At 69.5% G+C, this 115,343-nt stretch carries 105 protein-coding genes and 3 pseudogenes (2 of these 108 running past the window's edge); 59 read left to right on the top strand and 49 right to left on the bottom strand.

Translation table 11 applies throughout. The features are described 5' to 3' along the window. Together CJ179_RS02435 and CJ179_RS02430 are read left to right on the top strand one after the other, a co-directional pair. Positions 1-481, top strand: partial view of an RsmB/NOP family class I SAM-dependent RNA methyltransferase gene (locus tag CJ179_RS02435; protein ID WP_072942449.1) — the 3' portion only. It extends 947 nt beyond the left edge of the window; 481 of the gene's 1,428 nt are visible here — the last part of the coding sequence; its start codon lies off the left edge, out of view; its stop codon occupies positions 479-481. Positions 482-611: 130 nt separating this feature from the next. Next, entirely contained in the window at positions 612-1,469 is an 858-nt protein-coding gene (locus tag CJ179_RS02430) for a mycofactocin-coupled SDR family oxidoreductase (RefSeq protein WP_095860622.1), read from the top strand. 45 nt (positions 1,470-1,514) lie between these two features. Here the strand turns inward: CJ179_RS02430 and CJ179_RS02425 are convergent, their stop codons facing one another. After that, positions 1,515-1,853, bottom strand: coding sequence for an MmcQ/YjbR family DNA-binding protein (locus tag CJ179_RS02425; RefSeq protein WP_095860621.1), 339 nt, complete (start codon positions 1,851-1,853; stop codon positions 1,515-1,517). 58 nt (positions 1,854-1,911) lie between these two features. Here CJ179_RS02425 and rpe point away from each other — a divergent pair, with 58 nt between their 5' ends. The 15 genes from rpe (at position 1,912) to ppc (ending at position 18,171) form a co-directional block, all read left to right on the top strand. Beyond that, positions 1,912-2,595 (top strand): ribulose-phosphate 3-epimerase, encoded by a 684-nt coding sequence (gene rpe / locus CJ179_RS02420; RefSeq protein ID WP_072942121.1) that lies wholly within the window; start codon positions 1,912-1,914, stop codon positions 2,593-2,595. 28 nt (positions 2,596-2,623) lie between these two features. Further along, on the top strand, positions 2,624-3,676 hold the full coding sequence (gene ribD / locus CJ179_RS02415) for a bifunctional diaminohydroxyphosphoribosylaminopyrimidine deaminase/5-amino-6-(5-phosphoribosylamino)uracil reductase RibD (RefSeq protein WP_072942120.1): 1,053 nt from the start codon (positions 2,624-2,626) through the stop codon (positions 3,674-3,676). 11 nt (positions 3,677-3,687) lie between these two features. Further along, positions 3,688-4,296, top strand: coding sequence for a riboflavin synthase (locus CJ179_RS02410; RefSeq protein ID WP_072942119.1), 609 nt, complete (start codon positions 3,688-3,690; stop codon positions 4,294-4,296). A gap of 80 nt (positions 4,297-4,376) precedes the next feature. Then, positions 4,377-5,630 carry a bifunctional 3,4-dihydroxy-2-butanone-4-phosphate synthase/GTP cyclohydrolase II gene (locus CJ179_RS02405; protein WP_072942447.1) on the top strand — a complete coding sequence of 418 codons (1,254 nt, stop codon included), beginning with the start codon at positions 4,377-4,379 and terminating at the stop codon, positions 5,628-5,630. After that, entirely contained in the window at positions 5,627-6,118 is a 492-nt protein-coding gene (gene ribH, locus CJ179_RS02400; protein WP_072942117.1) for a 6,7-dimethyl-8-ribityllumazine synthase, read from the top strand. The genes CJ179_RS02405 and ribH overlap by 4 nt, the downstream gene beginning before the upstream one ends. 13 nt (positions 6,119-6,131) lie before the next feature. Next, entirely contained in the window at positions 6,132-6,584 is a 453-nt protein-coding gene (locus CJ179_RS02395; protein WP_072942116.1) for a PH domain-containing protein, read from the top strand. A gap of 67 nt (positions 6,585-6,651) precedes the next feature. Next, positions 6,652-8,835 carry an excinuclease ABC subunit UvrC gene (uvrC, locus tag CJ179_RS02390; RefSeq protein WP_095860620.1) on the top strand — a complete coding sequence of 728 codons (2,184 nt, stop codon included), beginning with the start codon at positions 6,652-6,654 and terminating at the stop codon, positions 8,833-8,835. Between the two features lie 44 nt (positions 8,836-8,879). Next, complete coding sequence (rapZ, locus tag CJ179_RS02385) at positions 8,880-9,746, top strand: RNase adapter RapZ (protein ID WP_072942446.1); 867 nt, start codon at positions 8,880-8,882, stop codon at positions 9,744-9,746. Continuing rightward, positions 9,743-10,768, top strand: coding sequence for a uridine diphosphate-N-acetylglucosamine-binding protein YvcK (gene yvcK, locus CJ179_RS02380; RefSeq protein ID WP_072942113.1), 1,026 nt, complete (start codon positions 9,743-9,745; stop codon positions 10,766-10,768). Before rapZ ends, yvcK begins: the two co-directional genes overlap by 4 nt. Beyond that, on the top strand, positions 10,759-11,742 hold the full coding sequence (gene whiA / locus CJ179_RS02375) for a DNA-binding protein WhiA (protein ID WP_005262275.1): 984 nt from the start codon (positions 10,759-10,761) through the stop codon (positions 11,740-11,742). Before yvcK ends, whiA begins: the two co-directional genes overlap by 10 nt. 227 nt (positions 11,743-11,969) lie before the next feature. Then, complete coding sequence (gene gap, locus CJ179_RS02370; protein WP_015890630.1) at positions 11,970-12,989, top strand: type I glyceraldehyde-3-phosphate dehydrogenase; 1,020 nt, start codon at positions 11,970-11,972, stop codon at positions 12,987-12,989. 19 nt (positions 12,990-13,008) lie between these two features. Next, on the top strand, positions 13,009-14,220 hold the full coding sequence (pgk, locus tag CJ179_RS02365) for a phosphoglycerate kinase (RefSeq protein ID WP_072942111.1): 1,212 nt from the start codon (positions 13,009-13,011) through the stop codon (positions 14,218-14,220). Positions 14,221-14,223: 3 nt separating this feature from the next. After that, a complete protein-coding gene (tpiA, locus tag CJ179_RS02360) occupies positions 14,224-15,009 on the top strand; it encodes a triose-phosphate isomerase (protein ID WP_072942109.1) in 786 nt (261 codons plus the stop codon). Between the two features lie 125 nt (positions 15,010-15,134). Next, positions 15,135-15,368, top strand: coding sequence for a preprotein translocase subunit SecG (gene secG, locus CJ179_RS02355; RefSeq protein WP_072942108.1), 234 nt, complete (start codon positions 15,135-15,137; stop codon positions 15,366-15,368). Positions 15,369-15,414: 46 nt separating this feature from the next. Next, the gene (ppc, locus tag CJ179_RS02350; RefSeq protein WP_095860619.1) at positions 15,415-18,171 is read left to right on the top strand and encodes a phosphoenolpyruvate carboxylase; all 2,757 of its coding nucleotides are present in this window, start codon (positions 15,415-15,417) and stop codon (positions 18,169-18,171) included. A 351-nt stretch (positions 18,172-18,522) separates the two neighbouring features. Here the strand turns inward: ppc and pgl are convergent, their stop codons facing one another. From pgl to tkt, 5 genes are read right to left on the bottom strand one after another with little or no spacing between them, the layout of a single operon-like run. Next, complete coding sequence (pgl, locus tag CJ179_RS02340) at positions 18,523-19,266, bottom strand: 6-phosphogluconolactonase (protein ID WP_095860617.1); 744 nt, start codon at positions 19,264-19,266, stop codon at positions 18,523-18,525. After that, positions 19,259-20,170, bottom strand: a complete 912-nt coding sequence (opcA, locus tag CJ179_RS02335) for a glucose-6-phosphate dehydrogenase assembly protein OpcA (RefSeq protein ID WP_072942102.1) — start codon at positions 20,168-20,170, stop codon at positions 19,259-19,261. The genes pgl and opcA overlap by 8 nt, the downstream gene beginning before the upstream one ends. Beyond that, a complete protein-coding gene (zwf, locus tag CJ179_RS02330; protein WP_072942100.1) occupies positions 20,171-21,715 on the bottom strand; it encodes a glucose-6-phosphate dehydrogenase in 1,545 nt (514 codons plus the stop codon). Between the two features lie 3 nt (positions 21,716-21,718). Then, the gene (gene tal, locus CJ179_RS02325) at positions 21,719-22,843 is read right to left on the bottom strand and encodes a transaldolase (protein WP_095860616.1); all 1,125 of its coding nucleotides are present in this window, start codon (positions 22,841-22,843) and stop codon (positions 21,719-21,721) included. A 6-nt stretch (positions 22,844-22,849) separates the two neighbouring features. After that, on the bottom strand, positions 22,850-24,958 hold the full coding sequence (tkt, locus tag CJ179_RS02320; protein ID WP_072942097.1) for a transketolase: 2,109 nt from the start codon (positions 24,956-24,958) through the stop codon (positions 22,850-22,852). A 217-nt stretch (positions 24,959-25,175) separates the two neighbouring features. On the opposite strand from tkt, the gene CJ179_RS02315 reads away from it, so the two are divergent. Then, positions 25,176-26,159, top strand: coding sequence for a heme o synthase (locus CJ179_RS02315; protein ID WP_072942445.1), 984 nt, complete (start codon positions 25,176-25,178; stop codon positions 26,157-26,159). 13 nt (positions 26,160-26,172) lie between these two features. Here the strand turns inward: CJ179_RS02315 and CJ179_RS02310 are convergent, their stop codons facing one another. Next, on the bottom strand, positions 26,173-27,138 hold the full coding sequence (locus CJ179_RS02310) for a quinone oxidoreductase (RefSeq protein ID WP_095860615.1): 966 nt from the start codon (positions 27,136-27,138) through the stop codon (positions 26,173-26,175). A 79-nt stretch (positions 27,139-27,217) separates the two neighbouring features. On the opposite strand from CJ179_RS02310, the gene CJ179_RS02305 reads away from it, so the two are divergent. Continuing rightward, a complete protein-coding gene (locus tag CJ179_RS02305; protein ID WP_072942093.1) occupies positions 27,218-27,583 on the top strand; it encodes a hypothetical protein in 366 nt (121 codons plus the stop codon). Here CJ179_RS02305 and CJ179_RS02300 read toward each other — a convergent pair. From CJ179_RS02300 to mptB, 5 genes are all read right to left on the bottom strand, one after another. After that, positions 27,580-28,542, bottom strand: a complete 963-nt coding sequence (locus CJ179_RS02300; RefSeq protein WP_095860614.1) for a heme A synthase — start codon at positions 28,540-28,542, stop codon at positions 27,580-27,582. The two genes, CJ179_RS02305 and CJ179_RS02300, sit on opposite strands and share 4 nt — an antisense overlap. A 69-nt stretch (positions 28,543-28,611) precedes the next feature. After that, on the bottom strand, positions 28,612-30,048 hold the full coding sequence (locus tag CJ179_RS02295; protein WP_095860613.1) for a hypothetical protein: 1,437 nt from the start codon (positions 30,046-30,048) through the stop codon (positions 28,612-28,614). Then, complete coding sequence (locus tag CJ179_RS02290) at positions 30,045-30,845, bottom strand: ABC transporter permease (RefSeq protein WP_072942088.1); 801 nt, start codon at positions 30,843-30,845, stop codon at positions 30,045-30,047. Before CJ179_RS02290 ends, CJ179_RS02295 begins: the two co-directional genes overlap by 4 nt. Further along, the gene (locus CJ179_RS02285) at positions 30,842-31,786 is read right to left on the bottom strand and encodes an ABC transporter ATP-binding protein (protein ID WP_072942087.1); all 945 of its coding nucleotides are present in this window, start codon (positions 31,784-31,786) and stop codon (positions 30,842-30,844) included. The genes CJ179_RS02290 and CJ179_RS02285 overlap by 4 nt, the downstream gene beginning before the upstream one ends. A 6-nt stretch (positions 31,787-31,792) precedes the next feature. Beyond that, positions 31,793-33,577, bottom strand: coding sequence for a polyprenol phosphomannose-dependent alpha 1,6 mannosyltransferase MptB (gene mptB, locus CJ179_RS02280; protein WP_072942085.1), 1,785 nt, complete (start codon positions 33,575-33,577; stop codon positions 31,793-31,795). A 132-nt stretch (positions 33,578-33,709) separates the two neighbouring features. On the opposite strand from mptB, the gene CJ179_RS02275 reads away from it, so the two are divergent. The 13 genes and pseudogenes from CJ179_RS02275 to CJ179_RS02220 all read left to right on the top strand — a co-directional run bounded on the left by CJ179_RS02275 (position 33,710) and on the right by CJ179_RS02220 (position 45,505). Beyond that, on the top strand, positions 33,710-34,459 hold the full coding sequence (locus CJ179_RS02275) for a helix-turn-helix transcriptional regulator (RefSeq protein ID WP_373560120.1): 750 nt from the start codon (positions 33,710-33,712) through the stop codon (positions 34,457-34,459). Between the two features lie 95 nt (positions 34,460-34,554). Then, the gene (gene sufB, locus CJ179_RS02270; RefSeq protein ID WP_072942082.1) at positions 34,555-36,015 is read left to right on the top strand and encodes a Fe-S cluster assembly protein SufB; all 1,461 of its coding nucleotides are present in this window, start codon (positions 34,555-34,557) and stop codon (positions 36,013-36,015) included. Further along, positions 36,015-37,244: a Fe-S cluster assembly protein SufD gene (sufD, locus tag CJ179_RS02265; RefSeq protein ID WP_095860612.1), complete on the top strand. Its 1,230-nt coding sequence runs from the start codon at positions 36,015-36,017 to the stop codon at positions 37,242-37,244. The genes sufB and sufD overlap by 1 nt, the downstream gene beginning before the upstream one ends. Before the next feature lie 45 nt (positions 37,245-37,289). Further along, complete coding sequence (sufC, locus tag CJ179_RS02260) at positions 37,290-38,099, top strand: Fe-S cluster assembly ATPase SufC (protein ID WP_072942079.1); 810 nt, start codon at positions 37,290-37,292, stop codon at positions 38,097-38,099. A gap of 6 nt (positions 38,100-38,105) precedes the next feature. Next, positions 38,106-39,365 carry a cysteine desulfurase gene (locus CJ179_RS02255; RefSeq protein ID WP_095860611.1) on the top strand — a complete coding sequence of 420 codons (1,260 nt, stop codon included), beginning with the start codon at positions 38,106-38,108 and terminating at the stop codon, positions 39,363-39,365. Further along, the gene (sufU, locus tag CJ179_RS02250) at positions 39,362-39,877 is read left to right on the top strand and encodes a Fe-S cluster assembly sulfur transfer protein SufU (protein ID WP_095860610.1); all 516 of its coding nucleotides are present in this window, start codon (positions 39,362-39,364) and stop codon (positions 39,875-39,877) included. Before CJ179_RS02255 ends, sufU begins: the two co-directional genes overlap by 4 nt. Next, positions 39,874-40,293 carry a metal-sulfur cluster assembly factor gene (locus CJ179_RS02245; RefSeq protein WP_072942075.1) on the top strand — a complete coding sequence of 140 codons (420 nt, stop codon included), beginning with the start codon at positions 39,874-39,876 and terminating at the stop codon, positions 40,291-40,293. Before sufU ends, CJ179_RS02245 begins: the two co-directional genes overlap by 4 nt. 130 nt (positions 40,294-40,423) lie before the next feature. Continuing rightward, positions 40,424-40,615, top strand: a pseudogene (locus tag CJ179_RS52570) (hypothetical protein); the annotation flags it as partial. 73 nt (positions 40,616-40,688) lie between these two features. Then, the gene (locus tag CJ179_RS51240) at positions 40,689-40,955 is read left to right on the top strand and encodes a hypothetical protein (RefSeq protein ID WP_167372157.1); all 267 of its coding nucleotides are present in this window, start codon (positions 40,689-40,691) and stop codon (positions 40,953-40,955) included. A 216-nt stretch (positions 40,956-41,171) separates the two neighbouring features. Beyond that, positions 41,172-42,059: a diiron oxygenase gene (locus tag CJ179_RS02235; protein WP_072942073.1), complete on the top strand. Its 888-nt coding sequence runs from the start codon at positions 41,172-41,174 to the stop codon at positions 42,057-42,059. A 16-nt stretch (positions 42,060-42,075) separates the two neighbouring features. After that, positions 42,076-43,476: an FAD-dependent oxidoreductase gene (locus tag CJ179_RS02230; protein ID WP_095860609.1), complete on the top strand. Its 1,401-nt coding sequence runs from the start codon at positions 42,076-42,078 to the stop codon at positions 43,474-43,476. Positions 43,477-43,491: 15 nt separating this feature from the next. Further along, a pseudogene (locus CJ179_RS02225) lies at positions 43,492-43,790 on the top strand (DUF4193 domain-containing protein); the annotation flags it as partial. 308 nt (positions 43,791-44,098) lie between these two features. Next, entirely contained in the window at positions 44,099-45,505 is a 1,407-nt protein-coding gene (locus tag CJ179_RS02220) for a selenium-binding protein SBP56-related protein (protein WP_095860608.1), read from the top strand. A gap of 313 nt (positions 45,506-45,818) precedes the next feature. Here the strand turns inward: CJ179_RS02220 and CJ179_RS02215 are convergent, their stop codons facing one another. Continuing rightward, positions 45,819-46,163 (bottom strand): WS/DGAT domain-containing protein, encoded by a 345-nt coding sequence (locus tag CJ179_RS02215; RefSeq protein ID WP_074933718.1) that lies wholly within the window; start codon positions 46,161-46,163, stop codon positions 45,819-45,821. Between the two features lie 14 nt (positions 46,164-46,177). On the opposite strand from CJ179_RS02215, the pseudogene CJ179_RS52565 reads away from it, so the two are divergent. After that, positions 46,178-46,279 (top strand): annotated as a pseudogene (locus CJ179_RS52565) (repressor LexA); the annotation flags it as partial. 38 nt (positions 46,280-46,317) lie between these two features. Here the strand turns inward: CJ179_RS52565 and CJ179_RS02205 are convergent. Together CJ179_RS02205 and CJ179_RS02200 are read right to left on the bottom strand one after the other, a co-directional pair. After that, on the bottom strand, positions 46,318-47,214 hold the full coding sequence (locus CJ179_RS02205; protein WP_072942067.1) for a Ku protein: 897 nt from the start codon (positions 47,212-47,214) through the stop codon (positions 46,318-46,320). A gap of 31 nt (positions 47,215-47,245) precedes the next feature. Beyond that, positions 47,246-48,394 (bottom strand): lycopene cyclase family protein, encoded by a 1,149-nt coding sequence (locus CJ179_RS02200; protein ID WP_095860607.1) that lies wholly within the window; start codon positions 48,392-48,394, stop codon positions 47,246-47,248. 337 nt (positions 48,395-48,731) lie between these two features. Between CJ179_RS02200 and CJ179_RS02195 the strand changes: the two genes are divergently transcribed. Then, entirely contained in the window at positions 48,732-50,363 is a 1,632-nt protein-coding gene (locus tag CJ179_RS02195; RefSeq protein ID WP_072942064.1) for an ABC-F family ATP-binding cassette domain-containing protein, read from the top strand. Positions 50,364-50,435: 72 nt separating this feature from the next. Beyond that, positions 50,436-50,651, top strand: a complete 216-nt coding sequence (locus tag CJ179_RS02190) for a helix-turn-helix domain-containing protein (protein ID WP_179377512.1) — start codon at positions 50,436-50,438, stop codon at positions 50,649-50,651. 25 nt (positions 50,652-50,676) lie between these two features. Here CJ179_RS02190 and CJ179_RS02185 read toward each other — a convergent pair whose 3' ends face one another. Together CJ179_RS02185 and acnA are read right to left on the bottom strand one after the other, a co-directional pair. Continuing rightward, positions 50,677-51,243: a TetR/AcrR family transcriptional regulator gene (locus tag CJ179_RS02185; RefSeq protein ID WP_095860605.1), complete on the bottom strand. Its 567-nt coding sequence runs from the start codon at positions 51,241-51,243 to the stop codon at positions 50,677-50,679. A gap of 176 nt (positions 51,244-51,419) precedes the next feature. Continuing rightward, entirely contained in the window at positions 51,420-54,221 is a 2,802-nt protein-coding gene (gene acnA, locus CJ179_RS02180) for an aconitate hydratase AcnA (RefSeq protein ID WP_095860604.1), read from the bottom strand. Between the two features lie 307 nt (positions 54,222-54,528). Here acnA and CJ179_RS02175 point away from each other — a divergent pair, with 307 nt between their 5' ends. The 8 genes from CJ179_RS02175 (at position 54,529) to CJ179_RS02140 (ending at position 63,176) form a co-directional block, all read left to right on the top strand. Next, the gene (locus CJ179_RS02175) at positions 54,529-55,137 is read left to right on the top strand and encodes a DUF6676 family protein (RefSeq protein WP_095860603.1); all 609 of its coding nucleotides are present in this window, start codon (positions 54,529-54,531) and stop codon (positions 55,135-55,137) included. Positions 55,138-55,516: 379 nt separating this feature from the next. Continuing rightward, positions 55,517-57,010 (top strand): NlpC/P60 family protein, encoded by a 1,494-nt coding sequence (locus tag CJ179_RS02170; RefSeq protein WP_179377511.1) that lies wholly within the window; start codon positions 55,517-55,519, stop codon positions 57,008-57,010. A 204-nt stretch (positions 57,011-57,214) separates the two neighbouring features. Then, positions 57,215-58,390, top strand: coding sequence for a MoxR family ATPase (locus tag CJ179_RS02165; protein ID WP_095861037.1), 1,176 nt, complete (start codon positions 57,215-57,217; stop codon positions 58,388-58,390). Next, positions 58,387-59,361, top strand: coding sequence for a DUF58 domain-containing protein (locus CJ179_RS02160; protein ID WP_095860601.1), 975 nt, complete (start codon positions 58,387-58,389; stop codon positions 59,359-59,361). The genes CJ179_RS02165 and CJ179_RS02160 overlap by 4 nt, the downstream gene beginning before the upstream one ends. Then, complete coding sequence (locus tag CJ179_RS02155) at positions 59,358-60,338, top strand: VWA domain-containing protein (protein ID WP_095860600.1); 981 nt, start codon at positions 59,358-59,360, stop codon at positions 60,336-60,338. The genes CJ179_RS02160 and CJ179_RS02155 overlap by 4 nt, the downstream gene beginning before the upstream one ends. Positions 60,339-60,431: 93 nt before the next feature. Beyond that, positions 60,432-61,181, top strand: coding sequence for a 3-oxoacyl-ACP reductase FabG1 (fabG1, locus tag CJ179_RS02150; RefSeq protein ID WP_072942052.1), 750 nt, complete (start codon positions 60,432-60,434; stop codon positions 61,179-61,181). A 46-nt stretch (positions 61,182-61,227) separates the two neighbouring features. Then, positions 61,228-62,025 carry an NADH-dependent enoyl-ACP reductase InhA gene (gene inhA, locus CJ179_RS02145; protein WP_005241845.1) on the top strand — a complete coding sequence of 266 codons (798 nt, stop codon included), beginning with the start codon at positions 61,228-61,230 and terminating at the stop codon, positions 62,023-62,025. Positions 62,026-62,066: 41 nt separating this feature from the next. Further along, complete coding sequence (locus CJ179_RS02140; RefSeq protein ID WP_095860599.1) at positions 62,067-63,176, top strand: ferrochelatase; 1,110 nt, start codon at positions 62,067-62,069, stop codon at positions 63,174-63,176. Here the strand turns inward: CJ179_RS02140 and CJ179_RS02135 are convergent. Next, positions 63,142-63,951: a hypothetical protein gene (locus CJ179_RS02135; protein ID WP_095860598.1), complete on the bottom strand. Its 810-nt coding sequence runs from the start codon at positions 63,949-63,951 to the stop codon at positions 63,142-63,144. The two genes, CJ179_RS02140 and CJ179_RS02135, sit on opposite strands and share 35 nt — an antisense overlap. Before the next feature lie 67 nt (positions 63,952-64,018). On the opposite strand from CJ179_RS02135, the gene CJ179_RS02130 reads away from it, so the two are divergent. The 3 genes from CJ179_RS02130 to CJ179_RS02120 are packed head-to-tail and all read left to right on the top strand — an operon-like array spanning position 64,019 to position 66,498. Continuing rightward, positions 64,019-64,858 (top strand): DUF3097 domain-containing protein, encoded by an 840-nt coding sequence (locus CJ179_RS02130; RefSeq protein ID WP_072942048.1) that lies wholly within the window; start codon positions 64,019-64,021, stop codon positions 64,856-64,858. A gap of 8 nt (positions 64,859-64,866) precedes the next feature. Continuing rightward, on the top strand, positions 64,867-65,298 hold the full coding sequence (locus tag CJ179_RS02125; RefSeq protein WP_072942046.1) for an NfeD family protein: 432 nt from the start codon (positions 64,867-64,869) through the stop codon (positions 65,296-65,298). Next, positions 65,299-66,498 (top strand): SPFH domain-containing protein, encoded by a 1,200-nt coding sequence (locus CJ179_RS02120; protein WP_072942045.1) that lies wholly within the window; start codon positions 65,299-65,301, stop codon positions 66,496-66,498. Positions 66,499-66,505: 7 nt separating this feature from the next. Here the strand turns inward: CJ179_RS02120 and CJ179_RS02115 are convergent, their stop codons facing one another. From CJ179_RS02115 to CJ179_RS02080, 8 genes are all read right to left on the bottom strand, one after another. Next, positions 66,506-67,207, bottom strand: a complete 702-nt coding sequence (locus tag CJ179_RS02115; RefSeq protein ID WP_095860597.1) for a thioesterase II family protein — start codon at positions 67,205-67,207, stop codon at positions 66,506-66,508. A 4-nt stretch (positions 67,208-67,211) separates the two neighbouring features. After that, entirely contained in the window at positions 67,212-71,504 is a 4,293-nt protein-coding gene (locus CJ179_RS02110) for a type I polyketide synthase (RefSeq protein ID WP_095860596.1), read from the bottom strand. Beyond that, entirely contained in the window at positions 71,501-71,788 is a 288-nt protein-coding gene (locus tag CJ179_RS02105; RefSeq protein ID WP_095860595.1) for an acyl carrier protein, read from the bottom strand. The genes CJ179_RS02110 and CJ179_RS02105 overlap by 4 nt, the downstream gene beginning before the upstream one ends. Before the next feature lie 26 nt (positions 71,789-71,814). Further along, on the bottom strand, positions 71,815-73,572 hold the full coding sequence (locus CJ179_RS02100) for a fatty acyl-AMP ligase (protein ID WP_095860594.1): 1,758 nt from the start codon (positions 73,570-73,572) through the stop codon (positions 71,815-71,817). A 134-nt stretch (positions 73,573-73,706) separates the two neighbouring features. Beyond that, the gene (locus tag CJ179_RS02095) at positions 73,707-74,234 is read right to left on the bottom strand and encodes a hypothetical protein (protein WP_095860593.1); all 528 of its coding nucleotides are present in this window, start codon (positions 74,232-74,234) and stop codon (positions 73,707-73,709) included. Beyond that, a complete protein-coding gene (locus CJ179_RS02090; protein WP_095860592.1) occupies positions 74,231-74,812 on the bottom strand; it encodes a hypothetical protein in 582 nt (193 codons plus the stop codon). The genes CJ179_RS02095 and CJ179_RS02090 overlap by 4 nt, the downstream gene beginning before the upstream one ends. Positions 74,813-74,871: 59 nt before the next feature. Continuing rightward, the gene (locus CJ179_RS02085; RefSeq protein ID WP_244163569.1) at positions 74,872-75,582 is read right to left on the bottom strand and encodes a TVP38/TMEM64 family protein; all 711 of its coding nucleotides are present in this window, start codon (positions 75,580-75,582) and stop codon (positions 74,872-74,874) included. 49 nt (positions 75,583-75,631) lie between these two features. After that, positions 75,632-76,450, bottom strand: coding sequence for a PaaI family thioesterase (locus CJ179_RS02080; RefSeq protein WP_095860591.1), 819 nt, complete (start codon positions 76,448-76,450; stop codon positions 75,632-75,634). A gap of 117 nt (positions 76,451-76,567) precedes the next feature. Between CJ179_RS02080 and CJ179_RS02075 the strand changes: the two genes are divergently transcribed. Genes CJ179_RS02075 through meaB form a run of 3 tightly spaced genes read left to right on the top strand, consistent with a single transcriptional unit; the run spans position 76,568 to position 81,751 of the window. Further along, positions 76,568-78,484 (top strand): methylmalonyl-CoA mutase family protein, encoded by a 1,917-nt coding sequence (locus CJ179_RS02075; protein ID WP_095860590.1) that lies wholly within the window; start codon positions 76,568-76,570, stop codon positions 78,482-78,484. Further along, positions 78,481-80,745, top strand: coding sequence for a methylmalonyl-CoA mutase (scpA, locus tag CJ179_RS02070; RefSeq protein ID WP_095860589.1), 2,265 nt, complete (start codon positions 78,481-78,483; stop codon positions 80,743-80,745). The genes CJ179_RS02075 and scpA overlap by 4 nt, the downstream gene beginning before the upstream one ends. A 1-nt stretch (position 80,746) precedes the next feature. Then, complete coding sequence (gene meaB / locus CJ179_RS02065; protein WP_095860588.1) at positions 80,747-81,751, top strand: methylmalonyl Co-A mutase-associated GTPase MeaB; 1,005 nt, start codon at positions 80,747-80,749, stop codon at positions 81,749-81,751. Here the strand turns inward: meaB and CJ179_RS02060 are convergent. Then, positions 81,740-82,771, bottom strand: coding sequence for a nucleoside hydrolase (locus tag CJ179_RS02060; protein WP_072942026.1), 1,032 nt, complete (start codon positions 82,769-82,771; stop codon positions 81,740-81,742). The genes meaB and CJ179_RS02060 overlap by 12 nt on opposite strands. Further along, positions 82,768-83,235, bottom strand: coding sequence for an OsmC family protein (locus CJ179_RS02055; protein WP_095861036.1), 468 nt, complete (start codon positions 83,233-83,235; stop codon positions 82,768-82,770). The genes CJ179_RS02060 and CJ179_RS02055 overlap by 4 nt, the downstream gene beginning before the upstream one ends. Before the next feature lie 90 nt (positions 83,236-83,325). On the opposite strand from CJ179_RS02055, the gene CJ179_RS02050 reads away from it, so the two are divergent. Then, the gene (locus CJ179_RS02050) at positions 83,326-83,955 is read left to right on the top strand and encodes a maleylpyruvate isomerase family mycothiol-dependent enzyme (RefSeq protein ID WP_095860587.1); all 630 of its coding nucleotides are present in this window, start codon (positions 83,326-83,328) and stop codon (positions 83,953-83,955) included. On the opposite strand, the gene CJ179_RS02045 is transcribed toward CJ179_RS02050, so the two are convergent. Genes CJ179_RS02045 through CJ179_RS02030 form a run of 4 tightly spaced genes read right to left on the bottom strand, consistent with a single transcriptional unit; the run spans position 83,939 to position 88,538 of the window. Next, positions 83,939-85,225, bottom strand: a complete 1,287-nt coding sequence (locus CJ179_RS02045; RefSeq protein WP_095860586.1) for a CoA transferase — start codon at positions 85,223-85,225, stop codon at positions 83,939-83,941. The two genes, CJ179_RS02050 and CJ179_RS02045, sit on opposite strands and share 17 nt — an antisense overlap. Then, on the bottom strand, positions 85,222-86,082 hold the full coding sequence (locus CJ179_RS02040; protein ID WP_095860585.1) for a 3-methyladenine DNA glycosylase: 861 nt from the start codon (positions 86,080-86,082) through the stop codon (positions 85,222-85,224). Before CJ179_RS02040 ends, CJ179_RS02045 begins: the two co-directional genes overlap by 4 nt. A gap of 4 nt (positions 86,083-86,086) precedes the next feature. Then, positions 86,087-87,175: a hemolysin family protein gene (locus CJ179_RS02035; RefSeq protein WP_072942022.1), complete on the bottom strand. Its 1,089-nt coding sequence runs from the start codon at positions 87,173-87,175 to the stop codon at positions 86,087-86,089. Beyond that, complete coding sequence (locus CJ179_RS02030) at positions 87,168-88,538, bottom strand: hemolysin family protein (RefSeq protein WP_095860584.1); 1,371 nt, start codon at positions 88,536-88,538, stop codon at positions 87,168-87,170. The genes CJ179_RS02035 and CJ179_RS02030 overlap by 8 nt, the downstream gene beginning before the upstream one ends. Between CJ179_RS02030 and CJ179_RS02025 the strand changes: the two genes are divergently transcribed. Then, on the top strand, positions 88,531-88,773 hold the full coding sequence (locus CJ179_RS02025; protein WP_241031567.1) for a hypothetical protein: 243 nt from the start codon (positions 88,531-88,533) through the stop codon (positions 88,771-88,773). The genes CJ179_RS02030 and CJ179_RS02025 overlap by 8 nt on opposite strands. A 71-nt stretch (positions 88,774-88,844) precedes the next feature. Here CJ179_RS02025 and CJ179_RS02020 read toward each other — a convergent pair whose 3' ends face one another. From CJ179_RS02020 to CJ179_RS01990, 7 genes are all read right to left on the bottom strand, one after another. After that, positions 88,845-90,281, bottom strand: coding sequence for a GuaB1 family IMP dehydrogenase-related protein (locus CJ179_RS02020; RefSeq protein WP_095860583.1), 1,437 nt, complete (start codon positions 90,279-90,281; stop codon positions 88,845-88,847). A gap of 3 nt (positions 90,282-90,284) precedes the next feature. Next, the gene (locus CJ179_RS02015) at positions 90,285-91,163 is read right to left on the bottom strand and encodes a DMT family transporter (RefSeq protein ID WP_095860582.1); all 879 of its coding nucleotides are present in this window, start codon (positions 91,161-91,163) and stop codon (positions 90,285-90,287) included. Positions 91,164-91,168: 5 nt separating this feature from the next. Next, positions 91,169-92,566: a DEAD/DEAH box helicase gene (locus tag CJ179_RS02010; RefSeq protein ID WP_095860581.1), complete on the bottom strand. Its 1,398-nt coding sequence runs from the start codon at positions 92,564-92,566 to the stop codon at positions 91,169-91,171. A 96-nt stretch (positions 92,567-92,662) separates the two neighbouring features. Continuing rightward, on the bottom strand, positions 92,663-94,114 hold the full coding sequence (gene gndA, locus CJ179_RS02005) for an NADP-dependent phosphogluconate dehydrogenase (protein ID WP_072942016.1): 1,452 nt from the start codon (positions 94,112-94,114) through the stop codon (positions 92,663-92,665). A gap of 132 nt (positions 94,115-94,246) precedes the next feature. After that, positions 94,247-96,172, bottom strand: coding sequence for a DEAD/DEAH box helicase (locus CJ179_RS02000; protein WP_095860580.1), 1,926 nt, complete (start codon positions 96,170-96,172; stop codon positions 94,247-94,249). Positions 96,173-96,397: 225 nt separating this feature from the next. Beyond that, on the bottom strand, positions 96,398-97,351 hold the full coding sequence (locus tag CJ179_RS01995) for a M56 family metallopeptidase (RefSeq protein WP_072942013.1): 954 nt from the start codon (positions 97,349-97,351) through the stop codon (positions 96,398-96,400). A 26-nt stretch (positions 97,352-97,377) separates the two neighbouring features. Further along, a complete protein-coding gene (locus CJ179_RS01990) occupies positions 97,378-97,791 on the bottom strand; it encodes a BlaI/MecI/CopY family transcriptional regulator (RefSeq protein WP_015890703.1) in 414 nt (137 codons plus the stop codon). 178 nt (positions 97,792-97,969) lie between these two features. Here CJ179_RS01990 and CJ179_RS01985 point away from each other — a divergent pair, with 178 nt between their 5' ends. Beyond that, on the top strand, positions 97,970-100,558 hold the full coding sequence (locus CJ179_RS01985) for a rhomboid family intramembrane serine protease (protein WP_095860579.1): 2,589 nt from the start codon (positions 97,970-97,972) through the stop codon (positions 100,556-100,558). 6 nt (positions 100,559-100,564) lie between these two features. Here the strand turns inward: CJ179_RS01985 and CJ179_RS01980 are convergent, their stop codons facing one another. From CJ179_RS01980 to CJ179_RS01970, 3 genes are read right to left on the bottom strand one after another with little or no spacing between them, the layout of a single operon-like run. Continuing rightward, a complete protein-coding gene (locus CJ179_RS01980) occupies positions 100,565-101,398 on the bottom strand; it encodes an ABC transporter ATP-binding protein (RefSeq protein ID WP_072942010.1) in 834 nt (277 codons plus the stop codon). Further along, positions 101,395-102,501, bottom strand: coding sequence for an iron chelate uptake ABC transporter family permease subunit (locus tag CJ179_RS01975; protein ID WP_095860578.1), 1,107 nt, complete (start codon positions 102,499-102,501; stop codon positions 101,395-101,397). Before CJ179_RS01975 ends, CJ179_RS01980 begins: the two co-directional genes overlap by 4 nt. Next, positions 102,498-103,967, bottom strand: a complete 1,470-nt coding sequence (locus CJ179_RS01970) for an iron ABC transporter permease (protein WP_095860577.1) — start codon at positions 103,965-103,967, stop codon at positions 102,498-102,500. The genes CJ179_RS01975 and CJ179_RS01970 overlap by 4 nt, the downstream gene beginning before the upstream one ends. Before the next feature lie 184 nt (positions 103,968-104,151). On the opposite strand from CJ179_RS01970, the gene CJ179_RS01965 reads away from it, so the two are divergent. Continuing rightward, positions 104,152-104,925: a hypothetical protein gene (locus tag CJ179_RS01965; RefSeq protein ID WP_095860576.1), complete on the top strand. Its 774-nt coding sequence runs from the start codon at positions 104,152-104,154 to the stop codon at positions 104,923-104,925. Positions 104,926-105,175: 250 nt separating this feature from the next. Next, positions 105,176-105,637 carry a PaaI family thioesterase gene (locus tag CJ179_RS01960; protein ID WP_095861035.1) on the top strand — a complete coding sequence of 154 codons (462 nt, stop codon included), beginning with the start codon at positions 105,176-105,178 and terminating at the stop codon, positions 105,635-105,637. 78 nt (positions 105,638-105,715) lie between these two features. Here the strand turns inward: CJ179_RS01960 and CJ179_RS01955 are convergent, their stop codons facing one another. The 5 genes from CJ179_RS01955 to CJ179_RS01935 form a co-directional block, all read right to left on the bottom strand. Beyond that, positions 105,716-107,110 carry an NAD(P)/FAD-dependent oxidoreductase gene (locus CJ179_RS01955; protein ID WP_072942006.1) on the bottom strand — a complete coding sequence of 465 codons (1,395 nt, stop codon included), beginning with the start codon at positions 107,108-107,110 and terminating at the stop codon, positions 105,716-105,718. Between the two features lie 184 nt (positions 107,111-107,294). Next, positions 107,295-107,468 carry an adenylate cyclase gene (locus tag CJ179_RS01950; RefSeq protein WP_072942004.1) on the bottom strand — a complete coding sequence of 58 codons (174 nt, stop codon included), beginning with the start codon at positions 107,466-107,468 and terminating at the stop codon, positions 107,295-107,297. A 129-nt stretch (positions 107,469-107,597) separates the two neighbouring features. Next, positions 107,598-108,422, bottom strand: a complete 825-nt coding sequence (locus CJ179_RS01945) for an MBL fold metallo-hydrolase (RefSeq protein WP_095860575.1) — start codon at positions 108,420-108,422, stop codon at positions 107,598-107,600. Between the two features lie 17 nt (positions 108,423-108,439). Then, a complete protein-coding gene (locus CJ179_RS01940; RefSeq protein WP_072942000.1) occupies positions 108,440-108,763 on the bottom strand; it encodes an AzlD domain-containing protein in 324 nt (107 codons plus the stop codon). Continuing rightward, on the bottom strand, positions 108,760-109,434 hold the full coding sequence (locus tag CJ179_RS01935) for an AzlC family ABC transporter permease (RefSeq protein WP_095860574.1): 675 nt from the start codon (positions 109,432-109,434) through the stop codon (positions 108,760-108,762). The genes CJ179_RS01940 and CJ179_RS01935 overlap by 4 nt, the downstream gene beginning before the upstream one ends. An 83-nt stretch (positions 109,435-109,517) precedes the next feature. Here CJ179_RS01935 and CJ179_RS01930 point away from each other — a divergent pair, with 83 nt between their 5' ends. From CJ179_RS01930 to CJ179_RS01920, 3 genes are all read left to right on the top strand, one after another. Then, a complete protein-coding gene (locus CJ179_RS01930; RefSeq protein ID WP_095861034.1) occupies positions 109,518-110,072 on the top strand; it encodes a helix-turn-helix domain-containing protein in 555 nt (184 codons plus the stop codon). A 157-nt stretch (positions 110,073-110,229) separates the two neighbouring features. Then, positions 110,230-110,592 carry a YciI family protein gene (locus tag CJ179_RS01925; RefSeq protein WP_072941996.1) on the top strand — a complete coding sequence of 121 codons (363 nt, stop codon included), beginning with the start codon at positions 110,230-110,232 and terminating at the stop codon, positions 110,590-110,592. 1 nt (position 110,593) lies between these two features. Then, the gene (locus CJ179_RS01920; protein WP_095860573.1) at positions 110,594-111,805 is read left to right on the top strand and encodes an RNA polymerase sigma factor; all 1,212 of its coding nucleotides are present in this window, start codon (positions 110,594-110,596) and stop codon (positions 111,803-111,805) included. A gap of 9 nt (positions 111,806-111,814) precedes the next feature. Here CJ179_RS01920 and CJ179_RS01915 read toward each other — a convergent pair whose 3' ends face one another. Next, positions 111,815-112,291: a hypothetical protein gene (locus CJ179_RS01915; protein ID WP_095860572.1), complete on the bottom strand. Its 477-nt coding sequence runs from the start codon at positions 112,289-112,291 to the stop codon at positions 111,815-111,817. A 256-nt stretch (positions 112,292-112,547) separates the two neighbouring features. On the opposite strand from CJ179_RS01915, the gene CJ179_RS01910 reads away from it, so the two are divergent. Further along, a complete protein-coding gene (locus CJ179_RS01910; RefSeq protein WP_095860571.1) occupies positions 112,548-114,371 on the top strand; it encodes an amino acid permease in 1,824 nt (607 codons plus the stop codon). After that, positions 114,368-115,258: a universal stress protein gene (locus tag CJ179_RS01905; RefSeq protein WP_095860570.1), complete on the top strand. Its 891-nt coding sequence runs from the start codon at positions 114,368-114,370 to the stop codon at positions 115,256-115,258. Before CJ179_RS01910 ends, CJ179_RS01905 begins: the two co-directional genes overlap by 4 nt. Before the next feature lie 3 nt (positions 115,259-115,261). Here the strand turns inward: CJ179_RS01905 and CJ179_RS01900 are convergent, their stop codons facing one another. Further along, on the bottom strand, positions 115,262-115,343 hold the end of the coding sequence (locus CJ179_RS01900) for a metal ABC transporter permease (RefSeq protein ID WP_095860569.1). 809 nt of this gene lie beyond the right edge of the window; only the last 82 of its 891 coding nucleotides appear in the window; the start codon falls outside the window, past its right edge — the gene reads right to left on this strand; the stop codon is at positions 115,262-115,264.

Genomic DNA, 115,343 nt, shown 5'->3' with positions numbered 1-115,343 from the left:
TCTCGACGCCGTGGAGCCCGTGGCGCACCGCGCGGACCTGATCCGCAAGACGACGAAGGAACTTCCGGTCGACGTGCACGTCGCCGACGGCCGCGATCCCGGGCTGGAGGGCGGGTTCGACCGCATCCTGGTCGACGCGCCGTGCACCGGACTGGGTGCGCTGCGCCGACGTCCGGAGGCGCGGTGGCGCCGGCAGCCGTCGGACGTGGCGGGGCTCGCGAAACTGCAGCGGGAACTCCTCGCGTCGGCCGCCGAGCTGGTTCGCCCGGGTGGCGTGATCCTGTACGCGACATGTTCGCCGCACCTGTCCGAGACGGTGGCCGTGGTCGCGGACGCGGTGCGGCGCCACGGGCTCACGGCGCTCGACACGCGTGAGCTCGTTCCCGGGGTGCCGGGTCTGGGGGACGGTCCGAGCGTCCAGCTCTGGCCGCACCGGCAGGGGACCGACGCGATGTTCATGGCCGCGTTGCGCAAGCCCTAGGCGGTCGCCTTCCCGCTGCCCGGTCCACCGCCCGACACTCGGTAGAACCTGTTTCACTTATTACTGTGAAACGTGTTCTAATTCTTCTCGCGACAGAGACGTACGTCACGAAGCGAGTGGAGGACTTCAGATGAATCGGGTAGCGGGGAAGGTCGTTCTGATCACCGGAGCGGCGCGGGGCCAGGGTCGTAGTCATGCGGTGCATCTCGCCGACGAGGGCGCCGACATCATCGCCTTCGACCTCTGCGAGGACATCGCATCCAACGGGTACCCGCTGGCCACCGAGGCCGACCTCGCGGAGACGGGACGGCTCGTCGAAAAGGCGGGGCGCCGCGTCGTCACCGCCAAGGTGGACGTGCGCGACCGGGCGGCGCTGCGCCGCGAACTCGACGCCGCGGTCGCGACGCTGGGACGGCTCGACGTCGTGGTCGCCAACGCGGGAATCGCGCCCCTCGGGAACGACGTGCCCGTCGAGGGTTTCGTCGATGCGTTCGACGTCGACTTCGTCGGTGTGATCAACACGATTCACTCGGCCCTCCCGCACCTGGACGCCGGCGCGTCGATCATCGCGACGGGGTCGGTGGCCGGGCTGGTCCCGCAGGCCGGCCTGAACGGCCAGCAGGCCCTGCAGGGGCCGGGCGGCGACGGCTACGGCCTCGCCAAGAAGATGCTGTGGACGTACACCAACTCGCTCGCGCTCACCCTGGGCCCGAAGTCCATCCGCGTCAATGCGATCCACCCCACCAACTGCAACACGGACATGCTGCAGAGCCCCCCGATGTTCCGCACGTTCCGCCCCGACCTCGAGAACCCGACCGCAGAGGACGCGAAGGTCACGTTCCCGTTCATGCAGGCGATGCCCACCCCGTGGGTCGAACCCGAGGACATCTCGCACGCGGTGGTGTTCCTGTCGTCCGACGAGTCCCGGTTCGTCACCGGTCAGCAACTCCGAGTCGATGCGGGGGCGGGCCTCAAGCTCGGCGTCTGACGCCGATCCGATGAGGGTCCGGGCCGGTGTGCGGGCGCCGACCCGTCAGATCTGGTCGAACTGCCTGCGCAGCTTCGCCGGGGCCTTGATCCGCCAGGCGTCCCGCAGCAACTCGGTCAGCTGCGGGACGTCGATGTTCTCGAGGTCCACGAGGATCGAACCGTGGCCGTCGTAGTGCGCGGTGGTGTAGAACGGCGCGCCCTCGGCGAGCAGGGCCGCCTTCTCGTCGAGGTCGCACATCACCACCAGGCCGCCGTCCGACTCGGCCCGCAACCGGGCGAGCAACTTGCCCGCCACCTTCAGTGCCGGGGTGTTGTACGAGGTGCTCTCCTGCACCTCCGGCAGGGACGCACCGATCGCCACGACGTCCGTCCAGGTCGGCATGCGCCCAGTATGGACCGCGTGACCCGGCCCCCACACGCGTACGACTAAACTTCGGCGCGTGGCAACCCCGATGATCGCACCGTCCATTCTGTCTGCCGATTTCGCGCGTCTCGCCGAGGAGGCGGACGCGGTCGCCGGTGCCGACTGGCTGCACGTCGACGTGATGGACGCGCATTTCGTGCCCAACCTGACCCTCGGCCTCCCCGTCGTGACGAGTCTCCTCGCGGCGACGGACATCCCGCTCGACTGCCACCTCATGATCGACGACCCCGGCCGCTGGGCGCCGCCCTACGCGGAGGCCGGCGCGCACAACGTCACGTTCCACGCCGAGGCGACCGACGACCCCCGGTCCGTCGCCCGGGACATCCGCGCCGCAGGCGCCAAGGCCGGCCTCAGCGTCAAGCCCGGCACGCCGATCGAGCCGTACCTGGAAATCCTGAAGGACTTCGACACACTCCTCGTCATGAGCGTCGAACCCGGCTTCGGTGGTCAGTCGTTCATCCCGGAGGTCCTGTCGAAGGCGAAGGCCGTCCGCCGCCTCGTCGACTCGGGTGAGCTGCGGCTGGTCGTGGAGATCGACGGCGGCATCAACGCCGACACCGTCGAGGCCGCCGCCGAAGCCGGCGTCGACTGCTTCGTCGCCGGCTCCGCCGTCTACGGCACGAGCGATCCCGCGGAGGCCGTGCGCGCGCTGCGGGCCAGCGCCGCGAAGGCGTCGCCGCACCTGAGCCTGTCGCGGTAGCGGCACCCGGCACATCGTGAACCCCCACGTGCGGCACGAGAATTCGGCTGCGGACCTCGACGCCGCGATGCAGATCGCGATCGGCGCCGCGGAGTCGGCGCGCGGATTCACCAGCCCGAACCCGGCGGTCGGCGCGGTGGTCCTCGACGCCGCCGGGCGCATCGCCGGCGTCGGGATGACGCAGCCGCCGGGCGGCCCCCACGCGGAGGTCGTCGCGCTGCGGGAGGCGGGGGACGCCGCCCGCGGCGGCACCGCCGTCGTCACGTTGGAACCGTGCAACCACCACGGCCGCACCGGGCCGTGCTCGCGGGCGCTCCTCGACGCCGGTGTGGTCGCCGTGCACTACGCGGTGGGCGACCCGAACCCGGAGGCCGCGGGCGGCGCCGAGACCCTCGTCTCCGCGGGCGTCGAAGTGACGTCCGGTCTGCGCGCGCAGGACGTCGAACGCGGCCCGCTCCGGGCCTGGCTGCACCGGCAGCGCACCGGACGACCGCACGTGACCTGGAAGTACGCGGCCACCCTGGACGGGCGCAGCGCGGCCGCCGACGGCACCAGTCAGTGGATCACCGGCCCCGAGGCGCGCGAACGCGTGCACGCCGACCGCGCGAAACTCGATGCGATCGTGGTCGGGACGGGGACGGTGCTGGCCGACGACCCGCGCCTGACGGCCCGGACGCCCGACGGGTCGCTCGCGGCGCACCAGCCGGTGCGCGTCGTCGTCGGACTCGGCGACATCCCGCCCGGCGCCCGCGTCCTCGACGACTCGGCGCCCACGCTGGTGCTGCGCACCCGGGACGTGGACGAGGTCCTCGCCGCGCTCGCCGACTACACCGACGTGCTGCTCGAGGGCGGGCCCCGGCTGGCGGGCGCGTTCCTCGCCGCGGGCCGGGTCGACCGCATCCAGGCGTACCTCGCCCCGCTGGTCCTCGGTGCGGGTGCGTCCGCGGTGTCGGAGGCGGGTGTGCAGACGATCGACGGCGCCCTGCGGTTCCGGCACGAGTCGGTCGAAACAATCGGCCCCGATCTGTTGTTGAGTCTGGTTCCAGCAGTGTCCGAAAACCCTGACAGTCACCGAACGTAGGAGAAGCCGCAGTGTTCACCGGGATCGTCGAAGAGTTGGGTGAGATCGTCGCCAAGGAGGAACTGGCCGATGCCGCACGGTTCACCGTGCGTGGTCCGGTCGTGACTTCCGATGCGTCGCATGGCGATTCGATCGCGGTGAACGGTGTGTGCCTGACCGTCGTCGAGGTGCTCGCCGACGGCTCCTTCACCGCGGACGTCATGCAGGAGACGCTGAACCGGTCGAGTCTGGAGAAGATCGACGTGGGCAGCCGCGTCAACCTGGAGCGGGCCGCGGCGCTGAACAGCCGCCTCGGCGGCCACCTCGTCCAGGGCCACGTCGACGGCACCGGGCACATCATCAGCCGCAGCCCGTCCGAGAACTGGGAGGTCGTGCGCATCGCCCTTCCGGACGCCATCTCCCGGTACGTCGTGGAGAAGGGTTCGATCACGGTCGACGGTGTGTCGCTGACGGTGTCGGCGCTCGGCGGGGAACGCGGCGCCGAATACTTCGAGATCTCGCTCATCCCGACCACGCTGCAACTGACCACGCTCGGGGCGGCGTCCGTCGGGACGCCCGTCAACCTCGAGGTCGACGTGATCGCGAAGTATGTGGAGCGGCTGCAAGCGGCCGGCCGCTGAGTCGTACTGTTGAGGAGCATCCCACGGATGCATCCGTTGTATTCGAAGATGCGTCAGTCAAGACTTTGGAGACCGAGCACGTGACCAGGTTCGACACTATCGAGCGCGCCGTTGCGGATATCGCCGCAGGCAAGGCTGTCGTCGTCGTCGACGACGAAGACCGCGAGAACGAGGGAGACCTCATCTTCGCCGCGGAGAAAGCCACCCCCGAGTTGGTTGCCTTCATGGTTCGATACACCTCCGGCTACCTCTGTGTGCCGCTCGACGGCGCCGACTGCGACCGCCTCGGCCTGCCCCCCATGTACGCCACCAACCAGGACAAGCACGGCACCGCGTACACCGTCACCGTCGACGCCCGCGAGGGCATCGGCACCGGCATCTCCGCGTCCGACCGCGCCGCCACCATGCGGTTGCTGGCCGACCCGGCCAGCGGCGCCCAGGACTTCACCCGCCCCGGCCACGTCGTGCCGCTGCGGGCCAAGGAGGGCGGCGTGCTGCGCCGTCCCGGTCACACCGAGGCCGCCGTCGACCTCGCCCGGATGGCCGACCTGCGTCCCGCAGGCGTGATCTGCGAGATCGTCAGCCAGAAGGACGAGGGCCACATGGCCCAGACCGACGAGCTGCGGGTCTTCGCCGACGACCACAACCTCGCGCTGATCTCCATCGCCGACCTGATCGCGTGGCGCCGCAAGCACGAGAAGCACGTGGAGCGGGTCGCGTCCGCGCGCATCCCCACCCGGCACGGCGAGTTCACCGCCGTCGGGTACCGGAGCATCTACGACGACGTCGAGCACGTGGCCCTGGTCCGCGGCGACCTGCCCGGCCCGGACGGCGACGGCAGCGACGTGCTGGTGCGCGTGCACTCCGAGTGCCTCACCGGCGACGTGTTCGGTTCGCTGCGCTGCGACTGCGGTCCCCAGCTCGACGCCGCCCTGGACATGGTCGCGCAGGAGGGCCGCGGGGTGGTCCTGTACATGCGCGGGCACGAGGGCCGCGGCATCGGCCTGATGCACAAGCTGCAGGCCTACCAGCTGCAGGACGCCGGCTCGGACACCGTCGACGCCAACCTCGAGCTCGGCCTGCCCGCCGACGCCCGCGACTACGGCATCGGCGCTCAGATCCTGGTCGACCTGGGCATCTCCTCGATGCGGCTGCTCACCAACAACCCGGCCAAGCGCGTCGGACTCGACGGCTACGGGCTGCAGATCACCGAGCGGGTGTCCATGCCGCTGCGGGCGAACGCCGAGAACCTGACGTACCTGCGCACCAAGCGCGACCGCATGGGCCACGACCTGATCGGGCTCGACGACTTCGAAGCGGGGGAGATGCTGTGAGCGGCGAGGGACTGCCGGAGCTGCAACTCGGGGAGGCCGGCGACCTCCGGCTCGCCATCGTCGCAGGCAGTTGGCACGCCGAGATCTCGGAGGCGCTGATCGCCGGCGCGCAGCGGGTGGCCGCCGAGGCGAACGTGAAGAACGTGACGCTGGTCCGCGTCGCGGGCGCCATCGAACTGCCCGTGGTCGCGCAGGCGCTCGCCCGCAGCCACGACGCCGTCGTCGCGCTCGGTGTCGTGATCCGCGGCGGGACCCCGCACTTCGAATACGTCTGCGACGCCGTCACGGCCGGTCTGACCCGGGTCTCGCTGGACGAAAGCACCCCGGTCGGGAACGGTGTGCTCACCACGGACACCGAGCAGCAGGCCGTCGACCGCAGCGGCCTGCCCGGAGCCGTCGAGGACAAGGGCGGGCAGGCATGCGCGGCCGCACTCGACACCGCCGTCACGTTGGCGCGGCTGCGCCGGGCCGAGGAGTCCTTCGCATGATCCGGATCCACCCGTGACCACCCCCGAATCCGAGTGGACTCTCGTCGCGAAGCCACGCAAGTCCCGCCGCTACGCGATCGGGGTGGCGGTCCTGCTCGTGGTCGTGCACGTGACGTTCGCGATCCTGTTGCGCGGCGATTCGACGGGCGTGTACTTCCGGCTCGCCGACCAGTTGGCGTTCGCGGGCATCGGCTGCCTCTTCGCGGCCGCCGTCCTGCTGCTGACCCGCCCGCGGGTGCGCATCGGGCCCCGCGGCATCGGCGTGCGCAACGTGCTCGGTGAGCGGATCGTCGACTGGGACCTGTACGAGGGGCTGTCCTTCCCGGACGGCGCGGCGTGGGCCCGGATCGAGCTGCCCGACGACGAGTACCTGGCCGTGATGGCCATCCAGTCGAACGATCGCGAGTACGCCGTGGACGCCGTCGACCGGTTCCGCGCGCTCGCGTCGGAGTACGCGCCGTCCTGACCGGCGGCCACCCCTCCGCGACGCCGCGGATGCGGGGTTGGTCGGTGGCGCCGACTAACGTGGAGGGGTGCCCGATCCTTCGACATATCGCCCCGCGACCGGAACGATTCCGGTCGACCCTGGGGTGTACAAGTTCCGCGATCCGCACGGCCGGGTCATCTATGTCGGGAAGGCGAAGAGTCTTCGATCACGGCTGAATTCCTATTTCGCCGACGTCTCGACGCTGCACCCGCGCACCCGCCAGATGGTGACCACGGCCGGCAGCGTCGAGTGGACCGTGGTGAGCACCGAGGTCGAGGCGCTTCAGCTCGAATACAACTGGATCAAGGAATTCGATCCCCGGTTCAACGTCCGCTACCGCGACGACAAGACGTACCCGGTTCTCGCGGTCACCCTGAACGAGGAGTACCCGCGGCTGTTCGTCTACCGCGGCCCGCGGCGCAAGGGTGTCCGCTACTTCGGCCCCTACTCGCACGCGTGGGCCATCCGCGAAACCCTCGACCTGCTGCTGCGGGTGTTCCCCGCCCGCACCTGCTCGGCAGGGGTGTTCAAGCGGCACAACCAGATCGGCCGGCCCTGCCTGCTCGGCTACATCGACAAGTGCTCCGCGCCGTGCGTCGGACGCGTGTCCGCGGCCGAACACCGCAAGATCGTCGAGGACTTCTGCGACTTCCTGTCGGGGCGCACCGACAAGCTGGTCCGGCAGCTCGAGGCCCGGATGCAGCAGGCGTCCGAGGAACTCGACTTCGAGACGGCGGCGCGACTGCGCGACGACGTGGGCGCGTTGCGGCGGGCGCTCGAGAAGCAGGCCGTCGTGCTCGGCGACGGCACCGACGCCGACGTCGCCGCATTCGCGACCGACGAACTCGAGGCCGCGGTCCAGGTGTTCCACGTCCGGGGCGGCCGCGTCCGCGGGCAGCGCGGCTGGGTGGTCGAGAAGGCCGGCGACGTTATCGACTGGGCCAGCGTCGATTCCGAGGCGGGATCGGACCTGCCGTTGCTCGTCGAGCAGTTCCTCACCCAGTTCTACGGCGAGCAGGCGGCGCTGTCGGGCGCGGCCGACCAGGAGGCGGGCAGCAGCGGGGTGCCGCGGGAGGTGCTGGTGCCGGTGCTGCCGCCGGACGCCGAGCAGGTGCAGGAATGGCTCAGCGGTCTCCGCGGTTCCGCCGTCCGTCTCCGGGTGCCCCAGCGCGGCGACAAGAAGGCGCTCGCCGAGACCGTGCAGCGCAACGCGATGGAGGCGCTGCAACAGCACAAGCTGCGCCGCGCCGGAGACTTCACGTCGCGGTCGGCGGCCCTGCAGGGCATTCAGGAGGCCCTCGACCTGGACTCGGCGCCGCTGCGCATCGAGTGCGTCGACATCAGCCACGTGCAGGGCACCGACGTGGTGGCCTCCCTCGTCGTCTTCGAGGACGGGCTGCCGCGCAAGTCCGACTACCGGCACTACGCCATCAAGGAGGCCGCAGGCGACGGCCGCTCCGACGACGTCGCCAGCATCGCCGAGGTCACCCGGCGCCGGTTCCTCCGGCACAACCGTGACGTCGGGGTGCTGCGCGCGGAAGCGGCCGGGGCGGACGCCGAGCAGGTGTCCGGGGGCGACGGCGGCGACCTCGCCCCCGAGGCGGCGATCGACCCGCAGACCGGCAGGCCGCGGCGGTTCGCGTACCCACCGAACCTGTTCGTCGTCGACGGCGGCGCCCCGCAGGTGGCCGCGGCCTCGGCGGTGCTCGACGAACTGGGCATCACCGACGTCGCCGTGATCGGGCTGGCCAAGCGGCTCGAGGAGGTGTGGGTGCCGGGGGAGGAGGACCCGGTGATCCTCCCGCGCACCAGCGAGTCGCTGTACCTGCTGCAGCGGGTGCGGGACGAGGCGCACCGCTTCGCGATCACGTTCCACCGCAGCAAACGGTCCCGCCGGATGACGGCCTCCGCACTCGACTCGGTCCGCGGTCTCGGCGACACCCGCCGCAAGGCCCTGGTGACGCACTTCGGCTCCGTCGCCAAACTCAAACAGGCCTCCGTCGAGGAGATCACCGCCGTGCCCGGCATCGGAACGGCCACGGCGAAGGCGGTACTCACCGCTCTCGGGGCGGAGGAACCGTCTGCGGACGTCGTGGGAGTGGGGGATGATGAAGCAGATCGGAACGGGCCGGGCACGGCAGAACGCAATGGCGCGGACCTACCCCGCGAACCGGTAGGACAGCACGGCCCGGCAGCACAGAGCGCATCGCAACGGACAGGTGTCGAGTGAACGAGCAGCACGCGCAGAGCGACCGTCCGCCCACGGTTCGGCCGATGGACTTCCTTCTCGTCACCGGGCTCTCCGGGGCGGGTCTGCAGACGGCGGCGAAGGTCCTCGAGGACCTCGGGTGGTACGTCGCGGACAACCTTCCCCCGGAACTGATCTCCCGGATGGTGGATCTGAGCCTGGAATCCGATTCGCGGCTCGAGCGGCTCGCCGTCGTCATCGACGTGCGCAGCCGGTTGTTCACCGGCGACCTCGGCTGGGTCCTCACCGAACTGGAGAGCAAGCCCGTGCACACGCGGGTGCTGTACCTCGACGCGTCGGACGAGGTCCTGGTCCGCCGATTCGAACAGGTCCGCCGCAGTCACCCGCTGTCCGGCGGGGGCGCCGAGGGCACCCTGTCGGAGGGCATCGCCGCCGAGCGCGACCAGCTCGCGAAGGTGAAGGCCGCCGCGGATCTGGTGATCGACACGTCGTCCCTCGCCGCGCACCAGTTGCGGCAGAAGATCGAGGACGCGTTCGGCGACGCCGAGAACCGCACCATGCAGGTAACAGTCCAGTCGTTCGGTTTCAAGTACGGTCTTCCGATGGACGCCGATCTCGTCTGCGACGTCCGGTTCCTGCCCAACCCGCACTGGATCCCCGAGTTGCGTCCGCACACCGGGCAGAACGCGGACGTGCGGGACTACGTGTTGTCGCAGGACGGTGCGGACGACTATCTCGCCACGTACCACCACCTGCTGGATCTGACGATCGCCGGATATCGTCGGGAGGGGAAGCGCTACATGACCATCGCGGTGGGATGCACCGGGGGGAAACATCGCAGTGTCGCGATGTCGGAGGCCCTCGCGGGCCGGCTCGGAAAGGACTCCGGGCTGAACGTGCGTGTCGTCCATCGTGATCTGGGGCGCGAATGAGGCCGGTGCGCCAGGCGCCCGCGATCGTCGCGCTCGGCGGGGGCCACGGGCTGTTCGCCACCCTCAGCGCCGCCCGCAGGCTCAGCCGTGACGTGACCGCCGTCGTCACCGTCGCGGACGACGGCGGATCCTCGGGACGGCTGCGCGCCGAACTCGGCGTCATCCCGCCCGGGGATCTGCGGATGGCGCTCGCCGCGCTCGCCGCGGACGACCCCGAGGTGCAGGACTGGACCGACACCATCCAGCACCGATTCGGCGGAATCGGCGCCCTCGCCGGACACTCGGTGGGCAATCTCATCCTCGCCGGTCTCACCGAGGTGCTCGGCGACCCCGTCGCCGCGCTCGACGAACTCGCCCGGCTGCTGCGGATCGACGGGCGGGTGCTGCCGATGTCGCCGATCGCCCTGGACATCGAGGCCGACGTGCAGGGCCTCGAGGCGGACCCACGGGTCAGCCGCTGCATCCGCGGTCAGGTCGCGGTCGCGACCACCCCCGGCAAGGTGCGCCGCGTGCGGTTGCTGCCGGCGAATCCGCCCGCCTGCCCGGACGCGGTCCGGGCGATCGACGTCGCCGACATGGTCGTCCTCGGCCCCGGGTCGTGGTTCTCCAGTGTCATCCCGCACGTTCTCGTGCCCGAACTCCTCGACACGCTGATCGCCACCCCCGCGCGGAAGGTGCTGGTACTCAACCTGGCTCCGGAACCCGGCGAGACCGCGGGATTCTCCACCGAGCGTCATCTGCACGTACTGTCCCAACACGCACCCGAACTCACCGTCGACTTCGTCGTCGTCGATTCGGGTTCGGTTCCACCGGGGCGCGAGCGCGAGCACCTCGCCCGCGCCGCCGGACAGTTCCGGGCACGCGTCGTCTACGCCGACGTGTCCGAGCACGGCACCCACACGCACCATGCAGGAAAACTTGCGTCCGTTCTCGAACAGCTCTGGAGCGACCCCGATGCGGGGTCTCGGGGGAGCGAAGCGGCCGAGACACCAGAGGAAAGGGAGAGCGCTTCGTGGCAATGACAGCAGAGGTCAAAGACGAACTCAGTCGTCTCGTCGTCACTCACGTGAGTTGCCGGAAGGCCGAGGTCTCGTCGCTGCTGCGGTTCGCCGGGGGATTGCACATCGTCGGCGGCCGGGTCGTGGTCGAGGCGGAAGTGGATCTGGGGTCCACGGCCCGCCGGTTGCGGCGCGAGATCTTCGACCTGTTCACCTACAGCGCCGACGTCCACGTCCTCAGCGCGGGCGGGCTGCGCAAGTCGTCCCGGTACATCGTGCGGGTCGCGAAGGAGGGGGAGGCCCTCGCCCGCCAGACTGGGCTGCTGGACCTGCGGGGACGCCCCGTGCGCGGGCTTCCCGCGCAGGTCGTCGGCGGTAGCGTCGCCGACGCGGAAGCCGCGTGGCGCGGTGCGTTCCTGGCGCACGGTTCACTGACCGAGCCGGGACGCTCGTCGGCGCTCGAGGTTTCCTGCCCCGGCCCGGAAGCGGCGCTCGCCCTCGTCGGGGCGGCGCGCAGGCTGGGCATCTCCGCGAAGGCCCGCGAGGTCCGCGGCACCGACCGCGTCGTGATCCGCGACGGCGAGGCCATCGGCGCGCTGCTCACCCGGATGGGAGCCCAGGACACCCGCCTCGTGTGGGAGGAACGGCGCATGCGCCGGGAGGTCCGTGCCACCGCCAACCGGCTCGCCAACTTCGACGACGCCAACCTGCGCCGCTCCGCGCGTGCCGCGGTCGCGGCCGCGGCACGCGTCGAGCGGGCCCTCGACATCCTCGGTGACGAGGTCCCCGACCACCTGGCGGCCGCGGGGCACCTGCGGGTGGAGCACCGGCAGGCGTCCCTCGAGGAACTCGGCCAACTCGCTGACCCGCCGATGACGAAGGACGCCGTGGCAGGCCGCATCCGGCGACTGCTGTCGATGGCGGACCGCAAGGCGAAGGAGACCGGCATCCCGGACACCGAGTCGGCCGTCACCGCAGACCTTCTCGACGACGCCTGACCGGACGAACGGGACGCTCGTCGCGTCAGATCGAACGAGCGTCCCGTTCGTTCCGGTCGGGGCGGCCCGGCGGAGGGCGCCCCGAGGTGACTGCGCGCGCGCGTGGCTCGCGCACTAGGGTAAGAACCACATCGACCGATGAAACCCGCGCCGGCCACCCGTCGGTGGTGTCGTAGCGGCGCGGGAGCAGAGCTGCACAACCAGAATCATGCGCAAAGGAGCAGATTGTGACTGTCCGGGTAGGCGTAAACGGTTTCGGCCGTATCGGGCGTAACTTCTTCAGGGCGGTGGATGCGCAGAAGGCGCTCGGAACCACCGACATCGAGATTGTGGCGGTCAACGACCTCACGGACAACGCTTCGCTGGCGCATCTCCTGAAGTACGACTCCATCCTTGGTCGTCTCCCGCACGACGTCTCGCTCGAGGGTGAAGACACCATCGTCGTCGGAAGCCAGAAGATCAAGGCGCTCGCCATCAAGGAAGGCCCCGCGGCGCTTCCCTGGGGCGACCTGGGCGTCGACGTCGTCGTCGAGTCCACCGGCATCTTCACCGACGCAGCCAAGGCGAAGGGCCACCTCGAGGCCGGCGCCAAGAAGGTCATCATCTCCGCCCCGGCCAAGGGCGAGGACATCACCATCGTGATGGGCGTCAACGACGACAAGTACGACGGCAGCCAGAACATCATCTCCAACGCCTCCTGCACCACGAACTGCCTCGGTCCCATCGCCAAGGTGCTCGACGACGAGTTCGGTATCGTCAAGGGCCTCATGACGACGGTCCACGCGTACACCCAGGACCAGAACCTGCAGGACGGCCCGCACAGCGACCTGCGTCGCGCCCGCGCCGCCGCGCTGAACGTGGTCCCCACCGGAACCGGTGCCGCCAAGGCCATCGGCCTGGTCCTCCCGCAGCTGCTCGGCAAGCTGGACGGCTACGCGCTGCGCGTCCCGATCCCCACGGGTTCGGTCACCGACCTCACCGCGAACCTGCGGAAGTCGGCCAGCGTCGAGGACATCAACGCCGCGATGAAGGCTGCCGCCGAGGGACCGCTCAAGGGCATCCTGAAGTACACGGACGCCCCGATCGTGTCGTCCGACATCGTCACCGACCCGCACAGCTCGATCTTCGACTCCGGCCTCACCAAGGTCATCGAGGATCAGGCCAAGATCGTGTCCTGGTACGACAACGAGTGGGGTTACTCCAACCGTCTGGCCGACCTCATCGGTCTCGTCGCCAAGTCTCTCTGAGCGAAGGTCCGGTATAACAGTGGCAGTTCAGACTCTCGACGATCTGCTGAACGCTGGGGTCGAAGGGCGTGCCGTGCTGGTGCGCTCCGACCTCAACGTTCCGCTCGACGGTGACCGGATCACAGATCCCGGGCGCATCCTCGCTTCCGCGCCGACGCTGAAGGCGTTGGCGGAGGCGGGCGCCAAGGTCATCGTCACCGCCCATCTGGGTCGCCCCAAGGGCGAACCCGACCCGCAGTACTCCCTCGCACCGGTGGCGGTGAAGCTCGCCGAGGTGCTGGGGCGCAACGTCCAGCTCGCCGGCGACGTCGTCGGCCAGGACGCGCTGGCACGCGCGGAGGGACTCACCGACGGCGACGTCCTCCTGCTGGAGAACATCCGCTTCGACCCGCGGGAGACCAGCAAGGACGAGGCCGAGCGGACGAAGCTCGCCAAGGCTCTGGTCGAACTGGTCGGCGACGACGGTGCGTTTGTGTCCGACGGGTTCGGTGTCGTGCACCGCGCGCAGGCGTCGGTGTACGAGGTCGCGAAGCTGCTCCCGCACTACGCGGGCAAGCTCGTCGACGCCGAGATCGAGGTGCTCGGCAAGCTCACCGAGGAGCCCGAGCGGCCGTACGCGGTCGTGCTCGGTGGATCCAAGGTGTCGGACAAGCTCGCGGTGATCGAGGCGCTGGCCCCCAAGGTCGACACCCTCGTCATCGGCGGCGGCATGTACTACACGTTCCTCGCGGCGCAGGGCGTCTCGGTCGGCAACTCGCTGTGCGAGGAATCGATGATCGACACGTGCAAGGCGCTGCTCGAGCAGTACGCCGACGTAATCCACATCCCGCAGGACGTGGTCATCGCCGATTCGTTCTCGGCCGACGCCGAATCGAAGATCGTCTCGGTGCTCGAGATCCCGGACGGCTGGATGGGACTCGACATCGGACCGCAGTCGGTTCGCCGGTTCGCGGCGATCCTGACCAGCGCGAAGACCGTGTTCTGGAACGGCCCGATGGGTGTGTTCGAGTTCGAGAAGTTCGCCGCGGGCACCAAGGGTGTCGCCGAGGCGATCATCGAGGCCACCGGCAAGGGCGCGTACAGCGTCGTCGGTGGCGGTGACTCCGCCGCGGCGGTGCGCCAGCTCGGTCTGCCCGAGGACGGGTTCTCGCACATCTCCACCGGTGGCGGCGCCTCCCTCGAGTACCTCGAGGGCAAGGAACTCCCCGGCATCGCAGTTCTGGAGGGCTGAGGCATGGCACGGAAGCCGCTGATCGCCGGCAACTGGAAGATGAATCTGAACCACCTCGAGGCCATCGCGCTGGTACAGAAGATCGCCTTCTCGCTCCCGGCGAAGTACTTCGACAAGGTCGACGTGACGGTGATCCCGCCGTTCACCGACATCCGCAGCGTGCAGACCCTCGTCGAGGGCGACAAGCTCCTGCTCACCTACGGTGCGCAGGACGTGTCGGCCCAGGATTCGGGCGCGTACACCGGCGAGATCAGCGGATCCATGCTGGCCAAGCTGGGCTGCACGTTCGTCGTCGTCGGGCACTCGGAGCGCCGGACCCTGCACGGTGAGGACAACGACACCGTGCTGGCCAAGACCAAGGCCGCGCTGAAGAACGGGCTCACCCCGATCGTCTGCATCGGTGAGGGCCTCGATATCCGCGAGGCAGGCGAGCACGTGGCCTACAACGTCGAGCAGTTGCGGGGCTCCCTCGCCGGACTGTCCGCCGAGGACGTCGCCAAGGTCGTCATCGCGTACGAGCCGGTGTGGGCCATCGGCACCGGCCGGGTGGCCAGTGCCGCGGACGCGCAGGAAGTCTGCGCCGCGATCCGCGCCACGCTCGGCGAGCTGGCCTCGCCGGACGTCGCGTCCGGTGTCCGTGTTCTGTACGGCGGCAGCGTCAACGCGAAGAACGTCGGCGAGATCGTCGGTCAGACGGATGTGGACGGCGCCCTCGTGGGCGGCGCGTCACTGAAGGCCGACGAGTTCGCCACCCTGTCGGCGATCGCCGCGGGCGGACCTCTGCCGTAAGGCGCCTTCGGCGCTCGTGCGCCTTTCCGGCAGCGGTGGGTACCGGAAAGGCGCACGGGCGCGGAGCGCCTGTAGGGTGTACGAGGTCGTAGTTGTTCCTACTGGATGGGTGGACGTAGACAGACATGGAACTGTTCCTGGATATCTTGCTGGTGATCACCAGCTTGCTGCTGATTCTGCTGGTGCTGCTGCACCGCGGTAAGGGCGGCGGTCTGTCCAGCCTGTTCGGCGGCGGCGTCCAGTCCAGCCTGTCCGGTTCCACCGTGGTCGAGAAGAACCTCGACCGGCTCACCATCTTCACCGGTCTGATCTGGTTCATCGCCATCATCGGTATCGGTCTGGAGATCAAGTTCGGCTGATCCGCTTCATCATGCAGAGGGGCCGTCACCGGTCGATACTGGATGCATGATCGAAACCCCACGTGAGGCCACTGAACCACTCCGCGAAGACATTCGGCTCCTGGGCGGCATCCTCGGTCAGATAGTGCGGGAGCAGGCCGGAGACGGCGTCTTCGACCTCGTCGAGAAGGCCAGGGTCGAATCGTTCCGGGTTCGTCGTTCCGAGATCGACCGCGCCGATCTGGCCGACATGTTCACCGAGGTGTCCACGAGCGACGCCATTCCCGTCATCCGGGCCTTCAGCCACTTCGCCCTGCTGGCCAACCTCGCCGAGGACAACCACCGCGAACGCCGGCGCGCCGTCCACGTCGCCGCCGGTGAACCCGCGCCCGACAGCACCCTGACCGCCACGTTCGCCAAGCTCGACGCCGCTCATCTGGGCAGCGACGTCGTCGCGGACGCGTTGCGCGGGGCGCTCGTGTCGCCGGTCATCACCGCGCATCCCACCGAGACCCGTCGCCGCACGGTGTTCGAGACCCAGACGCGGATCACCGAACTGATGCGGTACCGCGAACGCACCGCCCTGACCGAATCCGAGACGGCGGACGTCGACGTCCGGTTGCGGCGGCAGATCCTCACCCTGTGGCAGACCGCGCTGATTCGGTTGTCGCGGTTGCGGATCCAGGACGAGATCGAGGTCGGGCTGCGGTACTACGACGCGGCGCTGTTCGAGGTCGTCCCGAAGATCAACGCCGAACTGCGCAGTGCCCTGCAGTCGCGGTGGCCGGACGCCGATCTGGGCCGGGAACCGATCCTGCGTCCCGGATCGTGGATCGGCGGGGACCGCGACGGCAATCCCTACGTCACCGCCGAGGTGGTCCGTCAGGCCACGACCCAGGCCGCGGCCACCGCGCTCGAGCATCATCTCGGGCAACTCGAGACACTCGAGCGGGAACTGTCCATGTCGGCCCGTCTCGTCACCGTGACGCCCGCCCTCGACCTCCTGGCCGCGGCGTCCCAGGACGATTCACCGTTCCGCGCCGACGAGCCGTACCGGCGCGCGGTGCGGGGCATCCGGGGGCGGCTCACGGCCACGGCGCACCGCATCCTCGGGGCGGCGCCGGATCACGGGCTCGACCTCGGGCTCGCACCCTACGACACGCCGCGGCAGATGCTCGGCGAACTCGACGTCGTCGACGACTCCCTGCGGCGCGGCGGCGACGGCACGATCGCCGACGACGGACTGGCGACGTTGCGGGACTCGGTGGAGGTGTTCGGTTTCCACCTCTCCGGCCTCGACATGCGGCAGAACTCGGACGTGCACGAGACCGTCGTCGCCGAACTGCTGGCGTGGGCGGGGGTGCACGCCGACTACTCGTCGCTGTCCGAGGACGAGCGGGTGGAATTGCTGTCGGCGGAACTGTCCACCCGGCGCCCCCTGACCACGGCGAATGCCGAGTTCAGCGAACTGACGGCGAAGGAACTCGCCATTCTCCAGGCCGGCGCCGACGCGGTGCGGACCCTCGGTGCGGGCGCGGTGCCCAACTACATCATCAGCATGTGCACCTCCGTCAGCGACATGCTCGAGGCTGCGGTCCTGCTGAAGGAGGTCGGCATCCTCGATCCCGGGTCGGGGGAGGCGCCGTCCTGCCCGGTGGGCATCGTGCCGCTGTTCGAGACGATCGAAGACCTGCAGCAGGGCGCCGCCACCCTCGAGGCCACCCTGGAGGTCCCGATCTACCGGGCCCTGGTGTCGGTGCGCGGCGACGCCCAGGAAGTGATGCTCGGGTACTCCGACTCCAACAAGGACGGCGGCTACCTGGCGGCCAACTGGGCGCTGTACCGCGCCGAGCTCGACCTGGTCGATGCGGCCCGCAAGACGGGAATCCGGTTGCGGCTCTTCCACGGTCGCGGCGGCACCGTGGGCCGCGGCGGCGGACCCAGCTACGAGGCGATCCTCGCGCAGCCGCCCGGCGCGGTGGCCGGATCGCTGCGGATCACCGAACAGGGCGAGGTGATCGCCGCCAAGTACGCGGAACCCCGCCTCGCGCAACGCAATCTCGAAACGCTGCTCGCCGCTACCCTCGAGGCCACCCTGCTCGATGTCGAGGGCCTCGGCGACGACGCCGAACCGGCGTACCGCATCCTCGACGAACTCGCCGCGCTGGCCCGCCGCGCCTACGGCGAATTGGTGCACGAGACACCCGGATTCGTGGAGTACTTCGAGATGTCGACGCCGGTCGCGGAGATCGGGGCGCTCAACATCGGCAGCCGTCCGGCCTCCCGCAAGCAGACCACGTCCATCTCCGACCTGCGGGCCATCCCGTGGGTGCTGTCGTGGAGTCAGTCCCGGGTCATGCTGCCCGGGTGGTACGGCACCGGCGCCGCGTTCGAGGAATGGACGCAGGGCGACCCCGAACGGGTGGCGATGCTGTCCCGCCTCTACGAGACGTGGCCGTTCTTCCGGACCGTACTGTCGAACCTGGCGATGGTGATGTCGAAGTCCGACATGGGTCTCGCCGCCCGCTACGCGGAACTCGTCCCCGACGAGGAACTGCGGCGACGGGTGTTCGGCAAGATCGCCGAGGAGCACGAGCGGACCATCCGGATGTACAAGGCCGTGACCGGGAACGACACGCTGTTCGCGGACAATCCCGGTCTGGAGCGGTCGGTGCACAACCGGTTCCCGTACCTCGAGCCGCTCAACCACCTACAGGTGGAACTGCTGCGCCGCTACCGGGCCGGGGACGACAGTGATCAGACGCGCCGCGGCATCCAGCTCACGATGAACGGGCTGGCGACCGCACTGCGCAACAGCGGGTAGCGAGGGCGGTTCCCGCGCCCCGCGAGAAAGTGCATGAACTTTCTTCCGGGGCGGGGGAACCGAACCGTCCGTCCCTGCGTCAAAACGGGAAAGAGCACAACGTTTCCGAGACGAAGTGGGGCGACGGATGAGGCGATGCGCGGGTGACCCGGTCTATTGGCGCGGCGGAATCGGGCGGCGGGGGACGCGGACGGCGAGCCCGCGTCGGGCCGGCCGGATCGTCACCGAATGCCGGGTCACCCGGACACCCGTCGAACGGGACCCCCGGTCGCCCGCCGGGTTACCGGCGGACGACGACGAGGACACCGTCGGATGAGAGCCTCAGTTCGGCGAGGGTCAGTTCGGCGAGGGTCAGTTCGGCAGCCGGGACGCGGCCGACGTGTCGAGCAGCCACCGGGTGGCCGAGAGTCCGCGCGCCCCGGACGCCGGGATCTCGACGGGCGGTGCGCCCGCGATCGCCGCGGCCACGGCCTCGGCCTTGGCGTCACCGGACACGACGAGCCACACCTCGTCGGCGTGCCGGACGGCGGGCAGGGTCAGCGTGACCCGCACCGGCGGCGGCTTGGGGGAGTCCGTCACCGCGACGACGAACCGGTGCTCCTCGCGGACCGCGTCGGTGTCGGGGAACAGCGAATTGACGTGTCCCTCACCGCCCATGCCGAGCAGGTGGACGTCGAAGACCGGGACCTGCCTGCCGTCGGCGTGCGCCCCGAGCACCTGTGCGTACGCGACGGCGGCCGCCTCCGGGTCGTTCTCGTAGATCCCGTCCGCGACGGGCATGGTGTGCACGCGGTCGGGATCGACGTCGACGTGGTCGAGCAGCGCGGCCCGCGCCTGCACGTCGTTGCGCTCCGGATCGCCGGCGGGCAGGAAACGCTCGTCACCCCAGAAGATGTCGATCGCGCGCCAGTCGATGTCGCCCGGGTTCTCCCGGACCTTCTCGAGCAACCCGATCCCGGTGCCGCCGCCGGTGAGGACCACCGACGCCGACCCGCGGTCCTTCTGGGCGGCGACGACGGTGGCGACGAACCGCTCCGCGGCCTTCGTCACCAGCGTGGCGGTGTCGGGGTGCACTTCTACGTGGATGTCACTCATACGTCACCTTCGTCAGCCCGGCGAGTGCGGCCTCGTAGGCCTCGTCGGGGTCCAGTCTGCGGAGTTCTTCGGCCAGGCAGTCGCGGGTCTCCCGCCTGCCCAGCGCCACCAGCGCATCCGGTTTGCCGGTCCGCGACAACGTCGCGGTGGTGCCGGTCTGCGGGCGGCTGATGGTCAGCGTGCCGCCGTCCGCGAACTCGAGGGTCACGAACAGCGGTCCGACCCTGCGGCTGACGGGCGCATCGAGACGGCCCGCCAGCCATCCGGCGATCATGTCGACGGCGGGCTCGTCCACGAGCCCCGACACCACTGCCGATTCGATGCGCGAGTGCGGTGGCTGGTCGACGGCCGAGGTGATGAGCCCCCTCCACATCGTGATGCGGCTCCACGCCAGATCCGTGTCTCCGGACGTGTAGGAGGCGAGGCGGCCCTTGATCTCGGCGGCGGGATCCGCACGGTCCGTGGCGTCGGTGATGCGCCGGATCGCGAGCTTCCCGACCGGATCCTTCGCGGGGACGGCGGGAGCGGTCTCGGGCCACCAGACGACGACCGGGGTGTCGGGGAGCAGGAACGGCACGACCACGCTGCTCTCGTGGTCGGCGAGTTCGCCGAACAGGCGGAGCACCACCACCTCCGAGGCGCCGGCGTCACCACCGACCCTGATCTGGGCGTCCAGCCGGGGCTCGGCGTCGCGGGAACCGCGGGCGACGACGATGACACGGCAGGGATGCTCCCGGCTCGCCTCGTTGGCGGCGTCGATGATGTCCTCGGAGTTCTCGCTGTCCCGGGTGCACACCACCAGGGTGAGAACCCGTCCCAGCGTCACCGCCCCGCCGGTCTTCCGGAGCTCCACCAGCTTCTTGTTGACCTGGCCGGTGGTGGTCGAGGGGATGTCGATGATCATCTACGGCCTTCTCCATTCGCGACCGGTGCGGTGCATCATTTCGTCCGCGGACGGGGGACCCCACGTGCCTGCCTCGTACGGTTCCGGTTTGCCCTCCGCGGCCCAGGCGGCGAGCGCCGGATCGAGGATCTCCCAAGACAATTCGACCTCGGCGTTGACGGGGAACAGGGAAGGTTCACCGAGCAGCATGTCGAGGATGAGGCGTTCGTACGCCTCGGGGGACGATTCGGTGAACGCCTGACCGTAGCTGAAGTCCATGTTGACGTCGCGGACCTCCATGCTCGATCCCGGGACCTTGGATCCGAAGCGCATCGTCACACCCTCGTCCGGCTGCACCCGGATGACGAGCGCGTTCTGCCCGAGTTCCTCGGTCATCGTCCGATCGAACGGCAGGTGCGGCGCGCGCTTGAAGATCACGGCGATCTCGGTGACCCGGCGGCCGAGCCGCTTCCCGGTGCGGAGGTAGAACGGCACACCCGCCCAGCGGCGGGTGTCGACCTCGAGGGTGATGGCGGCGAATGTCTCCGTGGTGGAGTCCTGCGAGAAGCCGTCCTCCTCCAGCAGACCGACCACCCGGGTGCCGCCCTGCCAGCCGCCCGCGTACTGGCCACGCGCGGTGGTCTCGTCGAGCGGCTGCGCGAGTGTGGTGGCGGAGAGCACCTTGATCTTCTCCGCCTGCAACTCCGACGGTTCGAAGCTGATCGGCTCCTCCATCGCGGTGAACGCGAGGAGTTGCAGCAGGTGATTCTGGATGACGTCGCGCGCCGCCCCGATGCCGTCGTAGTACCCGGCCCGGCCACCGAGACCGATGTCCTCGGCCATGGTGATCTGCACGTGATCCACGTAGTGGGCGTTCCAGATCGGATCGAACAACTGGTTGGCGAAGCGCAGCGCCAGGATGTTCTGAACGGTTTCCTTGCCGAGGTAGTGGTCGATCCGGAAGACGGTGTCCTCGGGGAAGACCTCGTTGACGACCGCGTTGAGCTCACGTGCGCTCGCGAGGTCGTGACCGAACGGCTTCTCGATGACCACCCGGCGCCACTGGCTGTCGTTCGACCGGGCGAGGCCGGCCTCGGACAGCTGCTTGAGGACCACCGGGAACGCGTCCGGCGGAATCGCGAGATAGAACCCGTGATTGCCGCCGGTCCCGCGTTCGCGTTCGAGCGTGGCGAGGGTGCTCGCCAGTTCCTGGAAGGACGCCGGGTCGTCGAAGCTGCCCTTGACGAAACGCAGGCCCTCCGACAGCCGCTCCCACACGTCCTCCCGGAACGGGGTCCGGGAATGGTCGCGCACGGCATCGTGGACGATCTTGCCGAAATCCTCGTCCGACCAATCCCTGCGGGCGAACCCGACGAGAGCGAACCCGGGCGGCAGAAGACCACGATTGGCCAGATCGTAGATGGCGGGCATCAACTTGCGCCGGGCCAGGTCGCCGGTGACACCGAAGATCACCAGCGCACACGGCCCGGCGATGCGTGGTAGGCGCTTGTCCCTACTGTCGCGAAGTGGATTGACCCAATCGTCTGACGCTGCGGGCTCGCTCACGTATCAGCTCTTCTGCCCTGCTGCGCGCAGCTGCTCCGCGGTGGCCTCCAGGAGTTCGTTCCAGGACACCTCGAACTTGTCGACGCCCTCGTCCTCGAGCACCTTGAACACGTCGGGCAGGTCGATGCCGACGGCGGTGAGCTGGTCGAAGATCTCCTGCGAGGCGACCGCGGTGCCGGAGACGGTGTCGCCCGCGACCTCGCCGTGGTCGGCGAACGCGTCGAGGGTCTTCTCCGGCATCGTGTTCACGGTGTTCGGGGCGACCAGGTCGGCGACGTACAGGGTGTCCGGGTAGTCGGGGTTCTTGACTCCCGTCGACGCCCACAATGCGCGCTGCGGGCGGGCACCGGCCGCGAGCAGACCCTGGAACCGCGGCTGCACCTCGAAGACCTGCTGGTACGCGGCGTACGCGAGGCGGGCGTTCGCGACGCCGGCCTTGCCACGCAGCGCGAGGGCGTCGGGGGTGCCGATCTTGTCGAGCCGCTTGTCGATCTCTGTGTCGACGCGGGAGACGAAGAACGAGGCCACCGAATGGATGCGGGAGACGTCGTGGCCGGCGGCCTTCGCGGCCTCGAGGCCGTCCAGGTAGGCGCCCATGACGAGTTCGTAGCGTTCCACCGAGAAGATCAGCGTGACGTTGACGCTGATGCCCTCACCGAGCACCTTGGCGATCGCCGGGATCCCCGCCTCGGTGGCCGGGATCTTGATGAACAGGTTCGGGCGGTCGACGATCTTCCACAGTTCGACGGCCTGCGCGACGGTCTTGTCGGCGTCGTGGGCCAGGCGCGGGTCGACCTCGATGGACACCCGGCCGTCGACGCCGTGGCTCGCCTCGAACTGCGGGGCGAGGACGTCGCAGGCGGCGCGGACGTCGTCGGTGGTCACCGTGCGGATGGTGGCCTCGACGTCGGCGCCGCGCTCGGCGAGTTCGCGGACCTGTGCGTCGTAGACGTGGCCCTTGCTGAGCGCGGCCTGGAAGATCGACGGGTTGGTGGTGACACCGACGATTCTCTTGGTCGCGATGAGCTCGGCGAGGTTGCCGGACTCGATGCGGTCACGGGAGAGGTCGTCGAGCCACACCGAGACGCCGGCTTCGGAGAGCTTCTGGAGGTTGGGGTTCTGAGTCATGGCGTTCTATCCCTTCACGCGTGCGAGCGAGCGCTGTGCGGCGGCGGTGACGGCTTCGGCGGTGAAGCCGAACTCGCGGAACAGGGTCTTGTGGTCGGCGGAGGCGCCGAAATGCTCGATGGAGATGATTTCGCCTGCGTCACCGACGAAGCGGTACCACGGCATCGAGATGCCGGCCTCGACGGCGACCCGCGCCTTGACGGTCGGGGGCAGCACGCCGTCGCGGTAGGCCTGGTCCTGGGCGTCGAACCACTCGACGCAGGGCATGGACACGACCCGGGTGGGGATGCCCTCGGCCTCGAGCGCCTCGCGGGCGGCGACGGCCAGCTGCAGCTCGGAGCCGGTGCCGATGAGCACGACCTCTGGTGCCCCGGCGGACGCGTCGGCGAGGACGTAACCGCCGCGGGAGACACCCTCGTAGCTGGTGCCCTCGAGGACCGGCAGGTCCTGGCGGGTCAGGGCGAGACCGGCGGGAGCGCGGGTGGCCTCGTCGGCGCCCTTCTCGAGAACGGCGCGCCACGCGTGCGCGGTCTCGTTGGCGTCGCCGGGCCGCACGACGTACAGGCCGGGGATGGCGCGCAGCGCCGCGAGGTGCTCGATCGGCTGGTGGGTGGGACCGTCCTCGCCGAGTCCGATGGAGTCGTGCGTCCACACGTAGGTGACCGCGGTCTTCATGATCGCGGCCAGCCGGACGGCGGGACGCATGTAGTCGCTGAAGACGAGGAACGTGCCGCCGTAGGGGCGGGTCGGACCGTGCAGGGCGATGCCGTTGAGGATCGAGCCCATGGCGTGCTCGCGGACACCGAAGTGCAGGGTGCGACCGTAGGGTTCCGCGTTCCACATGCTGGTGGAAATGGACTTGGGACCGAACGAGTCGGCGCCCTTGATGGTGGTGTTGTTGCTCTCCGCGAGGTCGGCGGAGCCGCCCCACAGCTCGGGCAGCACCGGTCCGACGGCGTTCAGGACGGCGGCGGACGCCTTCCGGGTGGCGAGACCCTTCGCGTCGGGCTCCCACGTCGGCAGCACGTCGGCCCAGCCGGCGGGCAGGTCGCGTCCGATCAGGCGGTCGAGGAGTTTCTTGCCCTCCGGGGCGCGCTGCGCCCACTCGTCGTACTGGGCCTGCCATTCCTTGTGCGCCTGCGCACCGCGCTCGACGACCTTGCGGGTGTGCGCGATGACCTCGTCGGCAACCTCGAACGTCTTGTCCGGATCGAAACCGAGCGCCTTCTTGACGGCGGCGACCTCGTCGGCGCCCAGGGCGGCGCCGTGCGCTGCGCCCGTGTTCATCTTGTTCGGTGCCGGGTAGCCGATGATCGTCCGGAGCAGGACCAGCGACGGCTTGTCGGTGACCTCGCGGGCCTTGTTCAGGGCCTCCTCGATGGCGACGACGTTCTCGCCACCCTCGACGATCTGCACGTGCCAGCCGTACGCCTCGTAGCGGGCGGCGGTGTCCTCGGACAGCGCGATGGCGGTGTCGTCCTCGATGGAGATCTTGTTGTCGTCGTAGATCAGCGTCAGGTTGCCGAGCTGCTGCACACCGGCGATGGACGACGCCTCGGAGGTGACGCCTTCCTCGATGTCGCCGTCGGAGGCGATCACGTAGATGTGGTGATCGAACGGGCTGTCGCCGAGCGCGGGCTCGGGATCGAACAGGCCGCGCTCACGGCGGGCGGCCATGGCCATGCCGACGGCGGAGGCCAGACCCTGACCCAGCGGCCCGGTGGTGATCTCGACGCCGCGGGTGTGGCCGTGCTCGGGGTGGCCGGGGGTCTTCGAGCCCCAGGTGCGCAGTGCTTCCAGGTCTTCGAGTTCCAGCCCGTAACCGGCGAGGTACAGCTGAATGTAGAGGGTGAGGCTGGAGTGTCCACAGGACAGCACGAACCGGTCGCGGCCGATCCAGTCGGCGTCGGTGGGGTCGTGACGCATGACGCGCTGGAACAGGGTGTAGGCGAGGGGGGCCAGGCTCATGGCCGTGCCGGGGTGGCCGTTGCCCACCTTCTGCACTGCATCGGCGGCGAGCACCCGGATGGTGTCGACGGCCTTGGTGTCCAGTTCGGTCCAGTCGGCGGGATGAACCGGTTGCGTGAGGACGTGGATGTCGTCTGTGATCGACACGGGCAGAAGTCTCCTGACATGGGTGAACGTGGAGCCTGAGGATGCGTGGGCCTCTTGTGCGACTCCAGCCTAGTGCGCGGTCGTATCCGGGTCGATTCGGTTCGCGCATTACGGCGGTCTACCATCGTTTGTAGTAGAACGGCCGGCCGTCGCGAAGGACTTCGGGAGCAGGCACCGGCATTCGGATGTGGAATTACGCGTGGTGCGAGGAGAGAACGTGCGGACAGGGCATCAGCCGAGCGGACACGGCTTCGGCAGCCCCAGCCCCGCCCCCCGCGCGACCGGCACCGACACGGTGCTGGGTCGCGTCACGGGCAAGGTCCTGGCCTACATCGCGTTGACCAAGCCGCGGGTGATCGAACTGCTGCTGGTCGCGACCATCCCGGCGATGCTGCTGGCCGACCGCGGCAACGTCGACATCCTGCTGATCCTCAGCACGCTGTTCGGCGGATGGATGGGTGCGGCGAGCGCAAACTCCCTCAACTGCGTCGTCGACGCCGACATCGACAAGGTCATGAAGCGCACCGCGCGGCGGCCGCTGGCCCGCGACGCGGTTCCGACGTCGCACGCGTTCGTGTTCGGCATGACCCTCGGGGTCGCGTCGTTCCTGTGGTTGTGGTGGCGGGCGAACCTGCTCGCCGGGTGTCTGGTCGTCCTGACAATCGCGTTCTACGTGCTCGTGTACACGATGGTGCTCAAGCGCCGGACCTGGCAGAACGTCGTCTGGGGCGGCGCCGCGGGCTGCATGCCCGTCATGGTCGGCTGGTCGGCGGTCACCGGATCGCTGAGCTGGCAGCCCATCGTGCTGTTCCTGGTCATCTTCTTCTGGACGCCGCCGCACACCTGGGCGCTCGCGATGCGCTACAAGGAGGACTACAAGGCGGCCGGTGTCCCGATGCTGCCGGTGATCGCCACGGAGGAGCACGTCACCAAGCAGATCCTGCTGTACAGCTGGGCGATGGTGATCACGTCGCTGGTGCTCGTCCCCGCCGCCGGAGTCGTGTACGCGGCCGTGACCCTCGTCGCCGGCGCCTGGTTCCTGCTCATGGCCCATCAGCTGTACCGCAGCGTGCGAGGCGGAGCAGCGGTGAAGCCGCTCCGCCTGTTCCTGCAGTCCAACAACTACCTGGCCATCGTCTTCGTCGGGCTCGCCGTCGACTCCGTGCTGGGACTGCAGACCGTCGGCAGCCTGCTGAGCTGACCCCCGCTTCGCCTCAGGGCACCAGCACGATCGATCCCGTCGTCGCCCGCGCCTCGAGGTCGCGGTGCGCCTCCTCCGCCCGCTCGAGCGGGTACTCCGCTCCCACCCGGACCGTGAGTGCACCGTCGGCGAGGGCGGCGAACACGTCTCCCGCCCGCCACGTCAGTTCCTCCCGGTTGCGGACGTGGTGCGCGAGCGTCGGCCGGGTGAGGAACAGCGAACCTGCCGGGTTCAGTCGCTGCGGATCGAACGGCGGCACCGGCCCGCTCGCCGCACCGAACAGCGCGACCGTTCCCCGGATCCGCACCGACGCGAGACTGGCCTCGAACGTGGACGCGCCGACACCGTCGTACGCGGCTGCGACGCCCTCGCCGTCGGTCAGTTCCCGCACCCGGGCCGCGATGTCGTCGTCGTAGCGCAGCACCTCGTGGGCTCCGGCGTCACGGGACAGCTGCTCCTTCGCGTCGGAGGACACCGTGGTGATCACCCGGGCGCCCAGCGTCGTCGCCATCTGGGTGAGGATCAGACCGACTCCGCCCGCCCCGGCGTGGACGAGGACGGTGTCGCCGGACTGTATTGGGTACGTGGAGTGGGCCAGGTAGTGGGCGGTCATGCCCTGCAGCAGCGCAGAGGCGGCCTGCGGGGCGGGCACGGAGTCGGGGACGGCGATCGCGGCCGCCGCGGGCACGGCCACCTTCTCCGCGTAGCTGCCGGGAGCGGCGCACCAGGCCACCCGGTCGCCGGGCGCGAAATCCGCAACATCGCCGCCGACGGCCTCCACGACGCCGGAGCCCTCGTCGCCGGGAACGTAGGGCAGCGGCCGCGGATACAGCCCCGTCCGGAAGTACGTGTCGATGAAGTTGATGCCGATCGCGTCGGTGCGAACGAGCAGATCCGTCGCTCCGATCTCGGGTTCGGGAACCTCTACCGGTTCGAGGACGTCGGGACCACCGAGACGGGAAACCTGTATAGCGCGCATGGTTTCAGTTCTACACGGCGCGGCCCGCCGCACGGAGCCTGGCGGACACAGCACGACTACCGCCCAGTATTCTCGGACCATGAGTACCGACACCCATGCGGAACAGGCCCCCTCGAGCCCGGCGCCTTCGCTGCCGTCCCACACGGTCGACGCGATCAAGAAGTTCGTCGCCGAGCACGGCGGTTCGGCCAGCGCCGTCATCCAGCCCATCGGGCTCGCCGGCGTCCGGATCACCCTCGTCGGAGCCGACGGCATCCTCGGTGACCAGGTCGTCGAGGATCTCGCCACCGCGAACGCCGTCGTCGCCTCGCTCGACGCCGTCACCGTCTCGGAGTGGGACCGCGCGATCACCAGCATCGTCACGCCCCGCAAGGGTCACATCCAGAAGATGGCCGGCTGGGTCGCGCGGCAGACCCGGTTCCCGAAGGCCCGCAACGAGCGCTAGACGCTCGCGGTGTCGGGCTGCGTGACGTACTCGCGGGTGCGTCCCGCGGCCCACACCGCCGCGGTGGCCGCGGTGCACAGCCCGGCCCCCGCGACGTGGAACGCCACCAGGGCGGCGGGAACGTCCGTGAAGAACTGGACCAGCCCGATCAGCGCCTGCGCCACCACCAGCGCGAGCAGAACCTGCACCCGGACCTTCACCGCGCGGCCGGCGCCGACGGCGTACAGACCGAAGCACAGGCCGACCAGCAACGCCAGATAACCCACGAGCAGTTGCGCATGCAGGTGCACGAGCGTGACGATTTCCACCTCGAGGCGGGGAACCACGCGGTCGAGACTCTTGTCTCCCGCGTGCGGTCCCGCACCCGTGACCAGCGTTCCGGCGGCGAGGACCCCGGCCAGCGCGACCGCCGACAGCGCGGTGAGCCAGCGCAGCGGTGCCGGGATCACGTCGATCGCCGGGGCGTCGTCCGGTTCGCAGATCTTCGCGTACATCACGGTCGCCAGCCACACCATCGCCATCGATGCGAGCAGGTGCACCGCGACCGTCCACCACAGCAGTCCGGTGAGCACCGTGATACCGCCGATGACGGCCTGCACGACGGTGCCGAGAGGCATCATCCACGCGTAGACGAGGACCTCTTTGCGGCGGCGCGCGCGGGTGACCGCGAGGACGATCAGGGCCGCGGCCACGACGACGACGAACGTCAGCAGCCGGTTGCCGAATTCGACCGCCTGGTGGACGACGGCGACCTCGCCGTGCCCGACCGGCACGAAGCTGCCGGGGAAGCACTGCGGCCACGTGGGGCAGCCGAGGCCGGAGGCCGTCACCCGGACGACGGCCCCGGTGACGGCGATGCCGCCCTGCGTGAGGATCACCGCGAACGCGATGACACGCTGCACGGTCAGCGACGGAAGGGGGAGACGGTCTACCAGGCTCAGAAACCCGCGATACAGCACGGCATCGATGGTAGAGGGCGGTCAACTACAGCGTGTCGTTGGGCCGGTGGCGGCGCAGCCGACTTCGTGCTACTCGCCGCGAATGCGCAGGATGCCGGTCACCGTGCCCTGCCAGAAGTCGCCGGTATCGGTGACAAGTCCGGACATCTGCAGGGTGTCGTTGACGGCGGTGCCGGGGAGTGGGCTGGTGTGCTCGACGGAGCCGTCGGACGGGTCGATCACCGCGAACGCGAAACCGTCCAGGGGTGTCGTGACGTCGAACCCCTGGCGGATCACGGTGTACAGCAGGCCGTCGCCGGTCGACAGGTGCGGGACCGCGGCGCTGCGGACGTCGTTGCTCCACACCTGGTGGCAGCCGATCGGGTCGATGTCCACCCGCGTCATGCCGCCGGTGAAGGGCGCGTTCGTCGGAACGGCCGGTCCCGCCCCGTCCGGCACGGTGGGATACGGGTAGCCGTACGTCCCGGCGACGTACACCGAGTTGCCGATGCCGATCGGCGAGTTCTCGCTGCCGCCCGGGTTGCCGAGCACCGGGAGGGTGCAGATCTCGTCGCCGGAATCGGCGCGGAAGACCCGGAGATTCACCTGCGGGTCGGCGTTGTCGACGATCGCGACGAAATCGCTGCCGGTGGACGGTCCGAAGTAGGTGGGGGTGGAGCCCGTGCCGTGGCTCAGCTGCCCCGGCTTACGGTCCGGTCCGCGGTCGTACTCGCGGCGCCAATCCAGACGGACCTCGCCGTCGCGGAGCGCGAACTGGTACAGGGCGTGCGTGGTCGCGACCGCGGTGCCTGCCGGCGAGGTGGAGATGCTGTTCTGCACCTGCTCGCCCGCGGCCAGCGGCAGGGTGTGCGCGACACCGCCGCGATCCACGGCTCCGACGACACCGCCGCCCGTCGCGAACCAGACGTTGCCCTGCCAGTCCGGAGTCAGCCCGGTCACGTTGTCGCCCTGGGGAACACTGCCGGACAGATCGACGTGCGAGTCGACGGTGATCCGCCACTGGCCTGCGGGGTCCTTCGAATGTCCGAGGCGCAGCAGCTGACGGTTGCCGTCGACGACGACCAGGCGGTTGTCGTTGTCGAGGAACGCGTACACGCCACCGAGCAGGCTGCCCTTCGCCAGCGCGAACGTGGCGAGCGAGCCGCCGAACGGCGCCGCCGGGGCCGCGGGGTCGATCAGGTGCACGGTGGGAACCTGGCCGGCCACCGACGTGCACAGGGCGACGACGAGCCGGTCGGAACCCTGCAGGAGGGTCGGGCACGCGGACACGAGCGGGTACGCGGACAGCGTGACGGGGCCGGTGCCAGGACCGGGCAGCGGCGTCACGTCGGTGGACCCCGCGTCGCCGTGCATCGTGGACGTGCCCGCGGGTCCGAGGAACGGATTCGGCGACGCCGGCGGACCCCACTGCGGTGCGGCGCCCGCGGGCAGCGCGCCACCCCAGAGAACGGCGAGCAGAACAGCGAGAACGGTGCCCGCGCGGCGGGCCGTGAGTCGACGGATCACGTGAATCGGAACGTCCTTGCGGCCAGGGCCCCCGCGGCCGCGCCCCAGACGGCGAGGACCACGACGCTGAGCACGTCCACCGAACCCGACAGTGCGGCGTCCAGCGCGTGCGCGAGCGCTCCGGACGGAATCAGCCGGGCCCCGGTGTGGAGGAGCCAGGGGAGGTCGCCGGTGGCGAACACCACACTGCCGACACCGACCATCACGAACCACAGGATGTTGGCGAGGGCGAGGACGATGTCGGCGCGGAGGGTGCCGCCGAGCAGCAGGCCCATCGCCGCGAACGTCACGGTGCCCAGCGCGATGATCACGGCGCCGAGGACGAGTCCCCACGCACTCGGACGCCAGCCGAGAGCCAGCCCGATCACGCCGAGGAGGACGGATTGCAGGGCGACGACGATGACCACCGCGGCGCTCTTCCCGGCGATGATTCCCCACTTGGGCAGGGGAGTCGCGCCGAGCCGTTTGAGGGCACCGTACCGGCGGTCGAACCCGACCGCGATCGCCTGCCCGGTGAACGCGGTGGACATCACGGCCACCATCATCACGGCGGGCACCACCTTGTCGACGCGCGACGTTCCGAGGTCGCCGATGGGCAGCAGGCACAGCCCGATCAGCAGCGTGATCGGGATGAACATCGTCAGGAGCAGCTGTTCGCCGTTACGCAGGAGCAGTTTCAGCTCGAGCGCGGTCTGCGCCCGCAGCATGACCGCCGCGCCGCTCGGGCGGGGATCGGGGGTGAACGTGCCGGGGGCGAAACGATTCTCCGTCAGACGGTCACTGGTGCTCATCGTCATCCCCTCAGTTCCCGGCCGGTGAGTTCGAGGAAGACGTCCTCGAGGCTGCGCTGGTCGACGCGGATGTCGCTGATCAGGGCGTCCAGATCGGCGCACCACGACGCGACGGAGGCCACCACCTTCGGGTCGATCGGCCCCTCGACGAGGTAGGTCCCCGGTCCGGACTCGGCCACCCGGAAGCCGTCGGGGAGGGTCCGTGCGAGCGGTCCGGTGTCGAGACCGGCGGGCGCGGTGAGCCGCAACTGGCCTTCGGCGCCGCGGCTGGTGACCTCGGCGGGCGTTCCGGCAGCGACGATCGACCCGTGATCGATGATGACGAGCCGGTCCGCGAGTTCCTCGGCCTCGTCCATCAGATGCGTCGTCAGCAGCACGCTGACGCCGTCGCGGCGCAGCGCGTCGATCAGTTCCCACACCAGCAGGCGGGCCTGGGCGTCGAGCCCGGCGGTGGGTTCGTCGAGGAAGACCAGTTCGGGGCGGCCGACCAGCGCGCAGGCCAGGGAAAGGCGTTGCTGCTGCCCGCCGGACAGCCGGCGGTACGGGGTGCGACGCGCCTCCTCGAGGCCGAGGCTGCGCAGCAACCAGTCGGGGTCGAGGGGGTCGGCGGAGTAGGCGGCGACCAGGTCGAGCATCTCGCCGGCGCGGGAACCGGGGTACGCGCCGCCGCCCTGCAGCATCACACCGATCCGGGCCCGGACGGCGCCGGCATCGGCGATGGGGTCGAGTCCGAGGACGCGCACGGTGCCGCTGTCGGGGCGGACGAAACCCTCACACATTTCGACGGTGGTGGTCTTACCCGCGCCGTTGGGACCGAGCAACGCCACGACCTGTGCCGGTTCGACGGTGAGATCGAGCCCGTCGACGGCCCTCACACCGTCGAAGGTCTTCACCACGCCTTCCAGGCGTACAGCAGGTTGCGCCGATCCGGGCGTTCGCGAGGTCACGGGGAATCAGCGTAAGCCCTGGCCGGGTGTGACCCGGCCGGTGCCCCGGCTTTCCGCGCCGGCGTCGTCCCGGGGCGGATCCTGCGGTTCCGGCACGGCCTGTTGCTGCCCCGGACCGACCCGCCACGGCAGGCGGTTGCGGGTGATCACGATCAGCGTTCCCGCCGTGAAGATGGTGGCGATGGCGGCCTGGACGATGACGAAGGGCTGGTACTCGCCGCCGTTCGGCATCAGGATGACGCTGACGATGGACGAGAAGACGATCGCGGGGACCCGGAACGCGGGTGCGGTGGCCCAGGCGGCGAGCGGCAGGACCGCCCACAGCAGATACCAGGGCTGCACCACGGGGAACAGCAGGACGACCGCGCCGAGGGACAGTCCGAGCGCGCCGACCGCGTGGATGCGGCCGACGAGGGTGGCGACGAGCATCCGGAGTGTGATGAACGCCGCAGCGACGGCGGCGATCGGCCGGGTCAGGCTCAGCACCGCCGTCGTGTGATCGCCGAGGCCCAGCAGAACCCCGGCCAGTCCGGTGCCCAGCCCGAGGAGCGTGGGAATCGACATCCAGCTGCGGACCGCGTTCGCCGTGCCGAGCGTGTGCACCCAGCCGATGCCGAGCCCGCTGGACGTGCTGATGACGAGGGTGACCACCAGGGCCACCCCGCCGAGCAGTGCGGCCGCGGTGAGCACCGCTTTCGGGGTTCCGCCCCATCGCCTGGCCAGCGCCATCCCGACGAATCCCAGCGCGAGCAGGGAGGGGATCTTGATCGTCGACGACAGGGCGATGAGCGCCGCCCCCGACAGCAGTAGGAGAAGGGACTGCCCGCGGATCGGATCCGCCCGTTCGACGGCCCGCAGCGCCAGTTCGATCCCGGCCAGCATGAGGCCGAGCATCAGCGCCTCGTTGTGGATCCCGGCGACCAGGTGGAACAGCAACAGGGGGTTGGCGGCGCCCAGCCAGAGGGCGCTGACCTCGGCGACGCCGCAGCGGCGCGCCAGGCGGGGGAGCGCCCACACGATCATCGCCACACCGGCGAGCGCGAGCAGCCGGTGCAGGAAGATTCCCGCGACGATGTTCTCGCCGGTCAGCCAGCTGATCCCGCGCCCCATCCAGAGGAACAGTGGGCCGTACGGCGCCGGTGTGTCCCGCCAGATCGTCGGCACGGTGCGGGTCAGGACGTGATCGACGCCGAGAGCGCCCGCGGGACCGATGGCGTAGGGGTCGAGCCCGCGGGCTGCGATCTCGCTCTGCGCGAGGTACGAGTACACGTCCTTGCTGAACATCGGCGGCGCGACGGACAGCGGAATGATCCACAGCAACAGGGTGCGGTCGAGCTGGGACCGGTTGAGGCGGCGCACGGCCCCCGACTGCAGACTGCCGATCGCGAACCGTCCGAGCAGCAGCCACGCGAGCACGATCATCACCGTGCCGGTCATGGCGAGGGTCAGCGCGACGCTGGGGATCCGGGCGGGAAGTCCGATGATGCGCAGCCCTTGGACGGGGTTTTGCAGTACCGGCTGGGCGCCGGCGCCCAGTGCGCCCACCGCCATCAGGACGGCGCCGGTCGCGCCGAACCGGCGGATGCCGCGGAGCTGCGCGGTCTCCTGCCCGTTCAGGCCTGCGGTCTCCGGTTCGTCGCCGTGCAGCGCGGCCGCCACCGACGAGCGGGGGGAGGGTCCGTCGATGCCCAGCGCCCGCCGGACGAGCTCGGCCGGATGTCGGAGAGCGGCACGAGCCGTCAAGGTCGGCTCCGCGCGGGTCGGCTCCGGGTTCTCGGGGGTCTGCGGCACACAGGCAGCGTAGCGGTGCGCCGAACACGGCCGGTTCGGCCAGTATTCCCGCGCCCGGGCGGCACATAATCACAGGTGTAAGGCAGGGCACCCTTAGTAGACCTGCGATCGGAATTCCGTCACACTGGTGTTGTGAAAACGGATACGACACCACGTGCAACGAAGGAAAGCGCAGTTCACGCGCCTTCTTCGGCGGCGCCTGTCGCAACCGCGTCACCCGTCGCCGTGGGCCACGAAGGGCACACCCGCGCGGCCGTCGTGAAGCTCCTCCTCGAGGAGGGGCCCATCACCGCGTCGGAAATCGGAACCCGCCTGGGCCTGAGTGCCGCCGGAGTCCGTCGTCATCTCGACGCACTCCTCGAATCCGGCGAGGCGCGCGAGGCGTCCTCCGTCGCCGTGCGTCACCGCGGACGGGGACGGCCCGCCAAATACTTCCAGATCACCGCGAAGGGCCGCGGCAGACTCGGTCACGCGTACGACGACCTCGCGGGCGCGGCCATGCGCCAACTGCGGGAGGTCGGGGGAGACGCCGCGATCACCGAATTCGCTCGCCGCCGAGTGCAGGCGATCGTCGGCGACGTCACCCCGGCCGCGGATCAGAGCGCCGAAGGCCTCGAAACCACCGCCGACGCCATCGCCGACGCGTTCACCACCGCCGGATTCGCGGCCTCGACCCGCCCGGTCGGCAACGGCGTGCAGATCTGCCAGCACCACTGCCCGGTCTCGCACGTCGCCGAGGAATTCCCGGAACTGTGCGAAGCCGAGCAGGCCGCGTTCGCCCAACTGCTCGGCACCCACGTCCAGCGGCTCGCGACCATCGCGAACGGCGACTGCGCCTGCACCACCCACGTTCCACTCGTCCCACCGTCCGGCCCCAAATAGCAACGCTATCCCGATAGATCCCCTAGTAAGCAACCTGTTTTCCACCGGCGACCAGCCCTCGCCGGTCTCGTAACAAGACTCCGGAAGGAGCTCGCATGACCGTCACATCAGACCAGGTGACATCCACTGCGTCGGCCAACGCCGAGCCGCTCACGCAGGAAGAGACCATCGCGTCACTCGGGCATTACGGGTACGGCTGGTCCGATTCCGACGAGGCCGGTGCCAGTGCGCAGCGCGGTCTGTCCGAAGACGTCGTGCGCGACATCTCGGCGAAGAAGAGCGAACCGGACTGGATGCTCGACATCCGTCTGCGTGCGCTGAAGACCTTCGACAAGAAGCCGATGCCGAACTGGGGATCGGACCTCGAAGGCATCCACTTCGACAACATCAAGTACTTCGTGCGCTCGAGTGAGAAGCAGGCCGAGAGCTGGGAAGACCTGCCCGAGGACATCAAGAACACGTACGACAAGCTGGGCATCCCCGAGGCCGAGAAGCAGCGCCTCGTCGCCGGTGTCGCGGCGCAGTACGAGTCGGAGGTCGTCTACCACTCGATCCGTGAGGACCTCGAGTCGCAGGGCGTCATCTTCCTCGACACCGACACGGGTCTGAAGCAGCATCCCGAACTGTTCCGGGAGTACTTCGGCACGGTCATCCCGGCCGGCGACAACAAGTTCTCCGCGCTGAACACCGCGGTGTGGTCGGGTGGCTCGTTCATCTACGTCCCGCCGGGCGTGCACGTCGACATCCCGCTGCAGGCCTACTTCCGCATCAACACGGAGAACATGGGCCAGTTCGAGCGGACCCTGATCATCGTCGACGAGGGCGCCTCGGTGCACTACGTCGAGGGCTGCACGGCACCGATCTACAAGTCCGACTCACTGCACTCCGCGGTGGTCGAGATCATCGTGAAGAAGGGCGGCCACTGCCGCTACACGACCATCCAGAACTGGTCGAACAACGTCTACAACCTGGTCACCAAGCGCACCAAGGTGGAGGCCGGCGGATCCATGGAGTGGATCGACGGCAACATCGGTTCCAAGGTCACCATGAAGTACCCGGCCGTCTGGATGATGGGCGAGCACGCCCGCGGCGAGGTTCTCTCCGTGGCATTCGCCGGTGAGGGCCAGCACCAGGACACCGGTGCGAAGATGCTGCACCTCGCGCCGCACACGTCGTCGACCATCATCAGCAAGTCGGTGGCCCGCGGCGGTGGACGCGCGTCCTACCGCGGACTCGTCCAGGTCAACAAGGGCGCCCACGGCTCCAAGTCGACGGTCAAGTGTGACGCGCTGCTGGTCGATCAGATCAGCCGCTCGGACACCTACCCCTACGTCGACATCCGGGAGGACGACGTGACCATGGGTCACGAGGCCACCGTGTCGAAGGTGAGCGACGACCAGCTGTTCTACCTGATGAGCCGCGGGCTCACCGAGGACGAGGCCATGGCCACGGTCGTGCGCGGCTTCGTCGAGCCGATCGCCAAGGAACTCCCGATGGAGTACGCCCTGGAACTGAACCGCCTGATCGAACTGCAGATGGAAGGGGCGGTGGGTTAGTGACCACGCCAGAAACTGGTGTCCAGAATCTCGGAGTCACGGGAGCCGTCGCGGGCGAGAATCCGCGGATAGCGCGGACGTCCACCGGCTCGCCGATCGCCAACAAGGGCGAGGTCTTCACGTCGTTCGACGTCAACGCGTTCGAGATCCCGGGTGGTCGTGACGAGGTCTGGCGGTTCACCCCGCTGCGCCGTCTGCGCGGACTGCACGACGGATCGGCGGTGGCGAGCGGCACGGCCACCGTCGACGTCGCAGGCCCGGACTCCGTGAAGGTCGAGACCGTCGGACGTGACGACGACCGGCTGGGCAAGGCCGGCGTTCCCGCCGACCGTGTGGCCGCACAGGCGTACTCGGGTTTCGAGACGGCGACCGTCGTGACCGTCGGCCGCGAGGTCGAGGTCGCGGAGACGATCAACATCACGATCACGGGCCCGGGCGAGGGCAAGGTCGCCTTCGGGCACCTGCAGATCCGGCTCGACGCGTTCGCGAAGGCGACCGTCGTCATCGACCAGCGCGGCAGCGGCACGTTCGCCGAGAACGTCGAATTCGTGCTCGGCGACAGCGCCCACCTCACCGTCGTCGCCGTCCAGGACTGGGCGGACGACACCGTGCACGTGGCGTCGCATCACGCGCGCCTCGGCCGGGACGCGGTCCTGCGGCACAACGCCGTGAGCCTCGGCGGCGACCTCGTCCGCCTGTCCGCGACCGTCAAATACGACGGTCCCGGCGGCGACGCCGAACTGCTCGGTCTGTACTTCGCCGACGCGGGACAGCACTTCGAGCAGCGACTGCTGGTGGATCACTCGCAGCCGCACTGCAAGTCCAACGTGGTCTACAAGGGCGCCCTGCAGGGTGATCCGGAGTCGGGGAAGCCCGACGCCCACACCGTGTGGGTCGGCGACGTGCTGATCCGTGCGGCGGCCGAAGGCACCGACACGTTCGAGCTGAACCGCAACCTCGTCCTCACGGACGGTGCCCGCGCGGACTCGGTCCCGAACCTGGAGATCGAGACCGGCGAGATCGTGGGTGCCGGCCACGCCAGCGCCACGGGTCGATTCGACGACGAGCAGTTGTTCTACCTGCGCGCCCGCGGAATCCCCGAGGACGCGGCACGGCGACTCGTCGTGCGCGGGTTCTTCCACGAGATCATCAACAAGATCGCCGTCGCCGAGATCCGCGAGCGTCTCGAGGCTGCTGTCGAGGCGGAACTCGCCGCAGTCGGCGTCTGAGCCGCGCCGCCGGACCATTACTTCCCATTTCTTCGAAGGATCACAATGTCTACCCCTGACGCTTCCACCCCCGAAACCTCGGTCCTGGAAATCAAGGACCTGCACGTCGACGTCGCGAACACCGACGAGAACGCCGAACCGATCAACATCCTCAAGGGTGTGAACCTGACGGTTCGCTCCGGCGAGACGCACGCGATCATGGGACCCAACGGTTCCGGCAAGTCGACGCTGTCGTACGCCATCGCGGGTCACCCCAAGTACCAGATCACCTCGGGGTCCATCACCCTCAACGGTGAGGACGTCCTCGAGATGAGCGTCGACGAGCGGGCCCGCGCGGGACTGTTCCTCGCGATGCAGTACCCCGTCGAGGTTCCCGGCGTCTCGATGTCGAACTTCCTGCGCACCGCGGCCACCGCCGTCCGTGGCGAGGCCCCGAAGCTCCGCCACTGGGTGAAGGAGGTCAAGGAGGCGCTGACCGAACTCGACATCGACCCCTCGTTCGGCGAGCGCAGTGTCAACGAAGGTTTCTCCGGCGGTGAGAAGAAGCGCCACGAGATCCTGCAGCTCGGCCTGCTGAAGCCGAAGATCGCGATCCTCGACGAGACCGACTCCGGACTCGACGTCGACGCCCTGCGCGTCGTCTCCGAGGGTGTGAACCGCTACAAGGAGCGCGAGCACGGCGGAATCCTGCTGATCACGCACTACACGCGCATCCTCCGGTACATCAAGCCGGAGTACGTCCACGTGTTCGTCGGCGGTCGCGTCGTCGAGTCGGGCGGGCCGGAACTGGCCGACGAGCTCGAGGCGAACGGCTACGAGCGCTTCACCCAGGCTGCAGCAACGCAAGGAGCATAAACGCAGATGACCACCTCGGTGCGCGTATTCGACGTCACCCGGATCCGGGAGGACTTCCCGATCCTGGCGCGTACGGTCCGCGACGGAAAACCGCTGGTGTACCTCGATTCGGGTGCCACATCGCAGCGCCCGAATCAGGTGCTCGACGCCGAGAGGGACTTTCTCACCACCTGTAACGCCGCCGTGCACCGAGGCGCTCACCAGCTCGCCGAAGAGGCCACGGACGCGTACGAGAACGCGCGTGCGGCGATCGCCGAGTTCGTCGGCGCCGACAGCGACGAACTCGTGTTCACCAAGAACGCGACGGAGTCCCTCAACCTCGTCACCCACGTCCTCGGCGACGATCGCTTCGAACGGCACCTCGGTCCCGGCGACGAGATCGTCATCACCGAGCTCGAGCATCACGCCAATCTGGTGCCGTGGCAGGAGCTTGCGCGCAGCACCGGTGCCACGTTGCGCTGGTACGGCGTCACCGACGACGGCCGCATCGATCTCGACTCGCTCGAGCTGACCGATGCCGTCAAGGTCGTGTCGTTCACCCACCAGTCCAACGTGACCGGGGCGGTGGCACCCGTCGAGGAACTGGTCCGCCGCGCCCGCGCGGTCGGCGCACTGGTGGTGCTCGACGCCTGCCAGTCCGTCCCGCACATGGCGGTGGACTTCCACGCGCTCGGAGTCGACTACGCGGCGTTCTCCGGGCACAAGATGCTCGGCCCGTCCGGCGTGGGTGTCCTGTACGGGCGCCGCGAACTGCTGAACGCGATGCCGCCGTTCATCACCGGCGGCTCGATGATCGAGACCGTCACGATGGAACGCACCACCTACGCGCCGCCGCCGCAGCGGTTCGAGGCCGGCGTTCCGATGACTTCGCAGGTGGTCGGTCTCGGCGCCGCGGTCCGGTATCTCGACGAGATCGGGATGGACGCAGTCGCCGCGCACGAGCACACCCTGGTCGAGGCGGCACTGGCAGCGCTCGGTGCCATCGACGGCGTGCGCATCATCGGACCCACGACCGCCGAGAACCGTGGCGGGGCAGTGTCGTTCGTGGTCGACGGGATCCACGCGCATGATCTCGGCCAGATCCTCGACGACGAGGGCGTCGCCATCCGCGTCGGCCATCACTGCGCCTGGCCCCTGCACCGGCATTTCGGTGTCGCGGCCACGGCGAGGGCGTCGTTTGCGCTGTACAACACGGTCGACGAGGTCGCCGCGCTCGCGGCGGCGGTGCGGCGTGCCCAGGAGTTCTTCGGGGAGGTTCCTGCATGAGAATGGAACAGATGTACCAGGAAGTGATCCTGGACCACTACAAGCATCCCCACGGCCGCGGCCTTCGTGAACCGTTCGGCGCCGAAGTCCACCACGTCAACCCGACGTGCGGCGACGAGGTGACGTTGCGCGTGCAACTCGCCGACGACGGCACGGTGGTGGATGTGTCGTACGACGGCCAGGGCTGCTCCATCAGCCAGGCGTCGACGTCGGTGCTCACCGATCAGGTGGTGGGGATGCCCGTCGAGAAGGCGCTGCAGACCGTTGCCGCGTTCAACGAAATGGTCAGCAGCCGCGGTACCGTCGAGGGTGACGAGGACGTCCTCGGGGACGGCATCGCCTTCGTCGGCGTCTCGAAGTACCCGGCCCGCGTGAAGTGCGCGTTGCTGGGATGGATGGCATTCAAGGACGCGGTTGTTCAGATAGTGGACGACCGCGTCGTGGACGAACAGGATTCGGCCGTTCCGACAGCAGACGGCGAACCAGCTCGAATCGGAGGACAGGCATCATGAGCGAGACGCAGACGCCGCAGGCGGACGCCGCAGCCGCACCGGAGCAGGCGCCGGCGGACCAGGGCGGCGAATCCGCGCCCGCCGCATCGGGTGCGATCACCGACCCGAAACGCCTCGAGGAGCTCGAGGAGGCGATGCGTGACGTCGTCGATCCCGAACTCGGCATCAACGTCGTCGATCTCGGCCTGGTGTACGGGATCACCGAGGACGAGGACGTCGTGACCCTCGACATGACCCTCACGTCGGCGGCGTGCCCGCTGACCGACGTCATAGAGGACCAGTCTCGCGGTGCACTCGTGCGCAGCGGGCTGTGCAACGAATTGAAGATCAACTGGGTGTGGCTCCCGCCGTGGGGCCCCGACAAGATCACCGAGGACGGCCGCGAGCAGTTGCGCGCCCTCGGTTTCACGGTCTGACGACCCACCACCGTTGACGGAGGGGCTCGGCGAGAACCATCTCGCCGAGCCCCTTTTCTCGGTGCCCGAACGGTATGACGATCGATGCCGTGGCCTACTCGGAGCGGGACATGACACCATCACTGCTGTGATGGCGGCGAAACCGCGGCACGCGCGGGTCGAAGATGTCCACGAACTCGCCCTGAGAATGCCTCACGCCAAGGTCGAATACGGGCCTCGCGGCAACCCCATCTCCCAGGTGGGCGGTAAATCGTTCGTGTTCTTCCGAACCCCGCGCCCCGACGCCGTCGTCGACCCTCTAACCGGAGCGCGATTCACGGACGAGCTGCCGACACGGATCGTCCATGCCCAGTGCGACCCGGTGCCGACCTCGGTCCCGGTGCACCGCCGGGGCGGTGAGCACGGGCGACTCCGGGTCTGATGCGTCGGTATCGGCCGGTTGGGGTGGCGAACGCGAGCAGCGCGGATCTCTTGCGGACCAGTGCTGCACCGAGGGCGGCGATCGCTCCGAATTCCAGGCGCAGGCTCCATGTGCCGATGACATGATCTGGGAGTCGAGCACGATTGCGATTGCGGCGAGCGCGGTGGTCGGCGTCGACTCGTTCAAGAGCGTCAGCGCCATGGTTTCCCAGAACAACTGCGTGTTACTTGAATTCTCATGAAAAACGCCGAAACATTCGAGATCAATTCAGTGGATGCCGCAACCTGATCGTCGAGTCGGTGGCGGGGTACGCTGCGATGGCTGTTGTAACCGACTCGAATGCCGGGCGGAACACAGTTGAGACAGAGCGCAAGGTGAGTTTTTGCGCCCGAGATAATCACATTAGCTCTAATCGATTCGAGATTCGATTGGAACGGAATATAGGAGTAAAGAAAGGATGACGACATCCGGAAGCGATGCGATATTCGAGACTCTCTTGGAATCGGCCAAGCGCCTCTCATTCGATCCGCGGGACCCCCTAGTTTGCGAACCCGATTCAGGTGGCGTCGAATTTCACGGGATGACACCTGAGTGGTCGCCTCTGTTCGGCACCGCTACGTGGGACTCCATGACCGAGCCGGAGCGCGTCCGCCTCACCAGAAGCGAGGTTGCGCAGTTCCTGGGCGTCGGAATCTGGCTGGAGGTGGGATTGCAGGTGGCATTGCTGCGGGCGAGCCACAGCGCGGACCCCGCCCGCTCGGACGTCAAGTTTCTGTTCAATGAATGCGCCGACGAGAATCTGCACTCGTTGATGTTCGTCAACGTCATCGACAGCATCGGATCGCATTTCTATAGGCGCGACCGCTCACTGGATTTTTTCGGATGGCTGTTTCGGACCATCGCGTGGGACGAGGTGGCGTACGGAATCGTGCTGGCCGGAGAAGAGATCTTCGACGTCATGCAACGCGACTGGATGGCGAGCGAAGACGTTGCCGCGCCCATCCGCAGGGCTTGCTATATCCATGTTATCGAGGAAGCCCGGCACATGGCGTACGCGCGTCAGAAAATCCGGACTCGGTTGATCACGATTTCGCGCGTCCGGCGGTTTATCAGCACCTTGGTCATCGCGATGGGAACGCATCTCATCGCGAAGAGCCTGATCAATCGGCGAATGTACGAGGATCTCGGCCTGGATTGGAAGGTCGTGGGCGCGGAAATCGACGCAAACGAACACCACCGGATAATGTTCCGCAGGGCCGCAGAACCGTTTATCGAATTCCTGAGCAGAGAAGGGCTGCTGAATTTCGGCGCGCGATGGATCTACCGAAAATCGAATCTTCTCTGAGCAAGCAGGAGTCGTTGTGACCCACGTTGTCCTGGGGCATTGCTGTAAGGATGCCTCGTGCGTGCGAGTGTGCCCGCAGAACTGCATTCATCCCGCCCCGGGTGAAGCGGGTTTCGAGTCGGCCGAGACGTTGTTCATCGACCCGCGCTCGTGTATCGATTGCACTGCCTGCGTCGAGGCCTGCCCGGCGTCTGCCATCAAACCCGAGTGGACGTTGACCCTCACCGAACGACGCGACGCGGCCCGCAACGCAGAGTTTTTCGAGCAGGCTCCCGAGTCCCGGCCCCTGTCGCGACGGATCCGCTTCGAGCAACCGCTGGGCAGGCCGAGTGACAGGCTGAGGATCGCCGTCGTTGGATCCGGGCCGGCGGCGATGTACACCGTTCGCGAACTCCTCCGGCGATCGACCTCGGTACGCATCACCGTCTTCGAACAGCACGGCGAGATCGGGGGCCTACTGCGCCGGGGTGTCTCCCGGGACCACATCGGCGTTCGCGACATGATCCGGCTCTTCGACGTGCCCTTCAACGACGATCGCGTCACGATCATCCACAACACAGAAGTCGGTGTGGATGTCTCGGTCGACGATCTCCGGACCAGATTCGACGCCGTAGTGCTCGCGTGTGGCGCTTCACAACCGCGCAGACTCGGACCTACGACTGCGGATCGCGGCGAGGGTGTCTATGAGGCCATCGACATTCTGGTGGCCGAGAACTGTGGGGTGTCCGGCTTTCGCCCGCGCGGGCCGCTGGGACCGAGATCCATCGTGATCGGGGCGGGAAACGTCGCCTTCGATGTCGTCCGATGGATGGCCAAGGCACGCGACCGAGGTGCCGCGGCAGAAGCGGTGACGGAGGTGGTCGTGTTGTCGCGATCGGCCCCGGATCGCGCCTCCTTCACGCCGTCGGCGTTCTACGAACTTCTGGACCTCGAGAATGCCGAGGTGCTGATCGACCGCTCCGGCCGCCGGCCGGTCGCCGCTGCGGACACCCCGTTGCTCCGTGACCTTGCCGCCCTGCCGGCTGCCGATATCTGGGCGGCAGACGGCCCGACCGCCACCGCCGCGGGCCTGCTGCGCGTGGTGTTGTCCTTCGGACAGGAGGTGACCGATCTCGGGAAGACAGCGGCCGGCGGCGTCGCCGTCACCACGACGACCGGTCGGACCTTCCTCGCGGACTCCGCGATATGCGCGACCGGATTCACGACGAAGCAGATCGACGGCATCCCCGTCGACGGGCGGGGGCTGGTGCCCAACCGCCGAGGACGAGTGATCTCTCTCGAGACGGGCGAACCGCTCGACGGACTGTATGTCGTCGGCTGGGCGAAACGAGGCGCCTCCGGCGGCGTCGGCGACAACCGCAGCTGCGCCTCGGGGACCGTGACACAGCTCGCCGCAGACCTGCACTCGCGGGTGTGACGCCCGGGTCGGCCGACCGACTACGACCACCCAGAGTTACCAACACCGACGACGAGCCATCCGAGCGCTCGCTCGACCAGCTCGAGGCCAGAAGGAACGAATCGCAGTCGGCCGTCGTCGACGTCGAGGAGACGGACACCGCGGAGTCCTTCGAGCTGCCCGGGGCCGACTTGTTCGGCGAGGTATTCCCGGTACGGGAGATTCCCGAGGAGGCAGACGAATTCACCTGCACCAGTTGTTTTCTCGTCCATCACCGCAGCCGCCTCGCGGGCACGGCCGGTGGGCAGATGATCTACCTGGACTGCGCCGGCTGAGCACATCCCAGTATGCTGGGATTTCAGAACCGGACCGTGTATGACTGCATATCTATGCGGGATTCCCGCAAGTGCTGGAGTTGCCGGGTCGAGCCGGTTCCGCCCGTCGTCCGCTTCTCCTATCCTTAGTGGGTATCCATGTCCCGATACGCGGTAGACGGGCGGGTGTTTGTGCGCGCAGACGGGTTTGGTGTACACCGAGAGCCCGTGCGTCCTTTCTCATCGCTGCGACCCCGTGGGCGCGGGTTGCGGTACTTGTAGCAGGAGGTATGAGCGGGTCTCGTCGTATCGATACGAAGGAGGCTGAGATGAGTCAGCCAACTATGGACCCGACCTTCTATCGCAGCGCAGCCGAGGCGGCCGCCGCCGCACCGGAGCAACTGGCCTACGTGGTCGCGTTCGATCGCGCAGCGGAGAAGCCCGATGCGCTGAGCGTGATCGACGTGGATCCCGGCTCGGGCACATACGGCCGGGTGGTGGGCTGGACCGAGGTACCCCATCGGGGCAACGAGTTGCACCACTTCGGCTGGAACGCCTGTAGCAGCGCGCTGAAACACGAGGGTCACCACATGGAGGGGTTGGCTCGCCGGTACCTGATCGTGCCGGGTCTGCGCTCGTCCCACCTGTATGTGTTCGATACTCAGCCCGATCCACGTCAGCCCACGCTGGCCAAGATCGTGGACAGCGCCGAGCTCGCAGCCAAGGCCGGTTACTCCCGACCACACACGTTGCACTGCGGGCCGGACGGCGTGTTCATGACCTGCCTCGGCGGTGCCGACGAATCGGACGGACCGGGCGGGATCGCACTGCTCGATCACTCCACATTCGGTGTGCTCCGGCAATGGGAGACCGACCGGGGGCCTCAATATCTCGCGTACGACGCCTGGTGGCATCTCAACCAGAACACACTGATCAGCAGCGAGTGGGGCACGCCGTCGATGATCGAGGACGGGCTGGTACCGGAGCTGTTGCTGGAGAACAAGTACGGCCACGCGATCCATTTCTGGGACCTCGGCACCGGCAAGCACCAGCAACGAGTGGACCTCGGCGCGCAGCACCAGATGCCGCTCGAGCTGCGCCCGTCGCACGACCCGGAGGCCACGTGGGGATTCCTCGGCGTGGTGATCTCGACCGAGGATCTGTCGGCCTCGGTGTGGCGTTGGCACCGCGACAGGGACAGCTGGGCGGTGGACAAGGTGATCACTATCCCGGCCGAGCCGGCCGATCCCGACCTGTTGCCGCCTGCGCTGAAACCGTTCGGTGCGGTGCCACCGCTGGTGACCGATATCGACCTGTCGGTCGACGACAAATTCCTCTACGTCTCGTGCTGGGGTATCGGGGAACTCAAACAGTTCGACGTGCACGACCCAGCCAGCCCCATAGAGACCGGGTCCGTCCGGCTCGGAGGGATCGTGGGCCACAGCGCTCATCCGGCGGCACCGAACCGGTCGCTGTCCGGTGGCCCACAGATGGTCGAGATCAGCCGTGATGGTCGGCGGGTCTACGTCACCAACTCCCTTTACGGCGCCTGGGACGACCAGTTCTACCCGGACGGGGTTGGTGCCTGGATGGCCGAGATGCACGCCGATCCTCGCGGCGGAATGACCATCGACGAGGCCTTCTTCCCTCATGACGAGGACTTCCGGGGTCTGCGGGTGCACCAGGTTCGCCTCCAGGGCGGCGATGCCTCGTCCGATTCATACTGTTACCGGTAGCAGTCGGCGTCGGCGCGCCGTACGTGATCACGCCCATCGCCGACACCTGATGAGGGGCAGCCGGATTCCCCGGCTGGCAACGGTTCCCAGTAACACATATGGTGACGTGTCGTGGTGGAGGATCCGCTCTACAGGGCGGCCTCCACGCGAGATCGTGTCCGGGTAGAGCTGTGACTTTCTACATGTTCGGGTCGGTATGGTGGCGCCGATGACGAGAGCGGTTACCTCGATACCGGGGGACGGCCGGGGCGCAGGTTTTCGACGTTGCGGGTGCACGCGGTCAGTTCGGAGAGGGCCTGGTGCAGCTGCTCGGTCACGTCCCACACATCGGGGACGAGGTTTCGGCAGGCGATGATGCCGACGTCGAGGTGCCGGCCGTAGACATGGCGGCGACGGTGATGCCGCCGGCCACGTCGCTGACGGCGGAGACGGGAAAGTTCCCGGTCACCTCGATGCCCACGGTATCGAGCGGCTGAGCAGGGCCGGCGGCGTGGGAGATGATCAGGTTCACCGGTGGCGTGGGCATGGTCAGCGCCCGCAACGGTGTGCGCGAGATCAGACCGCGCAGCGCCCGCGGCAGCGCGGCGCCGAAGTCGCGGGCGAGGGTGGCGGGTGCGGTGCGGAAACATCGGGGTGCCGCCGTGAGCGAGGTGTGCACCTTTCGGAGGCGGTGGCCATGTCTCCCTCGAGCCCCGTAATCCGGCCTACACCGCGATTGACGGCGACGACGCAGTCGTCCTGGGCAAGGTGGTATCGGTGATCCGCCGGATCTGAGGAGTTCCGGGTCCGTCCGGCCGCGCCCTGTCGTCGATTCAGGCGCGTTTGCGTTCCGAGGTGGACGACCTCGCTGTGGCCTTCTTCGCCGCGGTCTTGGCCGGGGCCTTCTTCGCCGGCGTCTTCTTGGCGGGTGCGGCCTTCTTCCCCGCGGCATCGACGCTGCGCTGCAGTGCGGCGACGAGATCCACCACTTCGGCGTCCTCGCCGCTCTTCTCGACCTCGGCGACGGGAATGACCTTCTTGCCGCCCGATTCGATCATCTCGTCGAGCAGTTCACGCAACTGCACCTGGTAGTCGTCGGTGAATTCGGTGGGGTCGAAGTCGTCGGCCATGCTGTCGACGAGGGTCTCGGCCATCGCGAGTTCCTTCGCCTTCGGCTTGTCCACGTCGTCGAGTGAGGAGAACTCGGCCGCGCGTACCTCGTCCGGCCACAGCAGAGTCTGGATCACCAGCACTCCGTCTCGCGAGCGCATCGCGGCCAGTCGGGTGCGCTGGCGGAGCGTGAAGTGGACGAGAGCGGTGCGGTCGCTGTTCTCGAGGGCCGTGGCGAGTAGGACATAGGCCTTCGGAGAGCTGGAATCCGGTTCGAGGAAGTAACTCTTCTCGAACAGAATGGGGTCGATCTGTTCGGTCGGCACGAACTGCAGAACGGGAATCTCGTGTTTCTCGGCGGCGGGTAACTTGCCGAAATCGTCGTCGGTCAACACCACTCGGACGCCGTCATCGGAGTCGTAGGCCTTGTCGATATCGGCGTATTGGACGACGTTGCCGCATTCGGAGCACACGCGGTTGTATTTGATCCGGCCGCCGTCCTTGGCATGGACCTGGTGAAATCTGATGTCGTGATCTTCGGTTGCCGAATAGACCTTGACCGGCACGTTCACGAGTCCGAACGCTATCGAGCCCTTCCATATCGACCGCATGCGTTCCATGATGGTCTCCTTTTCGCGTTCGCGCGACAGTTCATCGAACTTCCCGGCGAAGCGTGGAACGGAGAATCACACCACGGATATCGCCGGAGGATGCGAGAAACATCCGGCCCATTGCCGACAGTGTTCCACGCGGATTCGACCGTTCGGACAGATATGCGGCCTGCAGTTGCGGCGGCAGATCGAAGAAATGCCCGAAGAATTCGGGGACGTGCTCGGGCCCCAGATCCAAAAGGACGCGCAAACCGATCGATCGCAGTGACGCGACGGCGCGAGCCTTCCACGGCCACAGTCGCGCGTTCGAGCCGTCACGAAGGTCCCGGGCCAGGGCATCTGCGTACAGAAGTGACGCGGCGACGCTGTAGCCGGTGCCGGGGTGCATCAGCCCGGCGCGGGCTCCGAAGCGCACCTGGTCCGAGCTGTGGGAACGACCGGCCTCGGGTGGTGGCTCCACGGCGAACCTCACGCGCTCGACGTCCGAATGGGACGGCACGGTGATGCCGCGCGCCCGGAGCCGGTCGTGGAGTCTGGTGGCGAGTTCGGAGATCGGGAGTGGGGGCCGGCCGACGAGGCAGGTCTCCTCGAGCAGGAACCGGTCCCGGGTGAGCGGGACCCCGTAGAGGAAGGACGGCGCGTCCGTGGATGACGTGCCGTTGTCGCGGCGCCAATCCATGAACACCGCGGCCTCGCCGCCCAGTGCGTGTGCGGCCGTGCCGGGGTCCACTACGACGCCGTACGCCGTCTGCTGGGCGAGGTCGGGGCTGTCGCCCGTACCCCGGGCATCGACGACGGCGTTAGCGTTCAGCGTCGAACCGTCGTCCAGTCGGACAGAGGTGGGGGAGATGTCCATCGCTCTACCTGCGATAACAGTTCCGCAATTGTCACCGAGTATTGATTGCAGCATAAGTGTATTCAAAACACAGTAGGTGCGATCGATGGTGTGGCGGCGCATTGTCCACGCTGCCGGGCGGTCGGTTCTCGTCGCGACGGCATCCCGCGGGAGCCAGTCGGGGAGTTCGTCTTCCCAGGCGGCGTACGTCGCGGTCCACGACCTGCGGGGGAGGGGATCGACCGATACGACTGCCGAACCGAGGGCGGTGGCCCGGTGGGCGAGGGCGCGGCCGGCGGGGCCGAGGCCGACGATCGCGACGTCCCAGATCGGCGGACGGGAAGTAGCTGTCACGCCGCCAGCCTGTCACGGCTGCCGAGTTTTCCGCCGCCATGCGACCCGATTCCATAGTCGGACCGTGACGGAACGCTGTAGTTCTAGATTGGGCAGCTCACCATCGAACCAACCGAACTCACCACCGTGCACTGGTCCAGACAGCATTTTTCACTTTCCATCCAGCAACGAAGACCGGGCCGGAGGTCGCCGGGGGATCGGATACGGCGGCGAACGTTAGCGGAATCACTGACGGGCGTGTTCCGAGTGGGCGGCGGTCGGGTAAAATTGCTGGTTCGTGTGTTCTTTGCGCAGTTTCTCTCATTCAGCGCCTGTGTCATTTTCCTAGGAGTTCTTGTTGATCACCGCTACCGACCTGGAAGTTCGAGCTGGAGTGCGGACGTTGCTGTCTGCTCCCGGGCCGGCTTTGCGGGTGCAGCCCGGCGACCGCATCGGGCTGGTCGGCCGTAACGGTGCCGGCAAGACGACCACCCTCCGCATCCTCGCGGGGGAGGGGGAGCCGTACGCGGGAGCCGTCGTACGCACCGGCGACCTCGGGTACCTCCCGCAGGACCCGAAGGAAGGCGACCTCGACGTCCTCGCGAAGGACCGGGTGTTGTCCGCGCGCGGTCTCGACTCGCTGCTGCGGGACATGGAGAAGCAGCAGATCCTGATGTCGGAGGTCGTGGACGACGCCGAACGCGACAAGGCGGTCCGCAAGTACGGCAACCTCGAAGACCGGTTCTCCGCCCTCGGCGGGTACGAAGCCGAGAGCGAGGCGGCACGCATCTGCAACAGCCTCGGACTGGCCGACCGCATCCTCGGTCAGCAACTGCACACCCTGTCCGGTGGTCAGCGCCGCCGAGTCGAACTGGCGCGCATCCTGTTCGCCGCGTCGGACGGCAGCGGCGGACGGTCGGACACGACCCTGCTGCTCGACGAGCCCACCAACCACCTCGACGCCGACTCGATCACGTGGCTGCGGGGATTCCTGCAGAACCACGAGGGTGGTCTGATCGTGATCAGCCACGACGTCGATCTGCTCAACGACGTCGTGAACCGGGTGTGGTTCCTCGACGCCGTGCGCGGCGAAGCCGACGTGTACAACATGAGCTGGAAGAAGTACCTCGACGCCCGCGCGACCGACGAGCAGCGTCGCCGGCGTGAGCGCGCGAACGCGGAGAAGAAGGCCGGAGCGCTCCGCGCGCAGGCCGCGAAGCTCGGCGCGAAGGCCACCAAGGCCGTGGCGGCGCAGAACATGGCGAAGCGCGCCGACAAGCTGATGTCGGACCTCGACGCGGAACGCGTGTCCGACAAGGTGGCCCGGATCCGGTTCCCCGAGCCGGCCGCGTGCGGCAAGACTCCGCTGATGGCGGAGAACCTGACCAAGGTCTACGGGTCGCTCGAGATCTTCACCGGAGTGGACCTCGCGATCGACCGTGGGTCACGCGTCGTCGTGCTCGGCCTCAACGGTGCGGGTAAGACGACGCTGCTGCGCATCCTCGGCGGCGTCGAGACCCCCGACGCCGGTGGACTCGTCCCCGGCCACGGACTGAAGATCGGCTACTTCGCGCAGGAACACGACACCCTCGACGACAACGCGTCGGTGTGGGAGAACATTCGCCACGCGGCGCCGGACACGGGGGAGCAGGAGCTGCGTTCGCTGCTCGGTGCGTTCATGTTCACCGGCCCGCAGCTCGAGCAGCCGGCGGGCACACTGTCCGGCGGAGAGAAGACCCGCCTCGCGCTCGCGGGGCTCGTGTCGTCGGCGGCGAACGTCCTGCTGCTCGACGAGCCGACGAACAACCTCGACCCCGTTTCCCGCGAACAGGTGCTCGACGCGCTCCGCAGTTACACCGGTGCCGTCGTGCTGGTGACCCACGACCCGGGTGCCGCCGAGGCGCTCGACCCGGAGCGGGTCATCCTCCTGCCCGACGGCACCGAGGACCACTGGTCGCAGGACTACCTGGAACTGATTCAGCTCGCCTGAGCCGGCGCGTAGATATCGCGGTCGCTCCGCTCTACCGTGGAAACCACCGTCGCTCGCCGACTGGAGGAGTTCATGGCTGACATCGGGGTCTTCGCCAAGAGCGCTCGGATCACGGGACCGTCGCGTGCCGATCTGCAGGCGGAGCTGAAACAGCGCTATCAGGCCGGGGCGAGTATTCGTTCCCTCGCCCGGGAAATGGGGCGATCGTACGGGTTCGTCCGCAACATTCTCGCGGAGTCCGAGGTGGAGCTCCGCGGACGAGGCGGAGCTCACCGTCGTAGGACCTGACCGGCGTCGGTGAGGGAGTGCCGTGTCAGTCGCGGCGTCGGACGGATTCCTCGACGAGATCGAGCACGGCCGACAGGTTGTCACCGGCGTGCCCGGAGGCGATGCGCGCGACGAGGCCGTCGAGCACGAGGTCCAGGTAGCCGATGAGGACGTCGGTCGGCACGTCGTCGCGGAGGCGGCCGGCCGACTTCTGCCGCGCGAGGCGTGCCATGGTCGCCTCGGTCAGTTCCGCCGACCGTTGCGACCAGCTTCTGCGGAAGTCGGGATCGTTCCGCAGCCGCCGGGCGATTTCGAGTCGGGTTCCCAGCCAGTCGAACTGGTCGGGCTGGGCGAGCATGTCCCGCATCACCTGGACGAGACCCTCGTGGGCGACCACGTCGGCCATCCTGGTCGCGTCCTCGTGGGCGAGCGCCAGGAACAACCCGTCCTTGTCCTTGAAGTGATGGAAGATCGCCCCGCGTGACAGTCCGGTCTCTTCCTCGAGCCGGCGGACGGTGGCGCCGTCGTAACCGTATTCTGCAAAGCATCGGCGGGCGCCGTCCAGGATCTGACTGCGTCGGGCCGCGAGATGGTCTTCACTGACCTTGGGCAAAGTGCCTCCTTCGTCGGCCTGTGCAATGTTGTCGGCCCTTCGCGAGAAAAGGTGACCTCAAGCACTGAGCGCGCACGACCAGTCATTCGGGACGGTGAGATCCGCTCGAAGTGGTCGTGCGCGCTCAGTGCCTGTTCAGGCCGGAAACACGCACAGGCGCGGAGCGCCTAGAGCGCCTAGCCCTTGATCATGTTGCGGAGCACGTACTGCAGGATGCCGCCGTTGCGGTAGTAATCCGCTTCACCAGGGGTATCGATGCGTACGACTGCGTCGAACACGACCTTCTCGCCGTTCTCGCGCGTTGCCGTGACCTTCATGGTCTTCGGGGTGACGCCCTCGTTGAGCTTCTCGACGCCTTCGATGTCGAAGGTCTCGGTGCCGTCGAGCTTCAGCGACGCAGCCGACTCGCCGGCCGGGAACTGCAGCGGAACGACGCCCATGCCGATGAGGTTGGAGCGGTGGATGCGCTCGAACGACTCGGTGATGACGGCCTTGACGCCGAGGAGGCTGGTGCCCTTGGCGGCCCAGTCACGCGACGATCCGGAGCCGTACTCCTTGCCGCCCAGGACGACCAGCGGGATGCCGGCTGCCTGGTAGTTCTGCGACGCGTCGTAGATGAAGGCCTGCGGGCCGCCGTCCTGGGTGAAGTCGCGGGTGTAGCCGCCGGAGACGTCGTCGAGGAGCTGGTTGCGCAGACGGATGTTCGCGAACGTTCCGCGGATCATCACCTCGTGGTTGCCGCGACGCGAGCCGAGCGAGTTGTAGTCCTTGCGCTCGACGCCATGGGAATCGAGGTACTGCGCGGCGGGGGTGCCGGACTTGATCGGACCTGCCGGGCTGATGTGGTCGGTGGTGACCGAGTCGCCGAGCAGGGCGAGGACGCGAGCGCCCTTGATGTCCTTGACCGGAGCCGGATCCTTCGGCATGCCGTCGAAGTACGGAGCCTTGCGGACGTAGGTCGAGTTCTCGTCCCACTCGAAGGTGTCACCCTCAGGGGTCGAGAGGTTCTGCCAGCGGCTGTCGCCCGCGAAGATCGTTGCGTAGGACTTGCGGAACATGTCCTGGCTGATCGCCGTCTTGATGGTCTCTTCGATCTCCTGCGTGGACGGCCAGATGTCCTTCAGGAACACGGGGTTGCCATCGCTGTCGTCGCCGAGCGAGTCGGTTTCGAAGTCGAAGTCCATGGTTCCCGCAAGGCCGTAGGCGATGACGAGCGGCGGGGAGGCCAGGTAGTTCATCTTGACGTCGGGGGAGATGCGTCCCTCGAAGTTGCGGTTACCCGAGAGCACCGCGGTCACCGACAGGTCGTTGTCGTTGATGGCCTTGGAGACTGCCTCGGGCAGCGGGCCGGTGTTGCCGATGCACGTGGTGCATCCGTAGCCGCCGAGGTAGTAGCCGAGCTTCTCGAGGTACGGCCAGAGGCCGGCCTTCTCGTAGTAGTCGGTGACAACCTGTGAACCGGGCGCCATGTTGGTCTTGACCCACGGCTTGGTGGCGAGGCCCTTCTCGACGGCATTACGCGCAAGCAGCGCAGCGCCGAGCATGACCGACGGGTTGGACGTGTTGGTGCAGGACGTGATGCCGGCAACGACGACGGCGCCGTGATCGAGAACGAACTCGCCTGCGTCGGACTTGACGACAACCGGCTTGCTCGGGCGGCCTACTGCGCCGTTGGCGGCGGAGAGAACGTCGACTGCTCCGTCATCGGCAAACGACAGAACTGCCGGATCGGACGCCGGGAAGGATTCCTCGACGGCCTCGTCGAGCTGAGTGTGCTCGGTCGGATAGTTCTCTTCCACGTAGTTGTGGATGTCCTTGCGGAACGCGGTCTTCGACTCCGACAACAGGATTCGGTCCTGCGGGCGCTTCGGGCCGGCGATCGAGGGAACAACGGTTCCCAGATCGAGCTCGATGTACTCGGAGAAGACGGGCTCCTTGTCGGGATCGTGCCACAGGCCCTGTTCCTTGGCGTAGGCCTCGACGAGGGCGAGCTGCTCGTCGCTGCGGCCGGTGAGGCGCAGGTAGTCGATCGTCTCGCTGTCGATCGGGAAGATCGCTGCGGTGGAACCGAATTCGGGGCTCATGTTGCCCAGGGTTGCGCGGTTCGCGAGCGGAACCTCGGCAACACCCTTGCCGTAGAACTCGACGAACTTACCGACCACGCCGTGCTTGCGGAGCATCTCGGTGGCGGTGAGCACGACGTCGGTCGCGGTGACGCCGGGCTTGATCTCACCGGAGAGCTTGAAGCCGACAACGCGGGGGATGAGCATGGAGACCGGCTGGCCGAGCATGGCCGCCTCGGCCTCGATGCCGCCGACGCCCCAGCCCAGCACGCCCAGGCCGTTGACCATGGTGGTGTGCGAGTCGGTGCCGACACAGGTGTCGGGGTATGCCTGGCCGTTACGGGCCATGACGGTCGGTGCCAGGTATTCGATGTTGACCTGGTGAACGATGCCCATTCCCGGGGGGACGACCTTGAAGTCGTCGAATGCGCCCTGGCCCCAGCGGAGGAACTGGTAACGCTCGCCGTTGCGCTCGTATTCGAGGTCGACGTTGCGCTCGAGTGCATCGGCCTGGCCGAAGATGTCGAGAATGACCGAGTGGTCGATGACCATGTCGGCGGGGGAGAGCGGGTTGACCTTGTTGGGGTCGCCGCCGAGGGTGGTGACAGCCTCACGCATGGTGGCGAGGTCGACGACGCAGGGAACGCCGGTGAAGTCCTGCATGATCACGCGAGCCGGCGTGAACTGGATTTCGATGCTCGGCTGAGCCGAGGGATCCCAGCCTGCAATTGCGCGGATGTGATCCGCGGTGATGTTGGCTCCGTCTTCGGTGCGGAGAAGGTTCTCGGCGAGAACCTTCAAGGAGTAAGGCAATTTCTCGGTGCCGGGGACGGCCGCGAGTCGGAAGATCTCATAGGAGTTCTCACCGACCTCGAGGGTTCCCTTTGCTCCGAATGAATCAATACTGGTGCTCACGTCAGCTCCACTCGTCTATGTGAGGGTCGCCACCGACGGGGCTGTGTCGACGGCTGCAGGCACTGCGGGCACGACTGATCCGTGTGCGCTGTCGAGCTAGCGATGTACGAAATCGGCCCCTACCGCGGTACCTCCGGTAGTCTAACAGTACGCTTGTCCTGTGAGGATTCGGGGCGGAAACGGGCCCGTACTCCCGGCGATTCTCCACTACCGCGGCGGGGATGCGGCCGGACGGAACGGAACTTCGGGGACTCCTCACGTAGTGTTCACGCGAGGCTTACGTTCCTACAGCACACCCGGATGAGAGATGCCTGCCCCTATCGCCACCGCACTTCCTGCCCGTGTCACGGTTCCCGTCCATTCGGCCCTCCCGTTGTCGACGGACCTTCCGGAAGAGATCGACGTCTCCGACGTGGTCGCGGACGTGTCCGACGACGGGGTGTCGGCACCGTCCGACGAGACCGGTGAGCTCGCCGCCGTCGTCGACCGCGCGGCCGAGCACGGCATCAAGCTGAGCATCGTGGTGCTGGACGAGGATCCAGGCCGCGACTCGCAGCTACGCGACCTCGCGACCGAGGTCGGCGCAGAGGAGGGCGGCACCGTTCTGGTGCTGAGCCCCAGCTGGGTCGGCACGTACAGCGATTCGATCAGCCGGGTGCTGCTCGAGTCGGGTCAGGACCGCACGTACACCGGCGACGCGGTGGTCTCCGCGAATCACTTCGTCGACGAGGTGATCGAGCCGGGACCGCCGTGGGCCCTGTTCACCGCCGTCATCGTGGCGATCGTCGTCATCGCGTCGGCCGCGACGTTCTTCGCGAAGTCGCGCCGGGCGTCCGGCTCGAAGGACGGCGACGCCGTGAAAAAGGGCGACGGTGCCGCGGGCGCCGGCACGACGTACGAGCGACAGAAGCCCTGACACCTTCCGAATTCCCGGGATAACTCGGCGGCATTTTCACGATTCGCCCGTGTGCGGCCGCTGCCTGCGTCGATGCGTGTAAATGGCGCCGACGATTCACAGTTCGACATTTCCGCTGGTCAAATTACTCATGTGTTATTTGTGACTAAAGTTTCCATAGAGTCCGGAAGTGTCGTACGGTGCATTTGGCGCTCTTGGGGAAGAAGTGTCGCAGGCTGGTGATTGACGTCCAGAGTGACGGCGTTCCGGCGTACGTCGGTGTCGCCGAAACACGGAAGGTGTGACTGCCGCAAATTCTCCCCACGACGAGCACAGCGCGGCCTGCGCGATCGGTGCAGAACCGAGGGAGAGAGTTGTGAAGCGACAAGCACGAGCTGGAGTGGGGCACCGTAGCTTCTCCCGCAGGCGCGCTCGCGTCGTGCGCCTCCTGATCGGACTGGGCATCGTCGGCGCGCTGGTCGGCAGCACGCCCGGCCTGGCCGCCGCAGTGCCGCCCCCGCCGCCGAATCCGTCCGACTCCGACATCGCGCAGGCCCAGACCCAGGTATCGGCCGGCCTCGGGCAGGTCAGCGAACTGATCAACCAGGTCGCCTCCGCGGATCAGCAACTCGCCCAGCTCGACAACGAGGTCGCCATCAAGCGCGAGGACGTGAACCGGGCGCTGGTCGATCTGCAGAACGCCCGCAGCGCCGCCGATCTGGCCGCCAGTGTGGTCGGCGCCTCCCAGCAGGCGCTGCGCGACGCCGGCGCACAGATCGAACTGGCGCAGAAGGACTTCGACAAGTACGCCCGGTCGAGCTACACGCAGGGCACCAACGTCTCCGCGATCTCGACATACCTGGGCGCCCAGGGGCCCGGTGACGTCCTGGACCGCGCGCAGGTTCTGAAACTCCTCGCCACCAGCCAGAACGCGGTGCTCGAGGGCCTGCAGCGCGCCCGGACCGCGCAGGCCAACAAGGATTCCGCGGCGCGCGAGGCGAAGCAGCAGGCGGACGTGGCCGCCGACCAGGCCGCGTCGAAGAAGTCACTGGCCGAGCAGGCGATCGCGATCGCCCGGTCGGCGTTGCAGGACCAGGCGGCCAAGAAGGCGCAGATCGAGAGCAACCGGGCGGCCGCGCAGGCCCAGCTCGACGCCGCCCGAGGCAACGTCGCGGGGCTGCAGGGGCAGCGTGAGGCGTACGCGACGTGGGAGGAGCAGAAGCGCGCCGAGGACGCGCAGAAGGCTGCCATCGCCGCCGCGGCCCGGGAGGCCGCGACGCAGGCTGCCGCGCGGGTCGCCGCCAACGAGGCGGCACGTCAGCGCGCGGCGGAACTCGCCGCGGGGCAGCGGGCGCACACCACGATCGAGGACGATTCGGAGGACGAGGACTCCGCCACCGGCGGGGGAACGACCACGCCGAAATCCACCCCCAAGTCGAAACCGTCGACCAGCGGTGAGAACCTGACGGGTAGTGAGGCCATCGAAACCGTCATCGACCGCGGCCTGTCCCAGATCGGTGTGGAGTACGCGTGGGGCGGCGGCGACGAGAACGGCCCCACCCTCGGTATTCGCGACGGCGGTGTCGCCGACAGTTACGGCGACTTCAACAAGGTCGGTTTCGACTGCTCCGGTCTGATGATCTACGCGTTCGCCGGGATCGGCATCTCCCTGCCGCACTACACCGGGTACCAGTACACCGCGGGCGAGCAGGTTCCCTCGGAGGAGATGCAGCGCGGCGACATGATCTTCTGGGGCCCGAACGCCAGCCAGCACGTCGCCCTGTATCTCGGGGACGACCAGATGCTCGAGGCGCCCGAGTCGGGGGACGTCGTCAAGATCTCCCCGGTGCGATGGGACGGCATGACCCCTTACGCTGTCCGTATGGTGTCGTGATCCATGATGTCGATGAAGTAGTCCGCGGTGCGGATCGTGCTTGGTTGCGGCGGGGGTTGCTTGCACCTGGAATAGTTGAGCAAGTACGTGAACGGGCGGAACGATCTAGGTGAAAGCGGTGGATTCTTGGTGACCTCACGTGATGATGCGGTATCGGAGGGTGCAGCCCGGAAGGAGTCGCCCGCGAAGGCCGCTCCCGAAGGTGTGAAGAACGGGGGTGCGTCCAACGGATCGGGTCCCCAGAACGCCACCGCGCCGACGGCACCCTCACAGGATGCGGGCACGCAGGCCGCGCTGACGAAGTCGGTCGCGCCCAATCTCGCCGCCGACGTTCAGACGCTGGAACGCGCGATCTACGAGGTCAAACGCGTGATCGTCGGGCAGGACCGGCTGGTGGAGCGGATCCTGGTCGGTCTGCTCGCGAAGGGGCACGTACTGCTCGAGGGTGTGCCGGGTGTGGCGAAGACCCTGGCCGTCGAGACGTTCGCGAAGGTGGTCGGCGGGTCGTTCTCGCGCGTCCAGTTCACCCCGGACCTGGTGCCCACCGACCTGATCGGTACGCGCATCTACCGGCAGGGGCGGGAGGAGTTCGACACCGAACTCGGCCCGGTCGTCGCGAACTTCGTGCTCGCCGACGAGATCAACCGCGCACCGGCGAAGGTGCAGTCGGCGCTGCTCGAGGTGATGGCCGAGCGGCACGTCTCGATCGGCGGCAAGCGGTACCATATGCCCGACCCGTTCCTGGTGATGGCGACGCAGAACCCGATCGAGAACGAGGGTGTGTACCCGCTGCCGGAGGCGCAGCGCGACCGCTTCCTGTTCAAGATCCTCGTCGACTATCCGACGGTGGAGGAGGAGCGCGAGATCGTCTACCGGATGGGTGTCGATGCGCCGGAACCGCACCAGGTTCTCGATCCCGAGGAACTCGTCCGCCTGCAGAAGGTCGCGAGCGGTGTGTTCGTGCACCATGCGCTCGTCGACTACGTGGTCCGGGTCATCGCGGCCACCCGCACGCCGGCGGAGTTCGGTCTCCCCGACGTCGACGGCTGGATCGCGTACGGCGCGTCACCGCGTGCGACGCTGGGCATCATCTCCTCGGCGCGGGCGCTGGCGTTGCTGCGCGGGCGTGACTACGTGGTGCCGCAGGACGTGCTCGAGGTGATCCCGGACGTTCTGCGTCACCGTCTCGTGCTGTCCTACGACGCTCTCGCCGACGAGGTGAGCCCGGACGACGTGATCTCCCGTGTGCTGCAGACGGTGGGTCTGCCGCAGATCGCCGCACAGCCGACGACGGTCCCGGCCGCTCCCGCCGGTCACAACGGACCGCCTGTCCCGTCCACGTCGGTGCCCGGACCGACGGCGATGAGCCAGCCACGGTGAGTGCGCGTACCGCCGGTGCGCAGAGTTCCGGCCCGCCGCCGTCGTTTCGCTCCGGCGAACTCCGTGATCCCAAACTGTCCGCTGCGCTGCGGACGCTGGAACTGACCGTCCGCCGACGCCTCGACGGTGTGCTGCACGGCGACCACCTGGGCCTGATCCCGGGTCCGGGCTCGGAGCCGGGTGATGCGCGCGAGTACCAGCCGGGTGACGACGTCCGTCAGATGGACTGGTCGGTGACCGCCCGGACGACGCACCCGCACGTCCGGCAGTCGGTCGCGGACCGGGAGTTGGAGACGTGGCTCGTCGTCGACTTGTCGTCGAGCCTGGACTTCGGTACCGCCGGGTGCGAGAAGCGGGATCTGGTGGTGGCTGCGGCCGCCGCCGTCACGCATCTGACCAGCGGCGGCGGCAACCGGATCGGGGCGATCGTCTCCACCGGCGCCCAGACCACCCGGATCCCGGCCCGCGGCGGCCGGATCCACGCGCAGGCGATGTTGCGTCAGATCGCGACCACCCCGCACGCCCCGGACGGGGTGCGGGGCGACCTGCAGGGGGCGGTGGAGTCGCTGCGCCGGCCGCAGCGCCGCCGCGGTCTTGCCGTCGTCATCAGTGACTTCCTGGGACCGATCGACTGGGAGCGGTCGCTGCGGGCCATCTCAGGGCGCCACGACGTACTCGGTGTCGAGGTGCTCGACCCGCGAGATCTGGAATTACCCGACCTGGGGGATGTAGTGCTGCACGATCCGGAGTCCGGACGGACCCGCGAGTTCACGACCACACCGCAACTGCGCGCCGACTTCGCGCGCGCCGCGGACGAGCACCGCCTGCAGGTGGAGCAGTCGTTGCGGGGGTGCGGTGCCCCGCTGCTCAGCCTGCGGACCGACCGGGACTGGATCTCGGACGTGGTGCGGTTCGTGTCCGCCCGGAAACACAGTTACGGGACCGCGACGAACCAGAGGTCCCGCCGGTGAGTCTTTCGCAGTTCACCTCACCGTGGTGGTTGCTGTTCCTCCTGGTGGTCGTGGCGTTGGTCGCGGGATACGTGTGGGTACAGCGGCAGCGGCAGAAGCACACCCTGCGGTTCACCAACTACGCGTTGCTCGAGAAGGTCGCGCCGTCGCGGCCGGGCCGGGCCCGGCACATCCCGGCGCTGCTGATGGTGCTGGCGCTGGTGTTCTTCAGTGTGGCGCTGGCCGGCCCGACGGAGGACAAGCGGGTTCCGCGGAACCGGGCCACCGTGATCCTCGTCATCGACGTGTCGTTGTCGATGAAGGCGACCGACGTGGAACCGACCCGTCTGGCCGCCGCGCAGGACGCCGCGAAGTCGTTCGCCGACGGGCTCACCCCCGGCATCAACCTCGGTCTCGTCGCGTTCGCAGGCACCGCGTCGGTGCTGGTATCGCCGACCACCAACCGGGAGGCCACCAAGGTCGCGATCGACAATCTGCAGCTGAGCGAGCGGACCGCCACCGGTGAGGCGATCTTCACATCGCTGCAGTCGATCGACACGCTGGCCGCGGTGCTCGGCGGCAGTGATCAGGCGCCGCCCGCCCGCATCGTGCTGCTCTCGGACGGCAAGCAGACGGTCCCCGAGAATCCGGACGATCCGCGCGGCGGGTTCACCGCGGCCCGGCAGGCGAAGGACAAGGACGTTCCCATCTCGACGATCTCGTTCGGCACCAGCTACGGCAAGGTCGAGATCGAGGACGAACGCATCCCGGTGCCCGTCGACGACCCGTCGCTGCGGGAGATCGCGAATCTCTCCGGCGGCAGCTTCTTCACGGCGTCGAGCCTGGAGGAACTGCGCGACGTCTACGACACCCTCGAGGAGCAGATCGGGTTCGAGACCACCCGCGGCGACGCCAGCCGCCCGTGGCTCGTGCTGGGTGTCCTCTCCGCCACGGCGGGGCTGATCCTCGCGCTGGTCCTGCGTCAACGGCTGCCGTGATCTGCGTTCCGCCGGCGTTCTCGGCATCAGAGCCCTGCTGACCGCGGCCCCGCGCTTCCACTCCTGCACATCTGAACAGATAGGTTTATCCGCATGTCTACCCCAGAAACTACTGACGCGTCGGTGAGGACGGTGTCCACTCCCCGGTCGGTGCTCGTCACCGGCGGCAACCGCGGGATCGGCCTCGCTGTCGCGCAGCGCCTCGCGGCGGACGGGCACAAGGTCGCGGTCACGCATCGCGGTTCGGGTGCGCCCGAGGGTCTGTTCGGCGTCCAGTGCGACGTCACGGACACCGAGTCGATCGACCGTGCCTTCAAGGAAGTGGAGGCGCACCAGGGTCCGGTCGAGGTCCTCGTCGCGAACGCCGGCATCACCGACGACACGCTGATCATGCGGATGACCGAGGAACAGTTCACCTCCGTCGTCGACGCCAACCTGACCGGCGCGTTCCGCGTCGCGAAGCGCGCCACCCGGTCGATGCTGCGGTCACGGTTCGGCCGGTTCGTGTTCCTCGGGTCGGTCGTCGGGCTCGCCGGCGGTCCCGGCCAGGTCAACTACGCGGCGTCGAAGGCCGGTGTGGTCGGCATCGCGCGGTCGCTGACCCGCGAACTCGGGTCCCGGTCGATCACCGCGAACGTGGTGGCCCCGGGATTCATCGACACCGACATGACCGCGGTCCTCGACGACAAGTACAAGGACATGATCACCGGCGCCGTCCCGCTGCAGCGGCAGGGCAAGCCCGAGGAGGTCGCCGCGGTGGTGAGCTTCCTGGCCTCCGACGATTCCGCGTACGTCTCCGGCGCGGTGATCCCCGTCGACGGCGGCCTCGGCATGGGCCACTAGAACTCCCACACCACTTCCCGGACTTTTCTTCACAGGAGGACACCTCATGGGCGGATTGCTCGAAGGTAAGACCATTCTCGTCACCGGCATCATCACGGACGCGTCCATCGCGTTCCACGTCGCCAAGGTCGCCCAGGAACAGGGCGCCAAGGTGATCATCACCGGATTCGACCGTCTCCGGCTGATCGACCGCATCGCGCAGCGGCTGCCGCAGCCGGTGCCGCCGGCGCTCGAACTCGACGTGCAGAACCCCGAGCACCTCGCGAGCCTCGCCGACCGGATCCGGGAGATCGCGCCGGAGGGTGTCGACGGCGTCGTGCACTCCATCGCGTTCGCGCCGCGGTCCTGCCTGGGCAGCCCGTTCTTCGACGCACCGTGGTCCGACGTCGGGGTGGCGTTCGAGGTGTCGGCGTACTCGTACGCGTCCCTGTCGAAGGCGCTGCTGCCGGTGCTGAACGACAACGCGTCGATCGTCGGCATGGACTTCGACCCGGCGCGGGCGGTGCCGTTCTACAACTGGATGGGCGTCGCCAAGGCCACCCTCGAGTCGGTGAACCGGTATGTCGCCAAGGAGGTCGGCGAACGCGGTATCCGCTCCAACCTCGTCGCGGCGGGCCCGATCAAGACCCTCGCCGCCAAGGCCATCGCCGGCACCGCCACCGACGACGCCAAGCAGATGAACGAGCTGAACACGGCGTGGGACGAGCGCGCGCCCATCGGCTGGAACGTCGACGACCCGGAGCCGGTCGCGAAGACCGTGTGCACCGTGCTGTCCGACTGGCTGCCCGGCACCACCGCGTCGATCATCTACGTCGACGGTGGCGCCCACGCGATGGCCGGCTAGGGCACTACCCGGGGAGTGCGCCCCGAACGGCAGCACGGAAGATGGGGATCATGATCGCTGTGAATTCGACGGACGGTTCCGGTTCCCGGTTCGACGCCCTTCTTCTGTTGTCGTTCGGGGGTCCGGAGAAGCCCGAGGACGTGCGCCCGTTCCTGGAGAACGTCACCCGGGGCCGGGGGGTGCCGCCCGAACGTCTGGACGCGGTCGCCGAGCACTACCTGCATTTCGGGGGTGTGTCGCCGATCAACGCCCTCAACCGCGACATCATCTCCCGCGTCGAATCCGAATTGGCAAGCGCCGGAATCGATCTGCCCGTCTATTTCGGTAACCGGAACTGGCATCCGATGGTCGAGGACACGGTCGCCCGGATGGGTGCGGACGGTGTCCGCTCGGCCCTCGTGTTCCCGACGTCGGCGTGGGGCGGGTACTCGGGGTGCCGGCAATACCACGAGGACGTCTCCCGGGCGCGGGCCGTGGCCGGCGACGGGGCGCCGCACCTGCTGAAGCTGCGGCAGTACTACGACCACCCGCTGCTGATCGGGGCGTTCGCCGACGCCGTCCGGGCGGCCGCCGCGCAGCTCCCCGCCGAGCACCGGGCAGACGCGCGACTCGTGTTCACCGCCCACTCCGTGCCGGTCTCCGCGGACGTCAACGCCGGACCGCCCGCGGAGGGCGGCCGCCTCTACAGCCGGCAGGTGGCCGAGGCCGCGAGGCTCACCGCCCGCGCCGCCGGCTTCGACGACTTCGATCTGGTGTGGCAGTCCCGGTCCGGGCCACCCCAGGTGCCGTGGCTCGAACCGGACATCTGCGACCACCTCGACACCCTCGCCGACGACGGCGTGCGCGCGGTGATCGCGTGCCCGGTCGGATTCGTCTCCGACCACCTCGAGGTGGTGTGGGACCTGGACACCGAGGCGCGGGACAAGGCCGCCGAACTCGGCATCGACTTCGTGCGCGCGGCCACACCCGGGACGGACCGGCGGTTCGCGGAACTCGTGGTCGCACTCGTCACCGAGCAGCTAACCGGCGCGTCCGCCGCGCGGCTCGGATCCGAGCCGCTGCTCGGGTCCACCCTGGACGGCGAATCCTGCGCGGTCGACTGCTGCAAGGCCGTCGTCAGGCCGTCAGGCCGTCCCGCGCACACGCATTGACGGCGGCGGTGCGCGCCGAGCGCACCGCCGAACGCAGCGGCCGCAGCAGGTCCTCGAGGGTGGCCGCGCCCGACGCGGACACGGTGCGGGCGGGGGCCATCTGCTCGGCGACGGTGAGGATCGCGGCCACCTGATCGGCCGAGTCCAGGATCCGCAGCGCCCGCGGCGCGATCGTCGTCGGGTACCGGTGCAGCGCGGACTTCGCCAGCGCATCGGCGATCAGGGCGCGCGGATCTGCGCCGAAACCGGAGTCGAGCATGTTTAGGGCCTCGAGCGCGGCCGCGGCGTCGCGCACCGCCTCCCGCATCGTGAACTCGGCCTCACCCAGACCGGTGTGGTGGGCGTCGAGGGGGAGCCGCTCGATCGTCGACACCGTCCACCGCAGCACGTCGGGACCCTCGACGTGCGGGACGAGCCCCGTCCCGGACCGGCCGGGCGGCCCGACGAGGACACCTTCGCCGGTGCCGATCGCGGCGGACGCGAACTCGGTGCCCGCGGGCAACCCGCGCACGTCCCCCGGCCCGGGCAGGACCAGCCGGATCTCGGTCTCGGGTTGCGACACGGAACGGCGCATCGTCTGCAGCAACGCCGTCACCCCGGCGTCCTGCGGGTCGGGCCACGGCAGTCCGGTGCGCCGGGCCGTGTCCTGATCCTCCGCGCAGGCGAGATGCATCGGCGCCCACGCGTGGAGGGCGTCGATGACGTCGTCGGGTGCACTGTTCCCGGCGAGCCAGGAACTGGCCCACACGGTGAGAGTGGCGCTGGGTGAAGTCACGATAAACGAGCATATGTCGGCGTGGCGGCGTGTGTGTAACGGCGCCGCTGGCATAGCGTCAGCGCCCGTGAGCGGAGGCGACAGATACGGCGACATCTTTTCCGGACACCCACGCGCGAGGAAGCCGGTGACGCCGACGGTCCCGGCCGAACGGGACCTCGTGGTCGAGGACGCGGGCACCGGGTTCTGCGGGGCGGTGGTGGGGTTCGAACGCACCTACGACGGCGATTTCGTCCGGCTCGAGGACGGGGCGCGGCGCACCCGGTTGTTCGCGATGCGGGAGGCGGCGTTCCTGATCGACGGGAAACCGGTCACCCTGGTGCGCCCCGCGGCCAAGCCCGCCGGTCCGCCGGCCACCCGGTCGGCATCGGGGTCGACGAAGGTCGAGGGGCTGCGGGCCCGGACCGCGCTGGCCAGCCGGATCTGGGTGGAGGGCGTCCACGACGCCGCCCTGGTGGAACGTGTGTGGGGGCACGACCTGCGCGTCGAGGGGGTCGTCGTCGAGCACCTGGAGGGCCTCGACAACCTCGGGGAGCGGCTCGCGGAGTTCCGCCCCGGACCGGGACGGCGCGTCGGCGTGCTCGTCGACCACCTCGTCACCGGGTCCAAGGAAACCCAGCTCACGCAGGGGCTCGGTCCGAACGTGCTCGTCACCGGGCACCCGTTCATCGACGTGTGGGAGGCGGTCCGGCCGTCGGCGGTGGGTATCGCGGCCTGGCCGAAGATTCCGCGCGGTGAGGACTGGAAGACCGGGGTGTGCCGCGAGTTGGGCTGGGGGACACCGCGCGACGGGTGGCGCCGGGTGTACTCGGCCGTCGACACGTTCCGCGACCTGGAGGCGCCGCTGATCGGGGCGGTCGAACAGCTGGTCGACTTCGTCACCGTCGGTTCCGGAGATTCTGGTTAGATGGTGTTGTGGCTGCATTGATTTGGCTGGTAGCGGGGGTGCTGCTCGCCGCCGCCGAAGCGTTGACGGGGGACTTCTTCCTCCTCATGCTGGCGGGCGGTGCGCTGGCCACGGCCGGGGTCACCGCGATCACCGACTTCCCGGTCTGGGTCGACGCGGTGATCTTCGGAATACTGTCCCTCGCGCTGATCCTCGGGGTGCGCCCGGTGTTGTTGCGCAAGTTCGAGACACCGCCGCCGACCCCGACGGGGATCGAGGCGCTCACCGGCAAGCAGGCCCTGGTGCTCGAGGAAGTCGCCGAGCACGCCGGGCAGATCAAACTCGGCGGGGACGTGTGGACGGCCCGCCCGCTCGACAGCACGGAAGTGTATCCACCGGGAACGACCGTGACGGTAATGCAAATTGACGGCGCGACCGCCGTCGTATGGAGGGGACCGTAGATGGCAGCACTCATCGTGTTGATCGTGCTCGTGTTGTTCGTTGCGCTGGTGGTGGCCAAATCGGTGGCGCTGGTGCCGCAGGCCGAGGCCGCGGTGATCGAGCGACTCGGCCGGTACTCGCGGACCGTGTCGGGTCAGCTGACGTTCCTGATCCCGTTCGCGGACCGCATCCGGGCCAAGGTGGATCTGCGCGAACGGGTGGTGTCGTTCCCGCCGCAGCCGGTGATCACCCAGGACAACCTGACGTTGAACATCGATACCGTGGTGTACTTCCAGGTCACCAACCCGCAGGCCGCGGTGTACGAGATCAGCAACTACATCGTCGGTGTCGAGCAGTTGACCACCACCACGCTGCGCAACGTCGTCGGCGGCATGACGCTGGAGGAGACGCTCACCTCGCGTGACTCCATCAACGGGCAGCTGCGCGGGGTGCTGGACGAGGCCACCGGCCGCTGGGGTCTGCGCGTCGCCCGGGTCGAACTCAAGAGCATCGATCCGCCGCCGTCGATCCAGGAGTCGATGGAGAAGCAGATGAAGGCGGACCGCGAGAAGCGGGCCACCATCCTCACCGCCGAGGGGCACCGGGAGTCGGCGATCAAGACGGCGGAGGGCGACAAGCAGTCCCGCATCCTCGCCGCGGAGGGCGCGAAGCAGGCGTCGATCCTCACCGCGGAGGGTGAGCGGCAGTCCCGGATCCTGCGAGCGCAGGGCGATCGGGCCGCCAAGTACCTGCAGGCGCAGGGTCAGGCGAAGGCGATCGAAAAGGTGTTCGCCGCAATCAAGTCCGGCAAACCCACCCCCGAACTCCTCGCGTACCAGTACCTGCAGACATTGCCGCAGATGGCGCAGGGCGACGCGAACAAGGTGTGGCTGGTGCCCAGCGACTTCGGTGACGCCCTCAAGGGTTTCGCGAAGACCCTCGGCGCGCAGGGGCAGGACGGGGTGTTCCGGTACGAGCCGTCCACCACGGACGAGGATCTGCCCAAGCCCGAGGACGATTCGGAAGAGGTCGCCGACTGGTTCGAGACCAAGTCCGACCCGGCCATCGCGCAAGCCGTCCGGGCCGCGGAGGTCGAGGCGCGGCAGCCCGTCGACGGTCCGGGACCGCTCACGAAGCCCGGCGGCGCCGACGAGCACGCGCCGCTGTACCCGGGGGGAGCGCCCGGGCAGTTGCCGCCGCCCGTCCCCCCGCACGGCTGACCCCCGCCTACCCGGCCGCGGCGTAGCGGCGCAGCAGCGGCCGGAGTACCCGGAAGAGCTGTTCGGGTGCGTGGTCGAGGTAGAAGTGATCGCCCGCCAGCATGCGCACCCCGGACAGCCGTGTGGTGTGCCGATCCCAGGCGTGCAGTTCCCGCTCGCCGACCAGCGGGTCGGCGTCCCCGCCGAACACGTGCGCCGGGCAGCTGAGCGGCGGGTCTGCGGGGTCGCGGAAGGCGGTGCACAGGCGCAGATCGTCGCGCAGCGCGGGAAGGTAGCGGTCCAGGAAGTCCGGCAGGTCCGGGAGGCCGGCGGGAACACCCCCGGCGGCGCGCAGCACCGCGATCAGGGCCGCGTCGTCCAGGCCGTCGACCGGCGGTAGCGGTGCGGGCAGGTGCGGCGCCGCGTACCCGGACAGCAGCAGCGCCCGCGGGAGTGGGTGACCGCTCGCGCGCCGACGGCACGCGAGCCGGTACGCCACCAGCGCACCCATGCTGTGGCCGAAGAACACGTGCGGCGCCGTGAGCTGTTCGGCGAGTTCGGAGTCGAGTGCGGCGACGAGGGAATCGACGTCGGTGAACCCGGCCCCGCCCGCGCACCGGGGCAGGTGCACGGGCCGCACCGACACGTGCGGGCCCAGGGCGCGGTGCCAGTGGCGGTACGTCGTGGGCCCGCCGCCGGCGTGCGGGAAGCAGAACAGCCGGAGGGGCACGGCGCTACGCGGCCGCGGCGAGCGCGCCGAGTTCCTCGGCGAGAGCCGCCACGGTGGACCGGATCTGGTCCTCGGTGTGGCAGGAGGTGACGAAGAAGCGCAACCGCGCGAGATTCTCCGGCACCGCCGGGTAGAGGATGGGGTTGACGTTGATGCCGCGCCGGAGCAGCGCACCCGACAGCGCGAGGGTGCGTAGTGAATCCCCGACGATGCAGGGGATGACCGGGGTGTCCCCGCTGTCCCCGGTGTCGATTCCGGCGTCCGCGGCGAGTTGCAGGAACAGCCGGGAGTTGCGACGCAACCTGCCGAGGGCCTCGGGTTCGGCGCGCATCTGCCGGATCGCGGCCAGGGACGCCGCGGCATTCATCGGCGTCATCCCGACGCTGTAGACGAAGCCGGGCGTCGTGTACTTCAGGAACCGGATCAGTTCGGCGCTGCCCGCGACATAGCCGCCGCACCCGGCCAGCGCCTTCGACATCGTGCCCGACCACAATTCCACGTCGTCGCGGTCGACGCCGAAGTGCTCGCCGATGCCGCCGCCGGTGGCGCCGAGCACCCCGATGCTGTGCGCCTCGTCGATCATCATCAGCGCCTGGTGCTTCTTCTTCACCGCGATCATCGCGGGCAGGTCGGGAATGTCGCCGTCCTGGCTGTACACGCCCTCGATGAGAATGAGGACCCGCCGGTACCGCGAGCGGATCGCGGTGAGCAGGGCATCGAGCGCCGCGTGGTCGTTGTGCGGGAACGGGCGCCGGGTGGCGCCGGACAGTGCGCAACCCTGCAGGATGCTGTCGTGCGCGAGGCTGTCGTGGACGACGAGGTCACCCTCCCCGAGGAGGTGGCCGATGACCGTGACGTTGGTGGCGTGCCCGCTGACGAGGGCGATGGCGTCGTCGGTTCCGAGCAGCCCGGCCAGTGCGGCCTCGAGTTCGCGGTGTACCGGTTTCTCCCCGGACAGCACGCGGCTGGCCGAGCAGGAGCTGCCGTAGCGGGCGACGGCGTCCTGGACCGCGGAGACGACGGCCGGGTGCCCGGACATGCCGAGGTAGTTGTAGCTGGAGAAGTTGAGGACCTCCGCGCCGTCGATCGTCGACGTGTCCCGGGTGACGCCGTCGTTGACGAGGAAGTACGGGTTGGTGACGCCGAGCCCCTCGGCGGCGGTCAGCCGTGCGGCGAGCGCCTGCACCTCCGGGAAGTCGGCGATGCGGAACTCGGGTGCCACCGCCGGTTCCGGGTCCGGGACGGGCGTCACGGCGGGCCGCGACCCGGGGACGCGGTGCGCCGTCACGTGGTCGATCACCTCGCCGAGCGTGCGGCCCGGTGTGAACCAGTCCGGTTCGACGACGAGACCGGGGAATGCGCGGCGCAACCCGCCGAACAGGTCGGTGATCATGATCGAGTCGAATCCGAGGTCGCCGGCGATCGTCTGCGTCGCGGTCAGCGCGGCCGCGGGGAATCCGCTGACCCGTGCGACTTCCGCGCGCACCCGGGTCGCGGTGTCGCCGGCCGACGCCGCTGGACCGGGCGCGGTGTCCGGTGTCGCCCCCGGGACGGACAGTCCCGTCCCGGGGACACCGGCGGCGGCGAGCACGGCGGCCTGCTCCCGGAACAGAGCGATCAGGTGGTCCATGGTGGTGTCCTCGGGCTCGGCAGCGACGGTGGGTGGTGCGGGTTCGGCGGGTTGCGCCGCGGTGGGTGCGTTCTCGGGTGTCCAGAAGCGGGCGGTGGTCGCGAACGGGTACCCGCGCAGTCGCCGGCGGACCCGGGCGCCCGGCTCGTACAGCGCGTCCCACGCCGGGTCGTGGCCGTCCCGGTACAGGGCGGCGACGGTTGCGGGGAGTTCGTCGCCGGTGGCGGCCGGGCCGGGGCACGGCGCCAGGTGCCGCGCCGGCGAGCCGGGATGGGCGCGGGCGGTCAGCGGCAACAGGATTCGTGCGGGGCCCACCTCGATCAGGTGGGTGGGATCGCAGGTCAGGGCGGCCGCGGTGGCGTCCGCGAAGCGCACGGTGGCCGTGATGTGGTCGGTCCAGTAGGTCGCGTCCATCGGTTCGTCGACGTCGAGGAGCCGCCCCCGGGTGGTGGAGAAGATCGGGATCTCGGGCGGCCTGTACGTGCAGTCGGCGGCGACCTCGGCGAACGCGTCCCGGATCGGTGCCATCGCGGGGGAGTGGAAGGCGTGCGAGACGGTGAGCCTGCGGACGGGGACTCCGGCCGCGGTCAGCGCGGCGCCGATCCGGTCGACGGCGTCTGCCGCCCCCGACAGCACCACGTCCCGCGGCCCGTTCACCGCCGCCAGTGCGGCCGCGGGTTCGCCGGCGAGCAGGGCGGCGACGTCGTCCGGGGTGGCCCGCACCGCCAGCATCGTGCCGCCGGCGGGTAGTTGCTGCATGAGCCGTCCCCGCGCGACGATCAGCCGGCACGCGTCGTCCAGGCCGAACACGCCTGCGTGGGCGGCGGCCGCGTATTCGCCGACGCTGTGGCCGATCAGCCACGCCGGTTCGATGCCCAGTTCACCGAGCGTCCGGGCCAGCGCGTACTCGACCGCGAACAGGGCGGGTTGCGCGAACTCGGTGCGGTGGATGTCTTCGCCGGTGCCGAACAGCACGTCCCGGACCGAGCGGCCCAGGTGCGGGGTCATCCGCTCGTCCACGTCGGACAGCGCCCGCCGGTACGCGCCGTGCTTCTCGTGCAGGGCGCGGGACATTCCCGGGTACTGCGCGCCCTGCCCGGTGAAGAACCAGCCGACGCTGACCGGGCGGGCCGTCCCGGACAGCGACTCGAGCAGGTGTTCGTCACCGGCCGCCGCGCGCAGCGCCGCGACGGCCTCCTCCCGGTCGTGGGCGGGGAGCGCGAGCCGGTGGCGCCCGGATGCCTTGACCGTGTTCGTGCTCCAGCACACCCGGCCCAGTTCGGCGTGGGGGTGGGCGAGCAGATCGTCGGCCAGGGCGGCGGCGGTGCGGGCGAGGCCGTCCCGGTCGTTCGACGACAGGGTGAGCACGCCGCCGCCCGTGCTCGCCGCGTGCTGCTCGCCGGCGGGCGCCGCGGCGAGCAGCAGGTGGGCGTTGGTGCCGCCGAGCCCGAAACTGCTCACGGCGCCGTGCACGTCGCCGCCGGGCAGCGGCATCGGCTCCGACAGGATCTGAAGACCGTTGTCCGCCAACCGGAGCCGCGGGTTGACGTCCGCCGCGCCGCGGCTGGGCGGCACCACCCGGTGGTGCAGCGCCAGGGCTGCCTTGATCAGTCCGGCCACCCCGGCCGCGCCCTCGGTGTGACCGAGATTGCCCTTGATCGACCCGATCGCGCACGGCCGCGGGCGGGGCACCGCGTGGACGTGACCGAGGGCCTTGATCTCGATCATGTCGCCGAGCACCGTCCCGGTGCCGTGCGCCTCGACGAACGCGACCTGTGCGGGCGTGACACCCGCACGCCGGTACGCCTTCTCGACGACCTGCTGCTGGGCCCAGCGATTGGGGGCGGTGATCCCGTTGCTGCGGCCGTCGTTGTTGACGGCGCTGCCCTTGATCACGGCGTAGATCGGCAGGCCCTCCGCCTGCGCGTCCGCGAGCCGGCGCAACACGAGTACCGCGACCCCCTCGCCGCGGCCGATTCCGTCGGCCGCACCGCTGAACGGTTTGCACCGGCCATCCGGCGCGGACAGCCCGGCCTGCGTGTAGAAGACGTTCACCGTGGGGGTCAGGGTCAGGTTGACACCCCCGGCGAGGGCCTGGTCGCAGTCCCCGGACCGCAGCGCCGCGCAGGCCAGGTGGACGGCGACGAGTGACGACGAGCAGGCGGTGTCGATCGCCATGCTCGGGCCCTGCAGGTTCAGCTGGTAAGAGACCCGGTTGGCGGTCATGAAATAGCCGTTGCCGCTGCCGAGTTGCGGGGTGATGCGCGGGAGGTCGCGCATCTGGAGACTCCACTCGTTGGCCATGACGCCGACGTACACGCCGGTGTTCGAACCGGCCTGGGCCCGCGGATCGAGTGCGGCGTCCTCGAACGCCCGCCACGCCGCCTGCAGCAGCAGCCGCTGTTGCGGGTCCATCGCCGCGGCCTCGCGGGGTGCGATGCCGAAGAAGTCGTGGTCGAAGGCGTCCGCGTCGGCGAGAAATCCGCCGCTGCGGTTGTTGACCGTGCCGGGACCACCGGCGGCGTCGAACACGGCGTCCGCGTTCCAGCGTCCGGCGGGGACGTCGGTGATGCCGTCGCTGCCCTCCATCAACAGCGTCCACAATGCGGCGGGGTCGGGGGCCTGCGGGAAGCGGCAGTCGAGGCCGACGATCGCGACGTCGGTCATGAGGCCTTCCGGTGCCGCAGTGCGGTTTCGCCGACGACGAAGACGGCCATCTCGGCGATCGTCGGGTAGTCGAACACCGCGGTCGGGTCGAGTTCGAGGTCCCACCGGTCCTCGATCTCGCCGCACAGGCTCACCGCGGACACCGATTCGATTCCCAGCTCGGCGAGGGGGAGGTGCGGATCGACGTCGTGCACCGGCCGTTCGGTGTGATCGGCGACCCGGCAGGCGAGCCAGTCGATGACGGGGGCGAGGTCGCGGCGGGTGATCTGCTCTGGGACGGGCATCGGGTTCTCCTGGTCGGTGATCGGGGTCAGGCGGGCACGGCGGTGGTGGTCCGGAGGCGCTGCACCGCCGGGTCGATGTCCTCGTGCAGGACGGCGTCGACGCGGGACCGGAGGAACGAGGCGCGCATCGATCTGCGCTGGACCTTCCCGCTGGTGGTGCGGTGCACGCCGCGGCGGTCGACCAGCACCACACTCGGCGCGTGGACGTCGAAGGTCCGGGCGACGCCGAGCCTGATCCGGCGGGCGAGTGCGGGCAGTGTCAAGTCGTCGATCAGCGCGGTCCTGACCTCGTGGATCACCAGCAGCCGCTCGTGCTGCCCGGTGTCGAGCGAGAACACCACCCCGGCGGAACCGGTGAGCGCCGGATGCAGGTCCCGCACGGCCTCCTCGATGTCCTGGGGGTACAGGTTGCGGCCGTTGACGATCAGCAGGTCCTTCAGGCGGCCGGTGACGTAGAGGTGCCCGTCGTCGAACACCCCGAGGTCGCCGGTGCGCAGGTACGGTCCGTCGCCGTCGAGAGTGGCGCGGAACTTCTCCGCGGTCTCGTCCGGCCGTCTCCAGTAGCCGGCGGCGACGCTGCCGCCGGAGATCCAGATCTCCCCGACCCGCCCGCGCGGTTGCTCCCGGCCGGTGTGCGGGTCGACGATGCGGATGTCGCACCCGAACGGCCTGCCGCTGCCGACCAGCCGGGCGCCGCCGGCCTTCGGCGTCAGTTCGTGACGCTCCAGTGCGGCGGCGTCGACGTCGAGATACTTTGGGGCGCAGCCGACCTCGCTGGCGGTGGCGAGCAGGGTCGCCTCGGCCATGCCGTACGCGGTCAGGAAGGCACCCGCCCGGAAACCGACGGGCCCGAGCCGGTCGATCACGGCGTCGAGGGTGCGGGGCCGGATGGGTTCGGCCCCGTTCAGCGCCACCCGCACCGAGGACAAGTCCAGCCCGGCCAGTTGGTCGTCGGGGATCCGGCGGGCGACGAGGTCGTACGCGAAGTTCGGGCCGAGGGTCATGTCGGCGCGGTAGCTGTCGATCAGCTGCAACCAGCGCACCGGCCGTTTGAGGAAGGCCATCGGCGACATGAACGCGAGGTTGCCGCCGAAGTAGAGCGGCAGCAGCAGCATGCCGATCAGCCCCATGTCGTGGAAGTGCGGGAGCCAGCCGACCCCGGTCACCGTGTCGTCGGCGCCGTTGGCCTCGGTCATGGCGGCCGCGTTGTGCAGCAGGTTTCCGTGGGTCACCATCACGCCCTTCGGTTCGCTGGTGGAACCGGACGTGTACTGGAGGAAGGCCAGGGTGCCGGCGTCGAGTCCGGGCAGGCGCCAGTGGTCGGGGTCGGGGTCGGGGTCGCCGAGTTCGGCGGTGTCGGTGGCGGCGACGGAAACCGTGGCGGCGAGCCCGGACTCGCGGATCCAGCTGTCGAGCGGTTCGGCGACCGCGGACGTGGTGAGCACGAGGCGCACGTCGGCGTCCGCGAACATCGTGGCGACGCGCTGCATGCTGCGCTCGTCGTGCGGGACCGGTGCGGGTACGGCGACCACCCCGGCGTAGAGGCAGCCGAGAAACGCGCGGAGGAAGTCGATTCCGTCGACGTACAGCAGCATCACCGGGTGTTCGGCCTCGGGCCGCGTCGACAGCCACACCGCGAGTGCGCGGGCGTCCCGGTCCAGTTCGCGGTAGGTCACTTCCTCGGCGACGAGTTCGCGGCCGACCTCGCGGTGGTAGGTGTAGGACCGGTCGTCGCCGTAGACGGCGACCTGGGCGCGGACGTGGGACACGAAATCGGTAGGCACGGATGCTCTCTCCCTCGGATTGGACGAGTACGACTCTCGTCCGCGCCGAGGCGGGAACCCATCACCCCCAGGGCTGGTTTCGCGCACCCCCGGGGTGAATGTCCCACACCGGTGGAGGTCACCGGGACGGGCTGCTACGTGATGAGGGCGCGGCCCGTTCCGCACACCGCGATCGCCCAGAGCACGCTGGTGAACGTGCCGATGATGAATTGTTCCGAGGCGTGCGCCTCGCGCAGTTCGGGGTAGCGGGCCAGTCCCTTGACCGCCAGTACGACGGCGATGCCCTCCGGCCAGGCCGCGAGGATCGAGACGGCGACGGCGGCACGCTCGAGGAGGCCGATGATCCGTCCGCCGCGCAGCGGCCCGGCGTCGGGTCGCGGGTCGGATCCGGCGTCGGGCTGGCGGCGCGCGATGCGGAACGCGGCCAGCACGAGCGGCGCCCCGCCGGTGGTCGCGGCCGCGACGCACAGGACGAGGGTCGCGGCGAGGGCGAACCCGGTGACCGGTGTGGTGGTGGATGCGGCGACCGCCGCGACGGTCAGGGCGAGCACGACCACGATCGGCGCCGCCCACTGCGACATCCAGCGGGGGCCGCGGGGCCCCGCGAGCACCAGGGGTGCGAGCGCGGCGACGCCGAGGGCGATGAGGGCCAGGGTCGTCACGTGTCCGCCTTGCGTAGGAGTCGTTCGGCCAGTCGTCGTCCCGCGGTCTCGACGTGCCAGCCCGCGGTGGAGAGTCGTTGGGAGACGGCCTGCTTGCTGATGCCCAGCGCGCGGGCCGCCTCGGTCTGGGTGGAGCCGCGCCGCATCTGCTCGACGGCCTCGCGGCCCTCCTCGGTGCGGCGCGCGACGAGGACCGCGACGAGGGCGAGCGCGGTGTCGGCGTCGGCGGCGCCGTCCGGGTCCGGACCCTCGACGGCCACCCGGCCGGGGGCGCTCTTGGCGCGGTCGACGGCGATCCGCGCGGATTCGAACGCGGCGCCGCGCCCGGCCCGGGTTTCGCTGGGGAGGGGTTCCTCGACGGGTCCGGCGCCGATGCCGATGCTCCAGTGTTCGCGGGCGACGAGGTCGAGGGCGAGGTCGACGACGGTCGCCGGGTCCGCGACGACGGCCTGGACCTCGTCGCCGGCGGTCCGCTGGAACGGGCGGACGAGGTCGCGGTGCGCGAATTCGGCGAGGAGTGGGGCGACACGGTCGATGTCGCGGCGGCTGCCGCGCTGGTCGACCGTCAACACGAACATGAGTCAAGGCTAGAAACTGGATACCACGATGTCAATACTCAAAGCTTGACTCCGCGGGTTCAAGACTGCGGGATTGACTCATCCTCGGCGGGGCGGTCGACAACCGGTTCCGGCACCGCGTCACCGGAACCGTCCAGCGGCCGCCGGGAATCCACCACCAGCCCGGCGATGCCGACGGCGATGCACACCGCGGACAGCACCAGGAGTCCCGGCTTCGTCTCCCCGGTGAGCGCGTCGCCGAGCACGACGATGCCGACGGTCCCCGGCAGCACACCGATCACCGTGGCCAGCACGTACGGGATCAGCCGGATCGAGGACACGCCTGCGCAGTAGTTCACCACGGAGAACGGGACGAACGCGATCAGCCGCAACGACCCCACCGCGAGCCAGCCGCGCCGGGCGATCCGCTCGTCCACCCGCCGGATCGTCGGGTTGGAGATGCGCTGCCACACCACGTCCCGGCCGACGGCACGCACCAGGTAGAGGGCGAGCACGGCGCTCACCGTCGACGCCAGCACCGCGATCGCGATGCCCAGCCACGCGCCGAACAGCAATCCGGCGCTGAGCGTGAACACCGTGCGGGGGAACGGGAACACCGTCACCACCGCGTGCACGGCGAAGAAGACGAGGGGAAACGCCGGACCGACGGAGTGCGCCCATTCCCGCACCTGCAACACGGACGGATGCGGGGCCAGCAGCGCCACGACGACCAGCGCGACTGCCAGTACTGCGACGCCGATCACCCTGCGGTCCCCGAGGCGTCTCTTCACAGGGCACCAGGCTACCCGGGAGACCGGTCCGGGGCGCCGCGAGCGCCGGTCAGGGCAGCCGGCGGCGCCCGGTCACCGTCGCCTCGACGCAGACCCGCCCGCCCGACGTCCCGGCCACCCGGGTCGTCGCCACCGCGCGGCCCGCCCGCACCACGTCCGCGGTGAACGTCGTGTCGCAGCCCAGCGGAACCGGGCGGAAATAGTTGATCCGCACGGAAGCGGTGTCCATGTCCGCGCCCTGCCCGCTCAGGGCCGCGCTCGCGGCGAGGTCCGTCGCGCAGGCCTGGACGCCGCCGTGGACGAACCCGAGCTTGTTCGCGATCAGCGGGTTCGCCGGCACCACCACCCGCGTACCGGCGTCCTCGACCCGCCCGCCGATCCAGTCGAGCGGCGCGACCCCCGGTTCCGGGAACTCGGGGAGGGCGCCACAGGCCGGCGCCGGCGCCGGCAGGTCCACGAAGTTGCCCCACAGGGTGCCGGTGGCGATCAGGGTCCCGGCCGCATCGTGGACGCGGGCGGTGGAGATGCCGCCGTCGGCGGTGACCGCGAGGAGCCGGCTCTCCGCCCACAGCGCCGGGCCCCGCCACCGCCGGGGCGTGACGACGTCCATCGACAACTCGGCTGTGACCAGGCCGTCGCGTGTTCCGCGCCGGTCCCACACCGTGAATCCGAGGAGGTCGTCGAGCAGCACGGCGAGGACGCCGCCGTAGGAGATGTCGGCGGTCTTCGCGGCGAGCGCAGCGATGTCCATGCTCATACGATTGAGTGGTTCGCCGCGGTCGTCGACGTCCCGGGTCGGCGCACCGAGCCCGAACAGCCGCTGGGTGTTCGTGCGACCGGTCACCGCCGGTTCGTGCGCAACGCTCATGACCTGAGGTTATTCATCGTGTGGTGATCCTCACGATAGGGGGCGCCGAACTGCGGCTAGCATCACAGTCACACAACGTATTGATCGATCGCTCATCAGGGAGAGGAAGCCGACACCGTGTCACTAGCTTCAGAAACCGAGGAAGCTGCGCGGGCGTACGCCGACTGGCAGCACTCCGTGGCCGGAGTCCTCGCGAAGTCGCGTCGGATCGACGCCGCGGAACTCGGTCCGGAACCCCAGAAGCTCCTCGAGACCGTCACCTACGACGGTGTCACCATCGCACCGCTGTACAGCCCCCGCGACGAGCGCCCGGAGCAGCCCCTGCCCGGCACCTTCCCCTACGTGCGCGGCGCCGACGCCACCCGCGACGTCAACGCCGGCTGGCTGGTCAGCGCCCGCTTCGGTGAGGGTGCGGAAGCCGCGGACGTCAACCGCTCCGTCCTGGACTCCCTGGAGAACGGGGTCAGCGCCCTGTGGCTCGCCGTCGGCGGCGCCGACCTCCCCGTCCGGTCCCTGGAGACGGCCCTCGACGGTGTGCTCCTCGACCTCGCCCCGCTGACCCTCGACGCCGGCACCGACGCACCGCTCGCGGCGCGGGCGCTGTTCGCGCTGCTCGACGCCCGTGCCGCCGCCGGCGACGGGGTCACCGACCGCACCGCGGTCCGTGTCGACCTCGGCGCCGCACCGCTCACGAGCGCGTTCGCCGGTACCGCCGACGTGGAACTCGGCGACGCGGTGACCCTCGCCACCGAGTCCGCGGCCCGGTCCGAGAGCGTGCGGGCGATCGCCGTGGACGGCACCGTATTTCACGACGCAGGCGCCTCCGACGCCGAGGAACTCGGTGCGTCGATCGCGGCGGGGCTCGAGTACCTGCGGGTGCTCACCGCGAGCGGGCTGACCATCGGGCAGGCCCTCGGGCAGCTCGGCTTCCGGTTTTCGGCCACCGACGACCAGTTCCAGACCATCGCCAAGTTCCGTGCCGCGCGGCTGGTGTGGGCGCGGATCGCCCAGGTGTGCGGCGCCTCCGACTTCGGTGGCGCCCCGCAGCATGCCGTCACGTCCGCCGCCATGATGGCGCAGCGCGACCCGTGGGTGAACATGCTCCGCACCACCCTCGCCGCGTTCGGTGCCGGCGTCGGCGGCGCGGACGCCGTCACGGTGCTGCCGTTCGACTCCGCGCTGCCCGCCGGGGCGCTGGGGGTGTCGAAGACCTTCGCCGCGCGCATCGCCCGCAACACCCAGCTGCTGCTGCTCGAGGAGTCGCACCTCGGCCGGGTGCTCGACCCCGCGGCCGGGTCCTGGTACGTCGAGGACCTCACCCAGCAGGTCGCGGCCAAGGCGTGGGAGTTCTTCCAGCAGATCGAGGCGGCCGGCGGCTACCTCGCCGCGCTCGACGCCGGCCTGATCGGCGAACGGATCGCTTCCACCCGCGCGCAACGTGATTCGGACATCGCGCACCGCAAGACCACCGTCACCGGGGTCAACGAGTTCCCGAACCTCGGCGAGGCACCGCTGCCCGCGGGCGCCGCGGACACCGGCCGCGTCGCGCGGTACGCCGCCGCGTTCGAGGTGCTGCGGGACCGCTCCGACGCCTACCTGGCGGCCAACGGTGCGCGCCCCACCGTGTTCCTGGCCCCGCTCGGACCCGTCGCCGAGCACAACGTGCGGACCACGTTCAGCGCGAACCTGCTGGCGTCGGGCGGCATCGAGGCACTCAACCCCGGCCCCCTCGCGGTCGGTGACGGCAGCATCGCCGCCGCCGCGAAGGATTCCGGCGCCGGGATCGCCGTGATCTGCGGCACCGACAAGCGGTACGCCGCCGAGGCCACGGCCGCGGTGGAGGAACTGCGCGCCGCCGGAATCGGCACCGTGCTGCTCGCCGGCCCGGAGAAGGTCGTCGCCGACGCGGACGGCGCCGCCCGGCCCGACGGATTCGTCACCGCCCGCATCGACGCAGTCTCGGTCCTGTCCGGCCTGCTCGACACCATCGAGAGCCCGAGCGACTCCTCGGGCGACACAGGGAGCAAGAAGTGACTACTCGCGAGGTCAAGCACGCGATCGGCAGCTTCGCCGAAGTGCCACTGGAGGATCCGCAGTCTCCTCAGCCGTCCGCTCCGACGCCGGAGCAGACGGACGAGCTGATCGCGTCCGCCGCGGCGGCGAACCACTACAGCCCGGAACAGGTGGTGTGGTCCACCCCCGAGGGCATCGACGTCAAACCGGTCTACACCAAGGCCGACCGGGACGCCGCCGAGGCCGAGGGCTACCCGGTGGGCAGCTTCCCGGGCGCCGCACCGTTCGTGCGCGGGCCGTACCCCACCATGTACGTGAACCAGCCGTGGACGATCCGCCAGTACGCGGGCTTCTCGACCGCCGCCGAATCCAACGCCTTCTACCGCCGCAACCTCGCGGCCGGGCAGAAGGGTCTATCGGTGGCGTTCGACCTGGCGACGCACCGCGGCTACGACTCCGACCACCCGCGGGTGCAGGGCGACGTCGGCATGGCCGGTGTGGCGATCGACTCGATCCTGGACATGCGTCAGCTGTTCGACCACATCCCCCTCGACAGTGTCAGCGTGTCGATGACCATGAACGGTGCGGTGCTGCCGATCCTCGCGCTGTACGTCGTGGCCGCCGAGGAGCAGGGTGTCGCCCCGGAGCAGCTGGCCGGAACCATTCAGAACGACATTCTGAAGGAGTTCATGGTCCGCAACACCTACATCTACCCGCCGAAGCCGTCGATGCGGATCATCTCCGACATCTTCGCGTACACCAGCGCGAAGATGCCGAAGTTCAACTCGATCTCCATCTCCGGCTACCACATCCAGGAGGCCGGAGCCACCGCCGACCTGGAGCTGGCGTACACCCTCGCCGACGGTGTCGAATACATCCGCGCCGGCCTCGACGCGGGCATGGAGATCGACAAATTCGCGCCGCGGCTGTCGTTCTTCTGGGCGATCGGCATGAACTTCTTCATGGAGGTCGCGAAGCTCCGCGCCGGCCGCCTGCTGTGGAGTGAACTGGTCGCGAAGTTCGAACCGAAGTCCGCGAAGTCGTTGTCGCTGCGCACCCACTCGCAGACGTCGGGCTGGTCGCTGACCGCGCAGGACGTGTACAACAACGTGGCCCGCACGTGTGTGGAGGCGATGGCGGCGACGCAGGGGCACACCCAGTCGCTGCACACCAACGCACTCGACGAGGCCCTCGCCCTGCCGACGGACTTCTCCGCCCGCATCGCCCGCAACACCCAGCTGCTGCTGCAGCAGGAGTCGGGGACCGTCCGTCCCATCGACCCCTGGGGCGGTTCGCATTACGTCGAGTGGCTCACCCACCAGCTGGCGAACCGTGCGCGCGCGCACATCGCCGAGGTCGAAGAGGCCGGCGGCATGGCGCAGGCGATCAGCGAGGGCATCCCGAAGCTGCGCATCGAGGAGGCCGCGGCCCGCACCCAGGCCCGTATCGACTCCGGCCGGCAGCCGCTGATCGGCGTCAACAAGTACGTGCCGGACGAGGCCGACGAGATCGAGGTCCTCAAGGTCGAGAACTCGCGGGTCCGCAAGGAACAGCTCGAGAAGCTGGACCGGCTGCGCGCCGACCGGGACTCGGGAGCCGTCGAGGCGGCGCTCGCGGAACTGAGCCGCGCCGCCGCGGCCACCGAGGGCGGCATGGAGAACAACCTGCTGGCGCTGGCGATCGACGCGGCCCGGGCGAAGGCCACGGTCGGGGAGATCTCCGAGGCGCTGGAGAAGGTGTATGGGCGTCACCAGGCCGAGATCCGCACCATCAGCGGGGTGTACCGGGACGAGGCCGGGAAGGTCGACAACATCAACAAGGCAACCGAACTCGTCGAGAAGTTCGCGGAAGAGGAGGGCCGGCGTCCCCGTGTCCTCATCGCGAAGATGGGGCAGGACGGTCACGACCGCGGCCAGAAGGTGATCGCCACGGCCTTCGCGGACATCGGATTCGACGTGGACGTCGGACCGCTGTTCCAGACCCCGGAGGAGGTCGCCAACCAGGCGGCCGACAACGACGTCCACGTGGTCGGTGTGTCGTCGTTGGCCGCAGGTCACCTCACGCTGGTGCCTGCGCTCCGGGAAGCACTCGCGGCGGTGGGACGCCCCGACATCATGATCGTGGTCGGTGGCGTCATCCCGCCCGGCGACTTCGCCGAACTGTACGAGGCCGGCGCCGCGGCGATCTTCCCGCCGGGGACGGTCATCGCGGACGCCGCCAGTGGTCTGCTCGAGAAGCTGGCCGCGCAGCTCGGCCACGACCTGACGGGCACCCCGGAATAGCATGGGGCGGCCTCCAGTCGACATCGACGCCCTCGCCCAGGCCGTGCGCGCCAATCAGCGCGCCGGCCTGGCGAAGGCCATCACCCTGGTCGAGTCCACCCGCACCGATCACCGTGAGGCGGCGCAGCGGCTGCTGCTCGAGCTGCTGCCGGAGTCGGGGAAGGCGCACCGGGTCGGGATCACCGGTGTGCCCGGCGTCGGGAAGTCCACGTTCATCGACGCGCTCGGGATGCACCTGATCGGGCAGGGGCACCGGGTGGCGGTCCTGGCCGTCGACCCGTCGTCGACACGCACGGGCGGGTCGATCCTGGGCGACAAGACACGGATGGCGCGGCTGACCGTCGAGAAGGACGCCTATATCCGGCCGTCCCCGACGTCGGGGACCCTCGGCGGGGTCGCGAAGGCGACCCGCGAGACGATCGTGCTGCTCGAGGCGGCCGGCTTCGACGTGATCCTCGTCGAGACGGTCGGTGTCGGGCAGTCCGAGGTGACGGTCGCGAACATGGTGGACTGCTTCTGCTTCCTCACCCTGGCCCGCACCGGCGACCAGTTGCAGGGCATCAAGAAGGGGGTCCTCGAACTCGCCGACCTCGTCGCCGTGAACAAGGCGGACGGCAAGCACGAGCGGGAGGCGAAGGGCGCCGCCCGGGAACTCGCCGGTGCGCTGCGCCTGATCTACCCGCACGACGCCGTCTGGACGCCGCCGGTGATCACGATGAGCGGTCTCGAGGGTGTCGGTCTCGAGGACTTCTGGAACACCGTCTGCAAGCATCGGGACGTGCTGACCGCGGCTGGGCAGTTCGAGGAGAACCGGCGCCGCCAGCAGGTGGACTGGACGTGGACGATGGTCAACGACCAGCTGCTGCGCCGCCTCGCGTCGAACACGAGGGTCAAGGCGATCCGCGGCGACGTCGAACAGCGGGTGCGGGACGGATCCCTGACGGCGGCGCTGGCCGCCGCCGAGATCCTCGACGCGTTCGACGGTGCGGACGCGTCAGCCGACTGATTTCGCGAAGCGCCCGACCCGGTCGACGAGATCGTCGAAGAACGCGGCCGGGTCGGTGCTCACCGCGACGTCGACGTTGGGTTCCCGGTTCCAGTGGCCCACCCAGTCGGCGACCGTGGTGCCCCGGGTGAGCCGGCCGTGCAGTTCGACGTCGACGGTCGCAGGCCGGGTCCGTGCGATCGCCGGGTTCAGTGCCACGGCCGCCGCGAACGGGTCGTGCATGTGCGCCAGGAAACCCTGGTCGTGGGTGCGGTGGAAGTCCATGTAGAACCGGATGGCGTCGGACAGGTGCCGGATCACCGCGTTGCTGGCGGTCGAGCGCACCTGCGGGCCGTCGTCGGGGGAGATGATCTCGGCGGGGGTGCTGCCGGCCGCCTCCGCGAGCCGCCGCACGTGGTCCGGTGTCATCTCGATCGTCTCGGTGACGTCCAGCCCGCACAGGATGGGCCGCCTGCCCTCGGGCAGACCGGAGAAGGCGTCGAACACCTCCTTGGCCGCCTCCGGATCCACCGACACGTTCCATTCACTGGTGGGGGTCGTGTTGCCGGGGTGGTTGAACGCCCCGCCCATCACGACCAGGCGCCGCAGCATCCGGGGCAGTTCCGGTTCCTCGCGGATCGCGAGGGCCAGGTTCGTCAGCGGCCCGGTCACCAGCCCGGTCAGCTCCCCGGGAGCGTCCCGGACCAGGTCCACCCACAGGCTGGTCGCGTCCCGCTCGGACAGCGACCGGCCGGACGGGGGGAGGACGGCGTACCCGATGCCCTGCGGGCCGTGCGTGTCCTCGGTGGTGCGCAGCGGGCAGTCCAGCGGCACCCGGGCGCCGAGCGCCACTTCGACGTCGGGTGCCCCGCACAGTTCGAGCCAGTTCAGGTTGTTCGCCGCGACCTGCTCGACGGGCACGTTGCCCGCGGTGCTGGCGATGCCCGCGATCTGGGCCTCCGGGCTGGCCAGCAGGTACAGCAGGGCGAGGGAGTCGTCGATGCCGGTGTCGACGTCGACGATCAGCCGCTGCCTGCTCACGCCGTCACCACCGTCGGCCGGTGGTGCACGGGGAACGCGACCGACCGGGCGATGAAGCACTTCGCGTGCGCCCGCGCATGCAGCGACTCGGCGCGCGCGGCCATCGCCGCCTCCGCGACGGTGACCGTGGGATGCAGCACCACCTCGGTGAATTCGCCTGCCCCGTCCGGGTGTTCGACCATCGTGCCCGTCGCGTCGTCCCGGTAGTCGACGACGACCACACCGGCCGCGGCGGCCAGACCCAGATACCAGAGCATGTGACACTGCGACAGCGACGCAACGAGCAGTTCCTCCGGATTCCAGCGGGCAGCGTCGCCGCGGAACGACGGGTCCGCGCTGCCCGGCAGATCGGGTTTCCCGGCCGCCGCGATCACGTGGTCCCGGTCGTAGGTGTCCGGGCCCGACGTCCCCGCGCCGCGATTGCCGGTCCAGGTGACCGTCAGCGTGTAGTCGTGTGTGCTCACGCGATCATTCTTCACGGCCGCGCGATGAGTTTCGCGGGCGGGCACGGTCTGTTCACGTAGAGCACGACACGGCGACCGGAGGAGACGGACATGGCACGGGACACGGCCCCGGACTGGGTCGCGGGGGAGCGGCGCGACCTGGCGTCGATGCTGGCGGGACTGACGCCGGAGCAATGGGACGCGCCGTCGCTGTGCGCGGGGTGGCGCACCCGGGAGGTGATCGCGCACATCACCATGCCGTATCGCCTGTCGACGCCGCGGATCCTGCTGAAGATGGTGAAGGCGCGCGGCAAATTCAACCGGATGTCGGACGCGCAGGCCCGCGAGGACGCGCGGACCCTGACCGCCGACGCGCTGCTGCGCACACTGGAGGAGAACGTCGCGCACCCGTGGACGCCGCCGGGAGGCGGCTTCGAGGGGGCACTGTCCCACGACGTGATCCACGGTCTCGACGTGTCGGTGGCGCTCGGCCTGGGCAGGCGGGTCCCGGACGACCGCCTCGACCGGGTCCTCGGCGGCGTCGGCCCGAAGCACGTGAAGTACTTCGGCGTCGACCTGACGGGCGTGCAGTTGACGGCGGACGATCGAACCTGGACCTTCGGTGTGGGTGCGCCGCTGCGCGGTTCCGCCCAGGACCTGCTCCTCGTGCTGTGCGGTCGCCGGTTGCCGCCGGGACATCTGAGCGGGGAACCGAGCGCACGGTTCACGGCGACGGGGTGAGCCCGGGCCAGGCGGGGACGTCGCCGCCCCAGGGCCGGGCCGGGAACGGGTAGTCGTCGAATTCGGCCAGGGCGGGGCGGGCCGTCACCAGGTCGCCGTGCGCGGTGAGGCAGCGGGGTCCGGGCACCGCCGGCGGCGGCGGATCCTCGGATCGGCCGTCCGCGGTCAGCAGCCACGCCGCGGTGCGGGCCAGGGACACGTCGACGGACCGGCCGCGCCCGTCGGTGTACCCGGCGGCGAGGGCGTCGACGATGCCGGCGGCGAGCAAATACCCGGTGGCGTGATCGAGTGCCTGCGCGGGCAGCGCGCCCGGAATGTCGCCGCCGCCCTCGATCGTCGCGATCCCCGACGCCGCCTGGACGATGCTGTCGAATCCCCGCCGGTCCGCCCAGGGACCGGAGCCGCCCCACGCGCACACCCGTCCCCGCACCAGATGCGGTGGGGCGTGGTCGAACAGCCCGTCCAGCGCGCCCGGACGGTAGCCGGTGACGACCACGTCCGCCTCGGCGAGCAGGCGGTCCCACACCGCTCGGCCGTCCGCGGACCGCACGTCGAGCAGCGCGGACCGCTTGCCCTGCCCGGTGTCGCGGTGCTGCACGACGATCTCGGGGAGCGACGGGGGATCGATCCGCAGCACCTCGGCGCCTAGGAGCGCCAGCGTGCGGGTGGCGACGGGGCCCGCGATCACCCGGGTCAGATCCAGAACCCGCACCCCCGCCAACGGTCCCGGGCCGGGAACGATGCGGGAGCGCTGCCCGGCGGCGTGCACCACGGTGGACACGAGGTCGCCGGTCGCGGCGGCCGCCCCCTGCGGGCTCGCCGCCCACTCCGCGGCCGTCCGCACCCGCACCGCGACGGCCTGCGCGGCGGCGGCCCGATCCTCGATCTCGGCGGCGGTGAGGGTCCCGATCCGGGCGGCCACCGCGTCCCGGCCGGCGTCGGCGGACAGGTCGAGCGCCGACAGCAGCCGGGTGCGGTGGTGCGGGTAGTTGGCGTGGGTCCGCACCCAGCCGTCCGACGCCGGAAAGAACCCCGACAGCTCCGCGAAACCGGACACCGGGGCGCCCGACAACCGCAGCAGACGGTCACTCGCGAACGACGCGGCGATCCGCTCGGGGTCGAGCCGCCACTGCCGCGGGCCGCGGCCGTGCGCGCGGTCGAACCGGTCGACGGCGCCGGTGAGGGCGGTCAGCGAGCCCGCCGCCACCGCGTACACGGGGAGGCGGGCCGCCAGGTAGTCCCCGGCGTGGTCGGGCACCGGGGGAGTCACGGCCCCACGGCGGCGAGCAACCGGCGGCACCGGTCGTGCAACGCGGCACGCAGCGGTGCGGCGCGGGCGGCCAGCGCCGCCTGCTCCCGGACGTATTCGGCGCGGCCGTGCGGAGTCTCGATCGGGATCGGGGTGTAGCCGTATCCGCTCAGGTCGTACGGGCTGGCCCGCATGTCGAGTTCCCGTGCGGCAAGCGCCAGTTCGAAGCAGTCGACGGTCAGGTCCGAGTCGATCATCGGCGCGAGCTTGTAGCAGTACTTGTACAGATCCATCGACGCATGCAGGCACCCGGGCTGCTCCCGGCCGAGCTGGTCGGCCCGGGTCAGCGGCACGCTGTTCCGGGGTTCGGCGGCCGGGGTGAAGAAGCGGTACGCGTCGTAATGGGTGCAGCGCAGTTGCAGCGACTCCACCACGGAGTCGGTGCCGCCCGCCCCGAGCCGCAGCGGCACGCCGCCGTGCCGCACCTCCTCGGACCGGTACACCATCGCCCACTCGTGCAGGCCGAAGCAGGACAGGTGCGTGGGCCGCCCACCGGTCGCCTCCAACAGTCGGGCAGTGAACGCGACCGTGTCCGCACGGCGCCGCAGGAACTCCGGGTCGACGGTGACACCGCCGTCGGCGCGGTGATAGCCGCGGAGGTCGGCGTACTCGTCCGCGCCGGCGAGGACGGTGCCCCACCCGGCGTGCCAGCGGAGCAGCTGGTTCGGCCGGTAGCTGTAATAGGTGAACAGGAAGTCGTTCACCGGGTGGGTCGCCCCGCGGTCCCGCCGCTCGAGGTGCGGCCCGATCAGCGCGGACACCCTCGCCCGGTGCCGGTCGCGGCGAGGGATCCATTCCGACGCGTCCAGAACGTTCATCCGATCAGCTCGTTCGCTGTCCCGGATTGACGCCGTTGTTCCGGTGGGTGCCGTCGCGGACGGTGCCCACGTATTCCTCGACGAGGTCCTCGAGGGCGACGATGCCGACGATCTGCCCCGACGGGTCCGCCGCCGCCCCCAGGTGGGAGCTGGCGCGGCGCAGACTCGCCAGTGCCTCCGCGAGCGGGGTGGTGGTCGACATCCGCGGCAGCGGGCGGATGTCCGACCGCGGAATCAGGGTGTCGGGTCCGGCCTCCTCGTCGAGGATGTCGTCGAGCACGTCCTTCAGGTGCAGATACCCGACCAGCGACCCGTCCTCGGCGCGCACCGGGTACCGGGAGTAGCCGGTCTCGACGACGGCCTGCTCGATGGCGCCGAGCCGGGTACCACCCTCCGTCAGCGGGATGGTCCGTGCCTCGCTCAGCGGGATCATCACCTCGGTGACCGTGCGGTCCGTGGTCTCCAGCGCCTGGGTGAGCCGGCGATGCTCCTCCGCGTCGATCAGCCCCTCGGACCGGGATTCGCCGATCATCTCGGACAGTTCCACCGCCGACACGGTGACGTCGAGTTCGTCCTTCGGCTCCACCCGCAGCAACCGCAGCGTCAGGTTGGCGCACAGGTTGTAGAACGAGATCAGCGGCCGGGCCAGCTTGATGAACACCAGGTGCACCGGGACCAGCAGCATCGCCGTCCGCTCCGGGCCCGCCAGGGCGATGTTCTTCGGCACCATCTCACCGAGCAGGATGTGCAGCACCACGACGAGCGCCAGCGCGATCGTGAACGCGATCGGGTGCAGCAGCCCGGCGGGCAGCCCGACCGCGTGCAGCGGGACCTCGAGGAGATGCGCGATCGCCGGTTCGGCGACCTTGCCGAGCAGGATCGAGCAGATGGTGATGCCGAGCTGCGCGGCGGCCAGCATCAGCGACAGGTTCTCGCCCGCGAGGATCACGGTGCGGGCGCGTTTCTTGCCCTGCGATTCGAGGGCCTCGAGCCGGTCGCGGCGCGCCGAGATCAGCGCGAACTCGGCGCCGACGAAGAAGGCGTTGCCCGCGAGCAGCACGAACGTGAGCAGCACACCGAAGAGGTCACTCATCGTCGTCCTCCTCGCTGCCGGTGCCGGTGGTCCGATCGGGTTTCGGGGTGAGCAGCACCCGGTCGATGCGCCGGCCGTCCATGTGGGTCACGGTGGCCACCCACCGGCCGCCGGGGTCGTGCGCGCCCTCGGCCAGCGGGAGTTGCACCTCGTCGCCCTCGTCGGGGATCCGCCCGAGTTCGGTGAGCACGAGACCGCCGAGGGTTTCGTATTCCCCCTCGGGGGCGGTGTAGCCGGTGGTCTCGGACACCTCGTCGACGCGCAGCAGCCCGGAGCAGGACCAGCTGTCGCCGATCCGCTGGACGTCGATCTCCGGTTCGTCGTGCTCGTCGCGGACGTCGCCGACGATTTCCTCGATCAGGTCCTCCATGGTGACCATTCCGGCGGTGCCGCCGTATTCGTCGACGACGAACGCGACCTGCATGCCGTCGGACCGGATCCGTTCCATCAGCGTGTCGCCGTCGAGGCTGGACGGCACCACCGGCACCTTCTGGGCCAGCGTGTTGAGGCGGGTGGTGCGGCGGCGTTGCGCGGTCACCGCGAACGCGTGCTTGATGTGGACGATGCCGACGGCGTCGTCCAGGTCGCCGTCGACGACGGGGAAGCGGGAGAACCCGGTGCGGGCGGCGGTGTCGATCAGATCGGCCACCGTGTCCGTGGTGGACAGGGTCTCGATCTTCACGCGCGGGGTCATCAGTTCCTCCGCGGTGCGTTCGCCGAAGCGCAGCGAGCGGTTGACCAGCAGCGCCGTGCCCTTGTCGATGGCGCCGCGCTGCGCGGACGTCCGCACGAGCGAACCGAGTTCCTGCGGGGACCGCGCGGACCGCAACTCCTCGGCCGGTTCGATGCCGAGGCGTCGCACCAGCCAGTTCGCGCTTCCGTTGAGCCCGTTGATGGCCCATTTGAAGATCAGCGAGAACGCGGCCTGCATCCCGGCCGTCGCCCGCGCCGTGGGCAGGGGGTGCGCGATGGCGAGGTTCTTCGGCACGAGTTCGCCGAACACCATCGAGAACGAGGTCGCGAGAATCAGGGCGATCACCAAAGACGTTGCCGCAGCGGCAGATTCACTGAATCCGATCGCGGACAGCACCGGGGTGATGAAGCGTGCCAGGACCGGTTCGGACAGGTAGCCGGTGATCAGCGTGGTGATGGTGATGCCGAGCTGGGCCCCCGACAGCTGGAACGACAGGGTGCGGTGCGCGTGCTGCACCTGCCGGGCCCGCCGGTCACCGGTGCGGGCGTGCGCGTCGACGGTGCTGCGTTCGAGGGCGGTGAGGGAGAACTCGGCCGCCACGAACAACGCGGTACCCGCGGTCAGGGCGAGAAAGCCGAGCAGGGCGAGAATGCTGAGCGCGATGTCCATCGGTCATCGCCGCCGAGCGGAGGAACGGGGGTCGCCGGGTTTGTCACCCGGCTCGATAGAGGAGCCCTCCGAACCGGCGGAATCGGAGTCCGATTCCACGGAGCAGGAGGGGACGACACTCCCGGAGACGGCGGGTGGAGCGCTTGCTGCGTATGTGGGTGCCGCGGGCACCGGAGTCCTCTCGTTCGGCCTCGACGGCCCGGACGGGTCCGGCGCCGAGAACTGGTGTGGTTGAGCGACCCATGATACCGGGGGATGTCCGGTTCCGTGGAACAGGACACCCTCCGGCACTTCAGGATGCAGTCCTCACCAGCCGGCCGGCAGCGGGCGACCCTCCGCGAACCCGGCGGCCGACTGCACACCGAGAACGGCCCGCTCGTGCAGTTCCGCCAGCGTCCGCGCGCCCGCGTACGTGCAGGTGCTGCGCACCCCGGAACAGATGTGGTCGATCAGGTCCTCGACGCCGGGACGCTCCGGGTCCAGGCGCATCCGGGAACTCGAAATACCCTCCTCGAACAGCCCTTTCCGGGCCCGGTCGAAGGCGGTGTCGGTGGCGGTGCGTGCCGCGACCGCGCGCTTGGAGGCCATCCCGAAGCTCTCCTTGTACGCGTTGCCGGACTGGTCCACGCGCAGGTCGCCGGGCGACTCGTAGGTGCCGGCGAACCACGATCCGATCATCACGTTCGACGCGCCCGCGGCCAGGGCGAGCGACACGTCGCGGGGGTGACGGACGCCTCCGTCCGCCCACACGTGCGCACCCATCGCGCGGGCCTGCGCGGCGCATTCCTCGACGGCGGAGAACTGCGGCCTGCCCACCCCCGTCATCATCCGGGTGGTGCACATCGCGCCCGGCCCGACCCCGACCTTCACGATGTCGGCGCCCGCGTCGATGAGGTCCCGGGTGCCGGCGGCGGACACGACGTTGCCTGCGACCAGCGGCACCCCGAGATCGGCCTTCTTCAGTGCGCCGAGGACGTCGATCATCTTCTGCTGGTGGCCGTGCGCGGTGTCGACGACCAGCAGGTCGGCTCCGGCATCGACGAGGGCGCGCGCCTTCGCGGCGACGTCGCCGTTGACGCCGACGGCCGCGGCCACCCGCAGCTTCCCGTTGCCGTCGACGGCGGGCTGGTAGATGCCGTCCCGGATGGCGCCGGTGCGGGTGAGGACACCGGCGAGGGTGCCGTCCGGGTGCACGATCACGGCGAGGGAGTCGTGCGTGCCGTCGAGGAGTTCGAACACCTCCCGCGGCGACGCGGAGTCGGGGGCGGTGACGAAGTCGGTCAGCGCCACCGCGCGGAGCCGCGCGAACCGGTCGACGTCCGCGCAGGAGGCCTCGGTGACGACACCGACGGGGCGGTCGTCCTCGACGACGACGACGGCGCCGTGCGCCCGCTTCGGCAGCAGCGCCAGCGCGTCGGACACGGCCGCGTCGGGGCCGAGGGTGACCGGGGTGTCGGCGACCAGGTGCCTGCTCTTGACGAAGGCCACGGTCTCCGCGACGGCACGGGCGGGAAGGTCCTGCGGGAGGACCACCAGACCACCACGGCGGGCGACGGTTTCGGCCATGCGGCGCCCGGACACCGCCGTCATGTTCGCGACGACGATCGGGATGGTGGTGCCCGAACCGTCGGCGGTGGCCAGGTCGACGTCGAATCGCGACGTGACCTCGGTGCGGTTGGGCACCAGGAACACGTCGTCGTACGTCAGGTCATAGGGAGGGCGATGCCCGTCGAGGAACTGCACATTTCAGGACGATACCGGGGAAATTGCGGCGATGCCGGATGTCCGCTGAGCCTGCGACCTGGACAGTCCGATCGTGGCCACCAGCATCACCGCGACCGAGCAGCCGACCACCACCAGTCCGGGTCCTGCGACCCGCAGGCGTTCGTCGAGGACGGTCATGCCGAGGAACACGGCGGCGAGCGGTTCGGCGATGGTCAGCGCGGGCAGCGACGCGGACAGCGGACCCACCTGGAAGCCGCGTTGCTGCAGATACACCCCGGCCAGCCCGGCGCCGACCAGCGCCCACGCCTGCCAGCTGCTCAGCACCGCCCACAACCCGCGGGGGACGAGTTCGACGACGTACTTGGTGAACGCGACCGCCACCCCGTACAGGATGCCGCCCGCCCCGCCGAGCAGCAGGGCCCGCCACCCGGGGTCGATCTTCGTCATCCCCGCCGCGGCCGCGGCCGCCACCACGGCGAGCAGGATGCCGAGGGGCACCACCCATTCCCGGAACGGGGCGTCGATGTTCCCCTCGGTGGGGTCGCCGATCACCAGGAAGATCGCGAGCGCCACGGCCAGCGCGACGGCGAGGGCCCACGTGGTGCGGCTGAGCCGGTACCCGGAGAACTTCGCCGACAGCGGCAACGCGAACAGCAGCGCCGTCACCAGCAGCGGCTGCACCACGAGCACCGACCCCAGCGCCAGCGCCACCGCCTGCATCACGTAGCCGCCGCCGTCCCCGACGATGCCGGCCCACCAGCGGGGACTGCGCAGCAGGGTGGCCAGGAACGCGGCGTCCTCGGGGACCTCGGACGCGGCACTCTGCTGCGCGACCGACGCGCACGCGAACAGCAGCGCCGCGATCAGCGCGCACACGACCGACGCGAACGGCAGGGACATGCCTCTCAGTGTGCCCCGCGGTTGCGGTGTCCGTGGGGAGTTGACGCAGGTCCGGGTTTCCGGCCGCGGCGCGCACCCGACCGGGCCGCTCCGCCGTCGCCGGGCCTGCCGCGGCGGGCGGCGCGACCCGCGGGGTCGTGCGCCTGCCTGCCCTTCTTCGGGGTGTCCTGCGCCTGCGCCCGGGTGTCCGGTGCGGGGACGGCCTTCCCGGTGGGACGGCGGGCCCCGGTGAGCTCGGCCAGCACCCGGTCACCCGGCCGCACCGGGGTGCCGGTGACGTCGAGACCGGCCTTGCGGGTCAGCTTCTCGACCGCGGCCCGCTCGTCCTCGGTGACAAGGGTGACCACCACCCCGGACTCGCCCGCGCGGGCGGTGCGCCCCGCCCGGTGCAGGTAGTCCTTGGCCTCGGTGGGCGGATCGACGTGCACGACGAGCGTGATGCCGTCCACGTGGATGCCGCGGGCCGCCACGTCGGTGGCCACCAGGACCGGGGTGGTGCCGTCGGCGAACGACTCCAGGGTGCGGGTGCGGTTGTTCTGCGCCTTGCCGCCGTGCAGGGCCCCGGCCGCGATGCCGGCGGCGTGCAGTTCCTGCGCCACCCGGTCCACACCGTACTTGGTGCGCACGAACATCAACGTCCGCCCCGACCGTGAACCGATATGTGCCACAACGGAATACTTGTCCTGCCGGTCGACGTACAGCAGGTGGTGCCGCATCGTCGGCACCGCCGCCGCGACCGGCGCCGTCGAATGCGTCACCGGGTCGTGCAGGTACCGGCGCACGAGGGTGTCGACCTCCCCGTCGAGGGTCGCCGAGAACAGCAGCCGCTGCCCCCCGGCCGGCGTCTTGTCGAGGATTGCCGTGACCTGCGGCAGGAACCCCAGGTCCGCCATGTGGTCGGCCTCGTCGAGGGCCAGCACCGTCACGTCGTCGAGGGACACCGAGCCCTGCGACAGGTGGTCGGCGAGGCGCCCCGGCGTCGCGATCAGCAGGTCGACACCCCGCGACAGCGTCTCGACCTGCCGTTTGATCGGAACCCCGCCGACGACGTTCGCCACCCGCAACCCCACCGACAGGGCCGGCTCGTCCAGTGCGCGTTCGATCTGCACAGCCAGTTCGCGGGTGGGCACCAGCACGACGCCGCGCGGGTACCCGCGCCTGCTGGCGGCGCCCTTGAGCCGCACGAGCATCGGCAACCCGAACGCGAGGGTCTTCCCCGACCCGGTCGGCGCCCGGCCCAGCACGTCCCGGCCCGTGAGGACGTCGGGAATGGTGGCCGCCTGGATCGGGAACGGCGCGGCGATGCCGCCGCGGTCGAGGGCGTGGGTCATCACCGCGGGGAGACCGAGCGCGAGGAACGTCTCACCCACCGGTGCGGGCGAGGAGAACTCGTCGTCGGGCATATCGAGAAGGCTACCGCCTCGAGCGCGGGGCCTCCGACGCCTCGGCCGTGACGTACACGGGGTACGTCACGGCCGGGGACGGTCGATCGGGGAGGGTCAGGCCTGCACTTCGCTGCGGTCACCGCTCCAGAGGGTGTGGAACTTGCCCTCGGCGTCGACCCGCTCGTAGGTGTGGGCGCCGAAGAAGTCCCGCTGCCCCTGCGTCAGGGCGGCGGGCAGCCGCTCGGCGCGCAGGGCGTCGTAGTAGGACAGCGAGGACGCGAACGCCGGCACCGGGATCCCCAGCAGGGTGGCGGTGGACACCACGCGGCGCCAGCTGTCGATGGCCGTCTCGATGGCGTCCCGGAAGTACGGGGCCAGGATCAGGCTCGGCAGCTTCGGGTTCTCGTCGTACGCGTCCTTGATGCGATTGAGGAACCGGGCGCGGATGATGCAGCCGCCACGCCAGATCGTCGCGAGGTCGGCGGGGTGCAGGTTCCAGTCGTATTCGGCGCTGCCTGCCGCGATCTGGTCGAATCCCTGCGCGTAGGCCACGACCTTCGACGCGTACAGGGCCTGCCGGATGTCCTCGGTGAACTGGGCGGCGTCGGCGGGCTTGTCGGCAAGCTGACCGGACGCGAGACCGACCGCGGCCTTGCGCTGCTCGCGGGCACCGGACAGGGCACGGGCGAACACGGCCTCGGCGATGCCGGTGACGGGGACACCGAGGTCGAGGGCGGACTTGACGGTCCAGCGGCCGGTGCCCTTCTGCTCCGCGGCGTCGACGATCACGTCGACGAGGGCCTTGCCGGTCTTCGCGTCCTTCTGCCGCAGCACCTCGGCGGTGATCTCGACGAGGTAGCTTTCGAGGTCGCCCGCGTTCCACTCGGTGAACACGTCGGCGACCTGGTCGGCGTCGTAGCCGAGGGCGTCGCGGAACAGGTTGTACGCCTCGCCGATCAGCTGCATGTCGGCGTACTCGATGCCGTTGTGGACCATCTTCACGAAGTGCCCGGACCCGTCGGGGCCGATGTGCGTGCAGCAGGGGGTGCCGTCGACCTGCGCGGCGATCGACTCGAGCAGCGGGCCCAGGGCCTGGTAGGACTCCTTCGGTCCGCCCGGCATGATCGACGGGCCGTTCAGCGCGCCCTCCTCGCCGCCGGAGATGCCGGCACCGACGAAGTGCAGGCCACGGTCCCGGAGGGAAGCCTCGCGCCGGATCGTGTCCGTGTAGAGGGCGTTGCCGCCGTCGATGATGATGTCACCGGGCTCCATCGCCGAGGCGAGTTCCTCGATGACGGCGTCGGTGGGGTCGCCGGCCTTGACCATGATCAGCACGCGGCGCGGCTTCTGCAGCGCTGCCACGAACTCCTCGATCGTCTCCGTGCGGACGAAGTCACCTTCGCTGCCGTGCTCCTCGATGAGGGCGTCGGTCTTGGCGATGCTGCGGTTGTGCAGCGCGACCGTGTGACCGTGCCGGGCGAAGTTGCGGGCGATGTTCGAGCCCATGACGGCCAGTCCCGTGACGCCGATCTGCGCGCGGGCACCCTCAGTGTTGTCGATAGTCATGGATACAGCATTCCCTCTCGCTCGGCGGTAGTGAAATCGGCGGCTACGAAAAGCTCGACCGGCTAAGCCAAACACACGAAGGCCGGCCGTCGCACATGCGACGGCCGGCCTTCGTGTCACGGCATCGTTCGATCAGCTGCGGCGCTCACGGCGCGGGCCGTCGAAGCCGTCGTAGGAGCGACGGTCGGTACGGCTGCGGAACCCGCCGCCGGTCGACGCGGGACGCCGCTCCGACGTGGCTGCGGGGCGCCGATCGTCCCGCCGATCGTCCCGGCGGAACCCGCCTGCGGCGCCGCGGTTGTCGCCGAAGTCGCGGCGCGGTGCGCTGCGGTCGAAGCTGCGCTCGCCGGAACCGCGGTGGCTGTCGCCGCGGTCCCCGTAGTCGCGCCGGGGTGCGCTGTCCCCGAAGTCGCGGCGCGGAGCCCGATCGGAGAACGTCCGGTTGTCGCGGTCACCGCGGTACCCACCGCGGTTGTCGCCGTCACGCTGGGGGCGGTCGCCCCGGTAGCCGCCGGACCGGTTGTCGGTCTGGTCGCGGCGCGGGCCGCGCCCTTCGTAACCCCGCCCCTCGTAACTCCGGCCCTCGTTGCCGCGGCCCTCGAAGCTGCGACCACCCGACGGGCGGTCACCGTAGCTGCGCTCACCGGCGTCGCGGCGGGGGCCGCCCCGGTCGGAGGAGCCGCGACCGTCGAAGCCGCGGTTGCCGCGGTACCCGCCGCCGTCGCGGCCGGCGTACCCGCCTTCGCGGCGGGGCCCGCGGTCACCGAACTTGCGGTCGCCGCCGCGCTCGCCGCGGGAGTAGGTGTCACGCACCGGTTCTCCGCTGGGCGCCTTGGCGCCGGTGATGCTGGCCAGCTTCTCCGAGCCGGGGGTGACGGGCACGGCGGTGGCGTCGACACCCGCCATGCCGGTCAGGCGGCGGAACGTGCGCTTCTGGTTGGGGAGCACGATCGCGACGACGGTGCCCTTCTCGCCTGCGCGGGCCGTCCGGCCTGCGCGGTGCAGGTAGTCCTTGTGGTCGGCGGGCGGATCGACGTGCACGACCAGGTCGATGCCGTCGACGTGGATGCCGCGGGCGGCGACGTCGGTGGCGACGAGCACCGGGGTGCGGCCGTTCTTGAAGCGTTCGAGGACCCGGGTGCGCTGGTTCTGCGCCTTGCCGCCGTGCAGGGCCTCGGCGGCGATGCCCACCGCGCGGAGGCGGTCGGTGATGCCCTCGCAGCCGAGCTTGGTGCGGGCGAACATGATCGTGCGGCCGTCGCGGGCACCGATTTCGGCGAGAACGTTGTCCTTCTGGCCGCGATCGACGAGCAGCACGTAGTGCTCCATCGTGTCGACGCTGGCGCGACCGTCCTCGGTGGAGTGCTGCACGTGGTCGGGCAGGAACTGGCGGACCAGCGACTGCACCTCACGGTCGAGGGTGGCGGAGAACAGGAGACGCTGGCCGTCGGCCGGGGTCTCGCCGAGGATGGCCCGGACCTCGGGCAGGAAGCCCATGTCGGCCATCTGGTCGGCCTCGTCGAGCGCGGTGATCTCGATGGAGTCGAGGATGCAGGTGCCCTGACGCAGGTGGTCGTTCAGCCGGCCGGGGGTGGCGACGAGGATGTCGACGCCGCGGCGCAGCTGGTCGACCTGCTTGGTGAACGGGGTGCCGCCGACGGCGGGGCGGACGGTCAGTCCCATGGCCCCGGCGTACGAGTTGAGGGAGTCGACCACCTGGAACGCGAGTTCACGGGTGGGGACGAGCACCAGCGCGCGGGGACGCTTGGGTGCGGGCCGGTCCTCGTGCCGGGACAGGCGGGTGAGCATCGGCAGGCCGAATGCGAGGGTCTTGCCCGATCCGGTCTGTGCGCGGCCGAGCACGTTGGTGCCGGCCAGCGCATCGGGGACGGCCAGCGCCTGGATCGGCGACGGGACCGTGATGGAGTTGCGGGCGAGGGCCTGCACCAGGGGTGCGGGCAGGCCGATCTCCGCGAACGTCACGGTGGCGTTCTGATCAGGGGTTTCGGTCTCGGTCTGCTCTAGTGGGGCAGACGTCGTCTGGACAGCGTTGGTCACGCAAATACCTCTCCGGGCATAGGGCGCGTCGCGGAGCGGGGGCTGTCATGCAGCACGCACAAAGGGACGAGCCAGGGCACATGTCACCTGGTCAATCCATTCGCGGAAGTGCGGGGAATTGGGCTGTGTGCCGTTTCAGTGTTGATGGGCCGCAGTGGCGACCGCCGACCAGTGTACGCGACGGGGGACCCGGTTATCGAACCCGGCGGGATGTGAGGTGGGCGACTATACGGCGCTGAACAATCGGCTCAGCTCGGTGAGCCAGGGGACGGCGACGGCGATGGTCGGCACCACGAGGATGGCCACGGACGCCGCGTAGGCGGCGAGCGCGACCCGGGTGCCCTGTTCCGTGGACGCCAGGCGCTGCACCCGCAGCAGGGTGCTGGGACCGCCGGCGGCCATGGCACCCTTCGGGGCGACCGACCCCGAGCAGGCGACGAGTGCGCGAGCCAGTGCGGTCGGCCCGGTGGCGCGGACGGCGGAGTCGTCGGCGAGCATCTCCACCAGCAGCTGCACCGATCCCAGCGCGGACTTGCTGCGCACCACGGTGGGGAAGGCGGCGTTGACGGCGGTGAAGGCCTCGAGGACGAGGTCGTGCCGGGCCCGCAGGTGGGACCGCTCGTGGGTGAGGATCGCGGTGATCTCCGCGTCGTCGAGGTTGGTGAACGTGCCCTGGCTCAGGACCACCCTTTGCCGCAGCCCGGGCAGGCAGTAGGCGATGGGCTCGGTGACGTCGAGGACCCGCAGGTCGGGGGTGCGGGCGAGCGGGGACGACGAGTCGCAGCGGTCGAGGAGGTCGACGAGCATGCGGTGCCGGGCGCGCCGACGCCGGGTGCGGACACCGACCTGCACGATCGCGAAGATCAGTTTGGCCCCGACGAGGAGGGTCAGCGCGAACACCACCACGTACAGCAGCCACAGCGGCAGGCCGAGGGCGTCGATCTCGGCGACCGGTGCGGTGGTGGGGCGGCCGTCCGGTCCGGGGACGAGGAGCTGGCTGGCGATCGCGAGTCCCGAACTGAACGCGGACAGGACCGCGGCGAGGGCGATTGCCTGCCACAGCACGAGTGCTGCTCGGGGGGCGTGATGCGGCCATCGGGCTCGACTCAGCAGCGCAGGGACAGGCCCTGCGAGAAGAAGTGCGAGTACTCCGAATACCAGCGCGGTGGTGGCGTCCATGTCCTACTCATCATGCATGACGAACGTCAGCCGGCGCGAACGGTTCCCGACTGATTGTCTCCGGTGGTCCGTTCCTTGGCCTCGAGCGCGGCGAGGGCCTCGCGGAGCGCGTCGGCCTCGTCGGCGCCGACCTGGCCGACGAAGTGCACGAGTGCGGCCGCGCGGCTGCCGGACTTGTCGGCCTGCTGCAGGGCGTCCACCATGAGGCTCGCGACGAGTTCCTCACGCTGGTGCACCGGCAGGTACCGGTGGGCGCGGTCGTCGCGCTGCTGGATGACGAGGTGCTTCTTCGCCAGCCGCTGAAGCACTGTCATGACAGTGGTGTACGCGAGTTCACGGCGTGCCGCCAGTGCCTCGTGCACCTGCCGTACCGTCTGCGGTTCCGAAGTGGACCACAGGTGATCCATCACTGCGCGTTCGAGTTCGCCGAGTCCAGCCATAAACCGATTCTACGGATACGACGACGCAGATACGTACTACTGGTAGTAGTAAAACTGCGTCACGGCGTGTGGTATTGGCCATAGTCCGAACGGGTGGATTACGGTCGGGTTGGCTAGCGGCCGACCCGCCGGGCAAGCTTTCGTTCTCGACATCGCGGAGAGAGTGGGGACCTGGCGGATGAAGACCGACGACAGCGCGGCAACCGGACACGGTACGGCAGCGAGGGTCAAGGGTCGGACGGGGCGGGCCGCGGAACGGGTCTGGGGCGGGGTGCGGGGCGCACCGGTCAGCATCTCGCTGCTGGTTGCGATCTGGATCCTGGCGATCGCCACGTCCAGCGTGATCAGCGGGCCCTCCCACGACCTGTCCCAGCACGTCGCGATCGGGATCCGGGCGTTCCAGAACGGCTGGGTGTGGACGCTGCTCACCGCCGGGCTGTGGGGCGACGACGTCCTGGCGTACCTGTCGACGACCGTGCTGCTCCTGGTGGTGGCCGCGCCGCTGGAACGCCGGATGGGGTCGGCGCGGTTCACCCTGGCCGCGGTCGCCACCCAGGTGCTCGGCGGGTTGCTGGCGCTGTCGGTGGCCGCGGTCGCGAAGGTCGTCGACGCGAACTGGGGTTTCCGGCTGCACGTGGGGATGGCCGTCGGCCCGAGCACCTGGATCGTCGGCGCCGCGATGGTGGCCAGTTCCAACATGGGCACGCTGTGGCGGCGGCGGATCCGCGTCGGAGTCCTCGCGTTCACGATCACCCTGGCGCTGTTCAGCGGGTCGCTGCAGGACGTGGTCCGGCTGGCCGCGGCCGTGGTGGGACTGGTGATCGGCCGCTGGATCGTCGGCCGCTCCGCCCGCGGCGAACGGATCGCGGGCACCCAGCGGGAGGGCCGGGTGCTCGTCGCGATCGTGGTGGCGGCCAGCGCGATCGGTCCGATGATCGCCGCGCTGTCCGCGGAGGCGGTCGGGCCGCTCGCCGTGCTGCGCGACCTGTTCCGCGGCGTGCCGTACACGGCCGGCGAGGTCCGCGACCTGTGCGAGGTGTCGGCGGCGGACCCCGAATGCCGGCGCGGGCTGCTCGAACTGCGCCTGTCCGGGGTCGGGCCGACCCTGCTGAGTCTGATGCCGTCCCTGTTCCTGCTCACCCTCAGCGACGGCCTCCGACGGGGCCGTCGCTTCGCGTGGGTGGCGTCGGTGATCGCCCAGGTCGTCCTGCTGGTGCTGTCGCTGCTGAACTTCGCGGTCCGGTTCGTCGACTCCCTCGACGAGGACTCCCTGTTCTACGGTCTCGCCGACCCGAACCTGTACCGGACGCTGGTGCCGTTCCTGACCCCGCTGGCGATCCTGGTCGCGCTGCTCGCGACCCGGCGGTTCTTCGACGTCTCCGCCCCGGCCGGGACGTACCGGCGGCTGGCGGGCGTCCTGGTGGCGCTGGTCGCCGGTCTCGCCGTCCTCTACGTCCTGGGCGGATTGTGGGCGCGGCACGGGTTCGACCCCCGGCCGGGAACGACGACGCTGCTGGCCGACTTCCCGGAGCGGCTGATCCCGCCCGTGTACCTGCAATGGCTCGACCCGCGGCTGCTGCCGGAGAGCATCCCCGCGACGCTGCTGTACGAGTGGACCGGGGTGGTGTTCTGGGTCGCCCTCTGCGCGCTGGTCGCCGCGACATTCCTCAGCCCCGCCATCGGCTCGGACTCGAAGTCCACCGAACGCGCCCGGGCCCTCCTGAAGTCGGGGAGCGGGAGCCCGCTGTCCTGGATGACGACGTGGCGCGGCAACAACTACTGGTTCTCCGCCGACGGCACCAGCTACGTCGCGTACCGGGTCATCGCCGGTGTCGCCCTGACCACCGGCGACCCGGTCGGCCCACCGGACCGGTTGCGGGACACCGTCGAACACTTCGCCGAGTTCGCCGCCGCCAACGGCTGGATTCCGTGCTTCTACTCGGTGACCGGTGAGGTCCGCGGCATCACCGACGCCCTCGGCTGGAGCGGCATCCAGGTCGCGGAGGAGACGGTACTGGATCTGGGGCAGATCGCGTTCACCGGCAAACGGTTCCAGGACGTCCGCACCGCCCTGAACAAGGCGAAGAAATCGGGGATCACCGCCGAATGGGTCAGCTTCCCCAGCGCCCCCCGGGCGATCACCGATCAGATCACCGCGATCTCCGAGGAATGGGTGGCCGACAAGGGCATGCCCGAAATGGGTTTCACACTCGGCGGACTCGACGAGGTCGACGACCCGGAGGTCCGCTGCCTCATCGCCGTCGACGAGGACCGCACCGTCCACGGCATCACGTCCTGGCTGCCGGTGTACCAGGACGGGCGGGTGGTCGGCTGGACCCTCGACTTCATGCGGCGGCGGGCCGAAGGGTTCCGGCCGGCGATGGAGTTCCTCATCGCGTCCGCGGCACTGAAACTGGAGGAGGAAGGGGCCCAGTTCCTGAGCCTGTCCGGCGCCCCGCTCGCGAAGGTCGAGCAACCGGACGGCGACGCCGACGAGCGGGAACGGTCGGAGTCGTCGAGCCTGTCGGCGGTGATGGACAGCGTGCTCGATCTGCTCGGCCGCACCCTGGAACCGGTGTACGGGTTCCGTTCGCTGCTGGCGTTCAAGTCGAAGTTCCAGCCCCGGTACGTGGCCATGCACATGACGTTCGCCGACCCGGCCGCCCTTCCGAGCATCGGCAACGCCGTCGGCAGGGCGTACCTGCCGACGGTGTCGCTGGGGCAGAGTTACCGGCTGGTGCGGACGATGATCGGCGGGCGGCGCTGACGGCCGCTACTTCGCGTTCGGTCCGCCGATCGCGCCGTACACGTGGCGGGTGCCGATCGGCACCACCAGCGGGCGGTCGGACACCGGGTCGGCGATGACCGCGGCCTCTAGGCCGAACACCTCGAGCAGCAGTTCGGCGGAGATGATGTCCTTCGGCGCGCCGGACGCGACGATGGTGCCGTCCCGCATGACGATCAGCTGGTCGCTGTAGCGGATCGCGAGGTTGAGGTCGTGCAGCACCATCACCACCGTGCGGCCCAGTTCCTCGTGCATCCGGTCGACCAGGTCGAGGACCTCGACGGAATGCGCCAGGTCCAGGTAGGTGGTGGGCTCGTCGAGCAGCAGGATGTCGGTTCCCTGCGCGAGGGCCATCGAGATCCACGCCCGCTGACGCTGACCACCGGACAGCTGGTCGACGGGGCGGTCCGCGAGGTCGGACACCCCGGTCAGGGCGAGCGCCTCGGCGACCTCGCACTCGTCGTCGGAGGACCACTGCCGCAGCCACGACTGGTGCGGGTGCCTGCCGCGGGCCACCAGGTCGGCGACGGTGAGGCCCTCGGGGGCCACCGGCGCCTGCGGGAGCATGCCGAGGGTGCGGGCGACGTCCTTGGTGCGCATCGACCCGATGGCCTTGCCGTCCAGCAGCACCGAACCGTTGCGCGGCTTCAAGAGTCGCCCCAGCGCGCGCAACAGCGTGGACTTGCCGCAGCCGTTCGGCCCGATCACGGTGGTGATCACCCCGGTCCGCACCTCGAGGTTCAGGTGGTCGACGATGACCCGGTCGCCGTACCCGAGGCTCAGGTTGTCGGCGATCAGTCGAGAGTCAGTCTGCACGGTCATGCCGAGACCTTCCGATTGTTGCGAACCAGCAGATAGAGCAGGAATGGGCCACCGAGTGCCGAGGTGACGATACCCACGGGCAGTTCGACGGGCAGGATGGTGCGGGCGACGACGTCGCTGCCCACCACGAGCACGGCGCCGGTCAGCGCCGACGCGATGAGTGGCGGACCGGCGGACTGCACCAGTCGCAGCGCCACCTGCGGCGCGGCGAGCGCGACGAATCCGACCGGGCCTGCCGCGGCGGTGGCGATGCCGGCGAGGGCGACGGACATGAGCAGCAGCCGGGCCTGCGACCACTGCAGCCGCACCCCCAGCGACACGGCGTTGTCGTCGCCGAGACGCAGCGCGCCCATCGTGAACGAGGAGATCACCGCGTAGCCGCCGACGAGGACGACGGCGATCGTGACGGGCCACACCTGACTCCAGGAGGCGCCGTTGAGGGACCCGTTGAGCCACACCTGGGCCCGCGAGGCGTCGTTGATGTCCGCCGAGATCAGCAGCCACCCGGTGACCGCGATGAGCATGGCGTTGACACCGATGCCGATCAGGATCAGCCGGTACCCCTCCACCCCGCCGCGCCACGCGAGCAGATAGATGACCAGGGCGGTGAGGAGTCCGCCGACCAAAGCGGCCAGCGGGATCCCCAGGGTGGCGAGGATGCCGACGAAGCTGCCGCCGCCGCCGAGGACGATCAGCGCGACCGCGGCGGCGCTGGCACCGGACGTGATGCCGAGGATGTCGGGGCTGGCGAGGGCGTTGCGGGCGATCGACTGGGTGATGGCGCCTGCCAGGCCGAGGGCCATGCCGATGAACACCCCGGTCAGCGACCGCGGCAGGCGGAGGTCCATGACGATGAAGTTCTGGGCCTTCGTGCCGCCGCCGAACAGCACCCGCGTGACCTCGGGGATCGACAGCGGGTAGTCGCCGCGGCCGATGTTGAGGCACAGCACCAGGAACAGGGCCGCCAGCAGCGCGACGTTGACGGCGATGCCGAGGGGGCGCAGGACCAGGGAGATCGGTCCGAGGCGGAACGCGGGGCGGGCCGGCACCCGGGCCGCGGGCAGGGCGCCGAGGTCGGGGCGCACGTCGTCTCGAGTGCTCACAGGCTTGCCAACTTTCTGCGCCGAACCAACGCGATGAAGAACGGTGCCCCGAACACGGCGAGCACGATTCCCACCTGCAACTCACCGGGCCGGACCACGACCCGTCCGATGACGTCGGCGGTCACGAGCATCACGCCGCCGAGGAGCCCGGCGTAGGGGACCAGCCACCGGTAGTCGGGGCCGGTGATGGCCCGCGCGACGTGGGGGACGACGAGGCCGATGAACGCGATCGGACCGCATGCCGCGGTGGCCGCACCGGTGAGGAGGGTGATCGCGACGATGCCGAGCGCACGGCTGGCCGCGATGTTGGTGCCCAGCGACCGGGCCACGTCCTCGCCGAGGCTGAGGACGTTCAGGCCCGGCGTGCTGACGAGGGCGAGGATCAGCCCGAGGACCAGGAACGGCAGCACCTGCCACAGCACGTCGAAGCCGCGGCCGGCCACCGACCCGACCACCCAGAACCGGTAGGAGTCGAGGCTGGACTGGTCGACGATGATGATCGCGTTGGTCATCGCCTGCAGGAAGAACGCGACGGCGGCGCCGGCCAGCGCCAGACTCAGCGGGCTCGCCGCCCCGTTGCCGATCGACGAGAGCCCGAACACGATCACGCTCGCCGCGAAGGATCCGGCGAACGCGAACCACAGGTATTCGCTGGGGGCGCTGAACCCGAACAGGTACATCGACAGCACGACGAGGAACGCGGCGCCGGCGTTGAGGCCGAGGAGTCCGGCGTCGGCGAGCGGGTTTCGGGTGTGCCCCTGGATGAGGGCGCCCGCGACACCGAGCGCCATTCCGACGACGAGGCCGAGCACGGTGCGCGGGCCGCGGAGCGTGCGCACGATGATGTCGGTTTGCGAGCCGTCCGGATCGAACAGTGCGTGGAAGATCTCCGCGAACGACAGCGGCCGCGCCCCGACCGCGACGCTGGCGAGCAGGACCAGTCCGAGCAGGATCACGAGGACGCCCAGACCGATCAGCCGGCGCCGGCGGATCGCGGCGACGCTGACGTCCCTCTCGCGGACGGCGAATCCCTCGTCGGTGGCGGTGCTTTCCCGGACGACCTCGGTGCCGGTGCGCCGGAACGCCCGTTGCAGCGACCGTTTCGGGCCGATCGCGTCGCCGGTGTGGGTGTCGCGGGTGACGAGGCCGACCCAGCCCTTGCCCGAACTCTGCCCGGTGTTGCCTTCGCGAAATCCGCGGTTCCACAGGGCGAGTCCCAGCGCGATCGCGACGGCGGCGCCGCCGAACACGACCCGGTCGGCCTCCCCGCCGCCGTTGTCGTCGCGGAGGGAGTCGACGATGTACCACCCGAGAACGAGCGGGATGGCCACTATCCCGATGTCGAGCAGTCCCGCGAGTGCCCGGAGGTACAGCGGGGCGGGACCGCGCGGAACGTCGCGCTTTCCGTAGGGCTCGTCGGTCGGCAGGTGCGGGATGTCGCTGCCGAACTGTCTCGTCGTCGTCACTGGCGGGGGAAGCTCCTGACGTGTGTGCCTGTGCACGGGATCTGCACTGATTCAAATACTTAGGTTACGGAACCCTATCCCCGTTGCCACATCCGGCGGGGCGTCCCGGGTGCCACGGTTCGCGGGGGTGCCCCACATCACATGATGTCAAGTCTTGATATTTGGTTAGGCTCACCTATGTTTGGTGGTGTTCCATCCCGACCGATTGGAGTGCACGGTGACTTCGACCCTGTCCGCCCCCGCGACCGCACTGGACGTGTCCTGCACACGACTTCGCGCGCTGAACGCCGAGTATCCGCGCATGTACGCGGTCGCGACGATGGCAGACGAGGGTAAACGCAGGTGGTGGTCGCTCGCCGACGACCTCGACGGCGACCGGGTGCCCCGGATGTGGGCGCGTTCGCTCGAGGACGTCCCCGATCCGGACGTCGCCGCCATGCAGGTGGCCACCGCACTCATTCACGCGGTGGTCGGGCGTGTCACCGCCCTCGTCGTGCTGGAGGGGCGGGCCTGGGACCCGGGGCTCGAGAACCTGTGGATCCACATGGACAGTGACGAGGGGATCGACTGGGCGGGCGTCGCCGACGACACCATGCGCGTGCTGCCGGACGACCCCTACGCCGGCGCGCCCCGGACAGTCACCGTGCCGTGCGAGCGGGCACTCCTGCTCTGGACGGTGCATCGCAGTCTCACGTCGCTGCACCCGGTGTTCGACGCGATCGCCCGGCTGACGCCGACCGATGCGTCCCGATTCTGGGGGCTCGTGGGGGAGTCGGTGCTCGGCGCCGCGACGTACGTGCCGATCCTCGCTGGTGGCGGTGAGGCCGCCGCGCAGCGCCGCGGTCAGGGCATCCTGGACGCCTTCGTGGCGGCCGGCGTACCGGTCCGCTCGAAGGGCCGGATCACGCGCCCGCACTGCGGTCGGCTGGGTCAGGCGCGGAAGCGCTTGCTTAATTAGGGAAGCCTTGCCTATACTCATGGCAGACGTCGAGCAGAAACGCCGACGCCGAGAACCGAACTACCGGACCGCGCAGGAGTCCTGAGGGCTGCAGTGACTCCCAGGTCCATCCCACGGCGGGCCTCACGCTGAACAAGCGTGAGGCCCGCCGATCCGTTTGCCCCACCTGCTTCCCCCGCCGCCCGTCCCGTCGTGTAGGCAGGAGTGCGGGTGCGCCGCGAGAGCGCACAGCGATCCGATGGAGAGTGCGATGGTGGATTCCGGGCAGCAGCAGGCATCGAACGGCGACGGGCACGGCGACACCGCCGCGCTGGCCGATCAACTGGGCAAGGGATTCGACGCCCTCATCGGACTCGAATACCTCGAACTCGGTCCCGACCGCGTGCGCGCGCAGTGGACGGTCACCCCCGACCTGCAGCAACCAGCCGGAATTCAGCACGGCGGCGTGTACTGCTCTGTCATCGAATCGGTCGCCAGCACGGCGGGCACGGTCTGGCTCGGCGGCCGCGGCCACGTCGTCGGCGTCAACAACAACACCGACTTCCTCCGCGCGACGCGGGAGGGAACGCTGACCGCCGAGGCCAGCCCCGTCCACCGCGGCCGCACCCAGCAGTTGTGGGAGGTCCGGATCACCGACGAACAGGATCGGCTGGTCTCCAAGGGGCAGGTCCGGCTCGCGAACATCACTGACACCGGACGCCTCGGCAACTGACACACCCCGGACACGGCGGAGGGGACGGACCCGATGGTCCGTCCCCTCCGCCGTGGTCAGCTCAGGTGGATGACCGTGTCACCCGGCGGCCTTGCGCTGCTCGCCGCCGGACGACTTCTCAGCGGTCTCCTTCTCCCGTTCGTGCCGCTCCAACTGCTCCATCGCGTTGCGGGCGAACACCCACTGCTCGGTGGACGCCATCTGCGCGCGTCCGCGACCGAGGAACGTCACCGTCCACGACAGCACCGTCGACAGCCGGCTGCGGAACCCGACCAGGTACATCAGGTGGATCGCCAGCCACGCCACCCAGCCGATGAATCCGCTGATCTCGAGCTTGCCGACCTTCGCCACCGCGCTGAACCGCGAGATGGTGGCCATGCTGCCCTTGTCGAAGTACTTGAACGGCGGCCGGTCCGCCGGCGTCTGCCCGCTCAGCCCGGCCTTGATTTGCTTGGCCGCGTACTTGCCGCCCTGCATCGCGACCTGCGCCAGACCCGGCAGCTTGTCCAGCGACATCATGTCGCCGATCACGAACACGTCCGGGTGCCCCGGCACCGACAGGTCCGGGTTGACCAGGACGCGTCCGGCGCGGTCGATCTCGGCGTCGGACTGGTCCGCGATCTGCTTGCCCAGCGGGCTCGCCTGCACACCGGCCGACCACACCTTGCACTGCGACTCGATCCGGCGCTGCGTGCCGTCCTTGTCCTTGACGACGAGGCCGTCCACGTCGACGTCGACGACCATCGCGCCGAGCTGGATCTCGATTCCGAGCTTCTCCAGCTGCTGGCGGGCCTTGCGGCTCAGCTTGCCGCCGTAGACGGGCAGGACGTCGTCCGCGCCGTCCAGCAGGATCACCCGGGCCTCGCGGGGGTCGATGTTGCGGAACGCCCCCGACAGGGTGCGCCGCGACAGTTCCGCGATCTGGCCGGCGAGCTCGACACCGGTCGGGCCTGCGCCGACGACGACGAACGTCAGCAGCCGGGCCCGCTCGGCGGGATCGCTCGACAACTCGGCCTGCTCGAACGCGCCGAGAATCCGGCCGCGCAACTCCAGTGCGTCGTCGATCGTTTTCATGCCGGGCGCGAACTCGGAGAAGTGATCGTTGCCGAAATACGACTGTCCCGCGCCGGCGGCGACGATCAGGCTGTCGTACGGGGTGACGGTGGTCCGGTCCAGGAACCGGGAGGTGATCGTCTTCGCCTCGAGATCGATCTTCTCGACATCGCCGAGCAGCACCTGCGTATTCTTCTGCTTCCGCAGCACGAGCCGGGTGGCGGGGGCGATGTCGCCGACGGAGAGAATGCCGGTCGCCACCTGGTACAGCAACGGCTGGAACAGGTGGTGAGTGGTGCGCGCGATCATGGTGATGTCGACATCGGCATTCTTCAGCGCCTGTGTGCCGAACAACCCACCGAAGCCGGATCCAATGACCACGACGCGATGGCGGCGTGACTCAACCGACTGGATACTCATTCCGTGCTCCTCGAAAAATAGGCGACTCCTGTCACGGTAGTCGCCTTGTCCTCGAGCGTCTCAGTAAGGCGTGCTTCCCTGCGCCCGCGGCCGGAATCGATCCAGAAGACCCGCCGCCCCCGCCACGTACGAAGGCGGGCAGCCCCTCCGTGAGGGACTGCCCGCCTTCCGGTGCTCAACGCGGCTATTCCGCCCGGCCGATCCGCTTCCTGCCCGAGGGAGTTCCGGTGGAGTCCGGGGGGATGAAATCCGATTTGATCGAGAACACGAACAGGGCCGTCACCCCGACCACGACGACAAGAATGGTGAGGACTACGACCACGTAGCCGAAACCGACACCAATTGCTGTCAAGTCCATCAGACCTACCTCCTCAGTCGCTGCTCACGCTACTGCGGAGGGTAGCCGCTATCGCCGCGTCGGCGGGGAAGAACGATTACAGTGCCCCCTCGAAGGCGCCGCCCGGCGCCGTGGCCGGTTCCGCGACCGTCACGTGAGGTGATCGAACTCCCCGGTCACCCAGGCGCAGTGCCGGGTCGCCGAATACTCGAGCGCCTCCCGGCCGTCGTGGTCGATGACGTTGTCGAAGTTGCCGATGATGCGGTCGAACTCCAGGTGCGACAACTGGTCCGCGATGCGCCGCACCACCGCCGCGGACAGCGGCAGCCGGTTGGGGTACGACCGCAGGAACGACACGGTGCGGCGGTCCGGGTTGGGGAACACGCCGTCGCCGGTGAGCAGCACACCCCGGCCGTCGCCGCCGCCGCGCCAGTGCGCGACGGCGCTGCCCGGGAAGTGCCCGCCGATCTGGTGCAGGGTCAGCCCCGGCGCCACCTCGTGGGTGCCGGACCAGAACACGATCGGCCCGTCGGAACGCGCCAGCCAGGAGCGGTCCGCCTCCGCCACCAGAATGGGCACCTCACCGAGCGCCGTCGACCACTGCGTCTGGACACCGAACATGTGCGGGTGACTGCCCGCGACGGCGATGACCGGGCCGTGCGCGGCGACGGCGTCGACGGCCGCGGCGTCGACGAATCCGATCGGATCCCACAGCAGCGACCCGGCGGGGGTGCTGATCACCAGGGACTGCTGACCGATCGCGGTCTTCGGGTCCACGTACAGGCCGTGCAGTCCCGGCTCGACTTCGTGTTGGACGGCGCGGTACCCCGCGCCTGCCAGCGCCTCGACGGTGGTCCACTCCTGCCCGCCGAGCGGAATGTACTGGCGTTCGTCGGCGCAGATCGCGCACTCGTCGGGGAGCGGGGTGTTCGGGTCCTGTTCGACGCCGCACGTGGCACAGAGATGAAATAACACCCCTCGATGATGCATCCTCACGGCACGCCGAGGAGCCGCAATCCGGCGGCCGCGGCGGCAGCGGACAGGACGATGACGACGAAAGGCGCCTTCCGCCAGGCGAGTAGGCCCGCGACGACGACCCCGGTGGGACGCGCCACTCCGGCGAGGTCGTGGCCCTCGGTGAGCGCCGCCGTGCCCACCAGGGCGGTGAGCAGGACGACGGCGGCCGACGCCATGGTCCGCTCCACCCAGGGCCGGGTCGCGATCCGCGGCCGCAGCACCGGCCCGGCGAATCGGAACGCGAACGTGCCCGCCGCGAGCACCCCGACCGACCCGATCAACACGAGGTGCCCGGTCACCGCAGCACCGTCCGCCGCACACCCGCGAGCAGGCCCACCAGCGCTGCGAGCACCGGAAGCCCGGCGGGCAGGACCGGCGTGGCCGCCAGGGCGACGACGGAACCGATCAGCGCAGGCACCCGCACGTCCCGATCACGCAGCGCCGGCAGCACCAGGGCCAGCAGCACCGCCGGGAACATCGCGTCCAGACCGAGCGCGGCGGGGTCGCCGATCGCGTTGCCCGCCAGCGCGCCGAGCAGCGCCCCGAGCGGCCAGCACACCGCGATCCCCACACCGCACGCCCAGTACGCGGCGCGCCTGCGGTCCGGGTCCGTCTCCCCGAGCGCGAACACCACCGACTCGTCGTTCATCAGGTGACTGCCCGCGACGCGCCGGAGCCCCCGCCCGAGCACGTCACCGACCGCCAGACCGAACGGCAGGTGCCGCGCGTTCACCAGCAGTCCGGCGATTGTCGCCGCGATCGGGCTGCCGCCGGCCGCGACGATGCCGACGAACAGGAACTCCGCGGAACCGGCGAGGACCAGCACCGACAATGCGACGGGCAGCCATGCGCCGAGCCCCGAGCCGACCGCGATCGCGCCGTACGATATGCCGACCAGTCCGTCGGCCAGGCACACGAGCGCGATGTTCCGGAGGTCCCGCGAGCCGAGTGTTCGCTTCATCGAACGCATGACTTATATACTGAACAGGTGGCGTATTGTTCGTCAAGTCGAACGAGCCGACCGAAATAATGAACAGCCTCGGGAAGGGAACCATGGACGGGAAATCCCCGCTGGGATACATCGGCCCCTCGCTGCGCCGCGAGCGCGAACGGTCGGGCATGTCCCTGACCGAGGTCGCTCGCCGTGCCGGGGTTGCGAAATCCACTCTGTCCCAACTGGAATCGGGAGGCGGGAACCCGAGCGTCGAAACCCTGTGGGCCCTGTGTGTGGCGCTGGATGTGCCGATGTCGCAACTCCTCGATCCGCCCCGCCCGCGCGTCCAGGTCATCCGGGCCGACGAGGGACCGGAACTGACCTCCGACCGGGCCGACTACCGCGCCACCCTCGTCGCGTCCTGCCCGCCGTCCGCGCGCCGGGACCTCTACCGCCTCGCCGTCGAACCGGGACCGGCCCGCGAATCCGAACCGCACATGCCCGGCGTGGTCGAGCACGTCATCCTCAGCGCCGGGCGCGCACTCGTCGGCCTCGCGAGCGCCCCCGTCGAGCTCGGGCCCGGTGACTACATCGCCTACCCGGGCGATGTTGCACACGTGTTCGAGGCGCTGGAGCCGGGGACCCGCGCCGTGCTGGTGTCCGAGCACAACTGACGGCACCCGGGGCAACTTCGTCGTGCACGGTGTTTCCTCGTGCACAGTGTTTTTCGTGCACAGTGTCGATTCGGGGGGCCGGCGTTCGTATAGGAGGTGGCGGCCGGCCACAGCACATCCCGAGGAGCCGACCGTCCGATCCGAGGAGGAACCCGACATGACCCAGTACCTGTTGAGCGTGTACCAGCCCGACGGTCCCGCTCCCGAACCCGATGTCCTCGCGAAGATCGCCGACGACCTCGACGCCCTCAATGAGGAGATGGTGTCCGCAGGCGCGTGGGTGTTCAGCGGGGGACTGTGCGCCCCGACGACCGCGACCGTGCTGCGGGCCCGCGGCGGCGACGTGCTTGTCACCGACGGCCCCTACACCGAAGGCAAGGAGCATCTCGGCGGATTCACCATCGTCGAGGCCCCCGACCTGGACGCCGCGCTCGGGTGGGGTCGCAAGCTCACCCGGGCGACGACGCTGCCCATCGAGGTCCGGCCGTTCGCCCACCACGCCGGGGCCGGAAGCCACTGACGTGATCGGCACCGCCGACATCGAACACGTGTTCCGCACCGAACACGGTCGCGCGGTCGCCGTCCTGGTCGGCGTGTTCGGCGACATCGACCTCGCCGAAGATGCCGTCCAGGACGCCTTCGCCGAGGCGGTGCAGCGCTGGCCGTCGGCCGGGCTGCCACCGAGCCCCGCCGGGTGGATCATCACCACCGCCCGGCACCGCACGATCGACCGACTCCGGCGCGAGGCGTCCCGGCACGACCGGCACGCGCAGGCCGCGCTGCTGCTCGCCCGCGACGAACCGACGGAGGAGGGCGCCGTGCACGACGACCGGCTACGCCTGATCTTCACCTGCTGCCACCCGGCGCTGGCACCCACCGCCCAGGTCGCACTGACCCTGCGCCTCCTCGGCGGACTCGGCACCGCGGAGATCGCCCGCGCCTTCCTGGTGCCCGAGCCGACCATGGCGCAGCGCCTCGTCCGGGCCAAGGGGAAGATCCGGGACGCCCGGATCCCGTACCGGGTGCCGGACGAGACCGATCTCCCGGACCGTCTCCGCACCGTCCTGGCCGTCGTCTACCTGATCTTCAACGAGGGGTACACGGCGAGTTCGGGGGACCGGCTGACACGGGCGGATCTGTGCGCCGAGGCCCTCCGTCTCGGCCGGGTCCTGGCTGCCCTGATGCCCGGCGAACCGGAGGTCACCGGGCTGCTCGCGTTGATGCTGCTGATCGAATCGCGGCGCGCCGCCCGCACCGACGCCGACGGACGACTCGTGCTCCTGCCCGACCAGGACCGCAGTCGGTGGGATCGCGACCTCGTCACCGAGGGACAATCTCTGGTGCGGGACTGCCTGCGACGCAACAAACCGGGCCCGTATCAGATCCAGGCCGCGATCAACGCCGTCCACAGCGACGCCGAGACGGCCGCCGACACCGACTGGTGGCAGATCCTGCAGCTGTACGACCAGCTGATGTCGCTGGCGCCGAGCCCGGTGGTGGCGTTGAACCGGGCCGTCGCCGTGGCGGAGGTACGGGGTCCGGCGGAGGGGCTGGCGCTCGTCGACCAGCTCGACCTCGACGACTATCACCTGTACCACGCGGTGCGGGCCGACCTTCTCCGCCGCCTCGGGCGCCCCGTCGAGGCCGCCCGCGCCTACGACGCGGCACACGACCGCACCGAGAACGCGGCCGAGCGGGAATTCCTTCGGACACAGCGCGATTCGATCGGATGACGTGCGCGCTCAGAGACCAAGCCCCGGCGGCAGGCACAACGATCCAAAACACGTCTGCGTTCGCACGGTGACGGGGAGCGGTTCGGCCGTCGCAGGCTTCGCGTACGCGGCCTCCGGAAGCGGCGCCGAACCCCACACCTCGTCACCGGGACCGGCGTTCTCGCTGCAGATCCAGTGGATCAGATAGTCGCCGTCGGGTACCGCCTCGAACACGAACTCCCGCGGTCCCGGCCCGATCACCACGTTCGATCGGTGAAACACCGCCACGGACTCGGGGTTCACGATGTCGTCCGCCGCCCGCAGTCCGCCGAGTCCGCACACGATGTCCGCACCGGTGTCGTTGGTGAGCGTCGTCGTGACGGTGCTCCCGGCCACCGCGGCGGCCAGGGTCACGTCCGGCGGGTCCGCGGCGGCGGGCGCGGCCAGGAACAGGGCGAGGGGGCCTGCGGCGATCAGCGCGACCGCGACCCGGGGCACGAGTGTCATCAGCGGAACCTTCGTTCTCGGCGGTCTCACTCCGGACGTCATCGTATTGATACCCGCCGCGGAGGCCGGTAAACGGCGCGAAGGGACGGACATCGAATCCCGCTCGCCGGACCAGTGCCGCGGCCTACGATTGAATTTCGAGGCCCTGCGGCCGAAGCCCCCCTCGACGTCGCCCAGCCGAACACACCCTTCGGACTCCGACAGTCGGTCTCGCCAGGAGCGAGCACGCCGGCGCGTGAAGCATCGGAGGGATGACATGAGCGGAACACCCGCACTGAAGAAGGCGCTGAGCCAGCGGCAGCTGACGATGATCGCCATCGGCGGCGTGATCGGCGCGGGCCTGTTCGTCGGCTCCGGCGTCGTCATCGGCGACACCGGTCCGGGGGCATTCATCACCTACGCCCTCGCCGGAATCCTGATCATCATGGTCATGCGCATGCTGGCCGAGATGGCCGTGGCCAACCCGTCGACCGGATCGTTCGCCGACTATGCCCGCCGGGCGCTGGGCAATTGGGCCGGCTTCTCCGTCGGCTGGTTGTACTGGTACTTCTGGGTGATCGTCGTCGGCTTCGAGGCCATCGCCGGCGCGACGATCATCCAGTATTGGATCGATATCCCGCTGTGGCTGTCCGCGCTGGTTCTGATGATCCTGATGACGGCGACGAACTTGTTCTCCGTGTCGTCGTTCGGCGAGTTCGAATTCTGGTTCGCCGGCATCAAGGTCGCCGCGATCGTGGTGTTCATCGCGCTGGGCGCACTGTTCGTGCTCGGCGTGTGGCCGAACAAGGCACTCGACTTCTCCAACCTGTGGAGCCACGGCGGGTTCCTCCCGTTCGGTGCCATGGCCGTCACCGTCGGCGTGGTCACGGTGATCTTCTCCATGGTCGGCGCCGAAATCGCGACGATCGCCGCCGCGGAGTCGGCGGATCCGGAGCGGGCGGTGACCAAGGCCGCCAACTCGGTGATCGTGCGGATCGCCGTGTTCTTCGTCGGCTCGACGTTCCTGCTGGCCACCATCCTGCCGTGGGACGACGATCAGATGGCCGCGTCCCCGTTCGTCGCCGCGTTCACCGAGATGGGGATCCCGTACGCCGACGACATCATGAACGCCGTCGTGCTGACGGCGGTGCTGAGCTGCCTCAACTCCGGCATGTACACCGCCTCCCGCATGCTGTTCGTCCTCGCCGCACGCCGGGAAGCACCCGCGCAGCTGGTCAGGGTGACCCGTCGCGGGGTGCCTGCCACCGCGATCCTCGCCTCCTCTGTCGTCGGTTTCCTGTGCGTGATCGCCGCGGCCGTCTCGCCGGACACCATCTTCGCGTTCCTGCTGAACTCCAGCGGCGCGATCATCCTGTTCGTCTACCTGCTCATCGCCGTCTCCCAGATCGTGCTGCGGTACCGCACCCCGGCCTCGGAACTGCGGGTCAAGATGTGGCTGTTCCCGGTGTTGTCGATCATCACCGCCGCCGCGATCGTGGCGATCCTGGTCCAGATGTATCTGCAGGAGGACGTGCGGTCGCAACTCGTGCTGAGCCTGGTGTCGTGGGCGGTCGTCATCGTGCTGTTCCTCGCGAACACCTGGTTCGTGCGCCGGCGGCCCGCCGTCGAGGGGGCCGCCGCGACCACCCGGCCTCACCGCGTGCTGGTGCTGGCCAACCAGACCGTCCAGTCCAAGGAAATGCTCGACGAGCTCCGTCGCATCGACGCGGATCGGGATGCCACCTACTTCGTGGTCGTGCCTGCCAGCCCGATCGAAACCGGAACCGCCGCCACCCACGGCCCGCTCGACGTCGCGGAAGCGACCCGGGAAGTCGCCCGGCAGCGACTCGACGACACGCTGACGACGCTGCGCTCGGAGGACCTCGACGCGGACGGCGAGGTGGGGGACTACCGGCCGCTGCGCGCACTGGCCGCCGGCGTCGAGTCGTTCCATCCGGATCAGATCGTCATCTCCACGCTGCCACCCGAAGAGTCGGTGTGGCACCGGTTCGACGTCGTGGACCGCGCCCGCGCCGAGCACGATGTGCCGGTGACACACGTGGTGGTCAATCCGATCGGCGCAGGGAAATCCGCTCGATGACGATCATCGCCGGATTCAGCTCGAGCCGTCAGGGGACCGCGCCGCTGCACCTGGCGGCACGGATAGCGCGCTGGACCGGGGAGACGGTCGTCGCCGCGGCGATCGTGGAACAGCCGTGGCCGGGGAAGGACGACCCCATCGACCGCGAATACCTGCGCTACGTCACCGCGGAGGCGTCACGGGCACTCGACGGGGTGGTCGGCGGTCTGCCGGGCGACCTGGACATCCCCACCGTCGTCCACCGATCGACCTCGATTCCCACCGGGCTGATCGAACTCGTCGCCACCCACGACGCCACCCTCGTCGTCGTCGGGTCGTCGTCGTCCGGTCTGCTGGGCCGGGTGGCGCTGGGCAGCGTCACCGAACGGCTCGTGCACACCGCGGCAGTGCCCGTCGCGATCGCGCCGCGCGGCTACCCACCGGCGCCCGGACCGATCCGCAGGCTCACCGCCGCCTACGGCGGCGAAGCCGACGTCAACGGCCTCATCGCCGCCACCGCCGAGATGGCCGCACGGTGGCCGGCGACATTGCGGATCGTGTCGTTCACGGTGCGGCCGGTGTCCAGGTTCGGTGGCGCGATCGAGCAATCGACCGAGGATCTCGTCGTCCGGCAGTGGACGCGCCGGACAACCGACGACATCGCCCGGCAACTCGACGCGGTTCGCGCCCGCATCCCGGTTCCCGACGTGGACGTGGAGATCGGCAGCGGCACCGACTGGCGCGCGGCGGTCGAGGCCGTGTCCTGGGAACCCGACGACATGCTGGTGCTGGGGTCGGGAGCCGCCGGACCCGCCGCGCACGTGTTCCTCGGCTCGGCCGCCTCGAAAATTCTGCGGCACGCTCCCGTGCCCGTGATGATCGTGCCGAGACACGCACCGGCGGCATAACCGTCAGCGCTCGGCCACCACCGCCGCGGACGTGGATGCCCGGCGACGCCGGGACGCGGTGATCCGGCGACCGATCACGCCCTGC

The organism is Rhodococcus sp. ACS1 (genome assembly GCF_002300155.1).
GTDB lineage: Bacteria > Actinomycetota > Actinomycetes > Mycobacteriales > Mycobacteriaceae > Rhodococcus_F > Rhodococcus_F koreensis.
The sequence above is the reverse complement of the archived record's forward strand: the minus strand, read 5'-3'. Positions and strand labels throughout refer to the sequence as shown.

Coding starts and splice junctions, on each gene's coding strand:
- CJ179_RS02430 (WP_095860622.1), top strand. CDS start 612: ATGAATCGGGTAGCGGGGAAGGTCGTTCTGATCACCGGAGCGGCGCGG.
- CJ179_RS02425 (WP_095860621.1), bottom strand. CDS start 1,853: ATGCCGACCTGGACGGACGTCGTGGCGATCGGTGCGTCCCTGCCGGAG.
- rapZ (WP_072942446.1), top strand. CDS start 8,880: ATGGACTTCCTTCTCGTCACCGGGCTCTCCGGGGCGGGTCTGCAGACG.
- yvcK (WP_072942113.1), top strand. CDS start 9,743: ATGAGGCCGGTGCGCCAGGCGCCCGCGATCGTCGCGCTCGGCGGGGGC.
- tpiA (WP_072942109.1), top strand. CDS start 14,224: ATGGCACGGAAGCCGCTGATCGCCGGCAACTGGAAGATGAATCTGAAC.
- secG (WP_072942108.1), top strand. CDS start 15,135: ATGGAACTGTTCCTGGATATCTTGCTGGTGATCACCAGCTTGCTGCTG.
- ppc (WP_095860619.1), top strand. CDS start 15,415: ATGATCGAAACCCCACGTGAGGCCACTGAACCACTCCGCGAAGACATT.
- pgl (WP_095860617.1), bottom strand. CDS start 19,266: ATGAGTGACATCCACGTAGAAGTGCACCCCGACACCGCCACGCTGGTG.
- opcA (WP_072942102.1), bottom strand. CDS start 20,170: ATGATCATCGACATCCCCTCGACCACCACCGGCCAGGTCAACAAGAAG.
- tal (WP_095860616.1), bottom strand. CDS start 22,843: ATGACTCAGAACCCCAACCTCCAGAAGCTCTCCGAAGCCGGCGTCTCG.
- CJ179_RS02310 (WP_095860615.1), bottom strand. CDS start 27,138: ATGCGCGCTATACAGGTTTCCCGTCTCGGTGGTCCCGACGTCCTCGAA.
- CJ179_RS02305 (WP_072942093.1), top strand. CDS start 27,218: ATGAGTACCGACACCCATGCGGAACAGGCCCCCTCGAGCCCGGCGCCT.
- CJ179_RS02290 (WP_072942088.1), bottom strand. CDS start 30,845: ATGACGATGAGCACCAGTGACCGTCTGACGGAGAATCGTTTCGCCCCC.
- sufB (WP_072942082.1), top strand. CDS start 34,555: ATGACCGTCACATCAGACCAGGTGACATCCACTGCGTCGGCCAACGCC.
- sufC (WP_072942079.1), top strand. CDS start 37,290: ATGTCTACCCCTGACGCTTCCACCCCCGAAACCTCGGTCCTGGAAATC.
- CJ179_RS02255 (WP_095860611.1), top strand. CDS start 38,106: ATGACCACCTCGGTGCGCGTATTCGACGTCACCCGGATCCGGGAGGAC.
- sufU (WP_095860610.1), top strand. CDS start 39,362: ATGAGAATGGAACAGATGTACCAGGAAGTGATCCTGGACCACTACAAG.
- CJ179_RS02245 (WP_072942075.1), top strand. CDS start 39,874: ATGAGCGAGACGCAGACGCCGCAGGCGGACGCCGCAGCCGCACCGGAG.
- CJ179_RS02235 (WP_072942073.1), top strand. CDS start 41,172: ATGACGACATCCGGAAGCGATGCGATATTCGAGACTCTCTTGGAATCG.
- CJ179_RS02220 (WP_095860608.1), top strand. CDS start 44,099: ATGAGTCAGCCAACTATGGACCCGACCTTCTATCGCAGCGCAGCCGAG.
- CJ179_RS02205 (WP_072942067.1), bottom strand. CDS start 47,214: ATGGAACGCATGCGGTCGATATGGAAGGGCTCGATAGCGTTCGGACTC.
- CJ179_RS02190 (WP_179377512.1), top strand. CDS start 50,436: ATGGCTGACATCGGGGTCTTCGCCAAGAGCGCTCGGATCACGGGACCG.
- CJ179_RS02175 (WP_095860603.1), top strand. CDS start 54,529: ATGCCTGCCCCTATCGCCACCGCACTTCCTGCCCGTGTCACGGTTCCC.
- fabG1 (WP_072942052.1), top strand. CDS start 60,432: ATGTCTACCCCAGAAACTACTGACGCGTCGGTGAGGACGGTGTCCACT.
- inhA (WP_005241845.1), top strand. CDS start 61,228: ATGGGCGGATTGCTCGAAGGTAAGACCATTCTCGTCACCGGCATCATC.
- CJ179_RS02140 (WP_095860599.1), top strand. CDS start 62,067: ATGGGGATCATGATCGCTGTGAATTCGACGGACGGTTCCGGTTCCCGG.
- CJ179_RS02120 (WP_072942045.1), top strand. CDS start 65,299: ATGGCAGCACTCATCGTGTTGATCGTGCTCGTGTTGTTCGTTGCGCTG.
- CJ179_RS02110 (WP_095860596.1), bottom strand. CDS start 71,504: ATGACCGACGTCGCGATCGTCGGCCTCGACTGCCGCTTCCCGCAGGCC.
- CJ179_RS02105 (WP_095860595.1), bottom strand. CDS start 71,788: ATGCCCGTCCCAGAGCAGATCACCCGCCGCGACCTCGCCCCCGTCATC.
- CJ179_RS02090 (WP_095860592.1), bottom strand. CDS start 74,812: ATGTTCGTGTTGACGGTCGACCAGCGCGGCAGCCGCCGCGACATCGAC.
- CJ179_RS02080 (WP_095860591.1), bottom strand. CDS start 76,450: ATGAGCGTTGCGCACGAACCGGCGGTGACCGGTCGCACGAACACCCAG.
- meaB (WP_095860588.1), top strand. CDS start 80,747: ATGGGGCGGCCTCCAGTCGACATCGACGCCCTCGCCCAGGCCGTGCGC.
- CJ179_RS02050 (WP_095860587.1), top strand. CDS start 83,326: ATGGCACGGGACACGGCCCCGGACTGGGTCGCGGGGGAGCGGCGCGAC.
- CJ179_RS02040 (WP_095860585.1), bottom strand. CDS start 86,082: ATGAACGTTCTGGACGCGTCGGAATGGATCCCTCGCCGCGACCGGCAC.
- CJ179_RS02035 (WP_072942022.1), bottom strand. CDS start 87,175: ATGAGTGACCTCTTCGGTGTGCTGCTCACGTTCGTGCTGCTCGCGGGC.
- CJ179_RS02025 (WP_241031567.1), top strand. CDS start 88,531: ATGTCCATCGGTCATCGCCGCCGAGCGGAGGAACGGGGGTCGCCGGGT.
- CJ179_RS02030 (WP_095860584.1), bottom strand. CDS start 88,538: ATGGACATCGCGCTCAGCATTCTCGCCCTGCTCGGCTTTCTCGCCCTG.
- CJ179_RS02015 (WP_095860582.1), bottom strand. CDS start 91,163: ATGTCCCTGCCGTTCGCGTCGGTCGTGTGCGCGCTGATCGCGGCGCTG.
- CJ179_RS02010 (WP_095860581.1), bottom strand. CDS start 92,566: ATGCCCGACGACGAGTTCTCCTCGCCCGCACCGGTGGGTGAGACGTTC.
- gndA (WP_072942016.1), bottom strand. CDS start 94,114: ATGACTATCGACAACACTGAGGGTGCCCGCGCGCAGATCGGCGTCACG.
- CJ179_RS01995 (WP_072942013.1), bottom strand. CDS start 97,351: ATGGACGCCACCACCGCGCTGGTATTCGGAGTACTCGCACTTCTTCTC.
- CJ179_RS01990 (WP_015890703.1), bottom strand. CDS start 97,791: ATGGCTGGACTCGGCGAACTCGAACGCGCAGTGATGGATCACCTGTGG.
- CJ179_RS01985 (WP_095860579.1), top strand. CDS start 97,970: ATGAAGACCGACGACAGCGCGGCAACCGGACACGGTACGGCAGCGAGG.
- CJ179_RS01980 (WP_072942010.1), bottom strand. CDS start 101,398: ATGACCGTGCAGACTGACTCTCGACTGATCGCCGACAACCTGAGCCTC.
- CJ179_RS01960 (WP_095861035.1), top strand. CDS start 105,176: ATGGTGGATTCCGGGCAGCAGCAGGCATCGAACGGCGACGGGCACGGC.
- CJ179_RS01955 (WP_072942006.1), bottom strand. CDS start 107,110: ATGAGTATCCAGTCGGTTGAGTCACGCCGCCATCGCGTCGTGGTCATT.
- CJ179_RS01950 (WP_072942004.1), bottom strand. CDS start 107,468: ATGGACTTGACAGCAATTGGTGTCGGTTTCGGCTACGTGGTCGTAGTC.
- CJ179_RS01935 (WP_095860574.1), bottom strand. CDS start 109,434: ATGCGTTCGATGAAGCGAACACTCGGCTCGCGGGACCTCCGGAACATC.
- CJ179_RS01930 (WP_095861034.1), top strand. CDS start 109,518: ATGGACGGGAAATCCCCGCTGGGATACATCGGCCCCTCGCTGCGCCGC.
- CJ179_RS01925 (WP_072941996.1), top strand. CDS start 110,230: ATGACCCAGTACCTGTTGAGCGTGTACCAGCCCGACGGTCCCGCTCCC.
- CJ179_RS01915 (WP_095860572.1), bottom strand. CDS start 112,291: ATGACACTCGTGCCCCGGGTCGCGGTCGCGCTGATCGCCGCAGGCCCC.
- CJ179_RS01910 (WP_095860571.1), top strand. CDS start 112,548: ATGAGCGGAACACCCGCACTGAAGAAGGCGCTGAGCCAGCGGCAGCTG.
- CJ179_RS01905 (WP_095860570.1), top strand. CDS start 114,368: ATGACGATCATCGCCGGATTCAGCTCGAGCCGTCAGGGGACCGCGCCG.